Origin of the sequence: Bradyrhizobium hipponense, from assembly GCF_008123965.1 — a bacterium.
In the GTDB taxonomy this organism is placed as follows: Bacteria; Pseudomonadota; Alphaproteobacteria; order Rhizobiales; family Xanthobacteraceae; genus Bradyrhizobium; species Bradyrhizobium hipponense.
This window is the reverse complement of the sequence record NZ_VSTH01000013.1, coordinates 1-114,212: the sequence shown is the minus strand read 5'-3', so window position 1 is coordinate 114,212 and position 114,212 is coordinate 1. Positions and strand designations below refer to the sequence as shown.

Genomic DNA, 114,212 nt, shown 5'->3' with positions numbered 1-114,212 from the left:
CGTGAACTGGACCAGCGCCAGCAACGCAACGAGAATTGACTGGTATCGCGAAAAGCCGCGGGACAGCTCTTGCCGTTGGTCGATCGGGTCAGCCAGGGTCTGTTCGGTCATGTCATTTCATTCGGGAGGAAGAAGGGTGAGGTGCCGCCGGACGCGATCCCTATGTAGTCTGGCTCTGCGTTATTTCGATGGCTTGACAAAAGGTCTTGATGCCTGTCTTGACGCGGTGCGTCGATTCAGGTTGGAGGATATCCCACATTTACGAGTGCGCGCCCCTTACCGCCCAGCTCCCTCGTCCCCAATCCGCGCCAGATAATCCTTCTTGCTGAACTGCATGTGATCGACGCAGAGCTGGGCGAGCGCCCAGCTGTCGCGGCCCTTGAGAAGCTCGATCATCAATTCATGCTGGCGCCGCGACTGCGCGAGCCCATCGCGATCAGCGAGATTCTTCGCGCGCATCGGCAGCGTCAGGTTCATGTAGTCCTGCAGTGAGCGCACCAGATAGGGATTGCCGCAAGCCCCGAACAGCGCGAGGTGGAAAGCGTCGTTGGTCTCGTGAATGCCGCGCAGGTCCTGCGCGTCGGCCTTCGCGCAATACTGGCTTTGCAACGCGGTCAGTTCGTCGATGAGTGCCGGCGGTGCGGGCAGGGGGATCATCAACGCGGCCTGCCGGGTCAGCATCTCCCGGACCTCGTAGATCTGCTGGACTTCCTCGGACGAATAGAACCGCACGGTGGCGCCGACATTCTTCTCGCGGCGGACGATGCCGCGCCGCTCCGCGTCCACCAGCGCCTGGCGCACGAAGTGGCGCGAGGTGCCATAGGCCGACATCAGCGCGTCCTCGGTCAGGCGCGCGCCCGGCGCGAGGCGGCCGAAGATGATGTCCTCTTCGAGCCGCGCGACGACGTTGTCCGGATCGTCGCGCCGGACCGTCATTGTCTCAGCGGTGTGCGTGTCGGACATGCCCTCAGCCTCCCGGCGTCTGGCCGGTCCTTCTGTGGAGCAGGGAAGCCTCGGATTGTCAATAATCGTGGCATATTGCGGTGCCGTGATCCCGAAACGACGGAAAAGTCGCTTGGGTTATTGACAATCAAGGGGCAGGCTGTACCACAATGGCAAGACGGAATGGAGTGGCTTGATGAGCAGTGGCTTGCGCAAGGGTCTGACGAGCTATGGCGATGCCGGCTTCTCGCTGTTCCTGCGCAAGGCGTTCATCAAGGCCATGGGCTATTCCGACGACGCGCTGGAGCGCCCGATCGTCGGCATCACTAACACCTATAGTGATTACAATCCCTGCCACGGCAATGTCCCGCAGATCATCGAGGCCGCCAAGCGCGGCGTGATGCTGTCGGGCGCGATGCCGTTCGTGTTCCCGACCATCTCGATCGCCGAGAGCTTTGCGCATCCGACCTCGATGTACCTGCGCAATCTGATGGCGATGGACACCGAGGAGATGATCCGGGCCCAGCCGATGGATTCGGTGATCGTGATCGGCGGCTGCGACAAGACTCTTCCCGCGCAGGTCATGGCGGCGATCAGCGCCGATTTGCCGACCGTGGTCATTCCGGTGGGGCCGATGGTGGTCGGTCACCACAAGGGCGAGGTGCTGGGCGCCTGCACCGACTGCCGCCGTCTCTGGGGCAAGTATCGCGCCGGCGAAATGGACGATGCCGAGATCGAGGCGGTGAACGGTCGCCTCGCGCCATCGGTAGGCACCTGCATGGTGATGGGCACGGCCTCGACCATGGCCTGCATGATCGAGGCGATGGGCCTGTCGCTGCCGATGAGCGCGACCATTCCCGCGCCGCATGCCGAACGCTTCCGTCTTGCGGAAGCGAGCGGCAGGGTTGCCGCCGAGATGGCCAAGACCAAGGGGCCCAAGCCGAGCGAACTCTTGACGCCGGCTTCGTTCAGGAATGCGCAGGTGGTGTTGCAAGCCATCGGCGGCTCGACCAACGGCCTGATCCATCTGACGGCGATGGCGCATCGCTCGCCGCACCGGCTGGACCTCGCCGCCTTCGACCAACTCGGCCGCGAGGTGCCGGTGCTGGTCGATCTCAAGCCTTCGGGCGAGCACTATATGGAGCATTTCCATCACGCCGGCGGCGTGCCGAAATTGCTGGCGCAGCTCGGCGACCTCGTCGATCTCGATGCGAAGACGATCGCGGGCCAGACGCTGCGCGATGTCGTCGCCAATGCGGAAGACGTGCCCGGCCAGGACGCGATCCGCCCGCGCGACAATCCGATCAAGAAGGAAGGCGGCCTTGCCGTCCTGCACGGCAATCTCGCGCCGCGCGGCGCGGTGATCAAGCAGTCGGCCGCGAGCCCGAAACTGTTGCAGCACACCGGACGCGCAGTGGTGTTCGAATCCGTCGAGGACATGACCCTGCGGGTCGATGATCCCGATCTTGATGTGAATGCCGACGATGTGCTGGTGCTGCGCAATGCCGGCCCCAAGGGCGCGCCGGGCATGCCCGAGGCGGGCTATCTGCCGATCCCGAAGAAGCTCGCGCGCGGCGGCACCAAGGACATGGTGCGTATTTCGGATGCGCGCATGAGCGGCACGGCGTTCGGCACCATCGTGCTGCACATCACGCCGGAATCCGCCGTCGGCGGGCCGCTGGCGCTGGTGCAGAACGGCGATATGATCCAACTCGACGTCGGCAAGCGCAGCATCGAGCTTCTGGTCGATGCGGCCGAGCTGGAGCGCCGGCGTGCCGCACTGAAGCCGGCCGCTACGCCGGACGAGGCGCGGCGCGGCTACGCCTGGTTGTTCAACGAGACCATCATGCAGGCCGACGAGGGCTGCGACTTCGACTTCATGCAGAGGACTGGGAAGCAGACTGAGCAAAAGACCGAAAAAGGGTGATCGCCACCCGAACGCTCAGCCGCTCAAGCGACGGGCGATAAAACAGGGGGAAACGATGATTGCACGATCCATGCGTGGGTTGGTGGCCATGGCCGCCATGCTGTTCGTTACTGGAGCCGGGGCGCAGGAGGTGAAGCATTATCGCTTCGCCTATGACCAGCCGCGCAACACCGGCTATTCGATCGCGGGCGACCTCTTTGCCGACAAGCTCAAGGAATTGAGCAAGGGCACCATGATCATCGACCAGTACCCCGGCGCGCAGCTCGGGCAGGAGCCGCAGGTGCTGCAACTCGTGAAGGCGGGCGACGTCGAATTCGCGATCATCTCGTCCGCCAACACCGCGACGATCTCGCCGCAGGCCGGCGTGATGTCGCTGCACTTCCTGTTCCGCGACGAGAACCATGTGGTCAAGGGGCTGGCCGATCCAAAAGTGTTCGAAGCGCTCAAGACCATGATCGATGAAACCACGCAGGGCCTGCACGTGATCGCCACGGGCTCGCAGGGTGTGCGCCACATGTACTCCAAGAAAGAGATCCACAATGTCGGCGACATCAAGAACCTGAAGATCCGCGTCCAGGCGACCGCAACCGAGGACACCATGTTCCCGGCCTATGGCGCCCAGACCGTGCATATGCCGTTCGGCAGCGTCTACACCTCGCTGCAAACCGGCGTGGTCGACGTCGCCGAGAACAGCATCAACGTCTATCTCGTCAACAAGCACTACGAGGTGGCTCCGGTCCTCAACATCACCGAGCACGAGGCCAACAACGCGCTGGTCTTCGTCTCCGATAAGCTCTGGCAGAGCCTGTCAGCCGAGCAGAAGGGCTGGGTGCAGGCCGCCGCCAACGAGATCAGCACGAAGGAGCCGCAGAAGGCGTTCGACCTCGAGCGCACCGCGGGCGACAAGCTGAAGAAGATGGGCGTCAAGATCGTCGATAACGTCGACAAGAAGAGTTTTACGGCGGTCGCCGATCCCTACCTCGACAAGCTCGCCAAGGATCTCGGTCCGCATGCCGAGAAGATCAAGAACCTGATCCGGTCGGTGAATTAATGTGATGCCGGAAGACGGTGCGCTCCCTCTCCCGCTTGCGGGAGAGGGTCGGGGAGAGGGTGCCTCTGCGGAGAGATTCCCAATGACGAGGGAGCCCTCACCCGGCGCTTCGCGCCGACCTCTCCCGCAAGCGGGAGAGGTTAAACCCACCCGCAGTTGCCGATTCCACTTGATATCATTCCGCACTAGACCTGGAGATCGGGAATTAAATGCCCATCGCCGACAAGCTGCTCGTACAGCGCCAGCGTCACCTCAAATGGCGCTCGCTCGACTGGCTCGAGCTCGCACTGATGATCCTCTGCGGCGTGCTGTGCTTCGGATTCTCGCTGTCGGTGACCGCCGACATCGTCACCCGCACCATCGGTCATCCCTGGCTCTGGCTCCAAGAGGTCACCTCGACACTGTTCATCTACGCGATTTTCGTCGGCACCGCGGCGGCGACCCGGCGCAACGATCACCTCTATCTCACGGCGATCTCGGAGGCGATGCTCGGCACGCCGCGGCTGATCGTCGAGGTCATCATCCGCCTCGTCGTGCTCGGCGTCGCCTTCTGCCTGATCTGGTACGGCTATCAGAACTATCTCCGCGGCTTCGGCAGTTTTCGCCTGCCGTCGGGCACGCCGATCGCCTCGCTCTATGCGATCATCCCGTTGTCAGGTGTGCTGGTCGGCCTGTTCACGATCGAGCAGCTCGTCAACGGTTTGCGCAACGGCTTTGACCATCCCGAGCCGCCGGACGAGGATGCTGCGCCTGGCCTCACAGAGGCGCAGATGAGGGCACAGCCATGAGCGCGCCGATTGTTCTCACATTGATGACGGTCTGCTTCCTGTCGTTCGGCTATCTCGGCGTCCCCGTGCCGTTCTCGCTGATGGCGGGTGTGTTCATCGGCGCGATCCTGTCGGATGTGTCGCTCGCCGCGATCATCCAGAAGATCTTTGACGGCGTCGATTCCGAGGCGCTGCTGGCGATCCCGTTCTTTCTGTTGGTCGGCGAGCTCATGAGCTCGGCCAACGTGGTGGTGCGGATCGCGAACCTGTCGGTGTCGCTGGTCGGGCATATCAGGGGTGGGCTGTCGCAGGTCGTGGTCGTCTTCAGCATGTTCTTCTCGGAGATGTCCGGCTCGACCACCGCTGATGTCGCAGTCATGAGCCGCGCGCTCGGTGGCCCGATGAAGCGGGAGGGCTACGAGCCGGCGTTCATCGCCGCCATCATCGCATCCGCCTCGACCATTGCGGCGCTGGTGCCGCCGAGCATCACCGCCGTGGTCTATGGCGCGGTCGGCAACGTCTCGATCGCCGGCCTGTTCATGGCGGGCGTGGTGCCGGGCCTGATGATCGGCTTCGGCCTGATGATCTACTGCTATTTCTTCGGCCCCTCCGGCCTCCGAAAGCCGCGCGCGCCGGTGCGGCAGATCGTGTTCGCTGCCGGCGATGCCGCCTTGCCGCTGATGATTCCTGTGATCCTGCTTGGCGGCATCCTGACCGGCTGGTTCACGCCGACGGAAGCCGGCGTCGTCGCCGTGGTCTGGATCATCCTCGTCGTCATCCCCGCGCTCAACCGTGGGCACATCAGCAAGATCCCGTACGACTTCTGCCTCGCCGGCCTGATCTTCTCGCTGCCGCTGATCACGATCGGCGCCGCCAATGCCTTCGGCTGGATGCTCGCGTACCTGCGCGGGGCCAGCTACATCGCCGAAATGATCACCTCGATCGCCGGCAACGATCCGCATTTGATCATGCTGCTGATGGTGCTGCTGTTCACCGTCGTCGGTGACTTCATCGAACCGGTGCCGACCATCATCATCTTCATGCCGCTGGTCAACACACTGACTGAGGCCGGCGACATCAACGCCGTTCACATGGGCGTGGTGCTGATCGCCACGCTCGCCTTCGGCCTGATCACGCCGCCCTATGGGCTGGTGTTGCTGATGGCGTCGAAATTCGTCGGCGTCAGTTTTGCCAAGGCGCTGCGCGCGGCGCTGCCGATCTACCTGGTGTTCCTGGCGACCATCGCGTTTGCGATCTACTTCCCGAGCGTGGTGCTGTGGCTGCCGCAGCAGGTACTGCCGGAATCCGTCGGCTGCTTCAAGTCGCCGGCGGGGACAGGCTACATCTGTCCGAAATGAGGGGAGCGGCTACTTCCCCTTGCTGGTGAACTTCTTCACGGCGGCGCGAAACTCCTCCGTGTTCATCGCCATGATGATCTTGTGCTCCTCGGCATCGAGCTGCTGCTTCACCGACGTTGTGGCAGCCTGGTAGACCAGCGACTTGGTGCCGGCGATCGCGGCCGGCGGGTTCTGCGCCAGCCGTTCGGCGAGCTGCCGCGTCGCCATTTTCAGCTCCGTCGCGGGGATGATCTTGGCGACCAGGCCCCATTCATAGGCCTGCTGCGCAGTAAAACTGTCTTCCGACAGGAAGATCTGCAGCGCGCGGCGGACGCCGACCGTGCCGACGATGCCGACCGTAGAGCCGCCGTCCGGCGACACGCCGATCTTGGCATAGGCCGGCGTGAATTTGGCGTCGTCTGCGGCAATGCAGAGGTCAGTGACGAAGGCGAGCCCCATGCCGGCGCCGGCGGCCGAGCCGTGCACGCTGGACAGCGAAATCTTCGGCATGCGCCGGATGGTCTCGATGAAGGCATGATAATGCTTGAGCAGCTCGCCGACGACCGGCGTCACCGTATTGGCTTCGGCGGCAGCGCCGATCGTTTGCAGATCGCCGCCGGCCGAGAAGGCGCGGCCTTCGCCCTCGATCACCACGACCCTGATCTCCTCGGCGCCCTCGATATAGGCTGCGAGCTGCTCGAGCTTCTGCGCGATCGCAAGGTTGATCGAGTTGAACGCGGCGGGGCGGTTGAGCGTGATGGTCGCGATCGGGCCATCGATCCGCAAGAGGGCGGGATCATCGGGTCGGGAGACGGGAGCGGTCATTGGAAAATCTCCGGCAGGAGGTCATTGCTGCAACTAAATCGCAGAAGGCGGGGGGTGACAATCCCCGGCGCAGGGCGGCCTGCGATGGTCTTGCGTCAGGCGGGACGATAGGCTCAAATGGCGTTGCCATCGTTTAGGGACGGACACGAGCGCCGGCTCCTCAATCGACGCGGCTAGCAAGCCAAATCAACAAGAGAGGAGTCGACGTGGGGTACACCTGTGTCCAGAAATTCGGGCTGTTCCAATGACGGACGGACCCGTGATCATCGTCGGCGCCGGCCATGGCGGCTACCAGGCTGCGGCATCGCTGCGGCAGGCGGGATTTTCCGAGCGCATCTGCCTGATCAACGACGAGGTGCATCTGCCCTATCAGCGGCCGCCTCTGTCCAAGGCCTATATCAAGGGCTCGGCCGGGCCGGAGAGCCTGATGTTCCGGCCGGAGAAATTCTACCAGGACCGGAAGATCGAGCTGATCGCGGGCCGCGCCGCATCGATCGACCGCGCCGGGCGCAAGGTGCACCTCGCATCAGGCGAGACGCTTGCCTACGGCCACCTGATCCTGGCCACCGGCGCGCGCAACCGCCTGCTCGACCTGCCCAACGCCAATCTGCCCGACGTGAAATACTTGCGCATCCTCGACGAGAGCGAGGCGCTCCGAGCAATCATCCCGTCGAAGACCCGGGTGGTGGTGATCGGCGCCGGCTTCATCGGCCTCGAATTTGCGGCCACGGCGCGGATCAAGGGCCTCGAGGTCGACGTGCTCGAGCTCGCTCCGCGCGTGATGGCGCGGGCGGTGACGGCGGAGGTCTCGGAGTATTTCCAGGCGCGGCATCGCGAGGCGGGTATCCGCATTCACCTCGGCGTACAGGCTACTTCCATCGAGGCCGAGGGCGGAAAGGTCACCGGCGTCAGCCTCAGCGACGGCCGCCACTTGCCGGCTGATCTGGTCGTGGTCGGCGTCGGCGTGCTGCCGAACATCGAACTCGCGGCCGAGGCAGGGCTGCCGGTCGCCGCCGGCATCATCGTCGACGAATATCTTGCAACGGCCGATCCGAACATCTCGGCGGTCGGCGACTGTGCGCTGTTCGCAAGCCCGCGCTTCGGCGGATCGCTGCGGCTGGAGTCGGTGCAGAACGCGACCGACCATGCGCGTTGTCTGGCGGCACGGCTGACCGGCGACCGCAAGCCTTACGATAGCCATCCCTGGTTCTGGAGCGACCAGGGCGACGACAAGCTCCAGATCGCGGGGCTCACCACCGGCTACGACCGCGTCGTGCTGCGCGGCGATCCCGCAAGGAAGGCGTTCTCGGCGTTCTGCTACAAGGGCGACAGGCTGCTCGGCATCGAGTCGGTCAATCGCGCCGGCGATCACATGTTCGGCCGCAGATTGCAGGGCATGGACCGCTCGATCACGCCAGAACAGGCCGCGGATGAAAGCTTTGACCTGAAGAGCGCGCTGGCGTGACTCTCTTCTCCCTCTCCCCGTTCTTACGGGGCCGCGACGAGCTTCGCTCGCGCTGAGAGGGGCGGGTGAGGGGCTCTATCCGCGGGTACGGTGAGAGAGGCATTCGCGGAGAGTCCCCCCTCACCCGGAATTCAAGCTGCGCTTGAATTCCGACCTCTCCCCGCAAGCGGGGCGAGGTAAGAACGGCATCAGCCTGCCTTGACGACCGCCGCGACTTCCGCCGCCGTCGGCATCGACGGCCCCGCGCCCATGCGCTGCACGCTGATCGACGCGGCGGCGTTGGCGAAGGCGAGGGCGTCGCGCAAGGCTGCGCCGCGGGCGAACTGCGCCGCCAGCGCGCCGACGAAGCAGTCGCCGGCGCCGGTGGTGTCGACCGCCTTCACCACACGGCCGGGCACGAAAAATTCCTCATGGCCGGCGAGCGCGAGCACGCCGCGCTTGCCGAGGGTGACGCAAAGCGTCTGATCCTGATTGGCCTGAAGCTGACGTGCCGCATCGACGATCCGTACCGCATCGTCGTCCTCGGACAGTTCGACGCTGGCGAGCAAGCCGAGCTCGGTCTCGTTCAGCACGAGCACATCGACGAGCGCGAGCAGTTCGCGGGAGAATCTCTGCGCCGGTGCCGGGTTCAGCAGCGTCGTCGCCTCGGCCGCCCGTGCGCGCCGGAAGAAGGCGGCAATCGCGGGCAGCGGAATCTCGAATTGGCTGACGGCGACGTCGCCCTGCACCAGCGGCACGACGTTGACGTCGTCGGCGCCGACCAGCGCATTGGTGCCGGGAATGACAACGATGGTGTTGTCGGTCTCGGCGACCGTGATGATCGCAGTGCCGGTATGCGCTTCGGCGCTCTCCTGGAGGTAACCGAGATCGATGCCCTGATCGCGGAGGAAAGCCTTCAGCTCGGCGCCGAAGGAATCCTTGCCCAGCCGGCCGATCAGCGTGGTCCCGGCTCCGAGCCGCGCCGCTGCAACGGCCTGGTTGGCGCCCTTGCCGCCCGGAAAATACAGCACCTGCCTGCCGGCGACGGTCTCGCCGACTTTTGGGTGGCGATCGGCCGTCGCCACCACATCCATGTTGATGCTGCCGGCAACGAAGACGCGTCCCATGTGACACTCCAGGAAGAGCTAGACCCTGACTTCGAACTCGTGCCTGACTTTGGCGATATCGACGAGAGTGGGCAGGCCGGCCTCGTTGCCAAGGCGCTGGATCTTGTAAGTCGAAGCGGCGCGGGCGAAGTCGAAATGTTCGCGCCAGCTTTTGCCGGGGTGGGCCAGGTACGAATAGACATAGGCGCCGTGGAAGACGTCGCCGGCGCCATTGGTGTCGATCACGCGCTCGCGCGGGATCGGCATCGCCGGCATGGTCTCGACCGCGCCGGTCTCGTTGTACCAGAGCAGGCCCTTCTCACCCATGGTGATACCGCCGATCTTGCAGCCGCGGCCCTTCAGGTAGTCGAGCATTTTCTCCGGCGTCAGATCCATCTGCTCGCACAGCCGCTCGGCGACGATGGCGACGTCGATGTATTCGAGAAGCTCGTGGGTGTTGGTGCGCAGGCCGCCGCCGTCGAGCGAGGTGAGAATGCCGGCCTCGCGGCAGACCTTTGCGTAGTGGATCGCGGCATCCGGCTGATGGCCGTCGACATGCAGCGCGCGGCAGCCGCCGAGGTTGAGCATCGGGAACGGATGGATGTGCTCGTCGTCGCGGCAGCGGACGATGGCGCGCTTGCCGTCTTTGGGCATGATGAAGGACAGCGACGACTGGTTGACCTTGCGCCCGTGCAGCGAGATCGCGTATTTCGCGCACATGTCCTGGAACATGCGCCCGAGCCAGTCATTGGCGACCGTGGCGATCATGTCAGGCACGATGCCGAGCTTGGCGCAGCAGAATGCCGCCGTCACCGCGTTGCCGCCGAAGGAGACCGCGTAGTCCGAGGCCACGTGCTTTTCGTCGCCGGTCGGCATGTGGTCGGTGATGAAGACGACGTCGATATAGGTCTGTCCGATAAAAAGAGCCTGCATTGCTTGTCCGTGATGCGCTTTGTGGTCCCGGCCGACGGGCTTTACTCTAGCACCGGTTCCGCTGATGGACGCTGAAATTATTCGCAAATCCGCCGCCCGAAGCGCTTGAGGTCAGCTTGGGGCCGGAATACGACCATCATCGGGCAATGCCAAGCTCGGACAAATGCCGTTGTTTGGACCGATGTTCCCGGTCGGCAAATAAGGGGGGAAGATGATCACCGGCCTCGATCACGTCGTCGTTCTGGTGAGGGATATCGGTGCGGCCAAGGCGGCCTATCGGACGCTGCTGGGGCGGGCGCCGGCCTGGCAGAATTCCGGCGAGGGCGCCGACCGGGTGCTGTTCACGCTCGCGAACATGACGATCGAGCTGATGGCGCCGAACGGCTTCAGCGTGGCGGCGGACCGGATGCGCGCGCTGCTGGATGACCACGAGGGTGTGCTCGCCAGCCTGTGCTTTCGTGTCGCAGACATGGGCAGGATGCACCGGCGGCTGGACCGGGTGGCCTTGAGTCCGGATCCCGTCGCCGAGGTCGAAAGCAGCGACGCCGAAACCGACGCCGTCCTGCACTGGAAGCGCACGCGTGCCGCCACCGAGCTGACGCGGGGCGTGCGCATGTTCTTCCTCGAACTGGCCGAGGAGCGGCCGCGCTCGCCTGCGACCGACGTCGCGCCGATCGACGCGCTCGACCACGTCGTGATCACGACCGAGGATTCCGAGCGTGCCGCCGCACTTTACGGCGCGCGGCTCGGGCTCGACCTGGCGCTCGATCGCTCGAATCAGGATTGGGGCCAGCTGATGTTCTTCCGCTGCGGCGACCTCATCGTCGAGGTGGTGCGCCGCCCGATCGCAGGCGGCGATTCCCTGCATGATCGTCTGTGGGGGCTGAGCTGGCGGGTGACGGACATCGACGCCACACGCGCCCGCCTGATCGCCGCCGGCCTTGACGTCACCGAAGTCCGCAACGGCCGCAAGCCCGGCACGCGGGTGATGACGGTCCGGACCGGCACCTGTGGAATCCAGACCGTCCTCTTGGAGCGTTCGCCGAACCCGGTGGAATAGCCGCCGTTCTCTCCACTCGTCATTGCGAGCGAAGCGAAGCAATCCAGACTGTTTCCGCGGTGGGATTCTGGATTGCTTCGTCGCAAGGGCTCCTCGCAATGACGGCGCCCGCATGTTACATGCGTGTTAACAGCACCTCAGCGAGCAACCGGTTTGGCGAAGGCAAAGGCAAAGCGAAATCTGAGATGGCAGCGCGACCCCGAGGGCATGCGGCTGCGCATCCTCGAAGCCGCCAAGCAGGAGTTCTCGGCCCACGGCCTTGCCGGCGCGCGCGTCGACCGCATCGCGGCCCAGGCCGGCGCCAACAAGCGCATGCTCTACTATCACGTCGGCAACAAGGACGATCTCTATCTCGCGGTGCTCGAAGGCGCCTATGACAAGATCCGCAGCGAGGAGCGGGGGCTCGATCTCGAACACCTCGACCCGCCGGAGGCGATCCGGCGCTTGATCGAATTCACCTGGAACTATTTCCTGCGCAATCCCGAATTCCTGTCGCTGCTCCAAACCGAGAACCTCGCGCGCGCAAAACATTTGAAGCGCTCGGCCAAGGTCAAGTCGATGCACTCGCCCTTCGTCGAGATGATCCGCGCCGTGGTGCGCCGCGGCGTCGAGAGCGGCGACTTCCCGGTGGCGGTCGACCCCGTCCAGCTCTACATCTCGATCGCCGCGCTCTGCTTCTTCTATCTGTCGAACTCGGCCACGCTGAGCGTGATCTTCGGCCGCGACCTGCTCGCCAAGGACGCCAAGGCCGAGCGGCTGGCGCACATGGTCGGCCTCGTGCTGGCGGCACTGACGGGGCAGTCCGCCGCGCTGTTCGATGTGGTGAAGCCGCCGAAGAAGGGCGCGGCGGTGGCGCAGACGGTGTAAAGCTTGGACTGCGCGGCGCGCGCCTTGGCGCGTTCCGTCGGGTTGGATTGCTTCATCGCTTCGCTCCTCGCAATGACGATGTGTTGACGCGATATGCCTCTCCATCGTCGTCCCGGCGAAGGCCGGGACCCATACCGCGTGATCTATCGACTGTGCGCGGTGCTAATCCCGAACGACCGCCCTTCGACAAATATCACCCTGTGGTTATGGGTCCCGGGCCTTCGCCGGGACGACATCGAGTTTTGTGGAACCCCCGCGCAGAACGTCACAGGGAAAAGCTCTGGACAGTATTTATCCAACGGGTTAATTTCTCCCCGAACGAACAAGAATACCGGGAGCGAGACGTGGCTGAGTTGAAGCCGCAAAGTGCGGTGTCCAAGATGCTGAATGCGGCCTGGATCCGGCCGTTTCTGTTCCTGGTGTTCATCGTCGTGGCCTGGGATCTCGCGATCCGGCTGTTCAAAATCCCCGCCTACCAGATCCCGTCGCCGGGCGATGTCATCGCGGTGCTGCGCACGGACTGGCCGGAACTATTGCGACAGTCCTGGCCGACGACCTATGCCACGGTCTGCGGCTTCGCGCTTTCCGCGCTGTTTGGCATTCCCGTCGCGATGCTGATCGCGGGATCGAAAACGGTCGAAAGCTACGTCTATCCGCTGCTGGTGTTCTCGCAATCGGTGCCGAAGATCGCGATCGCGCCGCTGTTCGTGGTCTGGTTCGGCTTCGGCATCATTCCAAAAGTGATCTCGGCCTTCCTGCTTGGCTTTTTCCCGGTGGTTGTCTCGGCCGTGCAGGGTTTCAAATCGGTCGACCCTGACATGGTCGATCTCGCCCGCGCCATGCAGGGCAGCCGGTTCCAGGTGTTCTGCGCGGTAAATCTGCCGCATGCGCTGCCGGCGATCTTCTCCGGCCTCAAAGTGTCGGTGACGCTTGCCGTGGTCGGCGCTGTCGTCGGCGAGTTCGTCGGCTCCAATTCCGGCATCGGCTATGTGATGCAGCGCTCGATCGGCACCTTCGACCTGCCGACGATGTTCGCAGCGCTCGTGATCCTGGCGCTGCTCGGCGTCGTGCTGTTCTGGATCGTGGACCGGATCGAGAAACTGATCATTCCCTGGCATGTCAGCCAGCGCGAGGACGTGATTTTCGCTTCTTAAAACAGAGCAAACAACGGCCACCAACGGCCGGGCAACAACGACAAGGGAGAGTGACGATGAAGCGGTGGATAGGAGCTGCATCGGTGGCGCTGATGGTGTTCGCGGCCATGCCGGCACAGGCAGCCGACAAGGTCGTGCTGATGCTGAACTGGTACGTCTATGGCGAGCACGCGCCGTTCTATTACGGCAAGGCCAAGGGTATCTATGCGGCCGCGGGCATCGACCTCGAGATCCAGGAAGGCCGCGGCTCGGCTGCGACCACGCAGGCCGTCGCCGCCAAGACCGCCGACTTCGGCTATGTCGACGTGCCCACCATGATGCGCGCCGCGATCAAGGGCGCGCCGGTGATCGCGACCGGCGTGCTGCTCCAGACCAGCCCGATGTCTGCCATGGGTTTCGCCGACAAGAACATCAGGAAGCCCGAGGACATCAAGGGCAAGACGGTGGCGATCACGCCGGCGGATTCCATGACCCAGATCTGGCCGCTGTTCCTGAAGAAGACCGGCCTGAAGGAGAGCGACTTCCAGACCGTTGCCGGCGACGGCCAGACCAAGCTCAATGCGGTCATCAACGGCCAGGCCGATCTGTTGCTCGGCTACGTCATGGACCAGTCGATGAAGATCAAGGACGCCACCGGTAAGGACGTCTATCCGATCAAGTTCGCCGACTACGGCATCAACATGGTCTCGTCCGGCATCATCGCCAACGCCGACTATGTCAAGGCCAATGCCGACCTCGTCCGCCGCTTCATGGCGGCGACGACCAAGGCGGTCGAGGCCGCGGAGAAGGAGCCCAAGGCGGCGGCGCAGTCGATCCTCGATGCCAACCCCAAGGGCGGTAAGATCGAGACGCTGACGCAAGGATTTGAGCTGACCATTCCGCTCTACCGGACGCCCGAGACCAAGAGCAAGCGGCCGTTCCAGGTCACCGATCAGAACATGACCGACAGCGTCAACCTGATGGTCGAATATGGCGGCCTCGATGCCAAGGCCAAGGAGAACCCGAAGGCCTTCTACACCAACGACTATCTGCCGAAGGGCGATTCGTGAAACCAGCGACCCTAGCGATTGATACCGTGCAGCCGGCCGCGCATCTGAGACTGGTGAGCGACCGGGCCGCGAGCGGCGCGTCGGGCATCACACTGTCCGGCGTGTCCAAAACCTATCGGACGCGCGATGGCGACGTGCCGTCGCTGCGGCCGCTCGACTTCCACATCAATGACGGCGAGTTCTTCGTCGTGGTCGGCCCAAGCGGCTGCGGCAAGTCCACGCTGCTCAAGCTGATCTCGGGATTGCTGCCGCCGACATCAGGCGAGATCCTGGTCGAGGGCGAGAAGGTGACGAAGCCGCACGGCAATGTCGGGATCGTCTTCCAGAACGCGCTGCTGCTGCCGTGGCGCAACATTCTCTCCAACGTGATGCTGCCGATCGACATGAAGCGGCTGCCGCGGCAAACATATCTCGACCGCGCCAAGGCGCTGTTGAAGCTGGTCGGGCTGGAAGGCTTCGAGAAGAAACTGCCCTGGCAGCTTTCCGGCGGCATGCAGCAGCGCGCCTCGATCTGCCGCGCGCTGGTGCACGATCCCAGGATCATGCTGATGGACGAGCCGTTCGGCGCACTCGACGCGCTCACGCGCGAGCGCATGAACGTCGAACTGATGCGGATCCAGCGCGAGACCAGGAAGACGGTGCTGCTGATCACGCATTCGATTCCCGAAGCGGTGTTCCTCGCCGACCGCGTGCTGGTCATGACCGAGCGGCCCGGTGCGGTCGCCGCAATCTACGACGTGCCGCTGCCGCGCCCGCGTTCGCTCGACGTGATGGCCGACCCGGTCTTCACCGAGCTCGTGCAGCGCATCCGCAAGCATTTCTTCTCGCAGGGCTCGCTGGATTAGAGGGTGATGGGATCAGCCGTAATTTCCAGAGCGTCATGGCCGGGCTTGTCCCGGCCATCCACGCCTTGCCGAACGCGACAAAGAACGTGGATGCCCGGGACAAGCCTGGGCATGACGACCTTCTCAGGACCATGCCTGTGCGCCTGAAGCTGCGAGATATCGCCTTCTTCGAACGTCCCGTGCATTTCGCGCGGCCGTTCCGCTTCGGCGCGATCACGATCAATGCGACGCCGCAGCTGTTCGTGCGGATCAAGATCGAGGTCGAGGGCAGGGGAAGCGCGGTCGGCGCCAGCGCCGAGCTGCTGGTGCCGAAATGGTTCGACAAGCGGCCGGAACTGTCGCCGGCGCAGACGGTCGACGGGTTACGTCGTGCGCTCGGCATCGCGCGCGGCCTCTATCTGGCGGAGACCGGATTCCAGACGGCGTTCGAGCTGCATGCCTCGTGCATCGGCGCCCAGGTCGCGGCCTGCGCGAAAGAGAACATTCCGCCGCTTGCCGCCGCCTATGGCCCTGCGGAAATCGACAAAGCCATCCTCGATGCGCTGCTTCGCGCCGCCGAGACCAACTTTTTTGACGGCATGGCCGGCAACATTGCCGGCATTGATGCGCGGCTTTCGCCTGACCTGAAGGAAACGGACTTCACGATGTTTCTCTCCGGCCGAAAGCCGCTGCCGCGCGTTGCAATCAGGCATACCGTCGGGCTCGACGACACGGTGGAAGGTGAGGGCGGCGTCGCCGATGTCCCCGAGAACGCCGGTGCGCGCTATTTCAAGCTCAAGCTGTCTGGTGAGCCCGCGGCCGACGCGGCAAGGCTGGCGCGTATCGGCAAGGAACTCGACACGCTCGGGCATGACTACAAAGTCACTCTCGACGCAAACGAGCAATATGCCGATCTCGCCGCGTTGCGCGCGCTGATCGATCGACTCGATCGTGATGCCGCGCTGCGGTCGATCGCGTCACGCTTGCTTTATATCGAGCAGCCGATGCCGCGCGACATCACGCGTCAGTCGCCGCTCGGCTCGCTCGCCGGGCGCGGCTTCATCATCGATGAGGCCGATGATTCCTACGACGCGTTCCCATCCGCGCGCGCGCTCGGTTATCACGGCATCTCCTCGAAGTCCTGCAAGGGACTCTACAAGTCCATCGTCAACGCGACCCGCGCGGCGAAATGGAGCGCGGGCAGCGAAAAATTCTTTGTCACCGGCGAGGACCTGACCTGCCAGGTGGGCCTCGCCATGCAGCAGGATCTCGCGCTCGGCGCCTTCATCGGCATCGCGCACGCCGAACGCAACGGCCATCATTACGTCGACGGCTTCGGCGATGCGCCCGCCGCGGAAGCCCAGGCCTTCGCGGCCGCGCACACTGATCTCTATGCCGACACCGGGCAGGGCGTCCGCGTCAACATTCACAACGGCGATCTCCTGACGGGATCGCTTAACCTTAAGGGCTTTGCGACGTCGGTCCATCCGGATTGGTCGGCGCTGGCCCCGCTCGAACAGCCAAGATCACTCTGGGAGAAATCGGCATGACCACCCAACGCCTCGGCCTCATCATGAACGGCATCACCGGCCGCATGGGGCTCAACCAGCATCTGATCCGCTCGATCGTCGCGATCCGCGACCAGGGCGGCGTCCGGCTGAAAAACGGCGACCGCGTGATGCCCGATCCGATCCTGGTGGGCCGCAGTGCCGACAAGATCGAGCAGCTCGCCAAGCAGTTCAACATCACCCGCTGGACCACCGATCTCGATGCGGCGCTCGCCGACAAGAACGACACCATGTTCTTCGACGCTGCAACCACGCAGGCGCGGCCCGGCCTGCTGAGCCAGGCCATCAATGCCGGCAAGCATGTCTATTGCGAGAAGCCGATCGCGACGAATTTTGAAGAAGCGCTTGCGGTCGTCAAGCTCGCCAACGCCAAGGGCGTCAAGCACGGCACGGTGCAGGACAAGCTGTTCCTGCCCGGCCTGAAGAAGATCGCCTTCCTGCGCGACTCCGGCTTCTTCGGCCGCATCCTCTCGGTGCGCGGCGAGTTCGGCTATTGGGTGTTCGAGGGCGGCTGGCAAGAGGCGCAGCGGCCGTCCTGGAATTATCGCAGCGAAGACGGCGGCGGCATCATTTTGGATATGGTCTGCCATTGGCGCTACGTGCTCGACAATCTCTTCGGCGAGGTCGAGAGCGTGATGTGCATCGGCAACACTGACATCCCCGAGCGCTATGACGAGCAGGGCCAGAAGTACAAGGCGACCGCGGACGATTCCGCCTATGCGACCTTCCAGCTCAAGGGCGGCGTTATCGCCCATATCAACATGTCCTGGGTGACGCGGGTCTATCGCGACGACCTCGTCACCTTCCAGGTCGACGGCACGCTCGGCTCGGCGGTCGCGGGCCTCTCCGACTGCGTGATCCAGGCGCGGCAGGCGACCCCCCGGCCGGTGTGGAATCCCGACGAGAAGCGGCTGCACGATTTCTACGGCGACTGGCAGAAGCTGCCCGACAACGTCACCTACGACAACGGCTTCAAGGAGCAGTGGGAGATGTTCATCCGCCACGTCTACGAGGATGCGCCCTACAAGTTCACGCTGCTCGAAGGCGTCAAGGGCGTGCAGCTCGCTGAATCCGCGCTGAAGAGCTGGAAGGAGCGGCGCTGGATCGACGTCGCGCCGATCAAGATCTGAGATCTATTGGATAAGTCTCGATGTTTGTTGAGTCGTCATTGCGAGCGAAGCGAAGCAATCCAGAATACCTCCACGAAGAAAGTCTGGATTGCTTCGTCGCTTCACTCCTCGCAATGACGGGGAGAGGTCCGAAATGAACAAGCCCGTCCTGCCCAAGCCCGTTCCTTCAATGTCGTCCCTGTCGTTGAAACTGCCGAAGGCCGACCGCTCGATCGAGACTTACCGGCTCGCGGCGTCACGAACCTTTCCCGCCAAGCTCGATGGCACGCTGAACCGCATCGCGTTCTCGGCCGTGCATACCGTCGTCGATCCCTTCGCCGACAACGATCCCTGGCTGTCGGTCGCTGTCGACTGGGACAAGACCATCGCCTTCCGCGAGCACGTCTGGGACCTCGGTCTCGGCGTGGCCGAAGCCATGGACACCGCGCAGCGCGGCATGGGGCTGGACTGGCCGACCTCGCTGGAGCTGATCACGCGCTCGGTCGCGGCTGCCAAGCGGCGCAACGCGCTGGTGTTCTCGGGCGCCGGCACCGATCACCTTGCGGTGGAGGATGCGAAAAGCCTGGACGACGTGATCCGCGCCTATGAAGAGCAGATCTCGGCGGTCGAGAAAGTCGGCGGTCGCATCATCCTGATGGCGTCGCGGGCGCTGGCGAGGCTCGGCCGCAACGCCGGCGATTACGCGAAGGTCTATGACCGCGTGCTGTCGGGGGTAGCGCAGCCCGTGATCATCCACTGGCTCGGCGACATGTTCGATCCGGCGCTGACGGGATATTGGGGCACGGAAGATCTCGACAAGGCGATGGACACGGCCGTTGCCATCATCAACGGCAACGCCGCCAAGATCGACGGCGTAAAAGTCTCGCTGCTCGACAAGCAGCGCGAGATCGACATGCGCAGGCGCCTCGACAAGCGCATCAAGATGTACACCGGTGACGACTTCAACTATGCGGAGCTGATCGCCGGCGATAGCCAAGGATTCTCGCACGCGCTGCTCGGCATCTTCGATGCGATCGCGCCGGCGGCGTCCTACGCGCTGTCGCGGCTTGCTGCCGGCGACGAGGCCGGCTTCCACGACGTGCTTGGGCCGACCGTGCCGCTGTCGCGGCACATCTTCAAGGCGCCGACGCGGTTCTACAAGACCGGCGTGGTGTTCATGGCTTACCTCAACGGCCACCAGGATCATTTCACCATGGCCGGCGGCCAGGAGAGCACGCGCTCGATGCTGCATCTGGCCGAGCTGTTCCGTCTGGCCGACAAGGCCGGCCTGCTCGCCAATCCGGAGCTGGCGACGCGGCGGATGAAGATCGTGCTGGCTTCGCACGGGATCGAACCCTGATGCGCGATTTTTCGTCCGACCATCGTTGGCTGTCGCTGAACACGGCGACGGTCCGCAAGCAGGGTGACCTCGTCGAGATCATTGACGCCTGCGCGCGTCACGGCATCCGCGCCATCGATCCCTGGCGCGACCAGGTCGCGGCAGTGGGGCTAGAACGTGCCGCGCGTGCGGTGCGCGAGGCCGGCCTCGAGCTTTCGGGCTATTGCCGCGGCGGCATGTTCACGTCCGACGCCGCGCGCCGCGGCGAGGTGCGGGATGACAATCGTCGCTGCGTCGATGAAGCCAAGGCGCTGGGCGCGCCCTGCATCGTGCTGGTCGTCGGCGGCCTGCCGCAATATTCGCGGCCGGGCAGCGAGACATCGAAGGACATCGCCGGCGCGCGAACGCAGGTCGAGGAGGCGCTGGCCGAGATGCTCGAATATGCCAAACAGGCAAAGCTGCCACTCGCGATCGAGCCGCTGCATCCGGCTTACGCCGCGGACCGGGCCTGCGTGAACACGACAAAGCAGGCGCTCGACATCTGCGACCGGCTCGACCCGGACCGTACAGGCATGCTCGGCGTTGCGCTCGACGTCTATCACATCTGGTGGGATCCGGAGCTGATGGGCCAGATTGCACGCGCCGGCCAAGATCGCCTGCTAGCATTCCATGTCTGCGACTGGCTGGTCCCGACCAGGGACATCCTCAACGACCGCGGCATGATGGGCGACGGCGTCATCGACATCAAACGGTTGCGCGCCGCGGTCGAGGCGCAGGGCTTTGCCGGCTATTCGGAGATCGAGATCTTCTCCAGCGATTGGTGGGGCAAGCCGATGGACGAGGTGCTGCGGACCTGCATCGAGCGGCATCGGACGGTGGTGTAGAACGTGGTGAAATCAGATTCGGTCAGTTGTCTGGGGTCACCTCTTCCTGCGCAGAGCAATCGCGCATGGACGTTTGGGCAGCCCGAGCGCGGATCCTTCGAGACGCCCGCTTCGCGGTCTCCTCAGGATGAGGCTAAGCGGCAGCGCCGCCCGTCACAACAGTTGCCGCGCACTCCATCCTCATCCTGAGGAGCCCGCCAAAGCGGGCGTCTCGAAGGATCCGCCGCAGGGAAACCGCTCTCAAATGCGATCGCCCTGTCTTCCTCGAGGAGAGGTGATTTGAACTCGAGCACATTGATTCAACCAGATTTATCCAGCTGTCTGTTGCAGCGTGTTGAAGCGCCTTCTACGCGCTGCTCAGTGTGGCATGGAACTCGTCGAGGGCAGGTTCGATCATCTTGGCGACGCTCAGCGTGGCCCTGATGCTCTGAATTGACTTCCGCTTTCGCGGCAGAACGGACATTGGTCGGGCTTGCTGCTGGCTCGACCCGGTCGCAAATGACCCTTAACTTACGGTCAGTATTTGCTTGATTTAGGAACCTGCGCGGCGGGGCTTCTATCCGTATCCGTCCGAGACGGGCGGCCAAAATCTGAGCCGTCCGCCGTTTGGATGAGGTTCGCGCAGGAACCTTGCCCCAGCCTGGGATGTTGAAAACCGATACAATAACTCAGGAGGAAACTCTCATGAGAACGCTTTTACTGACTGGTGTGCTGGCGGTTGCTGGCTTCGCTATCGCCACGCCGATCTCCAGTGTACCCGCGTCGGCTCAAGTTTCCGTTGATACTCCGCTCGGCGGCGTAAGAGTGGGCCCGGAGCACCGTTACTACCGGGACTATGATCGACCTGCTTATCGCGCCTACGGATATGATCGCGGATATCGCGGATGCCGCACCGTTACGATCGAGCGTGACGACGGTTCGGTCCGCAGGGTCCGCCGCTGCGACTAGCAGCACCGGGCTAGAAGATCGAGCCTCACAAGAGCGTCGAGCCGGTTCTCGCAATCGAGGAACTGGAACCCACCACTTGGGCCGCGTCGGTTGGCGGCCTCTTTCATTTCGCTAGTATCGCTTGTTGACCGAAGGGCGGCATCAGCATCATCGCTCGCACAACGGCATGCCTCAAGCCGGACGCTCAAGCCCTTGAAGGATTGCGCGCAGCCTGCGAGTGCACTGGCACCGCTTTCAAGGCCTAGCGCGGGAATCGCTGGTATGCCAATGTAGGGTTGTGCCAAACCCGCGGGAGGTCAGCATGCGAACGAACATAGTGGGAGCACTTTGCGCCATCGCAATGGTCGCGAGCGCACACGCAGCGGTCAGGGAAGAGCCGGTCACCTACACGGATGGCGAGACCACGATGAAGGGCTTCGTTGTCTACGACGACGCGACCCAGGCCAAGCGGCCCGGCATCGTGATGGTGCACGAATGGTGGGGCATCACCAAGCATATCCACAACGAGGCGCGGAAGTTCGCGGAGCAGGGCTACACAGCCTTCATTGCGGATATGTATGGCGACGGCAAGACCGCCGACAATCCGAAGGACGCCGGTGCGCTCTCGGGATCGGTGATGAAGGACCCGAAGGTGATGGAGCAGCGCTTCAACGCCGCGCGGCAGCAGCTCGCCAAGCAGGCCTCGGTCAATCCCCAACTGATCGGCGCCGTAGGTTACTGCTTCGGCGGCGCGGTGGTGCTGAACATGGCGCGCGCCGGCGCTGATCTCGCCGCCGTTGCGGGCGTTCACGCAACGCTCGGTCTCAACACTCCCGCACCGGCGCCGGGAACCGTCAAAGCGAAAATCCTCATTCTGAACGGCGCGGACGACCCGTTCGTGAAGCGCGAGCAGTACGATGCGCTCAAGAAGGATTTTGACGCCGCCAAGGCGGATTACCGGATCATCGAGTACCCGGGCGCCGTGCACGCGTTCACGAACCCCGAAGCCACCGAACTCGGCAAGAAGTTCAACTTGCCGCTCAGATACGACGCCAAGGCGGATCAGGAAGCGAAGGCCGAAGCAGCCAAGCTGTTTGCCGCCAACCTTCAAAAATAAGCAGAGGGGCCGCTAGGCGGCCCCTTCTATCTGTAGCTCGCAAATTGTCGTACAGACCCGCCGGAAGGTGCTAACCTCGTCACCAATAGCGTCCTACGGGGGGCACATGCGACGGCGGGAATTCATCGGAAATCTCGGCGTCCTTGGCGCTGCAGCCGCCTCGACATTATTTGGTCGAGGCTCAAGCGCGCAGTCTGTGCCAAAACGTCCGCTCATCGCGTGGGCAGGAGCTGCGCCTCCGGGCGTGAAGACGCCGCAGTTCATAGTGGACTTGACGTTTGGCAATTTTGTTAAAGGGCTCTTTGAGTTCGGTTACGAGCAAGGCCGTAACCTTGATATCATTCGGCGAACGGAAGTCTTCCGGGACCGTGTACCATCCATTGAGGAGATGGTGGCTCTGCTCAAACCCGATATCATCGCTGCGCCTGCAACACTGGAAGCCGTCGCTGCCCGCAAGGCCACATCGACAATACCGATTGTCTGTGCCGCTCTTGCCGACGCGGTTCATCTTGGCTTGATTGCCAGCGAAGCCCGCCCGGGGGGAAACGTAACGGGCATTGAGCCCTACATCGTCGGGTTGCCGACCAAACAAATCGAACTCGCGCGAGAAATCGTGCCGACGGCACGGCGCGTCGGCCTGCTTACCAACATGAACGATCCCAAGGGCCCGCCTCAAGTCGGGGACTTGAAGGCAGCTTGCGGGGCTTTGAGCCTCAACGTGATCGAAGCCGATGCCAGTACGGCAAAGGACATTCCGAATGCGCTCGCTGCGTTGGCGAGCGGAGAGGTCGATGTCGCCGTTGTCCTTCAGACCAACCTGTTGCTTAACATGAGCGAGCGGATCGGCGCCATTGCTCTTGAAAAGCAGCTGCCAACTGTCTTCGGATATCGCGAGCACGTTATCCACGGCGGTCTCGTCAGCTACGGAGTAGATTTGCGCTGGTGCTATCGTCGCGCTGGCTACTTTGTAGATAAAATCCTTAGGGGTGTTCGACCGGGTGACCTGCCCATCGAATTTCCAGCCGAATTATGGTTGGCGGCCAATCTTAAGACGGCAAGGGCCCTCGGCGTGACCGTACCGGCAGGGCTTCTAGCGCGCGCCGACGAGGTGATCGAATAGATATCGCCGATATCCGAGGCTGGCCCATCTCTGACCTTTGCCTCTTCACCGCATTGGGCCGCTCTCGGCCGAGAAGCAGCCCACCGCAGCGTTGCTGTGCCCCGTTGGATGGGGCGACGCACCTAAGCCTTGCCTAGAGTTATCCTGGCAACAGGAGTTGGCAAGCAATGGCACCACTTCTATTCCTGGAAATACGGTGCAGCGCGATATCGACGCGGCGACCAAGATCCGCGAGCGTCTTTCGGCTCAGATCGTTGAGTTCGAGCAAGCGATCAGCCATCAAGCAGCTGGTGCGAAGCAAGCCGCTTTGACCGGCGATCACGCCGGCCTTGACCGAGTGGAGGCGGCAGTTGGCTCACGAGCGAACGAACCCGGTTCAGATTGCATGGCGGCGCCGGTTCGGTCTGCTGACGCGATGGTTGCCATTCTCTGCGGATAGCGGATAGGAGGCTACGTCGTATACGGCGCCGAAGCAGGCCAGATCGTGCGGTGCAGCGAGTTGGTCGGAGTACTACCAACAAGAGGTGGACAGCCATCAGCTTTCAGGCAGAATGTCATCACCCCGATGCCGCAGCCTCGCCACAGTGTGCGCCAGATCGGATGCGGTAATCAGTGGCACAACGATCAGCAGGCACGGCGGATGTACCCATGCCTGATGATCTTGAATGGCCCCGACGTGTAATCGTCGGGGCCATTGTTGTGACCGCCGTGACAAGGCTCGCGATCTTTGCCGAACGCGCCGGCGTGGTCCATCCCCGGACCCGTTTCGGTGCGTCGAAAAAAGAAAGACCGCCCTAAGGCGGTCTTGCAGTCCAATGCGCCGGACCAAAATAGTTTCGGGATCAAACTTTGTCCGGTCCGGGCTGATCGGAAGCTAACCACCATGCAGGGACGGGCTGCTCACAATTAAAATTTCAGTCCTGAAATGGAATGCACCTCGTCCAAAGCGAGCTTTGTTTGCTGTATTCGGTGAAAAGTCAGACGATTGCGCTGTCATGAATTCACCGTCAAACACCGGACTATCACTCCTCAATTCAATCTGCGAAGTTGTGACAACACAAATGCGCTTGCAAACAAACAAGCGCAAAGGGAGGTTCGCAGTGGAGGCAGTAGAGAAGGTGCGACGCTTGCGTGCGATGGGCTCGCTGTGCCGCCAACAGGCCGCGTACAACAGCATGAACAAATGGAAGCTGCTCGCAGAAGCAGAATACTGGGATCATCTAGCCCATCTCGAGCTGTCTTCTTATTTCCAGCAATGCAACGCCATTGGCTCGAATGAGATTGAGCGGCCTCAAGCGATCACAAGCACGAATGACGCTCAACCGGAGACGATTTCCGCCGCGTGAGGACGGAACGAACGAGGCTGTCGCTGGCATGCCGTACCGCCGCACTTCTCGCAGGGAGCAGCGGCCCGGATACGCATATTGTCGTCGAGCTTTGAGGCTGGGCGATAAGGTCATCCACGTCGTTTGCCCGCTGCGCGTTGCAACGAGAGTGTGCGACGCTGCCCTCACGGGCTTGCGGCCTGTTGCAGCGTGTTGAAGCGCGCCTTCTGCTCGCTGCTCAGCGTGGCATAGAGCTCGTCCAGGTGGGCTCGACCAGCTTGGCGGCCTGAAGCATGCCCCCTTTGAATTGACATCCGCGTTTGGCGGCAGAACGGGCATTGGTCGGAGTCACAGCTGGCACTGCCCGGTCGCGCGAATGAGCCGAGGCGGTCGTCACCCGGCTGGGCGGTGCGCTGCTCGGATATCAATGGGTCACCCGACGCTGGCGAAGGTCCCGGCGCCCGTCAGCGCGGTAAACGGTTGCCAGCACTAAAGGCTGCGAAGTACGGTGGAGGGACAGGCTCATCTAGAAATGGCTCGGGACGGGGAGAAAAACGCATCATGACTTTACGCAGTTCTCTTTGCGTCATGTGCCTGGCCGGCATCGTCGGCAGCGGCCTGGCGCAGGCCGGAACCAACGATATCCTGATCGGCCTCGACAGCAAGATCACCTATGGTCCCGAAGGGCAGATGAACGGCGCTCCGGGTAATGATGCTGTGCTGGTCCTGGATATCTCCGAGCCCGCCAAACCCAAGATCCGCGCCAGCCTGCCGCTGGCGAATTCCCTGCTGGGCCCGCCAACCAACCTGCAGATCACACCAGACGGCAAGCTGGGCCTGGTCGCCAATTCCGTGGTTCACGTGCAGGACGGGAACTCCTGGAAGCCGGTCCCGGATGACAAACTGTACGTTATTGACCTCACCGCCGACCCGCCGAAATTGATCGACACGATTACCGTGGGGCGGCAGCCGTCCGGTCTGTCGATCTCCAGGAAGGGCGACCTCGCGTTGATCGCCAATCGAGACGGCAAGAGTGTCTCCGTCGTGTCGATCCAGGGCTTGACGGTCAAGACCGTAGGCGAGGTACCGCTGGAGCAACAGGCTGCCGCCGTTGTCTTCGCACCCGACGGCAAGCGCGCCTTTGTCTGCCTGAATCTTGCGAACAAGATCGGAGTGTTGGCGATAGACGGACAAAACGTGACCTACGACAAGTCGATGGACATTCCATCGGCATTCAATCCTTACAACATCGACATCACACCAGACGGCAAATACGTCATCGCCTCGAACACGGGCGCACAGAAGAACAACGCAGACGCCGAGGTGATCATCGAAGCGACCGGCCCACATCCCCACGTGGTCGACGTGATGACCCCTGGTATCGGACCGGAAGGCTTCGCCATCGCGCCGGATGGGAAGACCGCAGCCACCCCGCTGCTGCTCGGCACCGCGGCCAAGGACAGCGACTGGTTCAAGACCAAAGCCGGCGAACTCGTTCTGATGTCGATCGGCACCGATGGCAAGCTGACGGTGACTGCGCGTGCGCCGCTGGGCGGCCTGCCGGAGGGTATCGCTTACAGTCCGAACAGCGACTACCTCTATGTGGCCAACTATTTCGAGAAGGACTTGCAGGTGTTTCAGATCGTCAGCGGCAAGCTGACCGAGGTGGGGCCCAGGCTGAAGCTGCCAGGCCAGCCGGCATCGATGCGCGCGCCAGCGCGGTAGGCATGAGCGCTCCTTCCGCGGACTCGGTCCGCGGAAGGGGATTGCCGCCAAGCGGACCCCACACCTTCCAATCCCAGGAGGGCCGTACTCACGGGCTTGCGATCTGTTGCAGCGTGCTGAAGCGCGCCTTCTGCTCGCTGCTCAGCGTGGCATAGAACTCGTCCAGCGTGGGCTCGACCAGCTTGGCGGCCTGACGAATGACCCATTTCAGACCTCCCTTGCGTGATGATGTTTAAGTCCATCAGGAACGCCTGATATCGAGAATGTCCAAGACCGGGCAATCTGGCGCCCTGTTTCCGGAACATTGTGCGATCGTCGTTGCGAGCAGTTTTTCGAGCTTCCTAAGATCGGCGATCTTGGTGCGGATGTCATCAAGATGGTGTGCCGCGATCTTGCGCACATCTGCGCATGACGCCTTGCCCGGTCCCCCCAATGCGAGCAGCGCGCGGATTTCTTCGAGACCAAAACCAAGTTCCCGACCGCGTCGGATGAAGGCGAGAACACGAGCATCGGTTAGACCATAGATGCGGCGGCCGCCTTCGGTGCGAGGGGGCGGTTGCAGCATCTTTATCTTCTCGTAATAGCGGATGGTCTCGATATTGACGCCGGTCAATCGCGACAATTCACCGATAGGTACTCCGCCACGTCGGCCCGCTCGCGAAGCTGTGATTTGAGGCATGATCGAAGTTCCTTGCTCCTGTAGTCGCTACAGGATGCATCGTTAGTTACATGACGATCAAGGAACAAATTGATGCTCTTGAAGCTCGCCTGTGGCGCGGCCAAGAGCTTATGGCCGCCGGCGGTATCCTTGGCGCGCTGGCTGCCTCGTCATGCTGCATCCTGCCACTGCTGTTCTTCTTGCTTGGTGTCAGTGGAGCATGGATCGGCAACTTCACTCAGCTTGCGCCGTATCAGCCCTATTTCGTCGCGGTGACACTGCTGTGCTTGGGGTGCGGTTATTTGTCGGTTTATCGATCCGGAACGCGCGCATGTGCAGACGGTGGGGTCTGCACGCGGCCTGTGCCAAATCTCATCGTCAGGGCAAGCCTCATCCTTTCAACGATCCTGGTCGCCGCCGCGCTTGGCCTCGATTCCATCGCTCCCCTTTTTCTCAACTCGTGATCGGAAAATGCCCGTGAACAAGGCTATCGCCTACGCCGTCTTCGTCGTCACCATTGTCGCTGCGCCAACAGCGATGGCCGCAGAGAGAACGATAACGTTGTCGGTGAAGAACATGTACTGCGCGGCATGCCCGTCCATCGTCAAAGAGAGCCTGGAAGCGGTTTCCGGTGTGGCCAAGGTTGCAGTATCCTACAAGGACAAGACGGCAACGGTCGTCTATGACGATGCCAAGGCCGATGTAAACCAACTGACCTCGGCCACCACCAAGGCCGGGTATCCGTCCGCTCCCAAGAGCTGATCTGATGCTTCTGCAATCGACCATCACCTGTCCGCACTGCGGCGCCGCCAAGACGGAGTCCATGCCGACCGATGCTTGTCAGTTCTTTTATCAATGCGGCGGTTGCGGCACTAGGTTGAAGCCCAAGGCCGGCGACTGTTGCGTGTTTTGCTCCTACGGCAGCGTGCCGTGTCCGCCCATTCAAGAAAATGGCAAGAGCGCGTGCTGCGGCTAGGACCACCTCCATAAAGCTGGGAGGGCGTCGCCTTTTGGCCCATCGCGTCGATTCGACGCGGTGCGGTATCTCATCGCCACGGTATCTCATCGCCACCAGGACAAAGCGGACATTGGGCAAGCCTGCACCAATCAGGCTCGATTCGTGAGTATGCGTCCTATAGATCGCCTACAACTTTCAGCGCACAGGTGGCGGATCCGGTGTTGCGATCTTCCGACGCAGCAGCCTCAAGAGAAATCCGGCTATTTCGAGATCGAGATCTTCTCCAACGACTGGAGGGAAGATCGATGAACGACGTGCTGCGCTCCTGCATCGCGCGGCACAGGACGGTGGCTGCCCTCACTCGCCCGCGACCTGTTGCAGCGTGTTGAAGCGCGCCTTCTGCTCGCTGCTCAGCGTGGCATAGAACTCGTCCAGGGCAGGTTCAACCAGCTTGGCGGCCGTCAGCATGGCCTCGAGCCGGTGCTGCATCGCCTCCAGCCGTCCGACCGGCGTCAGCGGCACATCGTTCGGACAAGCCTTCTGTAGGTCCTCAACGCCCTTCGCGGTCGCTTCGCTGAGGCGGTCGAGCGCCTCTTTCTGCTTGCCTGCGGGATGGAGCACAGCCTCGATCCGTTGGATCGGGAACTGGGTGAGACCGGACTTCGGCTCGCCGCAGGTCTCGGCACTGGCTTCCTGCTGCTGCGAGCGATCGCCGACATTGGGGCCGAGCGCGTTGAAGCGGGCCTGCTGCTCGTCGCTCAGCGAATTGTAGAAGTTCTCCAGTGCCGGTCGCACGATCTTGACAGCTTCCAGCGTCGCGCTGATGCGGTTCATCATCGTTTTCAACCGGCCGGGCGGCGTCAGCGCGTAAGTCTCCGCGCAGGAATCCTTGAATACATCGGCAGCCTTGGCCGCCGCGGTCTTCAACTCGTCGAGCAGCGCGCGTTGCTCCGGCGTCGGCCGCACCGCCTGCGCGATGTCGGCAAGCGGCCAGGCGGTGACCCCCTTGTCCGGCGTGCCGCACAATTGCCGCAGCGTTTGCGGGCTCACGCTGGCGCGCTGGCGCGCGCGGGAGCCCCGGCCGGCTTGCGGATAGTCATACGGATTGATGCTGGCATAGGCGGAATACGGGCTGTCACCGCCCCAGAACACTGTGTCGACGAAATCGTCATACGCGTACGCCCAATAGCCGGGCTCGTAGGCATAGGACCAGAACGTGTAGTTAAAAATGTCGGAATAGGCGTAGGGCCAGAACACCGGCCCGAGCCACGCCACGAACACCGCGGGATGGCGGTGTCGCCAGGCCTGCCGGGGGGCCCAGCCGCTCTGACGGGCGACGAGGGCCGCTTGGGTTTGCGCAGTGGCCTGCTCGCGGAAGCGCGCGGCAAACCGTCCGCGCTCGGCGGCCTGCGCGGCGGCCGCAGCAGCTGGGGCACGTCCGGCCGGGGCCTGTAATCCAAGCCGCTGCTGGCGCGCCAGGTCGCCTTGCTGCGCACGTTGCTCGCGCTGTAGCAGGCGGTTCTGCGATTGCAGCATGCGCTCTTGCGCACGTTGCGCCCGCGCGCCTTCCGGCTTTTGCGACTGCAATTGCTGCACCCGCTGCTGCAGGCGATCGATGCGATTCTGACGATCCGCCGTCTGGCGCGACAGCATCTCGCGCTGCCGCTGCTGCACCATCTGCTGGCGCTGCTGGATCTGCTGCTGCTGCTGCTGTTGCGCACGCTGTTGAATCTGCTGCTGAGGCTGTTGCGCACGCTGTTGGATCTGCTCACGTCGCGACAGCCGCTCGCTCACGGCCGGCGGTGGGCCTGGACGCGAGGGGGCGGCGATATGTGGCGTCGGCCGCGGTGCCATGGCCGGTCGTTGCGGCGCTGCCGGCGCCCGGTGGAATTCAGGCCGCGGCGACGCCACGTGCGGGGCAGGGCGCGGCGGCGCAGCGAAATGTGGGGTCGGGCGCGGCGGCGGTGAGGCGATGCGCGGCGCCGGATGCGGCGCCATGGCCGGGCGCTGCGGCATGGAAGGTGGATGGAATGCGGGGGCGGCGGGACGCGCCATGGCGGGCGGCGCGGCGGGCCGCGCCATGGCCGGTGGCGCTGCCGGACGGGCCATGGCAGGTGGTGCGGCTGGCCGAGCGGCCGGCGCTGCGGCCGGCCCCGGTGGTCCACCCCTTCCGTGTCCTTGGGCGGACGCGCTAACGCTCGCCGCCAGCATCGAGACACCTACCAAAAAACCCGTCAGGCAAACGCCACGCGGCAGCATGATCGCCGCTCCCAGCTCGAAATCGCCCATAATATTCAACGCACAGGTGGCGGAATCGTTCGTTAATGGCCGCAGCCGGCGTTGCGATCTTCCGACGCAGGCAGCCTCAAGAGAAATCCTGCGTCAGGGTCGTGGCGAATTGCTCCAACGCCCAGTCGACCTGGTCGTTGGTGATCACCAGCGGCGGGGCGATGCGGATCCTGTGCTCATGGGTATCCTTGGCGAGGATGCCCTTGCCCTGGAGCGCCTCGCAGTAGCGGCGAGCGCGGCCGGCCTCCGGATGCAGCTCGACCGCCAGCATCAAGCCGCGCCCGCGCACCTCGCGGATAGTGTTGGCACGGATGTCTTTCAAGCCTTCAAAAAAGCGCGCGCCCTGCCTGGCCGCGTTCTCAATCATGCCTTCCTCGACCAGCACCCGCATCGCCGCGCGCGCCACCGCGCAGGCAAGCGGGTTGCCGCCGAAGGTCGAACCGTGCTGCCCGGGTCTCAATGTACCGAGCACGTCGTTGTTCGAGAGCACGGCTGAGACCGGATAGAAGCCGCCGGACAAGGCCTTGCCGAGCAGCGTCACGTCAGCCTCGATTGCCTCGTGCTGTTCGGCGAGCAGCTTGCCGGTGCGGCCGAGCCCGGTCTGGATCTCATCGAGCACCAGCATGACGTTGTTGGCCGTGCAGAGCTCCCGCACCTTGGAGAAATAGCCGGCCGGAGGAATGATGACGCCGGCTTCGCCCTGGATCGGCTCGACCAGAAAGGCGACGGTGTTTTGCGTGATCGCTTCTTCCAGCGCCGCCGCGTCGCCGAACGGGATGATCTTGAAGCCCGGCGCGAACGGCCCAAAGTGTGTGCGGGTCTCAGAGTCCGTTGAAAAACCAACGATGCCCAGCGTGCGCCCGTGGAAATTGTTGGCGCAGACGATGATCTCGGCCTGGCCGTCCGGCACGCCTTTCACCTCATAGCCCCATTTGCGCACCGACTTGATCGCGCTTTCGACCGCCTCGGCGCCGCTGTTCATCGGCAGCACCTTGTGGGAGCCCGTCAGCGCCGCGATCTCTTCGTAGAACGGGGCGAGCTGGTCGTTGTGAAAGGCGCGCGAGGTGAGCGTCAGCCTGCGGGCCTGTTCCACCATCGCCGCCAGGATCTTGGGGTGGCAGTGGCCTTGGTTGACCGCCGAATAGGCCGAGAGGCAATCGAGGTAGCGCTTGCCTTCGGTGTCCCACACCCAGACACCTTCGCCGCGCGACAGGACGACACCAATCGGCTCGTAATTGCGGGCGCCAAAGCGCGCTTCGGTTGCGAGGAAATCAATGACCGAGGAGTTCATTTTCGTCACTCCATTGCTGCGCCGGCATCGGCCGTTGGCGAGGCGTGCGATCCCGCCGATTTGCCTCCCCTTGTCAAATGGTTATGCCGATCCACAAGACAATCTTCCGCCGACCATCCGCTACTGTGCATGGGGTTGTTTTCGACTTTTTGTTTCCGAGCCTCAGCCGATCGAGCAGGGCACGCTCAAAAAGCCGCGGAACCGCACCCGTCCGCCGCGCACCGGCTGGCCGCTCACGGCATAGTTCGGGAAGCGCGCCAGGAAACGCGAGATCGCAATCGCGCCTTCGAGCCGCGCCAGCGCCATGCCGGCGCATTGGTGCGCGCCGGTGGCGAAGGCGAGATGCCGGTTCGGCGTGCGCGCAACGTCGAAGCTTTCGGGGTCCGGAAACTGCGCGGGGTCGCGGTTGGCCGCGCCAATGCATAGCGTGATCGAGGTGCCGGCATCGAGCATGACGCCGCCGAGCTCGACCCGTTCGGTTGTCATGCGATTGCCGAGCTGGTTGGAGCTCTCGTACCGCAGCATCTCTTCCACGGCGGTCTTGATCAGCTCGGGGTTGTCGATCAGCCGCTGCTTCTGATCCGGATTTCGGTCCAGCGCGACGAGGCCGTTGCCGATCAGGTTGGTGGTGGTCTCGTGTCCGGCATTGAGCAGGAAGATGCAGTTGTGCAGCAGCTCCTTCTCGGTCAGCCGCTCGCCGTTGTCCTCTCCTTGGATCAGGCGCGTCAGCACGTCGCGCTCGGGGTTGCCGGGCTTTTGGCGGCGGCGCGCGACCAGCGTCGAGAGATAGGCGAGGAAGTCTTCCACTGCCTTGTTGCCGCGCGTGGCCGCTTCGCTCGATAAGACCGGCTCGAGCGCCCCCAGGATCGCCAGCGACCAGTCCCGCAGCGGCGCGCGCTCGTCATGGGGCACGTCGAGCAGATTGCCGATCACCTCGATGGGAATCGAAGCGGCGAAGTCCTCGATCAGCTCGCAGCGGCCCTTGGCGGCGATGGCGTCAAGCAGGCCATCGATCAGTTTGATGAGATCGCCCTCCATGCCGGCGATCGCACGCGGCGACAGCGCGCCCATGATCAGGCGCCGCACTCTTGTATGCGCCGGCGGATCGTTGAAGACGAGGCTCGTGGTGTGGTGCTCGTAGAGCGGGGTGTCACCGTATTTCGGCGCGAACTCGCGTTTCTTGTCCGAGCTGAACGACTTCGTGTTCTTGTAGGTGGTGACGAGATCGTCGTAGCGGGTCAGGAACACGGTGCCGTTCGGCAGGCGCTTGACCGGCTCATTCTCCCGCAGTGCACGATAAGTCGGGTAAGGGTTGTCGTAGAATTGCGGCGTCAGCTTCTCAAGGTCGAAGCTTGCCGCCAACTCCTTCGCATCTGCATTCATCCCGTTATACTCGCCGGTTAAAGCCGATATGCCGCTTTTATTGTTCGATAGAGGCGCGCGTCCGTCTACAGTCGTTCCGTGATTTGTAGCCGACGGACAGGAAAATGCACGCCCGCGCTGACGCAGCCGACACGGCCCCGAACTGGCCCGACGACATTTTCGCGACATTGCAACGCTACGACGTCCGGCAGGTGCCTTACGTGCCCGATGCCGGCCATTCGACGCTGATCCAGCGCGTGCTGGCATCGTCCACGATGCGGGGCATTCCGCTGACGACGGAGGAGGAGGGCGTGGCGCTCCTGGCCGGCGCCTGGACCGGCGGCCAGCGCGGCGTGCTGCTAATGCAGTCGAGCGGGGTCGGCAATTGCATCAACATGCTGTCGCTGATCCCGATCCTGCGCTTTCCGTTCCTCACCCTCGTGACCATGCGTGGCGAGTGGGGCGAGTTCAATCCGTGGCAGGTGCCGATGGGATCGACCACGCAGGGCGTGTTCGAGCTCTCCGGCATCAAGGTACTGCGAGCCTCCAATGCGGCCGAGGTGCCCGCGGTGTTAGAGGCGGCCGCAGCGCAGGCCTATAACGCGCTGACACCAACGGCCGTCCTGCTGTCACAGCGCCTGATCGGCGCCAAGGTTTTCACCAAATGAGCAAGGCCAATCTCCTCGACCGCCGTCAGGTGGTCTCGACGCTGCTGGCTGACCGCAAGGATGTCGTCGCGATCGGCGGCTTAGGTGCCTCCACCAACGACATCACCGCCGCCGGCGACCATCCGCGCAATTTCTATCTCTGGGGCGGCATGGGCGGTGCCGCGATGATCGGGCTCGGGCTCGCACTGGCGCAGCCAAAGCTGCCGGTGCTGGTCATCACCGGCGACGGCGAGATGCTGATGGGGATGGGCAGCCTCGCCACCATCGGCCTGCAGAAGCCGCCCAACCTGTCGATCGTCGTGCTCGACAACGAGTGCTACGGCGAGACCGGCGGCCAGATCAGCCACACCTCAGCGGCGGCCGATCTCGTCGGCGTCGCCAGGGCCTGCGGCATCGCGGACGCCTGCGCGATCTCGACCATGGCAGAGGTCGAGAGCTTCGCCGTATGCGTCCATGACGTCGTGGGTGGGCCGCGCTTTGCCAATGTGAAGATCGATAGCGCGGAACTGGCGCGGATACTGCCCTCGCGCGACGGCACCTACATCGTCAACCGGCTGCGCGGCGACCTCGGGTTCCTGCCGATCTAGCTTTCGGTTGGTCCTACTTCTTGTCCAGCTTGCGGACGTGAACGGCGACGATAAGGACGCCCGACACGATCAGGACACCACCGATCGTCTGCACCCAGGTCATCCGCTCGTCGAGGCCGACATAGCCGGAGATCACGGTTGCGGCAGGTCCCAGCGCGCTGATCATCGCAACCCGGCTCGCGCCGATACGACGCAGTGCCTCCGCCATCATGAACAGGGGCATCACGGTCGAGAACAGTGCCATCGCAAGAGCGAGCTCGTAGACACGAATGGGCAGCACGAGCGCGCTCAATGGACGCAGTAGCAGGAACTGCACGATGCAATAGACACTCGCTGCCGCGGTCGCGTAGGCCGTGAAGCGGATCGATCCGAGCCTTGCAACGACTTCGCCGCTGCCAACGAGGTAGATCGAGAAGGTGGCTGCGCTGAGCATCACCAGGAGAGCCCCCAGCCAGAAGTTCGCGTTGGGCTTGTCGAACTGGCCGGAGAGCACCAATGCGACGCCCGCATAAGTGATCAAGAGCGCAACGACTTCGCGCCGCGAAATCCGCTTGCCCAGAACCAGCGCGGAAATGATCACCACGATCGTCGGATACAGAAACAGCAGCAGGCGGCCGATCCCTGCGGCCACGAATTGCAGTCCGACCATGTCGAGAAAGCTCGACAGGTAGTAGCCGACGAAACCCAGCGCCGCGAGGGCGAGCGCGTCTCGTCGTGTGAGTGGGGCTGTAGCAGCTGAGGAGCGGAGATGAAGCCCAAGTGCCGCAATCAGGAACGGCAACGAGAAGATCATCCGCAGCGCCAGCAGCGTCACGGGATCGCTCATGTCCTCATAAGCAAGCTTGACGAAGATCGCGCGCAGCGAAAACGCCATTGCTGCTACGGCTGCCAGGCCGACACCAACGAGGTTGTGAGCGGCAGAGACCGGGCGGCCGGGGCTGACCGCATCTGACATGTCATGGCTGCCGGTGGCTGTCGTCATTCCTCACCGCCTTCCTCGGAATACCGAATTGGGATACCAAAGAACGGTTGAATGGGATACCAGAAAAGGATACCAAAGCTCACAATCGCGAGCGGAGACGGGAGGTATCGGCGTGTCGCAGATGCTGCTGATCCACGATCAACTCAGAGAAATGATTCTCTCGCTCGACCTTGGGCCCGGCGAGCGTCTGACGGAGCGCTGGCTGGAAGGTCGATTCCAGAGCTCGCGCACGCCCGTTCGCGCGGCGCTGGCCAGATTGGAAGGCGAGGGCCTCGTGCAGCGGGACGGACGGAATTGGACCGTTGCCCCGATCGACCTCGGCGAAATCGAAGCCTTGGCTGAATTTCGTGAACCCCTTGAGGTGACCGCGGTGCGGCTTGCCTGCGCTCGTGCGGCGCCGCCGGATCTGGATGCCATCGAGGAGATGCTCAATGCCTGTCGGCCGGAGGTGCCGCGCGAGGAGTGGCACAAGGTTGGCACCGACTTCCATGTCGAGATCGCCCGCCTCAGCGGTAACAAGTTTCTCGTCACCGCCATCGAGGCGGTGATGATCAGGCTCTCGCGAGCCCGTTGGCTGGAGGTCTGGACCGAGTCCTCGCGCGAGCAGGCCTGGAGCGAGCATCGCAGAATCCTGGGCTATATCCGTAGTGGACAGTCTGAAGAGGCCGCGCGCGAGGCTTCTGCCCATGTGCGCGATACGCGGGATCGCCTGCTGCGCTCGTTGAACGCGGATCGGCGCGGACTGCGCGCCCGCGGGTTTGCGATTGTCGGGGCGCGCTGAGCTTCTGCCGATTTCGGGGCATCACGCAGGTTGCATCGCACCATTTAGCTTGACTTTTGCGTGGGTGAGTGCTTACTCACTCATATGAGTTCACTGCGAATGACGGGCGACCTGAGGCGTCAATTGATCCTCGGCGCCGCAAAGCGCTGCTTTGCCCGACACGGTTATACCGGCACCACGACCAAGAGCGTGGCGGCCGCCGCTGCTATTTCCGAGGCTTTGCTGTTCAAGCACTTCCCGTCCAAGGCGGCGCTCTACGCTGAAATTCTCAGCGATGAGTGCGAGGCCGATCCGGCGCTGATGGAGCTGCTGGAACGGGAGCCCTCGACTGTCACCCTGGTCGAACTGATCCGCGGCATGGTCCAGCATTTCCTTCATATCGCCGACGGCCCCGATCAGGAAGAGGCCCAGCGCCTGCGATTGATGGCTACGAGCCATTTGGATGATGGCGAGTTCGCGCGTTTGCTATATGCGAAGATCGAAATGCTGATCGGCGCGGTCTTCGTCGCTTCGCTCGAGCGCGCGGTCGCCGCCGGCGACGCGCGACCGTGTACCGGCGACCCGCTCAATCTGTTCTGGTTCGCGCATCATTCGGTGATGACGGCTGCGTTGACCAGGCTGCCGGCCACGCCCTGCCTCGCCTACGGCAGGGCGAACGATCTGGAGCGCCAGCTCTGTGAGTTTCTCCTGAGGGGTATCGGACTTAACGACGCCGCAATTGCTTCGCATCTGGACCGCGCTTTGGCGCCGGGTGTGGGCAAGAAGGCGATTGCAGAAAGCGCATGACATGAACATCGTAACCGAACACAAGATTTCGGGCGAACCGATCGACAAGGCTCCCAAGCGTCCGGTTCGACCGGTGCTGTGGTTCATCATCGTGGGCACGCTGCTGAGCGTGCTCGTCGGTGGTCTCGTCTGGTTCAATTATTTCCGCGGCCAGATGATCAAGCAGTTCTTCGCCAACAACAAGCCGCCGCCGGTTGCCGTCAGCGCGGCCGAGGCGAAGTCCGAGGTCATACCGAACCTGCTCACCGCGGTCGGCGGTCTTGCCGCCGTGCACCAGGTCGACGTCAGCGCCGACGTCAACGGCCGCGTCACCGAGATCAAGTTCGAGCCGGGCACGCATGTCGAGGCCGGCACGCCGCTGGTGCAGTTGTTCGACACGCCGGAGCAGGGCGATCTCGCCAACTTCAAGGCGCAGGCAACCGTCGCGCAGCTGTCGCTCGACCGCGCCAAGCAGCTGGCCTCGCGCCAGTTCGGTCCGCAGGCGACCGTCGACCAGGCGCAGGCGGCCTATGACCAGGCGCAGGCCGGCATCGCCAAGACTGAGGCGCTGATCTCGCAGAAGCTGGTGCGCGCACCATTCTCCGGCGATCTCGGCGTCCGCAAGGTCGAGGTCGGACAGTATCTGACGGCCGGTACGGCCATCGTATCGCTGACCGACCTGTCGGAGCTGTGGGCCAACTTCACGGTAACGGAAAAGGACTCGGGCAACCTCAAGGTCGGCCAATCGGTTCGGCTGAGGGTCGACGCCTATCCGGGCCGCACCTTCGACGCCAAGATCACCACGATCGAGCCGCAGATTTCGGCCGACACCCGCAACATCCGCGTGCAGGCCACCGTCGCCAATCCGGAGAAGATCCTGAAGCCCGGCATGTTCGTGACCACCACGGTGGTGCTGCCGGATAAGCCGGCCGTGATCACCGTGCCAGAGACGGCGGTCGACTACACGCTGTACGGCGACTCCGTGTTCGTGATCACCGAGAAGAAGGAAGAAGACGGAAAGACCAGCCTGAGCGCGGTGCGCACCTTCGTGCAGACCGGCAGCCGGGTCGAGGGTCGCGTTGAAATCCTCAAAGGTGTGAAGCCGGGCGACAAGGTCGTTGCCGTCGGCCAGCTCAAGCTGCAATCGGGCGCGGCGGTGTCGATTTCCGCTGATGCGGCCCCGCAGATCCCGGCGCAGCCGCCGCGCTACTAACCATACATTCGCGTGATCCGGCCCGGCCGGATCACGCATCTTGAGACAAAGAAATCGAGATCGCCGCGATGGCCCTTACCGATATTTTCATCAAACGTCCGGTCCTGTCGGTCGTCGTCAGCCTGCTGATCCTGCTGATCGGCCTGCGCGCTGCGATGGTGCTGCCGATCCGGCAATATCCGAAGCTTTCGAACACGGTCATCAACATCACGACCGTCTATCCCGGCGCGTCGGCCGACCTGATCCAGGGCTTCATCACCACGCCAATCGAGCAGGCGGTCGCTTCCGCCGAGGGCGTCGACTACATCACCTCGTCCTCCGTGCTCGGCACCTCGACGATCCAGGTCTACATCAAGCTGAACTTCGATCCGAACCAGGCACTCACCGAGGTGCTGGCCAAGACGAACTCGGTCAAATATCTGATCCCGAAGGAATCGAACGACCCGATCGTCACCAAGACGACGGGCCAGACCACGGCCGTGATGTATCTCGGCTTCTCCTCGGAGGAGCTGTCGGGCTCGGCGATCTCCGACTATCTGACGCGCGTGGTGCAGCCGGTGCTGTCGACCGTTGACGGCGTCGCCTCGGCCGACATCCTCGGCGGCCAGACCTTTGCGATGCGGCTGTGGCTTGACCCGACGAAGATGGCTGGCCGCAACGTGTCCCCGGCTGACGTCCAGGCAGCGATCGCCGCCAACAACTTCCAGTCCGCCGCGGGCCAGACCAAGGGCTACCTCATCGTCTCGAACATCTCGACGAACACGGGTCTCACCGACGTCAACCAGTTCAAGAAGATGATCGTCAAGGCCAAGGACGGCGGCTTCGTGCGGATGGAGGACATTGCCACCGTCGAGCTTGCCGCCCAAAGCACGGACGCGAGCGTCGCCTTCAACGGCGAGCACGCGATCTTTATCGGCGTGCAGGCAACCCCGCAGGGCAACCCGCTGACGCTGGTCAAGGGCGTGCGCGCGCTGTTCCCCGAACTCGAGCGCAATTTGCCGCCGTCGATGAAGATGAAGGTCGCCTACGATTCGACCAAGTTCATCCAATCGTCGATCGACGAAGTGGAGAAGACGCTGGGCGAGGCGGTGATCATCGTGATCGTGGTGATCTTCCTGTTCCTGGCGTCGTTCCGTTCGGTGATCATTCCCGTCGTCACCATCCCGCTGTCGATGATCGGCGTCTGCACGCTGATGCTGGCGCTGGGCTTCAGCTTCAACCTGCTGACCCTGCTCGCCATGGTGCTCGCGATCGGTCTCGTCGTCGATGACGCCATCGTCGTGGTGGAGAACATCCATCGGCATCTGGAAGAGGGCAAGACGCCGGTGCAGGCATCGTTGCAGGGCGCGCGCGAAATCGTCGGTCCCGTCATCTCGATGACGATCACGCTCGCGGCCGTGTACGCGCCAATCGGCTTCCTCGGCGGCCTCACCGGCTCGCTGTTCCGCGAATTCGCCTTCACCCTCGCAGGCTCGGTGATCGTGTCCGGCGTGATCGCGCTGACGCTGTCGCCGATGATGTGCTCGGTGCTTTTGAAGAACACCGAAGAGGGCCGGTTCGCAAAGCTGGTCAACAAGGTGTTCGGCGCCATGACGCGGTGGTACGGCCGCAGGCTCGATCGCTCGCTCGACTACAAGGCCATCACCGGCCTGTTCGCGGTGACGATTCTCGGGCTGGTCGGCTTCCTCTACATGCACACCTCGAAGGAGCTCGCGCCGGAGGAAGACCAGGGCATCGTGTTCGCGGTCACCAAAGCGCCGAAATACGCCAACATCGACTATGTCGATTTCTATGGCGAAAAGCTCGACGAGAAATTCCAGAAGTTTCCCGAGACCGATCTGCGCTTCGTGCTGAACGGCATCAACGGCCCTCAGGGCGGCATCGCCGGCATGCTGCTGAAGCCGTGGGAGGAGCGCAAGCGTTCGTCGATCCAGTTGAAGCCGCTGGTGCAGGCCGAACTCTCCAAGATCGAGGGCGTGCAGGCCTTTGCGTTCAACCTGCCGCCGCTGCCGGGCGGACCGGGCGGCCTGCCCGTGCAGATGGTGATCAACTCCACCGCGGGATTCCAGACGGTGTATGAGCAGATGGAGAAGCTGAAGGACGCCGCGCGCAAGAGCGGCATGTTCATCGTCTCCGACAGCGATCTCGCCTACAATCAGCCGACAGTGACGGTGAAGGTCGACCGCACCAAGGCCCAGGATTTGGGTATCAACATGCAGAACGTCGGCAGCGCGCTCGCGGTGCTGCTCGGCGGAAACTACGTCAACCGCTTCAACCTCGAGGGGCGTTCCTACCAGGTCATTCCGCAGGTGCCGCGCGGCAAGCGGCTTTCGCCGGATTCGCTGGGTGGCTTTTATGTGACGACCAACACCGGTCAGCAGCTTCCGCTGTCGACGGTGGTGTCGATCGATACCAGGACCGACCCGAACTCGCTGACGCACTACAATCAGCTCAATTCGGCGACGTTCTCGGCGGTGCCGATGCCCGGCGTGACGGTCGGTGCGGCGGTCGACTTCCTCGAGGGCGAGGCCAAGAAGCTGCCGCAAGGCTTCAGCCACGCCTATCTCGCTGACAGCAGGCAGTACGTTCAGGAAGGCAATCAGCTCGCGGTCACCTTCGGCTTCGCACTGGTCATCATCTTCCTGGTGCTGGCGGCGCAGTTCGAGAGCTTGCGCGACCCGCTCGTGATCATGATCTCGGTGCCGATGGCGATCGTGGGTGCACTGATCCCGCTGTTCTTCGGCATGGCGACGATGAACATCTACACCCAAGTCGGTCTGCTGACCCTGGTGGGCCTGATCACCAAGCACGGCATCCTGATGGTGGAGTTCGCCAACGAGCTCCAGGTCAACGAGCGGCTCGACCGCCGCTCGGCCATCGAGATGTCCGCACGCATCCGCCTTCGGCCGATCCTGATGACCACGGCGGCGATGGTGACGGGCCTGATCCCGCTCCTTACCGCGACCGGTGCGGGCGCGGCCAGCCGTTTCTCGATCGGCCTCGTGGTCGTCGCCGGCATGTCGATCGGCACGCTGTTCACGCTGTTCGTGCTGCCCGCGGTCTACGTGGTGCTGGCGACCGACCATCGCGCGGTGGCCGATTCCGAGCGGAACAAGCAGGTCGCCGATCTCGACCTCGGCTCCAAGGCGCTGCGGCCAACCTGAAGCCTTGAGGCACCTGAATAAGAGGGCGGCAGCGGTCAATCCGTTGCCGCCCTCTTTGTTTTGGCCCCCGGGCACCGGACATGATCCCGCGCTCTTTCCCTTGCTTGCGAGAGACAAGGTCCGGCCTTCTTGCTAGGTTTGGCGGGATGAGCCTTTCCCTCCATCCCGACACCCCGCAAGCCAGGAAGCTGCCGAGCGCCGCGGCGGAGGGCGTCGTGTCCGGTGTGGCGGGGCCAGGGATCAGGACCCGGCTGTTCACCAAATATGTCGCCCTGTTCGTGGCCGTGGTCGCGGTCGCGCTGCTGGCCAATGGCCTATTCGAGGTGCTTTTTTACTATCGTGAGCACAAGGCGTCGCTGATCAGGGTCCAGCACGAGCAGGCCGAGGCGGCCGCGGCCAAGATCGGCCAGTTCGTCAAGGAGATCGAGAGCCAGCTCGGCTGGACCACGCAGCTACCCTGGTCAGCCGGCTCGATCGAGCAGCGCCGGTTCGATGCGCTGCGGTTGCTGCGCCAGGTACCTGCCATCACGGAGCTCGCCGAGGTGGACGCGGCCGGCAAGGAGCGCCTGCGCGTCTCGCGCCTGGCCATGGATGCGATCGAGAGCGGCATCGACTTGTCGGGCGATCCGAAGTTCACGGAGGCGGTCACACGCAAAGTCTATTACGGGCCGGTCTACTTCCGCCGGGAGTCGGAGCCCTACATGAGCCTGGCGCTGGCCGGCGCGCGCAAGGATGCCGGCGTCAGCATAGCGGAGGTGAACCTCAAGCTGATCTGGGACGTGGTCTCCCAGATCAAGGTCGGCGAGCACGGGCATGCCTATGTGGTGGGATCGCAGGGCCGCTTGATTGCGCATCCTGACATCAGTCTCGTGCTGCGCAACACCGACATGTCGGGACTCGAGCAGGTGCACGGGGCTCGGGCAGGTGGCGGCACTATGCCGGACGCATTGCAGGAGGCGACCAACATCCAGGGGCAGAAGGTTCTGACGGCCTCCGCGCCGATCGCGCCGCTTGGCTGGATCATGTTCGTGGAATTGCCAGTCGAGGAGGCCTACGCCTCGCTCTATGCCTCGCTGCAACGGCTCGCGATCGTGCTCCTCGCAGCGTCGATCTTCGCGGTGCTCGCCGGGGTATTCCTCGCGCGGCGCATGGTCGGTCCGATCCAGGCGCTGCGCACGGGCGCCGAGCGGATCGGCGGCGGCGATTTCTCGCAGCGCATCTCGATTCATACCGGCGACGAGCTCGAAGGGCTCGCCAATCAGTTCAACGATATGGGCGCGCGGCTGCAGGAATCCTACGCCGACCTTGAAAACAAGGTCGAGCGACGTACCGCGGAACTGAGTGAATCCCTTCAACAGCAGACCGCAACGGCAGAGGTGTTGAAAGTCATCAGTCGTTCGGCCTTCGACCTGCAAACCGTCCTGGACACTCTCGTCGAATCAGCGGCCCGATTGTGCGACGCGGACGAAGGGACGATTTTCCGTCCGATGGATGAGGGCTATCGGCTGGCGGCAAGCCATGGACTCGGAGACGTGCAGAAAAATCACCTCGCCACATTCACGAGCGTGCCTGAGAGAGGAAGCGTGGTCGGACGTACCCTGCTGGAGGCCAGGACGATCCACGTCCCCGACGTGCAGGCGGATCCCGATTATGCCCCCTCTGCGGCTCGAAGGACCTCCAACGTGCGAACCATGCTCGGCGTGCCGCTGCTGCGCGATGGCGTGCCGATCGGCGTGTTCGTCTTGACACGTCACATGGTGCGCCCGTTCAGCACCAAGCAGATCGAACTTGCGACGACATTCGCCGACCAGGCTCTGATCGCGATCGAGAACGTCCGGCTATTTGACGAAGTTCAGGAGCGCACCAAGGAATTGTCGCAATCTCTCGACGAATTGCGCACTACGCAGGATCGCCTGGTCCAGACCGAAAAGCTCGCTTCGCTCGGACAGCTCACGGCCGGCATTGCCCACGAGATCAAGAATCCGCTCAACTTCATCAACAATTTCTCATCGGTCTCGACTGAGCTGATCGATGAGCTCAATGAGGTTCTTGAATCGCTGGGCCTCGACGGCAAGACGAAGGAAGAGGTCGACGAGCTGACCCATATGCTTAGGGGTAACCTCGAAAAAGTTGTGCAGCACGGCAAGCGCGCCGACTCTATCGTCAAGAATATGCTCTTGCATTCACGCGAAGGCTCCGGCGAGCATCGGCCGGCGGACATCAATGCCATCGTTGAGGAGAGCCTCAATCTGGCCTATCACGGCGCGCGCGCCGAAAGGCCCGGCTTCAACGTCACGCTGAAGCGCGATTTCGATCCGGCCGCCGGCATGCTCGATATCTATCTGCAGGAGATCACGCGGGTCTTGCTCAACCTGATCTCGAACGGCTTCTACGCCACGTCGAAGCGCAAAGAGGCCAAGAGTGACGGCTTCGAGCCGGCGCTGAGCGCGTCGACGAAGAATCTCGGCAATAGGGTCGAGATCAGAATACGCGACAACGGAACCGGCATCCCGCCGGAGGTGAAGGAGAAGATGTTCAATCCCTTCTTCACCACCAAGCCGGCGGGCGAAGGAACCGGGCTCGGTCTTTCCATGAGCCACGACATCGTCGTGAAACAGCACGGCGGAACGATCGACGTGAAAACCGAGCCGGGTGTATTCACCGAGTTTATCATCACGCTGCCACGTATGCTGGCGGCGCGAGGCACTACTGGAGGCAAGACTTGAACGTTTATATTCTTGTCGTCGACGACGAGCCCGACGTCGAGGCGCTGTTTCGGCAGCAGTTCCGGCGCGATCTGCGATCGGGACGCTTCCAGATGGAGTTTGCGCTTTCGGCGCCGGTCGCGCTCGAGCGCGCCGCCAATGTTCGCGACCCATCGTTGATTCTGATTCTGTCGGACGTCAACATGCCCGGCATGAGCGGGCTCGACATGCTGCCGAAGGTGCGCGCCGAGCGGCCGGACGTTCCCGTCATCATGATCACGGCCTACGGCGACGCCGAAACGCGCCGGAAGGCGATCGAGCGCGGCGCCGTTGGGCTCTTGACCAAGCCGATCGACTTTGCGCAGTTGCGCCAGGAGATCGATACGAGGCTCGGGCAGGCGGCATGACCCCGACCATCCTCTTCGTCGACGACGAGCCGGACCTCGAGGCGTTGATCCTGCAAAAATTCCGCCGGCAGCTTCGCGATGGTTTGGTCACCTTCATGTTCGCGCGAGATGGGCTCGAGGCACTGGAGTCGATCGAGCGCCATCCGCATGTCGACATGGTGGTCGCCGACATCAATATGCCGCGGATGGATGGGCTGTCGCTGTTGCAGAAGCTCCAGGAGGCCGAGGACAAGAAGTCGACCATCATCGTCTCGGCCTATGGCGACATGAGCAATATTCGCACCGCCATGAACCGCGGCGCGTTCGACTTTCTGACCAAGCCGATCGACTTCGCCGATCTGGAGACCACGATTCAGAAGACCATCCGCCATGTCGAGGTGCTGCGCGAAGCGCGGCGCCGCCAGATGGAGGCCGAACGCGCGCACGCTTCGCTGTCGCGCTACTTCTCACCGGAGATCGCCAGACGCCTGGCCGCGGACGTCGGCGGCGACGGCATGGAGGTGCAGTGGCGCGATGTTGCCACTATCTTCACCGACATCACCGGCTTCACGTCGCTGGTGGAGAGCGCGGCGCCCGAGACGCTCGGCGAGCTCCTCAATGAATATGTCGGCGGCATGACCGAGATCGTGTTCGCACACGAGGGGACGGTAGCAAAAATCATCGGCGATGCGATCCAGGTGCTGTTCAATGCACCCGGCGACCAGCCGGACTATGCGACGCGCGCTGTGGCCTGTGCCCACGATCTCGACGCCTGGGCGGAGGATTTTTGCGCGCGCTGGAAAGCCAGGGGCGTGAACTTCGGGACCACCCGCATTGGCGCCCATGCCGGGCCGGCGCTGGTCGGCAATTTCGGCGGCAACCGCTTCTTCGACTACACCGCCTATGGCGACACCATCAACATCGCTGCGCGACTGGAGGCCGCCAACAAGCATCTGGGCACTCGTATCTGCGTCAGTGCCAGCGTCGCGGAAGCGGCCGAGAATTTCCAGGGACGCCCCGTGGGCGAGCTGATGTTGCGCGGACGCAGCGAACCTTTGCGCGCATTCGAGCCGCTGCCGCCGGCGGAATTCGAAGCGCGGGCGACAGCGCTGTATTCCGAAGCCTTCGCCAAGATGGCGGCCGGCGACACGGCCGCCATGCCCGCCTTTGCCGCGCTGGTCGGGATGCACGCCGGCGATGCGCTGGCCGGCTTTCACCTCAAGCGCCTGCTCAACGGCGCCAAGGGCATCCGCATGCAACTGGACTAGGAGTTCATCATGATTCGTGAGTTTTCCGCCGGCAATTATCGTTTCATTCCCTCCGTGTTCCAGTATTCGGCCGGCACGGCTGCGAATGACGGCTATGAGATCGAGCGCGTCCGGTTCGACCGTCTCGTGCCGCTCGCCGAGGGTTTTGCGCTCGCGGCGAAGTTCATCCAGGATGCGGGGAGGCCTTTGACTGCCTTCTGTGCCTGCGAGCTGCGCTCGCCGGCGGCCTTCAGCGAGGAAGGCTTTCGCGCGTTCAACCTGCATTATGTGAAGACGCTGTCCGAATGGGGCATCTTCGACGGCACGACCAATCCGGTGGCTCGCAGCAATGTCTGTCCCGAGATCGATCCGCCGTCAGAGCCGTCATTCTATGCATTCTCGTTCACTCGCCCCACCGAGGCGAAGGCGCCGAGCTTCGTGATTTCGGGCGGTGCGGAGGCGCGCGAAGGCAGCGGCACCTATGTCGAGCGCACAGTACGCTACCGCGATCTCAGCCCAGAAGGCATGCGCGAGAAGGTGCGCTTCACGACGACATCACAGATGGAAAATCGGATGACGGCGTTCGGCTTCGGCTGGAAAGACACGACCGGTGTGCAGGCCTATTCCGTCCACGACTTCCACCACGCGCTTGCCGACGAGTTGGCCCGCCGTGGCGCGCTGCGCTCCGGCCTCACCTGGCATTACGCACGGCCGCCGGTGGTCGACCTCGAATACGAGATGGACTGCCGGCGCGTCATGCGCGAAGTGATCATTTGAACTCCTCATCCTCCATCAGGCCGCGTCTCGAAGGATCGCCACGGGCTCTCATGGTTCTCCCGGCGATGCGAAGCGTCGTCCGGAGACGCGCGCAAGGGCGCGCTCCTCACCATGGGGGACGTCTAGCGCTGGCGGGGGTCCAGCGCGTCGCGCAGGCCATCGCCGAGCAGGTTCAGGGATAGAACGACCAGGAAGATCGCGAGCCCCGGCCAGATCGCCATCCATGGCGCCTGGGTCAGGAAGCGCTGCGCTGCGTTGAGCATGCTGCCCCAGGAGGGTGCGGGCGGCTGCTGGCCGAGGCCGAGGAAGGACAGCGCCGCTTCGGCGATGATGGCAGCTGCGATCGACAGGGTGGCCTGCACCAGCAGTGCGGGCAGGATATTCGGCAGGATATGCGAGAACGCGATCCGCCACGGCGGATTGCCGAGCGCTCGCGCCGCCTCGACGTAGTCTTCGGCCTTGACGCTCAGCACCTGCCCGCGGGTCAGGCGAATGAAGATCGGAGTTGCCGAGATGCCGATCGCGATCATGGCATTGGTCAGGCTCGGACCGAGGAACGCCGCCAGCGCGATCGCCAGGATCAGGAACGGGCAGGCCAGCATCGCATCCGTGATCCGGCTAATCAGCGCATCGACAAAGCCACCGCGATAGCCGGCGAGCAGGCCGAGCGGTACGCCGATGCTGAGCGCGATCGCGACCGAGATGAGGCCTGCGAGCAGAGACGCCCGCGCGCCGTGGACCACGCGGCTCAGGATATCGCGGCCGAGCTCGTCGGTGCCCAACCAATGCGCCGCGGTGGGCGGCTTGCGCACCAGGCTCCAGCTCGTCGCAATGGGATCGTATGGCACGATGAGCGGCGCGAGCAGCGCAAGGCCGATGAACATCGTGATCACGACGAGGCCGAATACGGCTGCCTTGCGCTTGAACAGCCGTCGTCGGGCGCGGCGCGCCGGACTGTCCAGTTCGTGAGCTTGCGCAACGGGTACGGCGGGCAGGGCGGCGTCGGTCATGAGGCTAGCCCCGCAACCGCGGATTGACGAGAATGTAGGCGACGTCGGCAACCAGGTTGAGCGTGATGTAGACCGTTGCCGTTACCAGCACGACGCCCTGCACGACGGCATAGTCGCGATTGAATACGGCGTCCACGATCAGCTTGCCGAAACCGGGAATCGAGAATATCTGCTCGGTCAGCACGGCGCCCGAGAGCAGCGTGCCGAGCTCGAGCGCGCCAAGTGTGATGACCGGCGTCAGCGCGTTGCGCAGGGCGTGCTTGAGGATCACGGAGCGCTCCGACAAGCCCTTGGCGCGCGCGGTGCGGACATAGTCGCTTTCCAGCACCTGAAGCATGGCGCTGCGCGTATGCCGCATCAGGACCGCGGAAATCGCATTGCCGAGCACGAAGGCCGGCATGATCGTGGCGGCAAGACTCGCGCGCCAGTTCTCGGTGAGGGGTACATAGCCCGAGGCGGGCAACCAGCCGAGCTCAATCGAGAACAGGAAGATCATGAGAATCCCGAGCCAGAAATTCGGCGTCGAGATTCCCCACAACGCGAACAAATTGGCGCCGTAGTCCCAGGCGGTCCCCTTCTTCACCGCCGAGACGATGCCTGCGGGAATGCCAATGAGGAACGCGATCAACATTGCCATCGAGCCGAGCTGGAGCGTCACCGGCAGCTTCTGTGCGATCAGCTCGCGCACCGGCATCTTGTTGCGCAGCGATTCTCCGAAATTGCCGGTGAGGACACCCTTGAGCCAATAGGCGTACTGCACGGCGATCGGCTGATCGAGCTGGTATTGCTGGCGGATCTGCTCGATCACGGCCGGATCGCGTTCCTCGCCGGCCATCACCAGCGCCGGATCGCCCGGCAGCAATTGCTGGAGCGAGAAGATCAGCACCGACACGAAGAACAGCGTCGGCACGATCTGCACGATGCGGCGGGCGAGGAAGTTCAGCATGGTTCGGCTCGCGTCAGAGGCGTCGCCCCGATCACTTGAACTTCAGCCCGACAACGCGCACCAGCCCGTCAGGCATCTGCCGGTACCCCTGGAGCTTGGTCGTGTGTGCGATCAGGAGCTTGCGGTGATAGATATAGATGATCGGCAAATCATTGAGCACGATCTTGGCCAGCTTTTCGTAGATCGCCTTGCGCTCATTGGCGTCTGAGGTCAGCCTGCCATCTTCCATCAGCTTGTCGGCTTCCGGGTTCGAATACCCGCCGTCGTTCTGCGGAGCCTTGCTGCGCATGAAGATATAAGAGTTGCCGTCGGGATCGATGCGGCCGCTCCAGTTGATCTGGAAGACCTGGAATTCGCCGGCCTGGGCCTGCTTGAAGGTCGTCGCGAATTCGACGGCGCGGATCTTGATGTCGAAGCCGGCTTCCGCGGCCATGGACTGGATAACCTGGGCCACGGCTTCGTTCTCCGCGCCCTTGGGAATCATGTAGTCGACGGTCACCGGCGAGGTGATGCCCGCTTCCTTCAGAAGCGCCTTCGCCTTCGCAATGTCGCGGCCACGGACCGGAAACGCCTTCTGGTAATAAGGGTGCGTGGGGCTGACCCATTGATTGCCCGGGGTGAACTCGCCATTGAACACGACTTGGTTGACGGCCTCGCGATCGATGGACAGGTCGAGCGCCTGACGCACTTTCGCCGACTGGCTGAGCGGTCCCTTGGTTTTGTCGTTGCCGATGTTGACGGTCAGGCCGTAATAGCCGAGCTCGGGCGCCGTCGACAGCACGAGCCGCGAATCCGCACGCACGTCCTTGATGTCGGTCGCGAGCACGCGCTCGATCAGGTCGAGTCCGCCGGACTTGAGGTTGGCGAGGCGCACCGTGGCATCGATGATCGGCAGGAATACGACACGATCGATATGGATGTTGTCCTTGTTCCAGTAGTCGGCGAATTTCTCGAACACCATCCGGTCCTGCTGGATGCGTTCGACGAATTTGTACGGTCCCGCGCAGACCGGATGCAGGCCAAACTTGTCACCGGCCTCCTTCGCCGCCTTCGGCGAGACCATCATGCCGGAGCGGTCGGTGAGCTGGGCGATCAGGGGCGAGTAGGGGGTTTTGAGCACCAGCTTGATGGTGAGGGGATCGACGACCTCGACGTGATCGACGCTGGCGAGCTCCGACTTCCGGAACGAAGTCGGCAGTGTCATGTGCCGCTCGATCGAAAATTTTGCGGCTTCGGCATCCAGCGGCTCGCCATCATGAAATTTGACGTTGGGCCGGAGCTTGATCGTCATCTCCTTGCCGTCGGCGGAAGTCTCGTGGGACAGCGCGAGCTGCGGCACGATGTTGAGTTTCTCGTCGATGTCGAACAGCTTGTCGCAGAAGGCGGAGAACACGATGCGTCCGACATAGGTGCGGCCGATGCTGGGATCGAGGATATCAGGGTCTTCGGCGATGCCGATGCGAAGCGTGGTCTGGGCGTGGGCTGCGCCCATCAGCGATGTCAGCAGTGCCGACGCCAGGATTGCCAAACGGATAGGACGCATCGCTCTTAACCTCTGTTTTACGGCTATGCCGGGTCCATTCCCAATGAACTAACCCCGCCGCCGCGGACTGCTTCCGTACCGCCGCTGAAGGCAGCGACCAATTTTTCAAGAACCGGCGAGAAGCCGCCGTCCGCTGGGACGGTCGCCTCGGACGACGGCAGTTCCGATATTCGGTGGCAAGCTGTTGCATGTCCGATGCCATCCGGCAGGAGCATTGGCATTTCGCTGCGGCAGCGTTCGACGACGTAGGGGCAGCGGGTGTGGAAGCGGCATCCGGGCGGCGGGTCGAGCGCACTGGGGATCTCCCCCTGGAGCACAATCCGACTGCTCTTTGCCCGCGGTTTGGGCACGGGGATCGCGGACAGCAGCGCCCGGCTATAGGGGTGGCGGGGCGCAGCGAACAGCGCATCCGCCTCCGCCGTCTCGACGATCTGGCCTAGATTCATCACCGCCACGTGGTCGGCGATGTGCTTGACCACCGCCAGATCATGCGAGACGAAAATGTAGGCAAGGCCGAGCCGGTCCTGCAGCTCGCGGAGGAGATTGAGGATCTGCGAGCGGATCGAGACGTCGAGCGCCGAGACCGGCTCGTCGCAGATGATCAGCTTCGGCTCGACCGCGAGCGCGCGCGCAATGGCGATGCGCTGGCGCTGACCGCCGGAAAACTCGTGCGGGTAACGCCGTGCCAGCCGTGGCTCGAGCCCCACCAGCCGCAGCAGCTCCTCGACGCGTTCGCGCCGCTGCGCCGGCGGCACCAGATCGTGCAGTGCCAGCGGCTCGGTCAGGATCTGGCCGACGGTCATGCGCGGGTTGAGCGAGGCGTAGGGATCCTGGAAGATGATCTGCGCCTCGCGGCGGAACGCGCGCAAGGCGCCCGCGTCGAGCGAGAGCAGATCACGGCCGTCGAAGCGAACGCTGCCCGCATCCGGTTCGATCAGCCGCAGCACCAGGCGGCTGACGGTGGATTTGCCGCAACCGGATTCGCCGACCAGCGCCAGCGTCTTGCCTGCGTCCAGCGCAAAGGAAACGCCGTCGACTGCCTTGACGTGCGCCAATGGACGGCCGAATAGCGAGCGCTCGGCGACGAAATGCTTGACCAGGCCTTCGACCTCGAGCAGTGCCATCACGATACCAAAAGTTCGAGCGGCGCCCGGATGCAGCGCGAGAGATGGCCGGGGCTGACTTCTACCAGCGGAGGCGGCGCCCGGGTGCAGACGTCACGTACGAACGGGCAGCGCGCGGCGAAGCGGCATCCGGCAGGCGGTTGCGCCATGTTCGGAACCATGCCTTCGATTGTCGCCAGCTGATCGGCGCGATGATCGAGCCGCGGGATCGAGCCGAGCAGGCCGACAGTGTAAGGATGTTGCGGCTTGGAGAACAGTTCGTCGACCGGGGCACGCTCGACGATCTCGCCGGCATACATCACCGCAACCTCGTCGCAGACTTCGGCGACCACGCCGAGATCGTGGGTGATCAAGATGATGGCGGCACCACTCGCCGCCTTCAACTCGCGCATCAGCTCCAGGATCTGCGCCTGCAGGGTGACGTCGAGCGCCGTGGTCGGTTCGTCGGCGATCAGGAGCCGCGGATCGCAGGCAAGCGCCATCGCGATCATCACGCGCTGGCGCATGCCGCCGGACAGCTTGTGCGGATATTCGTCGATCCGCCGCTCCGGCGAGGGGATGTGAACGCGGCGCAGCAGCTCGATCGCCCGCTCGCGCGCGCTGCGCCGCGCGCCGCCGCGATGGCGCAGGATCGTCTCGATGATCTGCTCGCCGATGGTCAGGCTCGGGTTGAGCGAGGTCATCGGCTCCTGGAAGATCATCGCGAGCCGGTTGCCGCGCAGGTCGCGCAGAGTTTGGTCCGACGTTTTCAGCAGGTCAAAGCCGTCGAAGCGGATCGCGCCTGATATCTCCGCGCTTTGCTTCGGCAGCAGGCCCATGATCGCGAGCGACGTCACGCTTTTGCCGCAGCCGGATTCTCCGACGAGGCCGAGCGTGGCGCCATGGGCGACGCTAAGATCGATGCTGTCGACCGCATGGGTCACGCGGCCGTCGTCGCCGTGGAAACGGATGCGGAGATCCTTGATGTCGATGAGAGGGGCCGCGCTCATGATTGCCTTGCGCGCGCTGCGGCAATGCTGGCGTCGATGACGCTGCGATCGGTGTTGCCCGCAGGGTTCCGCCGGGTCGGCAGCGAGTCGCGGAAGTGCACCCAGAGCTCGTGGCTGACTTGCTCGAGCCGTTCAAGTTCGCCGAGCGGATCAGGGTGATCGTCGGCGCGCAGATCGAGTGCCGGCCATTCCTCTTCGCCGTGGATCAGGAGCGCTGCCGATTGCTTGCCGCGCTTGTCACCGCCGGCGGCCTCGCCCGCCCGCATGGCAGCGAGCAGGCGGCGCGGAAAGGGCAGGTTATCATTGGCGATATAGGTTCTTGCCGTCTCGTCGAGCACGTCGCCGCCTGCGAGCATATTGCCGGCAATGGAAAAGCCGCTGCCGGCGATATGGCCGCACCAATCGATGCAGTCGCGGCCCGTGTGGGCAGCGATTTCGCCGCTGGCATCCATGATGTGGACCTGGCGGCTTTCGCGGCCGTCGTCGGTCGCGAGCAGAGCGGCGAGCACGTCGTGTGCGTTCAGGCCCTCGCGCAAGAGCTTGGCGCCGTCGATGCCGTAATAGGGATTGACGAGGGCTTGCGTTGCGATGGCGCCGAGGCCGGCGGCGATGAAGGGGACACGCGCGCCGACCGCAAAGAAGCGCGTCGCAACGGCAATGCCGAACTGGCCGGTGGCAGGATCGCGCGCGATGATCGACCAGGTCATATGTTGTCCATCAGCGCCCTGCGGCATAGCCCTGCATGCCGCGGGGATTGGCAGCGGCGCGGCGGCGCGGGCCGACGCGCGAGGCCGCGGTGAGGCGACCTTCCGACCAGTCGGGGCCGACCTCTACGATATGCCCGCGCTCGCGCAAATTCTCGATCGTCGCCTTCGGCACGCGGTTCTCGACCACGAGCACGCCGGGGCGCGAGGTCCGGGGCCAGAACGAGATCGGGAAATGTTCGGAATGCCAGGCCGGCGCGTCGATAGCCTCCTGGAGATTGAGGTTGCAATGGACGTGCCGCAGAAAGAACTGCGTGATCCACTGGTCCTGCTGGTCGCCGCCGGGCGAACCCCAGGCCAGATATGGCTCGCCGTCGCGCAGCGCCATCGTCGGCGACAGCGTGGTCCGGGGCCGCTTGCCCGGCGCGAGCGAGGCAGGGTGGCTCTCCTCCAGCCAGAACATCTGAGCGCGGCTGCCGAGGCAGAAGCCGAGCTCCGGGATCACCGGCGAAGATTGCAGCCAGCCGCCGGACGGCGTCGAGGAGACCATGTTGCCGGCCTTGTCGATGATGTCGAAATGCACGGTGTCGCCGCGCACCTCGCCGAAGCGTCCCACCGTCGGCTCGCCGGCGCCGAGCGCGCCGACCGCCTCGCGCTGTCCCTCGGTGCGGCGCAGCTTCACGACGCCGCCAAACCCCTCGACCGAGCCGGGCCGGAACTCGAGCGAGGCCTTGTCGGTGATCAGCTTGCGGCGCTCGTCGTTATAGGCATCCGACAACAGTGTCGCGATCGGGATCTCGTTGAACTTGGGATCGCCGTAGAATTTCTCGCGGTCCGCGAATGCGAGCTTGGCGCATTCGATCTGGAGATGGATGAACTCCGGCCCGGTCGGATCGAGCCCGTCGAGTGCAAATCCCTTCAGCAATGCGAGCTGCTGCAGCGTCACCGGACCCTGGCTCCAGACGCCGGCCTTGCAGACGGTGTAGCGGCCATAGTCGTAAGTGAGGGGAGCCTCGACCGTCGGTTGCCAGCGCGCCATATCGTCAGCCGAGAGCACGCCGCGATGGGGTGAGCCGCTGACGTCCATCACCTCTTGCGTACGGCAGAACTTGTCGATCGCCTCTGCGACAAAGCCCTGCGACCAGGCCTTTCGTGCGCGCTCGATCTCGGCATCGCGGCCGCCGCCACCGCTTTCGGCCTCGCTGAGAATGCGAGCGTAGCTTGCCGCGAGCGTCTTGTTGGTAAAGAGCGTGCCGGGCTTCGGCACTTCGCCGTTCGGCAGGTAGACCGCGGCCGAGGTCGGCCAGTGCTGGCGGAACAACTGCTCGACGGTCTGGATCGTGGCGCAAGCGCGCTCGACCAGCGGATAGCCGTCGCGCGCGTAGGAGATGGCGGGCTCCAGCACGTCGCGCAGCCGCAGCGTGCCGTAATCGCGCAGCAGCATCATCCAGGATTCGAACGTGCCGGGGACGCAGGCCGCAAGCAGGCCGGTGCCGGGCACCATGTCGAGGCCTTCGCTCTTGTAATGCGCGATAGTCGCGCGCGCCGGTGCCGGACCCTGGCCGCAGATTACCTCGGTGCGGCCGCGCTTGACGTCGTGCACGATGATCGGCACGTCGCCGCCGGGACCGTTCAGATGCGGCTCGACCACCTGGAGCGTGAAGGCGGTGGCGACACCGGCGTCGAAGGCATTGCCGCCCTTTTCCAGAATGGCCATGCCAACGGCGGTCGCAATCCAGTGCGTGCTGGTAACGACCCCGAAAGTGCCCTCGATCTCGGGCCTCGTCGTGAAGGGATCGGGATTGACGATGCTGGCCATTGGACTTCAGTACCTCATTTGCGGCGCGCGCAATTGATCACAGGCAATGCCGTGCCGCCAATGCGCAGGCCGCATGGCACGCGCGCGTCACGCCGGGACCGGCGCGGTGTTGACCGCATGGCAGGCGACGCCGTCGATCAGTTCCGGGGCTTGCTTGCGGCAGAGATCGAATGCGAGCGGGCAGCGTGGATTGAAGGCGCAGCCGGGGGGCGGGTTGATCGGGTTCGGGATCTCGCCCTTGACCGGAATGCGCTGGCGGCCGCTCATCGCAAGATCGGGCACGGCCCCGAGCAGCATCTTGGTGTACGGCATGCGCGGACGGGCGAACAGCTCTTTGCCTTCCGCGATCTCGACGATGCGGCCGAGATACATCACGCCGACGCGGCTCGCCATGTGACGGACCACTGCGAGGTTGTGGCTGATGAACATGTAGGTCAGGCCGAACTTGTCCTGGAGGTCCCGCATCAGATTCAGGATCTGCGCCTGAACGGAGACGTCGAGCGCCGAGGTCGGCTCGTCGCAGACGATGAACTCCGCCTCGGAGGCAAGCGCGCGCGCGATCGCGATACGCTGACGTTGGCCACCCGAAAATTCGTGCGGATATTTCAGCCGGTCGTCCGGATGCAGGCCGACGAGGCTGAGCAGTTCGCCGACGCGCGTCTGGATCTCACGCTCGCCTTGAACGAGGTCGAAGGCGCGGATCGGCTCGGAGATGATGGCGTCGACCCGGAAGCGCGGGTTCAGGCTCGCATATGGATCCTGAAAGATCATCTGGATGCGGCGGCGCAGCTTTCGGCGTGCCGGCGCCTGCCGCGGGTCGGTCATTGAGATCCCGTCGATCAAGACGCTGCCGGAGCTCGGCGGCAGCAGGCCGACGACCATCCGCGCCGCCGTGGTCTTGCCTGAGCCGGACTCGCCGACCAGCGCAAAGGTTTCGCCCTTCCGGATGTCGAAGGTGACGCCGTCGACGGCCTTGAGATATTCGAGGTGGCCGCCTTCGAGCACGCGGTTGAGCCAGGGTTTCGAGACGTCAAACACGCGGCGCAGATTTTTGGCTTCGACGAAGGGAGCGCTCATGCCGCGCTCTCCGCCGGTACGCTGTCGTAGAGATGGCAGGCGACCGATTGCGCGCCGCGCGGCAGCGGCTCCGGTCGCTCGACACGGCAGCGATCGAACGCGAAGGCGCAGCGCGGATTGAACGAACAGCCGCGCGGGATCGCGGACAGCCGCGGCATCGAGCCGGGAATTTGCACCAGGCGCTTGTCGTCGCCCGCGAGCGTCGGGATCGCGCCCATCAGACCCTTGGCATAAGGATGCAGCGGATTCCTGACGACATCCTGCACCGGACCGATCTCGGCGACGCGGCCGGCATACATCACCGCGACACGGTCGGAGGTCTCGGCGATCACGCCCATGTCGTGGGTCACCAGCATCACGGCGGTACCGTGGTCGCGCCCGAGCCGCTTGATCAGCGAGATGATCTGCGCCTGTACGGAGACGTCGAGGGCGGTGGTCGGCTCGTCCGCGATGATCAGTTCCGGCTCGGCACAGATCGCCAGCGCAATCACCACGCGCTGGCGCATACCGCCGGAGAATTCGTGCGGATAGCCGTCGATGCGTTTTTCCGGTGCGGGTATGCCGACCTCGGCCAGCAGGTCGATGGCGCGGCGGCGTGCGGCCGTCTCAGACAGGTTCAGATGGGTCCTGATTGTCTCGATGATCTGCTCACCGACCCGGTAGAGCGGATTGAGCGAGGTCAGGGGGTCCTGGAAGATCATTCCGATGCGTTTTCCCCGGACGCGGCGCATCTCCTCGGCCGGCAGATTGTCGATGCGCAGGCCCGACAGGCAGATCTCGCCGCCCGCGATACGGCCGGGCGGATCGATCAGCCCGATCACGGCCAGGCCGGTCACGGATTTGCCGGCGCCGGATTCGCCGACCACGCCCAGCACCTCGCCCTTGGCGATGTCGAAGGAGACGCCATCGATCGCGCGCAGCGTGCCGCGGCGGGAAGCGAACTCCACCTGGAGATTGCGGACGGAGAGAACGGGTTCGGTCATGAGCGAGGCTTGGTCATCGGAGCTTCGGATTGAGCGCGTCGCGCAACCAGTCACCGAGCAGGTTGATGGACAGGATCAGCGCGGCGAGCGCAAGCCCCGGGAAGGCGACAATCCACCATTCGCCCGCAAACAGATAATTGTTGCCGATGCGGATCAGCGTGCCGAGCGACGGCATGGTGTCGGGCAGGCCGACGCCGAGGAAGGACAGCGTCGCCTCGGTGATGATGGCGAGCGCGAGATTGATGGTCGCGATGACCAGGACCGGGCCCATCGCGTTCGGCAGCACGTGCCGCAACATGATCTTTGGTGCGGGCAGGCCGATCAGCTGCGCGGCGGCGACATAGTCCTTGTTCTTCTCGACCATGACGGACCCGCGCACCGTCCGGGCATAGCCCACCCAGAAGCTCAGGCCGATCGAGATCACGAGCACCACCAGCATGCTGGTGGCATCCAGCCGGTTGCCGAGGATCGATTTCGCAACGCCATTGACCAGCAGCGCGATCAGGATGGCGGGGAAGGTGAGTTGCACGTCGGCGATTCGCATGATCACGCCGTCGATCGCGCCGCCGAAATAGCCCGCGACCAGACCGAGCGCGATGCCGAGCGCACCGGCGAAGATCACGCCGGCCACGCCGACGGCGAGCGAGATACGCATGCCGTAAAGGATGGCGGAGAAGACGTCGCGGCCCTGCTCATCGGTGCCGAGCAGGAACGGACTCTGGCCATCGGCGGTCCACAGCGGAGAGATTCGCGAGTTCATCAACTGGAGTTGCGCCGGATCGAACGGGTTCTGTACAGCGAGCACGGAGGCAAAGATCGCGAGCAGGAAGAACGCCAGGGCAATGGCCGCCGCCACCATGGTCAGCTTGGAGCGCCGGAAAGAATAGAAGACGTCGCTATCGAGCGCGCGGCTCAGCCAGTTGCGAACAGCATGCGTCGGCGGCGCGCCCTGCTTGTCGGAATTGGAAACGACTGTGTCGGACATACAGGTGGCCTATACGGCGCGGCCGAAGGTCGAGCGCAGGCGCGGATCGACCACGGTGTAAAGGATGTCGACCACCAGATTGATGGTGACGAAAATCAGCGAGACCATCAGGAGATAGGCGGCCATGATCGGGATATCGACGTTTTGCACGGCCTGGACGAACAGAAGTCCCATGCCCGGCCATTGGAATACGGTTTCGGTAATGATCGAAAATGCAATAACCGAGCCAAACTGCAGTCCGGCCACCGTGATCACGGGAATGAGCGTGTTCTTCAGCGCGTGGCCGAAATGAATGGCACGGGTGGTCAATCCCCGGGCGCGGGCAAAGCGGATATAGTCGGTCCGCAGCACTTCCAGCATCTCAGCGCGCACCAGCCGCATGATCAGGGTCATCTGGAACAGGCCGAGCGTGATCGAGGGCATGATCAAGGCCTTCAGTCCTGAAAGCGTGAGCAGGCCCGTGGTCCACCAGCCGAGCTTGACCACCTCCCCACGGCCGAACGAGGGCAACCAGCCCAATATTACGGCGAAGAGATAGATCAGGAGGATACCGATCAGGAACGTCGGCAGCGAGATGCCGATCAGCGAAACGGCCTGGAATAATTTGGCGAGCACGGTGTCGCGCCTGAGCGCCGAATAAACACCCATCAGAATGCCAAACACCATTGCAAGCACGGTCGCGCAGATCGCGAGTTCCAGCGTCGCGGGCATGCGCTCCATCAATAGCGTCGAGACCGGCTGGCGGAACTGATAGGAGACGCCGAACTTGAATTGCGCGGCATCGGCGAAATAGCGCACGAACTGCACCGGCACGGGATCGTCGAGGCCGAGCGATTTGCGTACGGCTTCACGCTCGGCTGCCGACGTGTCGATCGAGACGATCTGGTTGACGGGGTCGCCGGCGAAGCGGAACATCGAGAACGCGATGATGCCGACCGCGAACATGACGCCGATAGCTTGAACGGCGCGGCGAAGAGTGAAAGCGAGCATTCCCTCCACTTTCCTTGAATGTGCGACTGGCCGACGTCTTTGTCAGCCGGAAAAGGGACGGCCCCGGAAGCCTGACGCTGCCGGGACCTCGTGTTCAACTGACGCTATTCCTGCTTGGTCGCCCAGTGGAACATGACCAGATTGTCGGCGCGCTGCGGCAGGTTGACCTTTTTCGACACGCCCCAGGCCAGCGCCTGCTGGTGTAGCGGGATGTAGGCCCAGTCCTTGATGCTGATTTCGTACGCCTGCTTGATCAGCTGGTTGCGCTTGGCAGTGTCGGTTTCGACCAGGACCTTGTCGGTGATAGCATCGAACTCCTTGTTGCAGTAGCCGCCCAGATTGGCTTCGCCGCGCGAAGATTTCGGGTCGTTGCGGCAGCCCATGATGTCATACATTACGTTGTGGGAATCCATCGTGCTCGGCGTCCAGCCCAGCATGTAGAACGAGGTCTGATAGCCGCCTTGCTTCAGCACCTTCGCGAAGTACTGCGCCTTGGGCTGCGCCAGCAGATTGATCTTGACGCCGATGCGGGCGAGCATGCCGACCACGGCCTGGCAGATCGCGGCGTCATTGACGTAACGATCGTTCGGACAATCCATGGTGACCTCGAAGCCGTCGGGATAGCCGGCTTCCGTCAGAAGTTTCTTGGCCCCGTCAGGATCCAGTTTGGGGCGCGTGAAGTCCTTGGAGAGTGCGAACAGTTCGGGGGCGATCATCAGCGCCGACGGCGTCGACAGTCCGCGCATCACGCGCGTCTTGATCAACTCGATATCGATCGCCTTGTAGAAGGCTTCGCGGACGCGGACGTCCTTGAACGGGTTCTTGCCCTTGATATTGGAATAGAGCAACTCGTCGCGGGTCTGGTCGAAGCCGATGAAGATGGTGCGCAGCTCCGGCGCCTTCAGCACTTGGGCATTCGAACTCGAATCGACGCGGGAGATATCCTGGATCGGCACCGGCTCGATGACGTCGACTTCGCCCGAGAGCAGCGCGGCTACGCGGGTAGCATCGGACGCGATCGGGGTGAAGATGATCTCCTTCAGGTTACCTTCCATCTTGCCCCAGTAATTGGGATTGGCCTTGAACACGGTCTTCACGCCGGGCTGATGGCTCTCGATAATGAAAGGACCGGTACCATTCTCGTGCAGCGAGGCGTAGCTCGGCGAGGTCGCGGACACCGGCGTCGGCTCGACGGCCTTGTTCTCCTCCGCCCACTTCTTGTCCATGATGTACCAGACGTCCCATGCCGAATGCAGGATGGGATTGGGCGAGGGCAGGATGAAATCGACGGTGTAGTCGTCGACCTTGACCACTTTGACGTTCGGCGCGAGGCGAGTCTGCATGTTGGAGTTCTTGTTGCGGACACGGTCGGCGGAGAATACGACGTCGTCGGCGGTGAAGGGATCGCCATTGTGGAACTTCACGCCCTTGCGCAAATGGAAGCGCCAGCGGGTCGGCTCCGGAGTCTCCCAGCTTTCTGCCAGCGCCGGAATGATCTTGAGATCCTTGTCGCGCGCGGTGAGGCCTTGATAGACGTGGCCGAGATGGGCATGGGTGGTGCTCTCGTTGAGCGAATAGGGATCGAGCGACTTCAGGTCGCCCTGGTTGGCGTAGCGCAGCGTCTGGCTCGAGGCTGGTGAGATTACCAACGCAAGCACCGAGGCGAGCGTCATCGCAAACAGACCCTGACGTACCGACATTCTTGACCCTCTCCGCTCTAGCCATGCCGCGATTTTTGTTTGTTCGGCCGGCTGATAAACCATGTTGCCCAGAGTTTTTACACCGTGCAAGCGCCATTCCAGCAAGGAACGCGCCAACTTGCGCCGCTCTGCAGCAATACTGACCGATACTGCCCAGCAGGAGGGTCGCGACATTCGACTTTTGATTGACCATACCGGCCGATTGCGGGGCCGGACGTGCCAGGCCGGCATCAGGTCGCTTGCGTCGCACCGCAACTCGCGGCGATACTCCGGCACGCCGCTCGAATCTCATCTGGAGGGGACATGAAAGTTAACATCGAAATCGACTGCACCCCCCTTGAAGCCCGGCAATTCTTTGGCTTGCCGGACGTGTCGCCGATGCAGACGGCGGTGATGGACAAGCTACAGCAGCAGGTCTTGAGCAACATCGACAAGGTCTCACCGGAATCGCTGATCCAGAGCTGGTTTACCTTCGATCCGAAGATTGCCGAGCGGTTTCAGGACATGTTCGTCACGATGGCCGGCCTTGGCGGCACGCGCAGCGGCGACAAGAAAAAATAATGTCGGGGGCCAAGGACGGGCCTCGGGCGCCGGGTCGGCTTCGTCCGCCGGGCCTCGGCCTCCTGCTTGCTGAAGCCCGCGGCCTGTTCGAATTCAACGCCAGCCTGTTGCTGTCGCCCATCCTGATGCGGGCGCCAAGGGGCGACGGACATCCGGTACTGGCGCTGCCCGGTTTTCTCGCCAGCGATCTCTCGATGGCGCCGATGCGGCGCTATCTGAGTGAGCTCGGCTATGACGCGCACGCCTGGCGGATGGGACGCAATCTGGGGGGCCTGGGGCGGATGCGGGAGGCGCTATGCACCCGCCTTTCCGAAATCCATGCTGCAAGCGGCCGGAAGGTCAGCCTGGTCGGATGGAGTCTCGGTGGCGTCTACGCCCGCGATCTGGCACTTCAGGCGCCCGAGATGGTTCGCTACGTCATCACGCTCGGCAGCCCCTTTGCCAGCGACGTGCGGGCGACCAATGCGACGCGGCTCTACGAGGCGCTGTCCGGCGAACGGGTCGAGGATTTTGCGGAACTGCGCGAAGCGATCGCCGGCGACCTGCCAGTGCCGACGAGCTCGATTTACTCGCGCGCCGATGGCGTCGTGAACTGGCGGACCTGCCTGCTGCGTCCGTCCGAGCGTGCCGAGAACATCGAGGTGCACCTGGCGAGCCATATCGGGCTCGGGGTAAACCCCGCGGCGTTGTGGGCCGTCGCCGATCGTCTGGCGCAGCCGGAAGGGGAGTTCTCGCCATTTGACCGGGCCGGGCCGTTTGCCATTGCATATGCCCCGCCGGAACGGGCAGTATCGGGCTGACGAGAAGCGCCGCCCAAGGCGCCCGTCGAGATTCTCGGGAGGGAACCATGGCTGACGGTAAGAAGCTATCGTCGCTGGATGCGTCGTTTCTCTATCTGGAAACGCCGGAAATGCCGATGCACGTCGGGAGCATGGCGATCTTCCGCCTGCCAGACGACTATAAGGGCGACTTTTTCGAAGACTTCAAGGCGATGATCGTTTCGCGCCTGCACATCGCGCCGATCCTGAAAGCTCGGCTGGAGAAGGCGCCGCTCGACATCGACCATCCCTCCTGGGTCGAGGACGACCAGTTTGACATCGACCGCCACATCTTCCGCGCCAGCCTGCCCGCGCCGCGCGATCGCGCCACGCTCGAGCGCATCGTCGGCTGGATGCATGCCAAGCTCCTGAACCGCGCCCGCCCGCTCTGGGAGTTCTATGTGTTCGAAGGCATGAAGGACAACGAGGTCGGGCTCTATTCCAAGATGCACCATGCCGCCATCGACGGCGGCGCCGGGGCGGCGCTGACCAACATGATCTATGACATCTCGCCGATACCGCGAAAGGTCGATCCCCCGACCAGTGGTGCCAAGTCCGGGCAGGAGCCGCGCGACATCGCGGCGAACCTGCTCGATTCCTATCAGCAGCTCTTCAGCCAGCCGCTCGATGCCTCTGCCGCCGCCAAGAACCTGCAACTGCCGCGCACCGGCAAGAGCGACATCGGCTCGATCCTGTTCGACAATGCGATGTACCAGATCGAGAGCGCGGTGCGTTTTGCCGGAAACATCCCGACCATGGTCAAGAGCGTCTCCGACGTGCTCGGCAAGATCTCCGATCCGAGGTCGCGCGAGAGTCTTGCCAGCATGGTGTCGCCGCCGACCATGCTGAACAAGTCGATCTCGTCCGAGCGCAGTTTCGCCGGTGTCTCGATCCCGTTGTCGCGGGCCAAGGCGCTCGCCAAGCAGGCCGGCGGCAAGCTCAATGACGTGGTGCTCGCGCTCGCCTCCGGCGTGGTCCGGCGCTACCTCAAGGAGTACAGCACCCTTCCCGCGAAATCGCTGACCGCGGCTGTACCGATTTCGCTGCGCGAGGAGGGCAATACCGAAGCCAACAACCAGGTGTTCGGCATGATCTGCTCCATCGCGACCAATATCGACGATCCCAAGGCGCGGCTGGAAGCGATCATCGCGCAGTCGACCAAGTCCAAGGAGATGTCGCATCCGCTGCGCGCGCTGATGCCGCAGGTCTCCAACATCTCGATGCTGGGCGCGCCGATGATGGTGCAGATCCTGGCCTTGCTCTACAGCCGGTCGAACTTGTCGGACGTGTTGCCGCCGGCCGCCAACATCACCGTCTCCAACGTGCCAGGGCCGCGACAGACGCTCTACGCCGCCGGCGCCGAGCTGCTGCACATCTTCCCGGTGTCGATCTCGACGCACGGGCAGGCGCTCAACATCACCGTGCAGAGCTATCGCGACCAGCTCGATTTCGGGTTCATCGCCGGTGCCAACATCATTCCGCACGTGCAGGTGATGTGCGACATGTTGCCGGAGGAGTTTGCCGCGCTGGAGGCGGCCTACGCGCCCCCCGCGGCCGACATCAAGAGTGCCGCTGAGTAGGGATGTTGTGATGATTGAAATGCCACCGCTCAAGTTCGTGCAGACGAACGGAATCCGCATGGGCTATTACGAGGCAGGCCCGATCTCCGACAAGCCGCCGATGATCCTGTGCCACGGCTGGCCGGAGCTCGCCTTCTCCTGGCGTTACCAGATCAAGGCGCTGAGCGAGGCCGGGCTCCGGGTGATCGCGCCGGACCAGCGCGGCTACGGGGCGACCGACCGGCCCGAGCCGGTCGAGGACTACGACATAGAACATCTGACCGGCGATCTCGTCGGGCTGCTCGACCATCTCAACATCGATAAGGCGGTCTTCGTCGGTCACGATTGGGGCGGCTTCGTCGTCTGGCAGATGCCGCTGCGGCACATCGACCGGGTTGCCGGGGTTGTCGGCATCAACACGCCTCATACCAACCGTGCCTGGGCCGATCCGATCGAGCTGCTGCGCGCCCGCTTCGGCGACAAGATGTACATCGTGCAGTTCCAGGATCCGGCGCGCGAACCCGACAGGATCTTTGGCAGCCGCGTCGAGCAGACATTCGATGCGTTCATGCGCAAGCCGGCGCCGCGTCCGCCCGACGCACCGGCCGAGGAGGTGGTTGCCGGCGTCGGCGCTTCGCCGCGGGTCAATCTGGCGTTTCCGCAGATGATTGCCGGGTATGACGCCAAGCATGATCCGCGCACACCAATCCTGTCGCCGGAAGAGAAGCAGGTGTTCGTCGACAACTTTACCAGGACCGGCTTTACCGGCGGCATCAACTGGTACCGCAATATGTCGCGCAATTGGATGCGCTCCGAAGGGCTCGACCATACGGTGCGCGTGCCGTCGCTGATGATCATGGCCGAGAATGACGCTGTGCTGCCGCCGTCTTCCGCCGACGGCATGGACAAGCTGATACCCGATCTCGAAAAATACCTGGTCCGTGACAGCGGTCATTGGACGCAGCAGGAGAAGCCGGAAGAGGTCAGCGCCAAGCTGATCGAGTGGCGTAGAAGGCGGTTCGAGTGATCGTCATTGCGAGCGCAGCGAAGCAATCCAGAATCTTTCCGCAGATGCAGTCTGGATTGCTTCGTCGCAAGAGCTCCTCGCAATGACGAGGTGACTTGACCGTGTAGGGGGAAGCGCAGTTAAATGTCATCCAATAACCGACTTGACCCGATTCCGCAGCCGCCGACCAAGCCGGTGGTCGGCAACATGCTGTCGCTGGATCCGGCGGCGCCGGTGCAGCACCTGACGCGGCTTGCCAAGGAGCTCGGGCCGATCTTCTGGCTCGACATGATGGGCTCGCCGATCGTCGTCGTCTCCGGTCACGATCTCGTCGACGAGCTCTCCGACGAGAAGCGTTTCGACAAGGCGGTGCGCGGCGCGCTGCGGCGCGTACGCGCGGTCGGCGGCGACGGCCTGTTCACTGCCGATACCAACGAGCCGAACTGGACCAAGGCGCACAACATCCTGCTCCAGCCGTTCGGCAATCGCGCCATGCAGTCCTATCACCCGAGCATGGTCGATATTGCCGAGCAGCTCGTCAAGAAATGGGAACGGCTCAACGCCGACGACGAGATCGACGTCGTCCACGACATGACCGCGCTGACGCTGGATACGATCGGCCTGTGCGGCTTCGACTACCGTTTCAACTCATTCTACCGGCGCGACTACCATCCCTTCGTCGAGTCGCTGGTGCGCTCGCTCGAAACTATCATGATGACCCGCGGTTTGCCGTTCGAACAGATCTGGATGCAGAAGCGCCGCAAGACCATGGCCGAAGACGTCGCCTTCATGAACGGGATGGTCGACGAGATCATTGCCGAACGGCGCAAGGGCGCAGAGGCGATCGACGACAAGAAGGACATGCTCGCGGCAATGATGACCGGCGTCGACCGCGCCACCGGCGAGCAGCTCGACGACATCAATATCCGCTACCAGATCAACACCTTCCTGATCGCGGGCCACGAGACCACCAGCGGCCTGTTGTCCTGCGCGCTCTATGCGCTGCTCAAGCATCCGGAGATTCTGAAGAAGGCCTATGACGAGGTCGATCGCGTCTTCGGTCCCGACGTCGACGCCAGGCCGACCTATCAGCAGGTGACGCAGCTCACCTACATCACCCAAATTCTCAGAGAAGCGCTGCGGCTGTGGCCACCAGCGCCTGCCTATGGCATCTCGCCGCTCAAGGATGAGACCATCGGCGGCGGCAAGTACAAGCTCAGGAAGGGCACCTTCACGACGATCCTGGTGACGGCACTGCATCGCGACCCCAGCGTCTGGGGCCCGAACCCGGATGCCTTCGACCCCGAGAATTTCAGCCGCGAGGCGGAGGCCAAGCGTCCGGTCAACGCGTGGAAGCCGTTCGGCAACGGCCAGCGCGCCTGCATCGGCCGTGGCTTTGCCATGCACGAGGCCGCGCTCGCGCTTGGCATGATCCTCCAGCGCTTCAGGGTGGTCGACCATCAGCGCTATCAGATGCATCTAAAGGAGACGCTGACGATGAAGCCGGAAGGCTTCAAGATCAAGGTTCGTCCGCGCACCGATCGCGAGCGCGGCGCCTATAGCGGGCCCGCGGTGGCTGCGACGAGTGCCGGGACGACTGCGCCGCGTGCGACGGCGCGGCCCGGACATAATACGCCGCTGCTGGTGCTGTACGGTTCCAATCTCGGCACGGCGGAAGAGCTGGCAACCCGCGTCGCCGATCTCGCCGAGGTCAACGGCTTTGCCAGCAAGCTTGGTCCGCTCGACGACTATGCCGGCAAGCTGCCGGAGGAGGGCGGCGTGCTGATCTTCTGCGCCTCATATAACGGCGCACCGCCGGACAACGCCTCGCAATTCGTGAAATGGCTGCACGGCGATGCATCGAAGGATGCACTGTCGAAGGTGCGTTACGCCGTGTTCGGCTGCGGCAACAGCGATTGGGCCGCAACCTATCAGTCAGTGCCCCGGTTGATCGACGAGCAGCTTGCGGCCCGAGGTGCGCGCAGTCTCTACGCGCGCGGCGAGGGCGATGCCAGGAGCGATCTCGACGGCCAGTTCGAAAAGTGGTTCGCCGCCGCCGCGCCTGCGGCCATGAAAGAATGGGGTCTCACCTCGGACTTCAGCCGGAGTGCCGACGACGAACCGCTGTACCGGGTCGAACCGGTCGCGCCCGGCGCGGTCAACGCGATCGCGGCCCTCGGCGGCGCCGTGGCGATGAAGGCGCTCGTTAACGACGAACTCCAGAACAAGAGCGGCCCCAATCCGTCCGAGCGCTCGACGCGGCACATCGAGGTGCAGTTGCCGCAGGGCGTGAGCTACCGCGTCGGCGACCATCTCAGCGTGGTGCCGCGCAACGATCCGGCGCTGGTCGACGCCGTTGCGCGTCGCTTCGGCTTCCTCCCGGCAGACCAGATCAGGCTGCGGGTCGCCGAGGGGCGTCGCGCGCAGCTGCCGGTCGGGGACAGCGTCTCGGTCGGCCAGCTGCTGACCGATTTCGTCGAGCTTCAGCAGGTCGCGACGCGAAAGCAGATCCAGATCATGGCGGAGCATACGCGCTGCCCGGTGACCAGGCCGAAGCTGCTCGGCGTCGTCGGCGACGAGGCCGAGGCTAGCGAGCGCTACCGCGCCGAGATCCTGGCCAAGCGCAAATCGGTGTTCGATCTTCTCAGCGAATATCCGGCCTGCGAGCTGCCGTTCCACGCCTATCTCGAAATGCTCTCGCTGCTTGCGCCGCGCTATTATTCGATCTCGTCCTCGCCATCGGTCGATCCCGCCCGTTGCAGCATCACTGTTGGTGTGGTCGGCGGTCCGGCCGCGTCTGGGCGCGGCCTCTACAGGGGCATCTGCTCCAACTATCTGAGCGACCGCCGCGCGGGAGACACCGTCTACGCGGCGGTGCGGGAAACCAAAGCCGGCTTCCGCCTGCCGGACGATTCATCGGTGCCGATCATCATGATTGGCCCGGGCACGGGATTGGCGCCGTTCCGCGGGTTCCTTCAGGAGCGCGCCGCGCGCAAGGCGAAGGGCGCCACCCTCGGCCAGGCGATGCTGTTTTTCGGCTGCCGTCATCCCGACCAGGACTATCTCTATGCGGATGAACTGAAGGGGCTGGCGGCCAGCGGCATCACCGAACTCTTCACGGCGTTCTCGCGCGCGGACGGCCCGAAGACTTATGTGCAGCACTTGCTTGCCGCGCAGAAGGACAAGGTCTGGCTCCTGATCGAGCAGGGCGCCATCATCTATGTCTGCGGCGATGGCGGCAAGATGGAGCCCGACGTCAAGGCGGCGCTGGCTGCGATCTTCCGCGAGAAGAACGGCGGGGATGCGGCAGCAGCCGCGCGCTGGATCGAGAAGCTGGGTGCGAAGAACCGGTATGTGCTGGATGTCTGGGCAGGAGGGTGACCGCCGGCCCGATCGTGCTAAACCTCACGCATGATTCCCTGGGAAAAAATCGATACCACCCGGATTCCCGGTTCGGACGGCGAGCTGCGCCTGATGCGCCGTGGCAAGGAGTTTTCCATCATGCTCGGCACCAACGAGCTGATGAACAGCCGCCTGTCAGGCTCGGAGGCCGCCCTCGCGACGCTCGCGGCGAAGAAGATCGAGAAGGTCGCAAAGCCGCATGTGCTCATCGGCGGTCTCGGCATGGGCTTTACCTTGCGTGCGGCACTTGCCGTGCTCGGGAGCCAGGCGAGTATCGTGGTGTCCGAGCTCGTTCCGGCGGTGGTCGCGTGGGCGCGAGGTCCAATGGCACAAGTCTTTGGCGATAGCCTCGAGGACCCGCGAGCAATCATCCGTGAAACCGATGTCGCCAAAATCATCCGGGAGCACCGTTCGGCGTTCGACGCCATTCTCCTTGATGTCGACAACGGACCGGAGGGGCTGACCCGGAAGGGCAATGATGCACTCTATAGTTCCACCGGGTTGAAAGCGGCGAGGATGGCGCTGCGGCTGGGGGGCGTGCTGGCGGTCTGGTCATCGGGGCCCAACCCGGCGTTCGCCAAGCGCCTCGACAGCGCAGGTTTCGACGTCAACGAAGTCAATATCCGCGCCACCGGCAGAGGCGGTGGATCGCGCCATGTGATCTGGATCGCCACGAAGAATTAGCCCGTTTTCCGAGCCTCACGTTCTATCCGTCAGAACATCGTATTGTTATTCGCGGGAGTTTCGGGAATGGGCTGGACGACGTCCCAGTGCTCGACGATCTTGCCGTTCTCCAGCTTGAAGATGTCGATGATGGCGTTGCCCCTTGTGCCGGGTTCGCGAACCGCGTGAACGTGAAGAATGACGTAGTCGCCGTCGACGAACGAGCGTTTGATCTCGCTGTGCGAGTTCGGAAATTTTTCACGCAGGAAGCCGATGAATTTGCGAAAGCCCTCGGGACCATCTGCGGCGTTCGGATTGTGCTGGACATAACGGTCCCCGACATAGGCGAGCGCGGCGTCAGCATCCTTCTGATTGAGACCCTTCTCGTAGAAGTTAAGCACGGCCTTGCGGTTGGCCTCCTGCGCGTCGCCGGCACTTGCGCTGACGTGAGCGGAGAGCACAAAAAGAACCGAGGCGGCGATCATTGCGGCTGACCGGAAGATGAGATGCATGGATAACTCCGAGAGGCCGTAGCCTTCTTCTCCTGTAATGCCGCGCGCTGGTATAGCGTTCGCGCCGGTCCGCCGTAAGATGGTATCCGGCAGCTCACATGGTCACCGCGAGGAGACCGGCTGCGTCAGGCTACGCTGCCTTCGCCGCCGCGCCATGCGCGTGGTCGTCGATGGCGTCGATGATTTGTGGCCAGAATCGTATCGGCAGCGCGTGGCCCATGCCCTCCATCATCAACAGTTTTGCGTCCGGAATTGATGCCGCCGTGTCCTTGCCGCCCTCGGGCCGCACCAGGGGATCGACGGTGCCATGGATAACCAGCGTCGGCGCCCTGACGTCTTGCAGGCGTTCCTTGCGGCTGCCGGAGGCAAGCACGGCGCGGAGCTGCCGGCCGACGCCGGCCGGATTGAGCCCGCGCGCGAACACACGCTCGGCACGGCCGGGATCGAGCGCCTCTTCCTCGGGAAAGGAGCCGGCCCGCAAGATCTTCCAGGTCTGGCCGTAGCGGATGATGAATTCCTCCTTGCTGCGCGGCGGCGGCGCCATCAGCATCGCGGCGGCCTCGCGCGTCGGCGGCGGCACGCGCGGATTGCCGGTGGTCGACATGATCGAGGTCAGCGAGCGCACGCGCTCTGGAAACGACAACGTCACCTCCTGCGCGATCATGCCGCCCATGGAGGCGCCGACCAGATGCGCGGACTTGATGCCGAGCGCGTCCATCAGGCCGATCGTGTCCTTGGCCATGTCGATCAGCTTGTAGGTTGCGGCAACCGGTATCCTGAGAAAGCGCAATTTCAGGAGTTCGAGCGGCGTGAGGCGCTTGCCGCCGGCCAGATGGCTCGACTTGCCGATGTCGCGATTGTCGAAGCGGATCACGCGAAAGCCGCGCGAAGCGAGCTGTTCGCAAAAGGCGTCGTCCCAGTGGATCATCTGGGCGCCTAACCCCATGATCAGCAGCAGCGGCTCGGCATTGTCGTTGCCGAAAATCTCGTAACAGATGTCGATGCCGTTGGCGCGAACGATCTTGGGCGGCTGATGGGCGGAGGCGTTCACGGGCGTTCCTCTTGCAACGAGAAGAGTGTGCTGTATCGCACGGTTTGCCGCGGCAAAGAAGCCGGGCGACGAGGCCGTCGCTTACCCGTTGACCGGCCCGTCACAACCGTGTGGTATGGCAGCAAAAGAAGGGCAAAAAGACCCTCGACATCCGGAGGACGCCGATGACCGACAAGATCACCGATCCGGTTGCCTTGTGGCAGAAGATGATTGGCGAGATGGAGAAAGGCTTCAACTCGTTTGCCACCAAGGCGATGGAGACACCCGAATTCTCCCAGGCCGTGAACCGTGCCGGCGGCGTTGCTGCGGGCGCTCAGAAACAGTTCAGCGACCTCATGGAGAAGTATCTGCTCTCGCTGAACCTGCCCAGCCGAGAGCAGATGACCGGCATCGCTGAACGGTTGCAAGCCATAGAAGGCCAGATTGGCGAGATCAAGTCGATGCTGCGCCAGATGTCGGCCACTCCGGGCGAAAAGCAGATTGGAGCCGCGCTGCGGCCGCCGCGCACAAGACGTCCGCCATCCGAAGGCGGAGAGCAAAAATGAACGCGCCGACGGGACTTGATTTCGCATCTGTTCCGGAGCGCATCCAGTCAGAGGTGCAGCGCGCAATCCAGCGCAGCATCAAGGGTGTCGAATATTTCTCGACCTCGGGCCCGACGCTCGGGTCGACACCGAAGGACGTGCTGCACTCGCGCGGTACGATGAGCCTCTATCACTACCGGCCGATGTCCGATGAGATCTACCGCGTGCCGGTGCTGATCGTGATGGCCACCACAAACCGCGGCTACATCCTCGATCTCGTGCCTGGCCAGAGCTTCATCGAGTTCCTGCTCAAGCGTGGCTACGACGTCTACATGCTCGACTGGAGCGCGCCGCGTCCGGAGGAGAAGAGCCTGCGGATGGAGGACTATGTGCTCGACTTCATCCCCGATTGCGTGCGCCGCGTGCAGCAGGATTCCGGCGAGCAGGACGTTTCGGTCATCGGCTATTGCTTCGGCGGCGTGCTCTCGCTGCTCTACGGGTCGATCTTCCCGGATGGGCCGATGAAGAACTTGATCTGCTTCACCACGCCCATCGATTTCCGCGAGATGAAGCTGTTTTCGAACTTTTCCGACCGCCGCTATTTCGACGTCGACCGTCTCGTCGACAGCGTCGGCAACGTGCCGCCGGAGATGATCCTGTCGTCGTTCGAGATGCTGCGGCCGGCATCGCGCACGGTGAGCCAGATTCAGCTCTGGGAAAACATCTGGAACGACGAGTTCGTCAAATCCTACCGGATGTTCGACCGCTGGGCGACCGACACGCTGCCGCTGGCCGGCGAGTACTTCCGCACGATCACCAAGGATCTGATGTGGGACAACAAGCTGTTCAACGACACCATGTCGGTCGGCGGCCGTGCGGCGAAACTCGAAAACATCAAGGTGCCGTTCCTGCACGCGGTCGCCGAGCACGACCACATCGTGCCCTATGACGCCGCAAAGCATCTGATCGCCAAGATCGGATCCGAGGACAAGCAAGAGGTGATGCTGAAAGGCGGTCACGTCTCGCTGGTGGCAGGTGCCAACGCGGTCAAGCGACTGTGGCCGAAACTGGACTCCTGGCTGGGAAAGAGATCGACATGAACGAGCAGCGTTCCTATCCGCGTCGCATCAAGACCGAGGCGGGCGATATCGAGATTCGCCTGATGTCGCAGGCGGACGAGGCCGCGGTGCTCACCTTCGGCAAGGGCCTGCCGACCCACGATCTCCTTTTCCTGCCGCGCAACATCAGCGAGCCGAAGGTGCTCTCGGCCTGGGTCAAGGAGATCGAGCGCGGCGCTATCACGAGCCTGCTCGCGGTGACGGACGGCAAGGTCGTCGGCTGCGGCACGCTGGTGCGCGATCCCCACTCCTGGTCGCCCCATGTCGGCGAGATCCGCATGGTGGTCTCGCCCGATGTCCGCGGCAAGGGGGTCGGGAAGGCGCTGTCGCAGGAGACCTTTGCGCTCGCGCTCGGCGCCGGTCTCGAAAAGCTCTCGGTCCAGATGACGGTGGATCAGCAGGCGGCGATCGCCCTGTTCGAAAGCCTCGGCTTCAAAGCCGAGGCCCTGCTGCGGGACCATGTCCGGGACGTGGACGGCAAGACTCACGACATCGTCGTACTCGGCCACAACATCGCGCAGGTCCAGGCCCAGATGGAGGCCTATGGGCTGCCAGGCGCCGTCCAGCACTGAGCCCCATCGCGCTCCAATTGGAACCGAGCGACCAGGAAGGCAGCAGAGTGCCAGTTCCTAAGGCTGATCACGTTTTCGTGATATCGCATCGCAATATTTATATTGCACTGCACAATCAACTATGCCATATAAGCCGTGCCCCGGGCCAAATCGGACGGGGTGAGCCCATAGCTCAAATCAATGAGGATGGAGAGACCCAATGACCACCGAGACCAACACCGCTTTCGAGGGCTTCAAGGACGCGTTCAAGAACATCCAGAACCTGGACGTTCCTGAGGCTGCCCGCGAGTTCGTCAAGAAGTCGGCCAACACCGCCAAGGATCGTGCTGCCGAGGTTTTCGCCGGCTCCGAGCGCGTGACCGCGGTCATCGAGAATGCCGTGACCGAATCCGTCACCGAGGCCGGCAAGATCAGCCGCAACATCCAGCAGGCGATCTATGAGGACGCCGAGGCGTTCTTCGCAGGCATCGACAAGCTCGCGTCGGCCAAGTCGATCAACGAAGCTGTCCAGATCCAGTCGGACATGCTCCGTGCGCGTGGCGAAGCGTTCGTCTCGCGCGCCAAGGCGACCACTGACTATCTCGGCAAGCTCGCCGCCAACGGCGCGAAGTCCGCTCAGGACAATTTCGCCAAGGCCTACACCAAGACCGCCTGATTGCGCGTCTGAGGTGAGAACTGAATTTTAAGGCCCGCTTCGGCGGGCCTTGTTTTTGCGCCGCCGTCATTGCGAGCGAAGCGAAGCAATCCAGAGTCTTTCCACGGAGACGGTCTGGATTGCTTCGCTTCGCTCGCAATGACGGCGTAGTGTGATGCAGTGATGACTCCACCCGCCACCTTCTCTTTCGATACCCCCGGCGACACCGAGCGCGCGGCCGAGCTGCGGCGCGTCAAGGCGTTGGCCACGTTGGTGCTGGCCTCGACGCTCGGGCTGTTCGTTGTCGCGAAATGGTTGTTGCCCGTGCATCCCGTATTCGGCTTCATCGCCGCCTTCGCGGAAGCGGCGACCATCGGAGGTATTGCGGACTGGTATGCGGTGGTCGCGCTGTTCAAGCGGCCGCTCGGCCTGCCGATCCCGCACACCGCGATCATCCAGAGCAACCAGTCCCGCATCGCCGACAAGCTGGGCGAATTCATCCAGGTGCATTTTCTCGAGGCCGGTCCGGTCGAGGCCAAGCTGAAGGAGATCGACTTCGGCTCCTTCGTTGCCGATTGGCTCCGCGACCGCAAGCGCAGCGACGATCTCGCGCGCTTCGCGCTCCGCCTGCTGCCGGAGGCGTTCTCGGCGACCGAAAGCTCCGGCCTGATGACCTTCATCGTCCGCCGCATGTCCTCGCAGCTCCAGGCGATCGATCTTGCGCCGCTCGCCGCCGGCACGCTGCGCGGCTTCGTCGCGGAAGGACGGCACCAGATCCTGTTCGACGATCTCCTGCGCGTGATGCACGACACGCTGCATCAGAAGGAGACGATGGCGATGATCCGCGACAAGGTCCGCGCGGAATTGCCGACCCTGCTCAGGCTCTACCGCGCCGACAAGTTTCTGGTGAACAAGATCGTGGCGTCGGCGACGGCCTTCTTCGACGAAGTGCGGGCCGATCCGAAGCACCCGTTCCGCGGCGAGTTCGACCGCATGGTGCTGACCTTCGTCGACCGGCTCGGCACCGATCGGGCCTATGTCGATCGCATCGACGGCCTGAAGCGCGATCTGCTGGCGCGCCCCGAGCTTGCCGACCTCGCCCGCACCGTCTGGGCCAACACGCGCTCCTTCATCGAGCGCAGCGCATCGGGCGAGACGCAGGTGTTGCAGCATCATCTCGCCGGCGTGTTCGTCTCCGCCGGTGAAGCCCTGGCTGGCGATGCCGAGCTGCGCGGCGAGATCAACAAGGGGCTGGTGACGGTGCTGCGCAGCGTCGTCGCCGACCAGAAAAGCGGCGTCTCGACCTTCATCTCCGACCAGGTCAAGTCGTGGAATATGACGCAGCTGATTTCGCTGATCGAAATCAACATAGGGCGCGACCTGCAATACATCCGATTCAACGGCTCGCTGATCGGTGGACTCGCCGGCCTTGCCCTTTACTCCGTAGAATTCCTGCTTCGATTGCTGTGACTTTTGCATCACGGCGGCTCGCATTAACGTGCAGGCCTATTGTCGCCCCACGCGCCACCGGCTTGAATGTGTGGAACCGGCCGCCTAGCTGATTCATGTTGCGTTGCGGAACGTTCGAGACGCCGGCGTATTGGAATTCATGTCCATTTTCCGGCATCGCGGCCGGAGCCTTTTCAGAGGAAAATTGATGACCGCTGCTGCCCAGACGCTGCATCCGCCGTCCCGCACCCTGATGTTTCTGGAGGGGCGCGCGATCCACGAACTCGGCGCATTCCTCGGCGCGTTGCCGCTGCTCAGCCTCGCCCCACGTGGCGACGGGCACCCGGTTCTGGTGCTGCCCGGTCTCGTGGCCTCCGACATGTCTACGCGCCCGCTGCGATCGTTCCTGACGAACAAGGGCTATGCGGTGACCGGCTGGCGTCAGGGCCGCAACTATGGCCTGCGCCCTGGCGTGCAAAATGCGATGGTCGATCTGCTCCATGAGCTCAACCACACCCATGGCCGCAAGATCAGCCTGGTCGGCTGGAGCCTCGGCGGACTCTATGCGCGCCAGCTTGCCAAGATGATGCCGGAGCGCGTGCGCCAGGTGATCACGCTCGGCAGCCCCTTTGCGGGCGATCCCAAATCGACCAATGCCTGGCGCGTCTACGAATGGGCCAGCGGACAACGCGCCGATCAGGTCGATCCGCGCTTTGGCGGCGAACTTGCCGTTCCGCCGCCGGTACCGACCACCGCGATCTTCAGCCGCACCGACGGCGTCTGCGCCTGGCAGGGCTGCATGGAGAAGACGGGCGCCGAGACCGAGAGCATCGAGGTCGAGAGCAGCCATTGTGGCATGGGCCACCATCCGGCTGCGGTTTATGCGGTCGCCGACCGCCTCGCGCAGCGGGAAGGCGCGTGGCGGCCGTTTGACCGTACCGGCTGGCGCAGCCTGGTTTATCCCGATCCGAACAGGTGATGCACTTTCTTCGCCGCTCCCCGTAAGAACGGGGAGAGGGAGACGTAACAGCGTCGCACCCATCCATTGTCGCGCCTGCACCAAACGCGCTATGGCTCGCGTATGGCGCATCCGCTCTCCCGCATCGTCGATCAGCTCAAGCGCGAGCCGTCTCGCACCGGCTCCATCGTCATCACCATGTTCGGCGATGCCATCGTGCCGCGTGGCGGCTCGGTATGGCTCGGCACGCTGCTTGAGTTCTTCGACGGCCTCGCGATCGACGGCGGCGTGGTGCGCACCGCGATGTCGCGCCTTGCGGCCGACGGCTGGCTGACGCGCGAAAAGGTCGGCCGCAACAGTTTTTATCGTCTCGCTGAAAAGGGCCGCCAGACGTTTGAAGCTGCCACGCGTCACATCTACGACCCGCCGCCGTCGGACTGGACCGGCCGATTCGAGCTCTTGCTGATCGGCGACGGCGAAGACCGTGATGCCTCGCGCGAAGCGCTGCGCAATGCCGGCTTCGGCAGCCCGTTGCCGGGCGTGTGGGTCGCCCCGTCAGGCGTCCCTGTGCCGGAAGAAGCTGCTGGCGCCATTCGTCTTGAAGTCTCGGCCGAAGACGACAGCGGGCGCCGGCTGCTCAGGGCGAGCTGGCCGCTGGACCGCACTGCGGACGCGTACCTGAAGTTCGTGACAATGTTCGAGCCGCTGCGCGCCGCGATCGGGCGCGGCACGGAGCTGTCCGATGTCGACGCGTTCACCGCGCGTATCCTCCTGATCCACTACTACCGCCGCGTCGTGCTGCGCGATCCGCTGCTGCCGGACAGTCTGCTGCCGGCGGACTGGCCGGGCAGGGCGGCGCGCGAGCTCTGCGGCGAGATCTATCGCGCACTGCTTGCCCCATCGGAGCAATGGCTTGACGGCCATGGAACCAACGAGAAAGGGCCATTGCCGCCGGCACGAAAGCTCCTGGAACGGAGGTTTGGTGCCTGACTTTTTATATTACAGAAATATCTTGCATGAACTAATTCTTGTTATATATTATCTCCCAATAATTCGGGAGGATGCGCGTGTATACCCAAGCGCTGAATATGGCTGAGGCCGACGACCGCCATATCGAGGATGTGGCGCGTGCTGCACAGTTCCAGGCCCGCATCGATGCCGAGGAACGCATCGAGCCGAATGACTGGATGCCGGCGGCCTATCGCAAGACGCTAACGCGCCAGATCTCCCAGCACGCCCATTCCGAAATCGTCGGCATGCTGCCCGAGGGCAACTGGATCACGCGCGCGCCGAGCTTGCGCCGCAAGGCCGCGCTGCTGGCCAAAGTGCAGGACGAGTGCGGCCACGGGCTCTATCTCTATGCCGCTGCCGAGACGCTCGGCACCTCGCGCGAGGAGCTGGTCGACGCGATGCTCGCCGGCAAGGCCAAGTATTCTTCGATCTTCAACTATCCGACGCTGACCTGGGCCGACATCGGCACCATCGGCTGGCTGGTCGACGGCGCCGCGATCATGAACCAGATCCCGCTGTGCCGCTGCTCCTATGGCCCCTATGCCCGCGCGATGATCCGCGTCTGCAAGGAGGAGTCCTTTCATCAGCGCCAGGGTTACGAGATCATGCTGACGCTCTGCCGCGGCTCGGCCGAACAGAAGGCGATGGCGCAGGACGCACTGAATAGGTGGTGGTGGCCGGTGCTGATGATGTTCGGTCCGCCCGATGCCACCAGCCAGCACAGCGACACCTCGACGAAGTGGAAGATCAAGCGCTTCTCCAACGACGAGCTGCGCCAGAAATTCGTCGATGCCACCGTGCCGCAGGCGCAATATCTCGGCCTCGCCATTCCCGATCCCGATATGACGCAGGATGCCGACGGGCATTGGCGCTACAGCGAGATCGACTGGACCGAGTTCAAGCAGGTGCTTGCCGGCAATGGCCCCTGCAACCGTGACCGCATGGCCGCACGCCGCAAGGCCCATGAGGACGGCGCCTGGGTGCGCGAGGCTGCTGCTGCGTATGCCGCGAAGCGTGCGCATCGTCAGACCGCGCAAGCGGCCGAGTAGGGAGATCGCGATGGCCACGCCGAACACGCCGCTGTGGGAAGTCTTCATTCGCAGCCGCAACGGGCTTGCGCACAAGCATGTGGGCTCCCTGCACGCGAGCGACGCCACGATGGCGCTCCAGGCCGCTCGTGATATCTACACCCGCCGCGGCGAGGGCCTCTCGATCTGGGTGGTGCCGTCGACTGCGATCACCGCGAGCGATCCTGCCGAAAAGGGGATGATGTTCGAACCGGCGGAGACGAAGATTTATCGGCACCCGACGTTCTATGAGGTGCCGGACGAAGTGGGCCACATGTGATGTCCGTCGCCAACATCCAGGTCTCTGAAACGCCGCAGGTGCTGTACGCGCTGCGCCGCGCCGACGACGCGCTGATCCTCGGCCACCGGCTGTCGGAATGGTGCGGGCATGCGCCGATGCTGGAAGAGGACATGGCGCTCTCCAACATCGCGCTCGATCTCATCGGGCAGGCGCGCGAGCTCTATACTTACGCGGCCAAGATCGAAGGCAAGGACAACGACGAGGACAAGCTCGCTTACTTGCGCGACGTGCGCCAGTATCGCAACCTGCTGCTGGTCGAGCAGCCGAACGGCGATTGTGCGCAGACGCTGGTGCGGCAGTTCTTCTATTCCGCCTTCGCCGACCTCTACTGGCGCGCGATGATGAACTCGCGCGATGCGACGCTGGCCGCCATTGCTGCGAAATCCGAGAAGGAGAGCGCCTATCATCTTCGCCATGCCTCGGAATGGATCATCCGGCTCGGCGACGGTACGGAAGAAAGCCACGCCCGCGCGCAGGCCGCGATCGATTATCTCTGGGCCTTCTCCGGCGAGATGTTTGCGGTCGATGCCGGCGAGCGCAGCCTGATCCATGCCGGTATCGCGATCGACCCCGAGGGCCTGCGCGATCGCTGGCTGAACACCGTCACGGGCGTGATCGGTGAAGCCACGCTCACGTTGCCGCAAAACGACTGGATGCAGCAGGGCGGCCGTGTCGGCCGGCACAGCGAGCATCTCGGCCATCTCCTCAGCGAGCTGCAATCGATGCAGCGCACATTCCCGGGGCTGACATGGTGACCGTGCTGAACAGGAATGCCGAGCTGCGCCAGCGCGCCTGGGACGCCGCGGCGAGCGTGGTTGATCCCGAAATTCCAGTGCTGACCATTGCCGATCTCGGAGTGCTGCGCGATGTTGTTCTCGATGGAGATCATGTCGAGGTCGCGATCACCCCAACCTACTCGGGTTGCCCGGCCATGAACATGATCGCGCTCGAAATCGAGCTGGCGCTGGAGCGCGCCGGCTTCGGCCGTCCAAGCGTGCGCACCGTGCTGTCGCCGGCCTGGACCACGGACTGGATGAGCGAAGAGGGACGCCGGAAGCTGCGCGCCTACGGCATTGCGCCGCCCCAAGCCTCGAACTCACGCCGCGCGCTGTTCGGCGAGCAGGCAGTCGAATGCCCGCAATGCGGGTCGGGCAACACCGAGCTTCTGTCCGAGTTCGGCTCGACCTCCTGCAAGGCGCTCTGGCGCTGCAAGGCCTGCCGCGAACCGTTCGACTATTTCAAGTGTCATTGAGAGACGCACGATGCCAACCCCAATCGTCATTGCGAGCGAAGCGAAGCAATCCAGACTGCCTCCGCGGCGACAGTCTGGATTGCTTCGTCGCATCAGCGCAAAATTGCTTCGCAATTTTGTCGCGAGCTCCTCGCAATGACGGTTGTGGCTTAAATTTAGAATGCCCGTGATGTCAGCAACCGCACCGCGCTTCCATCGTCTGGCCGTCAACGATCTCCGCCGCGAGGCGGCGGACGCCGTGTCGATGACCTTCGCCATTCCATCGGAGCTGAAGAGCGACTACGCCTTCGCTCCCGGCCAATACCTCACGCTCCGCACCACCTTCGACGGCGAGGAGGTGCGACGCTCGTATTCCATCTGCTCCGGTCCTGACGACGGCGAAATCCGCATCGCCGTGAAGAAGGTCGACGGCGGTGCGTTTTCGAGCTGGGCGGCCGACGAGTTGAAATGCGGCGACGAACTCGACGTGATGACGCCGACCGGTCGTTTCGGTGCAATCCCGCCGGCCGACAGCGCGCGCGTCCATGTCGGCTTTGCCGCAGGCTCAGGCATCACGCCGATCCTGTCGATCGTCAAGGGTGTGCTGGCGCGCGAGCCGGACAGCCGCTTCTTTCTATTCTATGGCAATCGCGCGACCGACAACATCATGTTCCTCGAAGCGCTCGAGGAATTGAAGGATCGTTTCATCGACCGCCTCTCGATCTTCCACGTCATCTCGGGCGAGGAACAGGATATCCCGATCCTGCATGGCCGGCTCGACGGAGAAAAGGTGAGGGTGCTGCTGCGCTCGCTGGTGCCGGCGAAAAGCGTCGATCATGTCTTCGTCTGCGGTCCGCCAGGGATGAGCGAGGAGATCGAGGCAACCTGCCGCGAGCTCGGTATTGCCGGTGACCGCATCCATGTCGAGCGGTTCGTCTCCGAATTCGGCGGCAAGCCGCGGCCGAAGAAGGCCGTTGCTCCCGATGCGCCTCCGAAGGCGATCGCCTCCCTCATCATCGACGGCAAGCGCCGCGAGGTTCCGGTCGCCGACGACGAGGCGATCCTCGATGCTGCGTTGCGCGCCGGCATCGATCTGCCGTTCGCCTGCAAGGGCGGCATGTGCTCGACCTGCCGCGCAAAGCTGGTCGAGGGCGAGGCGCCGATGGATATCAACTATTCCCTGGAGCCCTGGGAGCTGAAGGCCGGATTTGTGCTCACCTGTCAGGCCAAGCCTTCGTCGGCGCGGGTGGTGGTGGATTACGACCACGTTTGACAGCCCTCGGCAACCGGCAGAACATCATGGGAAAACATCCAGCCTGGAGGAGCGCGTGAACGTCAAAGCCGGTCTGTCGCCTGAAGATATTGCTCGCGCCTGCGCTGAGGTGATGTGGACGGAGGACGACGCCTCAAAGGGCCTCGGCATGGAGATCGTCGAGATCGGTCCTGGCATTGCGACGCTGGCAATGAATGTGCGGCCGGACATGGTCAACGGCCAGCGTATCGCGCATGGCGGCTTCATCTTTACGCTCGCCGATTCCGCCTTTGCGTTCGCCTGCAACTCGCACAATGAGCGCGTGGTCGCGGCGCAAGGGCAGATCACCTTCATCAAGCCGGGCAAGCTCGGCGATCGCCTCATTGCGAGAGCGCGCGAGGTTACCCGCGGTGGCCGCTCCGGGATCTATGACGTGCGGGTCACCGCCAGCGACACCGTCATCGCCGAATTCCGCGGGCACTCGCGTGTCATTCCCGGCACGTGGCTGCCGGCGCAAGACTGAGACAAAGATCAACAAAAAGATCAAACCAATGTTGCGGGGAAACGAGGATGGCTCTGATCAGGCTCAAGGAAGGTGGCAATACCTATCGTGCCGAGATGGACGCGCATGAGCGCGCGTCACGCGACGAGATCATGGCGTTACAAAAGCAGCGCCTCGCCTGGTCGCTGAAGCACGCATACGACAACGTCGCGCATTATCGCAAAGCCTTCGACAAGGCGGGCCTGCATCCGTCCGACTTTCGCGAGCTGTCCGATCTCGCAAAATTCCCGTTCACGGTAAAGAGTGATCTGCGCGACAACTATCCTTTCAATATGTTCGCCGTCCCCCGCGAAAAGCTGGTGCGCGTGCATGCCTCCTCCGGCACGACGGGCAAGCCGATCGTGGTCGGCTACACGCAAGCCGACATCGACACCTGGTCGGAGGTGATGGCGCGTTCGATTCGCGCCGCCGGTGGCCGCACCGGCATGATAATCCACAATGCCTACGGCTATGGCCTGTTCACCGGTGGGCTCGGCGTGCACTACGGTGCCGAGAAGCTCGGCTGCACGGTGGTGCCGATCTCCGGTGGCATGACCGAGCGCCAGGTGCAGCTCATCAATGATTTCCGCCCCGACATCATCACGGTGACGCCGAGTTACATGCTGGCGATCCTGGACGAGTTCAAGCGCCAGAAGCTCGATCCGCGCCAATGCTCGCTCAACGTCGGCATCTTCGGCGCCGAGCCCTGGACCAATGCCATGCGCGGCGAGATCGAGGAAGCCTTCGACATGGATGCGACCGACATCTATGGCCTCTCCGAAGTGATCGGCCCCGGCGTGGCGCAGGAGTGCATTGAGAGCAAGGACGGCCTGCACATCTGGGAGGATCATTTCTATCCCGAGGTGATTGATCCCGAGACCGGCGCGGTACTGCCGGATGGCGAGAAGGGCGAACTGGTCTTTACCTCGCTGACCAAGGAAGCCTTCCCGGTGATCCGCTATCGAACCCGGGACCTCACGCGGCTGCTGCCGGGCACGGCGCGGCCGGGCATGCGGCGGATGGAGAAGGTGACGGGCCGCTCGGATGACATGATCATCCTACGCGGCGTCAATCTGTTCCCGACCCAGATCGAGGAAGTCCTGCTCGCGACCGATTGGTGCGGCGGCCACTTCATCCTCGAGTTGACCCGCGAGGGCCGCATGGACGAGCTGACCATCATTGCGGAAGCGCGACCGGAGAGTTGGGACGGCCGGGGCCTGCCCGACCATGCCGACCGGATCTCGACCCATATCAAGAACACGATCGGGATCACGGCGAAAGTGCGGGTGGTCGCACCCGCAACGCTGGAGCGTTCGCTCGGAAAGGCGAAGCGGCTCCTTGACAAGCGGCCGAAGGATTGACTTGACCACCCGCAAAGGCGACAAGGCCCGCGACAAGTCGCGGGTCTTTCAATGTCAGGAACCGATACCAAAGCCGTTGAAGCACGTTGCGTGCGCCTTCTTGCCAAGGCCGAGAACGCGGCGGCGCTCGCGCCTCGCGTCGAGCATCGCACGCTCGCCCGCGGTGCCAACGACCTCCTGATTGAGCTCAAGGCAGCGGCGGTCAATCCGTCCGACGTCAAGGCTGCAACTGGGCTGATGTCCTACGCTGTATTCCCGCGCACGCCCGGGCGCGATTACGCCGGTGTGGTGATCGACGGACCCCCTGGCACGGTCGGCCGCGAAGTGTTCGGCTCCTCCGGCGATCTCGGCATCCGCCGCGACGGCACTCATGCCACGCATCTCGTCGTCGAAGCCGATGCAGTGGTGGAGAAGCCGAAGAACGTGTCCTGGGAAGAGGCTGCCGGCATCGGCGTTCCCTTTGTCACCGCCATGGAAGGCTTTCGCCGCGCCGGCTTGCCCAAGCAAAGCGAGACCGTGCTGGTGATGGGCGTCAACGGCAAGGTCGGCCAGGCCGCGGTGCAGATTGCGACCTGGCAGGGCGCGCGGGTCATCGGGGTGGTGCGCAAGGCGGAAGCTTATGAGGGCCACGCCAACGCGCCGATCGAGGTGATCGATGCGTCCGCCACGGACGTCGCAACGCGCGTGCGCGAAGCGACCGGCGGCAAGGGCGCAGATATCGTTTTCAACACGGTGGGCGATCCCTATTTCCAGGCCGCGCACAAATCCCTCGCACTTCGCGGCCGCCAGATCCTGATCGCCGCGATCGACCGCATCGTGCAGTTCAACATCCTCGAATTCTATCGCGGACAGCACACCTATGTCGGCATCGACACGCTCGGCCTGTCCTCGACGGCGACGGGCGCGGTGCTGCGCGAACTCAGCCCCGGCTTTGCAAGTGGTCACCTGAAACCGTTCTCGATCAAGGCGAATGCTGTCTATCCGCTCGAGCGCGCCAGGGAGGCCTATGTTGCGGTCGCCGGCTCGTCGCGCGATCGGGTGATCCTAAAGCCGTGAACTCGTCATTGCGAGCGCAGCGAAGCAATCCAGAAATGTATCCGTGGAGACGGACTGGATTGCTTCGCTGTGCTCGCAATGACGGAGAATGGCGAGGCGTCTGAGGACAATCGATGGAATCGACACAACTCGTCATCCTTGCTGGCCTCGCCATCGGTCTCGTCTACGGTGTCGTCGGCCTGCTCAGCGGCTTCTGCTTGATGAGTAGCATGCGCGGCTTTCTCGCCAAGGGTGACGCCCGGCTGGTGCGGACTTATGCGCTGGCGATGGCGGTCGCGATCACGGTGAGTCAGCTCCTCGCCGGCAGCGGCACGGTCGACCTCGGTAAGTCGATCTACCTGCAACAGACGTTTTCGGCGCCGGTGCTGTTCCTTGGCGGCCTGCTGTTCGGCTACGGCATGGTGCTATCGAACGGCTGCGGCTCGCGCGCGCTGGTTCTGCTCGGCCGCGGCAATCTCCGCTCGTTCGTGGTGGTGATCGTGCTCGCCATCGCCGCACAGATGACGCTCAAGGGTCTGATTGCGCCAGCTCGCATCGCGCTGGTTCAGGCGTCGCAAACCACGATCAATGCGAATTCGCTGCCCTCCCTGCTGGCGATGCTTGGCTTTGGCGAAGCCGCCTCGCGCGCGCTGGCTTCTGCCGCAATCGTCGTCGCCTTGGTCCTGTTTGCGTTCGCCCATCCGGCATACCGACGCTCGCCGGGGCAGATCGCGGCCGGCATCACAGTCGGCCTGCTCGTCGCGAGCGGCTGGTTCGTCACCGGCTACCTCGGTGCCGATGATTTCAACCCAGTCCCGGTGACCTCGCTCACCTTCATCGCGCCGATCGCGGATGCGCTGCAATACGCCATGCTCTCGACCGGCCTGACGCTGAACTTCGGCATCGCGACGGTTGCGGGCGTCTTCGCCGGCAGCCTGGTCACGGCGCTCGTCACCGGCAACTTTCATCTCGAAGGTTACTCTTCGCCGCGCCACATGATGCGCTCAGGCAGCGGCGCCGCGCTGATGGGCATCGGCGGCGTGATGGCGTTCGGCTGCTCGATCGGGCAGGGGCTGACCGGCCTGTCGACGCTTGCAGTCGCGTCGTTCGTCGCGGTCGCCGGCATCCTGCTCGGCACGACGGCAGGCCTGCGCGGAGCGCTGCGCGTTCAGCCGCTCGCGGCAGCCTGACTGCGCAGCGGTCGGTTGCCCAGCGTCGCAAGGCCGATGCCGGCGACGATGAGTGCAGCGGCGACGGCCAAGCTCAGATCGATGGGTTCACCGAGCAGGATCGCGGCGCTGGCGATGCCCACGATCGGCGTCCCGGTGGTGCCGAGCGACGTCGTCAGGGCCGAGATGCTCCTGTTGACCATCGACATGGCCCAATAGGCGAGCACCGTTCCGATCAGGCCCGAATACAGGAATAGCAGGACGAGCCTCCACGACCATTCTGCATGCGGCACGCCGTCGCTGATTGTCGCGGTGATCGACAGCACCACCGTCGCCACCAGCACCTGCCAGATCAGGAGCTGAAGCGGGGACGCGATCCAGCGATGTTCGCGGATATAAATGATGTTTGCGGCCCAGCAGATCGCGGCCAGAATGACCATGCCTGCGCCGAGCACGACGTTGAGGTTGGTCCAGTCGATCGAGAACGGGTTCAGGATCACAGCAAGGCCGATCAGCCCGAGAAGTGCGCCGGCAAGCTTAGGCGCGGTCAGCGTGTCCTTCCCGAGCAGCGGCGCAGCAAGCGCGACCCAGAGCGGCGTCGTGTAGCCCAGCACGATGCCCTTGCTCGCGGGCAGGAAGCGCAGGCCCGCCGCGACCAAGGTCGAGAACAGCGTCATGTGCAGCAGCGCGACGCTGAGGACCACTGGGATGTCGCGCCGCTCCGGGATCACCAGATTGTTGCTCAGTCCGAGGATCGCAGCGAGGCCGATCAGCGCGATCCAGCTCCGGATTGCCGCGGTCCACAGCGGCGGAACGAACTGCACCAGCTGTTTGGTCACCGACCGGTTCACGCCCCAGGCCAGCACGACGATCAGGAACAGGCCGACGGCCGCGCGCGAGGATAGAGGGGAGTTCATTGCGAGATCCTTGATGTAGTCTGATCCCGCAGATAGCATCACGGTTGGCACCTTAAAAAGTGCCAGATAGAGAAGGAATAAGGTGCCAGTTTCAGAAGCGATGATTTCTGGAATGTTCGATCTGAACCGCGCCGGCGAGGAAGGGCTCGCGGCTCAGTTGACGAGCCAGCTCAGGGGCCTGATCGCGAGCGGCCGCATCGGCAAGGGGCAGGCGCTCCCGTCGAGCCGCCGGCTTGCGAGCGATCTCGGCGTCTCGCGTAACACCGTAACGTATGCGTTCGAGCAACTTGCCGCCGAAGGATATCTGGAGACATCGCACGGCCGGCGCCCGGCGGTAACAGTCGACGGTGGCGAGCACATCGAAAGTGCAGGCGGTGCCGCGTCGCGCGTGCGCTCGGCGAAGCCTCGGCTCTCTCCCTGGGCCTCGAAGCTCAGCCAGATGGACTGGCCGATGTCCTATCTGGCGCCGCTGCGTCCCTTGCGTCCGGGACACGGCGATTTCAGGGAGTTTCCCAATGAGGTCTGGGCGCGCTGCCTGCGCCGCAGCGCCGTGCGTGCGGGAAGGCGCGAGCTCGGCCCGATCAACCGGCCGCGCCTGCGCGAGGCGCTGGCGCATTATCTTGCGACTAGCAGGGGCGTGCGCGCCACGGCAGACCAGATCATGATCCTGCCGAGCGCCCAGGCCGCGCTGACCCTGATCGCAGCCACGCTCATCACGCCCGGCGATGACGTGTGGGTCGAGGATCCCGGCTATCCCGGGGCTGCGGCCGCGTTCCGCGCTTCTGGTGCACGTGTGATCGGCGTCGGGCTTGACCAGCAGGGCATGCAGCGTATGTCTGGAACGGCGGCTCCAACGCTTATCTTCATGACGCCATCGCACCAGCACCCGACCGGGCGGCTGATGTCGCTGGCCCGCCGCACCGAGTTTCTCAACGCGAGCCGGCCCGGCAAGACCTGGATCGTGGAGGACGATTACGACGGTGAATTCCACTATGACAGCCGGCCGGTGCCGGCGTTGCAGGGGCTCGATGCCCATGGCCGGGTGTTCTATGTCGGCACCTTCTCCAAGGCGATGATGTCGGATATCCGGCTCGGCTATCTCGTCGTGCCGCCGGCCATGGTCGCCACGCTGGAAGTTGCACAACGGCACATCGGGCTGATGGCCGCCAGCCATATCCAGGAAGCGCTGGCTGAGTTCATCGCCGACGGACACTTTCTCGCGCATGTCCGGCGGATGCGGCGGATCTATCATGCCCGCCGCGACCACCTCGTCGATGGTCTGCAGCGCCATCTGGGCGAGTTGCTCTCGGTCGAGGTGCCCGCGGGCGGCATCCAGCTTGTTGCACGTTTCAAGCGCAGCAGGGCCGATCGGGCGGCGGTCAAGCGGCTGGTCGAGGCAGGTGTCGAGACTCGCGCCTTGTCCAGCCTGTCGCTTGGCCGGCCGCGCGATCAAGGCTTGTTGCTCGGCTTTGCCGCCTGGCGTGAGAGCGAGATCAGCGCAGCCGTGCGAACGATGGAGTCGTGCTTCTAGAGCAGTCGCGCTATTCCACGGCTTTTGTGACGATGCGGATCTCAGAAGTCAGCGTCCGGTGCACCGGACATTTGTCGGCGATCTCCATTAGCTTCTTGCGCTGCTCGGCATCGAGCGTACCCTCGATCGCGATATCGCGCTCGATCTGGTCGAGCATGCCCTCGCGCGTCTCGCACTCCTCGCAGTCCTTGGCGTAGATCTTGGAATGCTTCAGGGTGACGGTGACGCGGTCGAGCGGCAGCGCCTTGCGGTCGGCATAAAGGCGCATGGTCATGGATGTGCAGGCGCCGAGACCGGCGAGCAGGAAATCGTAAGGGCCGGGGCCGGCATCCTCGCCACCGGCGGCAACCGGCTCGTCCGCCACCAAGCGATGCGGGCCAACGCTAACGGTCTGGTTGAACTTGCTCTTGCGCGTTTCCCGGACCACGACCTGACGCGGCGCCTCGGGAAGATCCATCGCTTTCGCAGGTTTTGCGGCGTCGACGTATCGGCTGGCCCAGGCAGCGATCACGTCCGCCGCATAGAGCGCATCGGCCGGCCTGGTCAGGAGATGATCGGCGTGGTCGAGCGAGACAAAGCTCTTGGGGTGCTTGGCCGAGACGAAGATCTTGGTCGCGTTGTCGATCCCGACTGTGTCGTCGATCGGTGAATGCATCACCAGCAGCGCCCTGTGCAGCACGGCCACGTCCTTCATCAACTCATGCTCGACAATGTCGTCGAGGAATTCGCGCTTGATCCTGAACGGGCGCCCCGCCAGCGAGACCTCGACTTCGCCCTGCGTGCGGATGTTGTCGATGTGCTCGCTGAACAGGCCGGTGACATGGACGGGATCGGACGGCGCCGCGATGGTCACAACCGCCTTGGCCTCGGGAATTTCTCCGGCCGCGGCGAGAATCGCGGCGCCGCCGAGGCTGTGGCCGATCAGGATCGACGGCGCCTTGCGCGCCGCTCGCAGATGATCGGCGGCGTGAACGAGATCGGCGACGTTGGAGGAGAAGGTCGAATTGGCAAAGTCGCCTTCACTGGAGCCGAGCCCAGTGAAGTCGAAGCGCAGCACGGCGATGCTCTTGGCGGCAAGCGCGACCGAGATGCGCTTGGCCGCCAATGTGTCCTTGCCGCAGGTGAAGCAGTGCGCGAACAGCGCGTAAGCCACAGGCTCGCCATCCGGCAGTTCCAGCGCGGCCGCGAGTTGGTGGCCGCCTTCGCCCGTAAATTGAAAGCGTTCCGTCGGCATGGGCTCCCCCGTTTCAAAGTTCTAATCGTCGGAGTAGCGCTGTTCGGTCCAGGGATCGCCGCGATTATGGTAGCCGCGGACCTCCCAGAAGCCCGGCGCGTCCTCGGTGAGGAATTCGATGGCCTGGAGCCATTTGGCGCTCTTCCAGAAATACAGATGCGGCACGACGAGCCGCACCGGGCCGCCGTGCTCGTCCGACAGCGGCTGACCCGACCAGCTATGGGCAAGCAGCGCGTCTTCGGCGGCAAAGTCTTCCAGGGCAAGGTTGGTGGTGTAGCCGTCATGGGAATGCAGCACCACGAAGCGGGCGTCGTCGCGCGGCTGGCAGGCCGCGAGCAGCTCGCGCGTCGCAAGCCCCTCCCATTGGTTGTCGTAGCGCGACCAGGTGGTGACGCAGTGTATGTCGGAAGTGAGTTGCACCAGCTTTTGCGCGGTGAATTCGGCAAAGGTCCAGAACACGGGGTTCTCGATCGCGCCATAGACGTCGAGCCGCCAGCGCTCACGCGCGATCGGTGGCACGACGCCGAGATCGAGCACCGGCCAGTCCTTGGTGAGGTGCTGGCCGGGCGGCAACCGCTGGTCTTCCGGCCGCGCGATCCGTCCCGTGAGGAACTGGCCGTCGCGCGCCCATATTTGCTTGGTGCGCGTCAGTTTGCTGTCGGGTGGCAGCTCGTTGTCGTCGGCCATGGCCTACTCGTGGCGGTGCATCGCGGAGGCATGCTTGGTGTCGCGCATCGTAGCATAGATGATCAGCGATAGGCAGATCACGCCGGCGAGATAGAAATAGAACCATTCCTCGCGCCCGATGCTCTTGAAGTAGAGAGCGATCGCCGGTGCGGTGCCGCCGAAGATCGAGACCGTGATCGCATAAGGCAGGCCGACGCCGAGCGCGCGGACATTGGTCGGGAACAGCTCGGCCTTCACTACCGCGTTGATCGAGGTGTAGCCGGCCACGAACAGCCAGGCGCAACAGATCAAGATGAACGCCATGAACGGCGACTTGGTCTCCTTCAGCGTCATCAGCAGCGGCACGGTCGCCAGTGTTCCGGCGACGCCGAAGAAGATCAGCAGCGGCTTGCGCCCGATCTTGTCGGAGATCGCGCCGTAGATCGGTTGCAGGATGGTGGCGAAGATCAGCGTGCCGAAGATCACGAAGGTGGTCTGGTCCTCGGTCAGCCCGACCGAGAGCTTTACGAAGGTCTGCATGTAGGTGGTGAAGGTGTAGAACGCCGCGGTGCCGCCGGCGGTCAGGCCGGCAACCAGCAATAGCTCCCGCGGATGCTTCAGCAGATTCGTGATCGAGCCGGTCGGCTTCACCACCTTCCTGGCTTCCTCGAACGCCTCGGTCTCGTGCAGTCCGCGCCGCATCACCGCGGCAAAAATCGCGAGCATGGCGCCGATCGCGAATGGGATGCGCCAGCCCCAGGCTCTCAATTCTTCGGGCGTAAGGAAGACTTTTTGCAGGAGCAGCAGCACGAGGATCGCGGTGAGCTGGCCGCCGATCAGCGTGACGTATTGGAAGCTCGAATAGAAGCCGCGGTGCTTGGGATCGGCGACCTCGCTGAGGTAGGTCGCGCTGGCGCCATATTCACCGCCGAGGCTCAAGCCCTCGATGACGCGTGCCAGCGCCAGGATCACCGGCGCGGCTAAGCCGATCGTGGCATAGGTCGGCGTCAGCGCGATGATCAGCGAGCCGAAGCACATGAAGACGACCGATAACGTCAGGGAAATGCGCCGCCCGAAATGATCGGCGATATAGCCGAACAACCAGCCGCCCAAGGGGCGCATCAGGAACGTCGCCGCGAACACGACGGCGACGTTCAGTTGCTGCACGACGGGATCGTTGCCGGGAAAGAAGGCCGGAGCGAAATAGAGCGCGAACGCCGTATAAGCGTAGAAATCGTACCATTCGACGAGATTTCCGATCGAGCCGATGAAGATCGCCTTGATCCGCCGCTCGGCGTCGGCGACGTCAAAATGCTCGGAGGCCGGTTGGGTTGCTTGCTCAGTCACGTCCGGCCTCTCACTCCGCTGATTGTGGGAGGCCTACATCGCCTTTCCAAACAGAAATGGCAACTGGCGCGGGCCCCTGACGGTTCCCTGGGACCAGGTCACAGTGCCGGCCGGATCGAGGCGGAAATCCGGAATCCGCTTCAGCCATTCCTCCAGCGCAACCTGCATCTCCATCCGCGCCAGATTGGAGCCGACGCAGCGGTGGATGCCGAGACCGAACGCGGCGTGGCGGTTTTCCCGGCGGTCGATCACGACCTTGTCAGCGTCGGGAAACATCTTGGGGTCACGGTTGGCGGCCGGGAAGGACAGCAGCACCATATTGCCCGGCTTCACCGGACAGCCCGAGATCGTGGTCTCGCCGACCACCTCGCGGGCCATCGTCACCGGTGAGTAGGCACGCAGCAGCTCCTCCACCGCGGTCGGGATCAGGCCGGGCTCGGCGATCAGGCGCTCGCGGTCGGCGGGTGTCCGGGCGAGGTGCCACAGCGAGGAGCCGATCGCGCTCCAGGTGGTGTCGATGCCGGCGATCAGGAGCAGCCGTAGCGAGCCCAGCACGTGGGAGTCCTCAAGCGGCTGGCCCTCTTTGTCGCGGGCGTTCATCAGATAGGAGATGAGGTCGTCGGTCGGCTTTTCCTTGCGCGCCTCGATTTGGGCGCTGAAGTAGGCGCTCATCTCGTGCACGGCCTGGAGCAGCATGTTCTCGTCCTTGATGCCGAGCTCCAGAATCATGTGGATCCAGTTGATGAAGAGATCGCTGTCGCTCTCGGGAATGCCGAGCATGTGGGCGATCGCCTGAACCGGGATGTACTTGCTGTAGCGCGCCGCGGCATCAACCCGGCCGTCGGCGATGAAGCCGTCGATCAGCTCGTTGCAGATGGCGCGGACGCGCGGCTCGAGCTTCTTCATTGCGTCCGGCGTGAAGGGCGGCAGCAGCAATTGCTTGGCTGGCTTGTGCGCGGGAGGATCGGAGGTGATCGGCGGAGCGGCGTTCCTGGCAGGCTCAGGCCGCGCGTCACGCACGATGATGCGGCGCGAGGAGAAATGTTCGGTGTCGTTGGCAATTTCGCGCACGGCTTCGTAGGTGGTCGGCATATAGCAGCCGAGGAAGCGCTCGGTGTGCACGATCGGGCTTGCAGCCCGCAGTGCGTCCCAGATCGGAAACGGATCTTCTGTCCACCGCGGATCGGTGTGGTCGAAATCGTTGACCCAGTCGGTCACGGGCGGATGGGCGGCGGGCTGGCTGACGTCGGACATCTCGAAAATCCCTTGGGGCTCGTGATCTCTGCAGGTACGCAAGCGGGCGAAAGCCGCGCTACTCCTCGATCACATCGATTGCGATTTCCGGGCAATTGGACCTGGCAAGCCAAGCCTTGTCTTCGAGGCCCGGCGGAACCATGCCGTCGCCGGCCTCGTGGGCATTGCCGTATTCGTCGAGCTCGAACAGCTCCGGCGCGAGCGCCTTGCAGCGCGCGTGGCCCTGGCATTTGTCGGGATCGACTTGAACCCTCAGTCGCTCTGTCATCGCGCCTTCCTTGGTCGTGTGTGCGCCGCGCCCGAAGGCGCGCGCGTTCCTCATGTCAGTTTTTATCCACGGCCTTCGCCGCAGCTTCTTAAGTTATAGTATATTACATTGGCGATGGGCTTCCCCTGTCAAGCGCAAACTTATAGTGGACAGTCCAGCAATAGCTGCGAAAACGTCATCAAATACTGCGAAAGTTTCCAGCCTTGGCGGGCCTCGTAAAAACGCGGAAGTATCGGTTCGGACACAGCCCTCTCAAGGCTGAAACAGGGTTCGATTCCCCTAGGGAGCGCCAGCAAACTCAAGCACTTAGGTAGCCATTCAGCCGCGTTCGCTGAATAAGACGCTGGCGAACAGCGGCGAACGCTTGCGGAATCTGCTGCCGACATTAGCAGACTAGCCTCGGCGCGAAGTCTCACTGTGACTGGCGCATGCGCGAGAAGATTTCCTCGTCGCCCTTGGTGTCCGGAAATATTCAAACCGCCGCTGACGTGCGCTGTTGTACGCGAGCGCCCTCGGACGTTCGCATTGACGTTGCTCGTCGCACAATCAACTCTTGTCCTCTCGAGCTTTGTGCAAATAGGAGGGCCAGTGAGATACTCTCGACGAGAGAAAGCTGGCGGACAACAGTCACAAGTCAGTCTATCCGCTCCGAGTGCCGTAGAACCAAGCACGATGCCATTCGCCCAGCGGCTCACCTGCACGATTGACGACGCATGCGAAGTGACCGGCTTGGGACGCACGAAGCTTTATGAATTGATGGGAGCTGGGCATATCGTCACGACAACGATCGGACGTCGACGACTAGTAGTGGTGCGCTCGCTTCTGGCGCTCCTTGACACCAACATGTCGAACTCAGCAACAGCTGCGACGAATTTCTAGAGCCTGGAGCGAAGGTCCTCACCACCGTGAAGGCGATCATCTATTGATACCGTCGATTGCGTTCGTTCTGCTTTGTCGAGGTTGTTTCTGGTGCGAAACTGTTGCAGTTAGCGAACCTTGGGGCGGAGCCGTTTCACGCGACTAGTTCCGACCGTTCGGAGGACTGCATGTCGGGTGTGTAAGTCAGTCCCATGATGGATTGGAGCGAGAGTTCAAGTTTATCAATTGGTTAGATGGCCGCGTGTGCACGACGTGTGCACCGGGAGATCAAGAAAAATCTAATGAAGGCTAGTGTCGGCGGTCGTCCTTGAAGTGGATTGATGTCCGGAGAAGTGTGAACGGCCCTGCGAGTGACGCAGCGGAGCAAGGGCAGGGATCATCATCTAAATCCTGCGGTCGACTCGGCAGAGCTAGGCGTTGGGCCGATAGCCAAGAGACTCGAGAAAGAGAGTGAAGGCAAAAGGTGGTGTCGGGAGTTTGACTGCCTTCAGTGGCTCTTCCCCGGGCGGATATGCATCGTTGGTGTTCACACGACGGCTGCGTAGTCCCAAACATCAGGCGGCAGCTTATCCTTGAGCGTTGCATACATGGCGTCGCGGAACAGTTTCACCGCCGGATACATTCGCCGCCACGGAAACCACCATCATGAAACGCCATGCCGCCGCGGAATGCGCCACCACCGTTGCCACCATGGAAGCCGCCACCACCCTCGCCATGCCACCGCCGTGGAAACCGCCTCCGCCACCACCAAAGCCGCGGTCACCGCGGTCACCGCGGTCACCGCCGTCACCGCCGTCGCCGCCACCGCCACCGCGGGCCAACGCCATTGTTGGCGCCGCCAGACCGACCGACGCAACTGTCAACGCGATTACCGTCTTACGCAACATGACCATTCTCCATCAGAAATACCGCTCTCAACCTCGACGAGCATTGCACGAGGCGATCGCTCCGGAGCGCTGCTGGCTTCGACGTCACCGTTACTCAACTCTGCGCGAAAGATTAGATTGAAATGTTGCAAGCGAGTGGTTCGTCCCTCGATCGGATCGCGGCCGACTCTGCGCTGCAAATCCGTCACATCCGTGAACACGTCCGCCCGGCGGCGAAGTTTATCGGCAATCTGTTTTGACGCCGCCTCCGGCTTCCGAAGATTGGCGCAAGACCGCTACAATTGCAGCAATAGGCCCTAAGTCGGTGCCAAGCGGACCCATACATTTCCGTCGCACCCGGCTTCTCGCAAACGCAATTCCGTCAACAATCGACGTCGCGAACGCAAGAGTTCTTGCCGCAAAGAGCGGCGGCGCTGCTGGGGATATCCATGTCTCGCGATACAGGAGCAATCCGTGGCCAAACGCCCTACACTCACCACCGACAGCGGCATGCCAGTTTCCGACAACCAGAATAGCGTCACGGCGGGGCCTCGCGGCCCGGTGCTGATGCAAGACTTCGTTCTATTCGAGAAGCTTGCGCACCAGAATCGTGAGCGCATTCCCGAACGCGGTCAGCACGCCAAGGGCTCGGGTGCCTATGGCACGCTGACCATCACTCACGATATCTCGAAATACACCAAGGCCAAGGTGTTGCAGAAGGGCGCAAAAACTGAAGCTTTCCTGCGCTTCTCGACGGTGGCGGGCGAGCGCGGTGCCGCGGACGCAGAACGTGACGTGCGCGGCTTCGCGCTGCGCTTCTATACCGAGGAAGGCAATTGGGACATGGTCGGCAACAACACGCCGATATTCTTCGTGCGCGACGCGCTGAAGTTCCCGGACTTGATCCACACGCAGAAGCGGCACCCGAGGACCAATATGCGCTCGCCGACCGCGATGTGGGATTTCTGGTCCCTGTCCCCGGAGAGCCTGCACCAAGTGACCATCCTCATGTCGGATCGCGGCCTGCCGCAGAGTTATCGCCATATCGACGGCTTCGGCTCGCATACCTACTCGTTCATCAATGCCAAGAACGAACGTCACTGGGTCAAATTCCACTTCAAGACCATGCAGGGCATCAAGAACTGGACGAACGCCGAAGCCGCCGAGAAGGTCGCCTACGATCGCGAGACCCATCAGCGCGACCTGTTCGAATCGATCGAAAAGGGCAATTTCCCGAAGTGGAGATTCCTCATCCAGATCATGCCGGAGAGCGATGCCGACAAGCACTGGTACAACCCGTTTGACCTTACGAAAATCTGGCCGCACAAGGATTACCCGCTGATCGAAGTCGGCATCCTCGAGCTGAACCGCAATCCGCAGAACTATTTCGCCGAAGTCGAGCAGGCCGCGCTTTCACCCGCCAATATCGTGCCCGGCATCGGCCACTCGCCAGACAAGATGCTGCAGGCGCGCATTTTCTCCTATGCCGACGCGCATCGCTATCGGGTCGGTGTCAATGCGGATCAGCTTCCCGTCAACAGGCCGCGTTGCCCCGTCCACACCTATAACGTCGATGGCACCATGCGGCTCGCGGGCAATCCGAATCCTGAAGCCTATTACGAGCCAAATTCTTTCAACGGCCCGGTAGAGGACGAGCGTTTCAGCGAGCCGCCGCTGAAAATTTCCGGCGATGCCGACCGCTACAATCACCGCGACGACAACGACGACTATCGTCAGCCCAGGCAACCTGTTCCGGCTCATGACGGCCTCCCAGAAGGAGCAACTCTTCCAAAATTACAAGGCGGCCATGCAAGGCGTTCCGGTCGAGATCGTCAAGCGGCAGATCGCCCACTGCTACAAGGCCGATCGCGAATACGGCGCCGGCGTCGCGAGGGCGATGGGCACCGAGTTCAAACCGCAGACCCTCGCAACGGAGTAGGGTCGCTCGCTTTGCCTGCCGGCGGCGGCGCCCGCGCACCGTCGGCCATCCCCAAAACCAATGGATCGGTCCAGGCGCAAACCTGATCACGCCGGGCGGTCAACCTCACTCTGGAGTCAACGATGTCCAACCGTATTGCACCAAAACTCCTAGCGGAGTTCATCGGCACCTTCGCTTTGATATTCATCGGCGCCGGCGCCGGAGCCGTGATCGGCGATGGTGTCGGCCTGCCCGGTCTCGCCGCGATTGCCTTCGCTCACGGTTTGACCGTCATGGTCTTCGCCTTCGCCTACGGCTCCGTGTCGGGCGGCCATTTCAACCCCTCCGTTACTGTGGGCGTGCTCGCCGCCGGTGCCATGCGTGGCGGCGAGGCGGCTGGTTATATTGTCAGTCAGCTCATTGGCGGTATCATCGGCGCGCTGTTGTTGCGGGCGGTGTTGGGCGGTGCGGAGACCGGCCTCGGTACGCCGGCGCTCGCGCACAACGTCGCTTTGGGTGCCACCACCATCACGGTCACCGCTTGGGCCGGCTTCGTGATCGAGGCCGTCCTCGCCTTTTTCCTGGTCACTGTCGTGCTCAGCACCGCGGTGGCGGGCCGCGCCGGCATCCTCGCGCCGTTGGCAATCGGTATGACCCTGACCCTCAACATCATCATGGGTGGCGCGCTTACGGGCGCCGCCTTCAATCCAGCGCGAGCGCTTGGACCTATGGTCGCGACCGGCAATTTCAACGATGCCTGGCTATATCTGACAGCCCCGATCGTCGGCGCCATTGTCGCTGCCATTCTGCACACGGGCCTCGCCCGGCTCGTCCAGGATCGGATGCCGTCAGCCCGCGCCGCCCGAACACCCGCCGAATGAGTCTCGTTTCGAAACGCGTGTTTCGAAGATCAGTGGAAAATCGCTCCTGCTGCCGATCGGCAGCAGGAGGATCGCTACGTCCTTCGACGATGTTGTTCGCGAACTGCGTTGCGCCACAAAGGGCGGCCCAGTCGATGTGCCCTACCGCGCGGCGTCCGCAATCCCGACCCGTTAATCGAGACAGCGACGGTAATAGCTCGGAGTTTCGCCGGTCAGCCTGTGAAACGCGCTGGTAAATGTGCTAGCATCACTGAAGCCGACCTCAAGTGCAATCGCCGTGACCGAACGTTCGCGATTCGCCAATAGCTGCTTGGCCCGTTCGATTCGCCGGGTCGCGTGATATCGGTGTGGCGGCAGGCCGAAAGAACGTTTGAACGAGCGGGAGAAATGATATGGGCTGAGCCCCGCCAGTTCGGCCAGCGTCGCGAGCGGAATATCGTCGGCGACATGCTCCTCGACATAAGCAGCCACCCGCTTCTGTTGCCACGACGCAAGGCCGCCACGACTGACCGGCTCGTGGAATTCCGTGTCACCGCTGATGCGAAGGAGTTCATGCGTCAGCACGATGCCGAGCGCTTCGGCGTATTGCCGATGCACCGTATCCGCGTTCTCGATCACCGACTTGAGCTTGAGAGCGGTTTGCCAGAGATCGCGATCGTAGAAGAACAGGCGCGGCTTGAATTCGATATCCTCAAATCGCAGCGCGGGATCGGCGAGAGGCCCGCGCGGATCGATGTAGAAGTAGGTTGTGTGCGTCAATGCGCGCGGTCTCTGCCATCCGTGGAAGTCGTGCCCGGCGGGAACGAAAGTCAGTTTGTGCGTGAAATCGCGCAAGGTCGACCGCGGCAGGCCTTCAACAAAGGACTCCCCATCGTAGCGCTCGGCGACTTCTGCTGCAATGAGCAGGTGCCAAGGCGCCCGGAATCCATATTCAAACGGCGTGTGCCGCATGATCTGGACCGTCTCCCCGCGAAAGCCCGACCAAGTCGTGGAACGGCGCTTGGCGATCTCAGGCGGGGAAATATTGACGAGTGGACGAGATTCAAAATGCGGTTGCGGCCATGCCGGCGGGTGCTCGGCGGTCGGACGTCGGCGCGGTGGAAGGGCAGCGGGCGATTCGGCGGAACTGACCATTATTCGATCTCACTCGCTTTGATGCCCGTCCAATCCCAAACGTTATTTGTAGGGCGGTCGCGACGATGAACAAGATGTCGAGTCGCCCCAGCTCACGCCGAGTTGAGACTCGACCGTCACGATCGATTGAGTTTTCGCGTGTTTCGCGCGCAATTTTCGGACGAAGCCGCGGAAACGTCGCCGCGCGCGAACTACCAAAAGACCACGGCGTCAAGACCTTGGCTTGATGCGATGGAGAATTGACGCAGGACAAGGGCGCGATGCCGCACAGAATTGCGCAAGATTAGGGCAATCGCAGCAAGACGGCCAAAGTCGTCTTCAAAATCATCCATACTTCCCAAAGCGACTGGGACTATCTGCGCACCGATAGCGCCTGTTCCCAGCAAAGAGACCGATTGCGTCGACATTACGCACAGCGTGAGACCTTAAGGAGACTGCGGATGCCTTCCAACTCCAATCGCGGCGTGGTTTATCTCAAGCCCGGCCGCGTCGAAGTCCAGAATATCGACTTTCCGACCTTCCGCGATCCGAGAGGAAAGACGATTGATCACGGCGTCATTCTCAAGGTCGTAACGACGAATATCTGCGGCTCCGATCAGCACATGGTGCGCGGTCGCACGACAGCGCCGGCGGGCATGGTGCTCGGACACGAGATCACAGGCGAAGTGATCGAGAAGGGCCGTGACGTCGAATATCTCGAGATTGGCGACCTGGTGTCGGTTCCTTTCAACGTCGCATGCGGACGGTGCCGGACCTGTCGAGAGGGCGACACCGGAGTCTGCCTTCACGTCAACTCCGACCGTGCCGGGGGCGCCTACGGATATGTTGATATGGGCGGATGGATCGGCGGGCAGGCCGACTACGTCATGGTGCCCTATGCCGACTTCAATCTGCTGAAATTTCTGGACAAAGCCCAGGCGATGGACAAGATCCGCGATCTGACCTGCCTCTCCGATATTCTGCCCACTGGATTCCACGGCGCCGTTACCGCCAAGGTCGGCGTCGGATCGACGGTCTACGTCGCCGGGGCAGGGCCGGTTGGGCTTGCGGCGGCCGCGTCCGCGCGTATCCTTGGCGCGGCGGCCGTGCTGATCGGCGATATGAACAAGGAGCGGCTCGCTCATGCCAAGAAAGTCGGCTTCGAGCCGATCGACCTTACCAAGCACGATCGTCTCGGCGAACTCGTTGCTGACGTCCTCGGCGTTCCAGAAGTCGATTCCGCGATCGACTGCGTCGGCTTTGAAGCGAAGGCGCAAGGAACAGACGGCAAAGTCATCGAAGCGCCTGCCGTCGTGCTCAACAGTCTGATGGAAATCACCCGGGCAGCCGGCGCGATCGGCATTCCCGGCCTTTATGTGACCGACGATCCCGGCGCGAAGGAGCAGGCCGCCAAACATGGCAACCTCAGTCTTCGCCTCGGTCTCGGCTGGGCAAAATCTCACGCGCTCCACACCGGCCAGACGCCGGTGCTCAAATACAATCGGCAGCTCATGCAGGCGATACTCTGGGATAGACTGCCCATCGCCAAGATCGTAAATGTCAAGGTGATCGATCTTGAGCAGGCGCCGGAAGGTTACAAAAACTTCGACGCCGGCGTCGCGAACAAGTTCGTCATCGATCCGCACCGGCAACTGCCCAGGGCGGCTTGAGTCAGCTCGCCATGACCAAACTTGGAATTGGCGTTGCGGTGTTGGCAACAGTCTCCTGCCTTTCTGCCGGGGCACAGACCATCAATGTAACGACCCTCGATCAAGCCGGGGCCCAGATGGTTCTGCAAGCAGCGAAGGCGAGCGCACAGCACCGCCATGCGTCCTCTGCAATCGCGGTGGTTGATCCGGCTGGGGATCTGCTTGCTTTTGAGCGGATGGACAGTGTTCGGCCGGCAAGCGCGGACCTCGCGATCGGGAAGGCACGAGCGGCCGCGCGGCTGCAACGACCGACGGCGGAGATCGAGGACAATATCAACAAGGGTCGAACGGCGTTCGTCACCGCCAACATCACGGCGCTGCGCGGCGGCGCGCCGATACGCGTAGCGGGCAAAGTCGTGGGCGCGGTAGGCATAGCTGGCTTGAGCAAGGAGACCGACAGGGACATCGCCAACACCGCGGCGGCAGCGCTGGGTTCCTTGCCGGAGACAGCCGGGGATCATTAACGGCGCAAGAACCCAGGTCTCGCCGAGGCGTCGATGATCCGCGAACGAAAGGCTTCTTCAGAGCTTCGAGAGTCTGAGATGGAATGACGGCCCCCCGTTCAGCGCTCGGGATGAGCCGATCGAAATCGTCGTCGACTGCGATCGACAGATACGGCTGACGCCGATCGGCCGAGCCGTCCAAGACACGCGGAGAAGCCGGGAATTCCTATCCCTCTCGCCTGCCGAGAGCACCTGAGATGCAGCGGTAGAGCAAGTTTTTTCTAGATTCTCTCCTCCGCCAGTGCCAGTTGATTCTAATGATATTCTTGAACTGTTTTTGCCCCCGGATCGGCCCCGAAAGATGCGCTATTTGCTATGTTTCTTTATCTTCACGCTATGAGATGCAGCGCGCGGATCGATTGTTGCAGGTCGATCCGACGCGCGTCGTAAGATAGGATATCCGGGCGAGCAAAACGGACTCCCGAGGAGCGTATCAACCTGGAGCTGAAATCGTCGTTCGGACGAGGAGAGTAGCCTGCTGAATCACTGGAATTAATCCGTGACTGCCACGTCGAGCCTCGCCGAGAAGGTTCGCCCGTCGACCTCCGTGAGCCGGAGCGATCTCGCCCGAAGAGCGGCGGCAGAGGCAGGCGGGGGCAGTGTCACCGACGCGGCCGCTCCCATCGGTGCCCGGATCCCGATGGGACCAGGCGCGAACTTGTTGTAGGCGTAATCGTTGGCGAAAGCGGCGTTTGGCAAGGCCGAAAGGGCGGCGTCGTCGTAATGCGCGACTGGCTGATTGCTTGCGTCGAGCAGATCGGCTGCAACGACATGCACAGGCGCTTCCGGCGTGCCGGCATCGAGATAGACGTGAAAGCGAACGGAGCCATCAGGCAAAAATCTGGCATCGCTAACGGTGAGATGATGTTTCGTCGGGCTGACCGGCCCGCCATGGAATGGCGTCACCACCGAACCGCGATAGTAGCTGTAGGTACCGAAGTTGAACACCAGGACAAAACCAAGCACGGCGAGTGCGAGTTTGCGGAACGCGATGTCCTTGATCGGCAACGGCAGGCTTCCGGCCGTCCACCGAAACCAGCGTTTCCCTGCGAGCGCGGGATCGCGTCGGATCAGGACGTTGTCGATGGAGTAAGCGCCGCTGCCGCCTAGCAGCAGGGTTGCGCCCATCGCGAGATTGCAGGCGGCCATGGTCCATTCGTCGATGCAGGTCGCGCCCTGCCAACCGAACATCGCCATCAGCAGCACCGAAAACCCTATCGACACCAAAGCAGCCGCGCGGGTCATAAGTCCCGCCATCAGCATCGCGCCGACGATCAGTTCGGCGGAACTGAACAGGATCACGCCGATATAGAGCAGCCAGAAGTGATGCAGCATGAAGCTGATCAGATGATCGGTCCCGAACAGCGCCCCGGGCATTGCGGTCTGAAACTTATTTGCCATCCAGGTGGGCGCGTCCGGGTTGAGCTTCGAGGGCGCGTAGATGAAACGCCGGGATCCGCCGCCCCAGTAGATGAAGCCCTGGATGACGCGGATTGATATCATGGCGAGCGACGCCGTTCGCCATGAGCGCTGCGCGTCGGTCAGGCCCGCGTCCTTGTCGACCGGACGCGCGATGTTGGAGGCAGATGTGAGGGACAGAGTGGCCATGAGTGCATCTCCTTGTTCGATCAGCCCGCCGATGTCGTGCCAGTGAACGGCTTGAATCCATATCGCTCGAAGATCGAGATCGCCGCGGGCGAGCGGATGAACGAAAGCCAAAGCTGCGCCGCCTCCGGGTGCGGCCCGTTCCGCACTTCGGCGCCGGCATAGATCGCCGTTGTGTTTTGCGCCGGGGGGATGTCGACATGGGTGATCGGATTGCCGGCCTGCTCCTGGAAGGCCGCTTCCGATTGCCAGGTCACGCCCGCCTGCGCGCGCCCCTGCATCAGAAAGAGCGGGGTCTGCCGATGATGGATCTGGGTCAGAACTGTGCCGCCGTCGGCGACCTTGGTTTTGTATACGGTCGTCGCCAATGCGTCGCCGCCCGTCTTCTTCAATGAGGCTTCAATCTGGCGGCCGATACCTTCGAATTCAGGGTTTGGCATCACGACATGAAGGTCGGGCCGCGCCAGATCGGAGAGAGTCTTGACGCCGCCGGGATTGCCGGACGGACCATAATCGCAAGGGAATTGGTCACGTAGGGAACGGCCGGGCCTGTCAACAGGCCCCGATCGATGAGATTTTGGACCTTCTTGAGCCCCGCAAGATAGGCGTCCGGCTTCGCCGTCCAGGTCATGTTGCCGGAGGTAACGGTCCCGCCAGCCTCGATCTGCTTTTCGAGGACGCCGGGCGGAAGAGTTTCCCAATAGATCCTGCCTTTGAACGCGGGATGCTGTTGCTCGAACGCCGCGACCAGCGGCGCCATGGCGAAGAAGTAATTGCCACCGACATACAGCACGAGCTTCGGGTCGGATACGCCGCCATGGAAATCGGCGAGATCGTCCAAATGTGGAACCGTAAATGAAAGCCCGCGTTGCGCGGCGTCGTTGTTCTCCCCGTGTTGCCAAGGAGGAAAGATGGAGTTGCGCTGGACCCGCTCGGTGGCCTGAGCGGCGAGCGGCAGAAGCAGGGCGGCGGCAAGTGCGGTGGCGAGGGTTGCTTTGCGCATTTGATCTGCTCACGTGGCGTAGTGGAAGCCGGCCTGCTGCAGTTCCGGAATGGTCGCAACTATTCCGGGGGTCAGCACGACGCCATCGACGAGATGGTTGGTCAGCTCGGCGGTCACCGCCTCATGCGAGGCATGATCCGGATTCTTGCCGGATGCGATCAGCTTTGCCGTCACTTCCCAGATTGCGTTATGGCAAGCCAGGAAGACGACGCCGCGCTCCTGCAGCGCAGGGATGGTGTCGCCAACGGGCCCGAACACGCTATTGGGATCCTCGCTCCGCGCGAAAGCAGTCGGGGCGGGCTTCGGCATGGCCAGCGTGTTCGTCTTGAAGCGGTCGCCGGTCAGCGTCGCGAGTTCAAACTTCTCCCACATCACATGGTCGAACAACGCGAGGTGCGCCGTACCATGCGTGGCGGAGACGGCCAGAAAGTCCTTGTGTTCGAAGGAAAAGATCTGCGCATTAATCGAGTTGCGCATCAAGTTGAGCCAAGGACCCGCCAGATTGGTGTTGTCCCACACCTGCTTGTGCGCGCCGCGATAGGCGATGATCTCCTTGAGCGCTTCGTTGTCCCAGAAATCGGATTTTTGAAGAATCATCGGCACCGTCGTGAAATCGCGCCGGCGCGGCGCGCGGCGCAGCCGGTTCATCAAGCCGCCGAGCTCTTCCGCCGGGCGGGATGATCTGCGCGGTCGTGGCGGCATGCGCGGAACCGGCTGCAAGCGTAGCGGTCCCGACTGCCAACGCGCCTAAGCTGACAAGAGCGGTACGCCGTGAGTCATCGAACGTCATTCAGTATCTCCTCAAATGGCTTGCCGGTGAACCGATCGACGTTGCTCGAAAGGTCCCCCTTGCTGCTGATGAGGTAGGAGCGTCACGATGGCACACCAACGCAATCTTCAGATCGATCCAATCACGAAATCTGATGATTACGATGCGATTGAGCGGCTGACGACTAGCTTCCACTAGCTGGAAGAAGCTATGCGCGAGCTGGTCGCTGAGCATTGGCCTCGCCACTGGACCGTGGTGTCGCCCGACTGCTCGCTTCCAACCTTCGCGGAGTCCACCACTCACCTCAAGGATAGGCGTTGCCCTCGCTTATTCGGCAGGCGCCGGATGGACGTCGCGTGCTATCGCTTGATCGCGTCGCGTACCGAATAGCCGATTCTGCAGCCGATCGAGGTAGAGGTAGACGACGGGCGTGGTGTACAAGGTGAGGATCTGCGACAGAGCAAGACCACCAACGATCGCGTAACCCAAGGGTTGACGGATCTCCGATCCAACGCCGGTACCGACCATCATCGGCACGGCCCCAAGGAGCGCTGCCATTGTTGTCATCAGGATTGGTCGGAAGCGCTTGATACAGGCCTGGTAGATCGCTTCTTCCGGCGTCAGACCTTCGGCTTGTTCGGCCTGGATGGCGAAATCGACCAGCATGATGCCGTTCTTCTTGACGATGCCGATGAGCAGAATGATTCCGACCACCGCAATCACGCTCAGGTCGAAATGCACGGCCATCAGGAGCAGCAGTGCGCCAACGCCTGCGGAAGGAAGTGTCGAGATGATGGTGATCGGGTGAATGAGGCTTTCATAGAGCACCCCGAGGATGAGGTAGATCACGAACAGCGACGCGGCGATCAAAATCGGCGTGCTTTTCAGTGAGGCACCGAAAGCCTGCGCATTGCCCTGGAAGCTGCTCTGCAGCGACAGCGGCGGATGCAGTTCCTTTTCGATGGTCTGAATGCCGCTCACCGCCTCGCCGATTGCGGCTCCGGGCGCCAGATTGAACGAGATCGTCACGGAAGGGAACTGCCCCTGGTGGTTGACGACAAGCGGCGCGACCTTCACGACGGAATCGACCAGGGTCGATAACGGCACCTGCTGTCCGCTCGATGACTTGATGTAGATGCCATTGAGAGCTTCAGGCCCGTACTGGAACTTCGGATTCACCTCGAGAACGACGTGGTATTGCTGCAGCGTCGTGTACATGGTCGAGACGATGCGCTGACCAAAAGCGTCATCGAGCGTATTGTCGATCGTGTAGGGCAGGATGCCATAGGACGAGGCGACCTCGCGCTTGATCGTGATGTCGAGCAACGGTCCCGCATTGAGCTGGTCCGACGTCACATCCGCGACCGTGGGCAACGTCTTGATCTTGTCGAGGAACAGGCCCGCCCAGTGGTTGAGCTCGCCCGGGTCTGCGTCGTTCATGGTGTATTGGAACTGGGTCTTGTTCAGCCGGGCGCCGACCGTGATGTCCTGCGCGGGCTGCATGTAAAGGGTGATACCCTGGATCTTGGCGAGGTTGGTTCGCAATCGTCCAATCACCTTATCAATCGGGTCGCGCTGGTCGGCCGGCTTGAGCTGGATGAACACGCGGCCGTCATTGACGGTGGACGTACCTCCGCCGGCGCCGACGGCCGAGCCAATGGATGCCACTGCGGCGTCACGCATGACCGCATCGAGCATGGCCTGCTGGCGCTCGGCCATCGCCTGGAACGAAATGTCCTGGGCAGCTTCCGATTGACCCAGGATCAGGCCGGTATCCTGCTGGGGGAAAAAGCCCTTAGGAATGACGACGTACAGATACCCGGTCACCACGATGGTACCGATCATCACCATCAAGGTGATGAAGCGATGCCGCAGCACGACCTTCAAGCCTGCCTCATAGGCGTTAAGCAGCAGATCGAAGCCGCGCTCGGACCAGCGATAAAGGCGGCCGTGCTCATGGCTCTCGGGTTTGAGCAGGTAGGCGCACATCATCGGCGTGAGCGTCCTGGAGATCACCAGGGAAAGGACCAGCGCGACACTCACGGTGATTGCAAACTCACGGAACAGCAGGCCGACATAGCCGCTCATCAGGAAAAGCGGAATGAAGACGGCGATCAGAGAGAACGTGATTGCCATGACGGTGAAGCCGATCTCGCCGGATCCCTTCATCGCAGCGTCGTACGGGGACAAGCCTTCCTCGATGTGCCGCGTGATGTTCTCGATCTCGACGACGGCGTCGTCGACCACGAATCCGACCGCGATTGAAAGCGCCATCAGCGACAGATTGTCGAGGCTATAGCCCATTTCATAGAGGACCGCGAAGGTGCCGATCAGCGAGAGTGGCACGGTGACGGCTGGAATGATGGTTGCCCAGAAATTGCGAAGAAAGACGAAGATCACCATCACCACGAGAGCAATGGTCAGTAGCAACGTGAACTGCACGTCCGCAACCGAAGCCCGGATTGTCTGGGTGCGGTCCGAAACGACGTTGATCTTGATGTCGGCGGGAATTGACGCCTGGAGCGTCGGCATCATCGCCTTGATGCGCTGCACCGTCTCGATGACATTGGCTCCGGGTTGACGCTGTACGGCAAGAATGATGGCGCGGTGGTTGTTGTACCAGCCCGCGATCAGATCGTTCTCGCCCGCGCTGATCGCGCGTCCGATGTCGCGAATGCGGACTGGCGCGCCGTTGCGATAAGCAATGATGAGGTCTGCGTATTGCTCCGGGTGAAACAGCTGGTCATTGGTGTTGAGCGTGTAGGTCTGTCGCGGGCTGTTCAGCGTCCCCTTGGCCAGATCCACGTTTGCTTGGCCGAGGACGGTCCGTACATCCTCCAGATTGATTCCGCGCGCAGCCAGAGCCTGTGGATCGATCTGTACGCGAACTGCGGCCTTCTGCTGGCCGCCAATTCCGACAAGACCCACGCCCTGGATTTGCGAGATCTTCTGCAGCAGGATGTTCTCGGCATACGCGTCGACTGTGGTGAGCGGCAGGCTGTCCGAGGTGAGGCCAAGCACAAGGATCGGCGTGTCGGCCGGATTGACCTTCCGGATCGTCGGCGGATAGGGCATGCCAGTCGGCAGATACGGACTTGCCGCATTGATGGCCGAAAGCGTATCGCTGACGGCGCCGTCAATCTGGCGATTCAAGTCGAATTGCAGCGTGACCTGGGTGTAACCGAGCGCGCTCGCCGACGTCATCTGTGTCAGTCCGGGAATTTCCCCGAACTGGAGTTCAAGCGGCGAAGCGACCGATGAGGCCATCGTCTGCGGGTCCGCGCCAGGCATCTGGGCGGTGACCGTCAGCGTTGGATAGTTGACGTTCGGCAGTGCGGCCACCGGCAGCAGGGGATATGCGACGAGGCCGGCAGCCAACAATCCAATCATCAGCAGCGCGGTCGCGATCGGTCGCCGAATGAAGGGCGCGGAGATGTTCATGGGATCGGTGCCTGTAATGCGTCTTGAGCGGCGGCTTCCTCAGCGGCCTTGCCGTGCAAGGGGACGACATGCGTTCCCGGCCGCAACTTGTATTGCCCGTCGACCACGACCTGCTCATTGGCTTTCAGACCGGAATCAATCAGCGCCTGACCGTCACTGACCTGGGCAACCTTGATCTGGCGGAGAGAGACCGTGTCGTCCGAATTGACGACGTAGGCGTATGGTCCGTTCGGGCCTTGCTGGACGACAGAGGCGGGAACCGTCAGGCCGTTGCGGCGCGTATTCAGCAGCAAGCGTGCATTGACGAGCTCACCGGGCCAGAGGCTGTTCTCTTTGTTGGCGAAGTTCGCCTTGAGCTGGATCGAGCCGGTCGTCTGCAGGATCTCGTTGTTGACGAGCCCCAGCTGTCCTTCGCCCAGCCGGATCGTGTTGTCCTGGTTGTAGGCCAGAACAGAAAGCGGTGCCTTCGTCTTCCGCTGCTCTTGCTGGATCTGCGGAAGAACGGTCTCGGGCAGGGTAAAGATCAGCGAAATCGGATCCAGCTGTGTCACGACACAAAGGCCGTTGGTATTTGACGGGCTGATGATGTTGCCAACGTCGATCTGGCGAATACCCACCACGCCCTCTATTGGAGATGTAAGTCGCGTAAAACTCAGCTGGACGTTTGCAGCGTCGATCAGCGCCTGGTCCGCCTTGATCGCCGCCTGCAGCTGGCTGACCTGCGCATTCTGCGTTTCAATCAATTGAGGAGTGGCCCAGCCCTTGTCGCCGAGCTGGCTGTAGCGGGTTTGATTTGCCCGCGCATTTGCAAGCTGCGCCTGATCGCGTTCGAGATTGGCGGCATATTGATCGATCAGGGCCTGATAGGGCCGTGGGTCGATCTGTGCGAGCAGATCACCGGAATGGACCTGCTGCCCTTCGGTAAAGTTGATGCTGGTGATCTGTCCCTGGATCTGGGCCCGTACGATATCCGTGTTGTAAGCAATCACCGTACCGACGCCGGTCAGATAGATCGGAACGTCGCGCTGGGTTACCGCCCCGGCAACGATCGGAACAGGGGGCGCCGGAGCCGGTGCAGCCGCGGCCTTCTCCATAGGGTGGAAATGCGTAAGGTGCAGCAGGCCGGCACTCGCGGCGACTGCAGCCAACACGGCGACAGAAATGACGATCTTCTTTTTCATAGATGGTTGCTCCGGAGGGCAGAAGCTCAGCAGCCGCCTGGTAAGCCCGTGGATGTCGACGTGCCGAGGGATGAGCATCCAGGTGTGACGACCGAAGCGGACGCCGCAGGCGGCGTCACGATCGGCATTGCCGGTAGGATCGGCGCCACGCTGCCTGTCACCAGCGGGACTGCCGGCGTGGGAAGCAGGGCCGCAGAGCTGACACCGAGATTGCCGATCTCTGTTGAACCGAAGGGGAGGCCGGTCTTGGGACTGCCGCCGGGCGTTGTGGGAAGGGTCGAAGTCGGGCTGGAGGATGCAGCGATGCTGCTCGAGCCGGAGCCGCACATGCCCGACATGCCAGCGGTATCTAGCGCGCCCGAGATGGGGCTCTGCATCGTTGCTGACGTCATTGACAATGATGAGGTCGTCCCTATTCCCGACGACGTCGATGCCGCTGTGTTCCCGACTCCGCCCGTTGCTGGTGTTGACCCAGCCATCGCCATTCCGCCGCCGTCATATGTCGACGTCGAGCCATACATTCCGCTTGGCGAGGACCCAAGTGTCGAGCATGCAGTCCCGGTCGTAGGTGTGGCAATGCTACCGGTGACAACAGGGGCCGGGCTGAGGCCTGCTGAAGGCAGCTCGGTTGCGCCCAAACCAATTCCCATCGGTGAAATCGGCGAACCAGTCGTGCTGCCGAGCGGGGAGGTTGCACCGACTGTAGGCGTCGGAGCGGCCATTCCTGTCATCTGAGCGAATGCGGCACCGCTCGCGAACAGCGCAAAACCGGCGGCGATCAACCAACACCTCACGTGCATCCTCCATTCGAACCAATTGGGCGCAGGTAAGAAGTGTCTATGCGTCGGCGCGCTCCTTCCGAATTCGCACGAAGATGGTGAGCTGGACCGATTGCCGACCATGCTCGGATACGCATCGAAAGAAGACCCGCCGAAGCGGGTCTGTCTGCATGCCGGACTGGCGCGCCTAGGGCATCGCCGCGGGGCGGCGTGCCGATGGCTTGGCGGTGTCAATCGTTGACCTTCGGACCGCCGTGATAAACGTGCTCATCGAGTTCCGTTGCAGATTTCGGCGCCTGCCCGTCAAATGCGGCGTAGGCGTTGTCGGCGCGGGCGATTGCCGTCTCAGACATGCGCGGCGGATATGTTGAGATACCCGCAATAGCCGGCAGAACGAATGCAACGAGCATCGTGATGGATGCGATCATGGTCGAAAGCTTTCTCATGGTGTATCTCCTGTTGTGAACCCTGATAGATAAGTTGGCTGGCGCGGCCAGGTAGGACAAAGCGTTTCCCGAAGAGTTGAAAGTGCCGGTACGCGGCTATGCCTGATCAGGCAAACTAGCGAGCACCTTGTCGAGCGTGATCGGATAGTTCCTGATCCGTGCGCCGCACGCGTTATAGACAGCGTTGGCGATCGCAGCTCCGGCGCCGCAGATTCCGAGCTCACCGATTCCCTTGCTCTTCAGCGGATTGGATCGCTCGTCCAACTCGGGAAGGAACACCGCCTCCAGGCTGGCAGGAATATCCGCATGTACCGGCACATGATATTCAGCCAGGTCGTGGTTGACGAAATAACCAAAGCGGGGATCGAGCACGAGATCTTCGTGCAGGGCTGCGCCCACACCGAACACCATTCCGCCAATGGCTTGCGACCGCGCTGTCTTTGCGTTCAAGACGCGGCCGGCTGCGAACACCCCGAGCATCCGCCGCAAGCGCACTTCTCCGGTGTCCTGGTCAACGCCAACCTCTGCAAAATGGGCACCGTAGGACTGCTGGGAGAAGTCCTGGTTGTTGCGGCCCGGCTTGATCTCGCCATCGGCTTCAACTCCCGAGCCGACAAGTTCTGTAAGGCTCACAGAACGCTCACCCGTCGCAATGTGGCCGTCGCCGAAACGTGCTGTATTGGGGTCCATGCCGGCGAGCCCCGCAAGTTTCTCGCGCAGCGCGTGGCACGCTTCGAACAGTGCTGATCCAGAACTCGCCGCGCCGAACGAACCGCCTGAGCCGGCCGCCTCCGGAAAAATCGTATCGCCGAGATCGACGCGCACTCGTTCTATTGGCAATCCCAGCATTTCCGCCGCGATCTGTGCCAGGATCGTGTAAGTCCCGGTACCGATATCGGTCATCGCCATTCTCACCGTAGCTATGCCATCGGGATCAAGCCGCACAGTGGCTCTTGAGAAGCGGAGGGGATTGCCTCGGGTCCCGGCTGACATGCCCATTCCGACCAGCCATCTTCCATTCCGAACTTGGCCGGGCGTTGAATTGCGCTTGTCCCAGCCGAACCGGCGGGCGCCCTCTTGCATGCAGGCGACCAGATGACGGCTTGAGTAGGGGATGTGCCTTTCGGGATCCTCGGCAGGCTCATTCCGGATCCGAAGCTCGATCGGATCGAGCTTCAATTTTTCGGCGAGCTCGTCCATAGCGCACTCCAGCGCCAGCAATCCGACGGCTTCGCCGGGTGCGCGCATGGAGGATGCGACAGGAATATCGAGTGGAACCAGGCGATGTCGCGTCAGCCGATTCGGACCGGCGTAAAGTGAACGGGTCTGCAGCGCGGCGGCCTCGTAGACTTGTTCTGACGGCAAGTTGCCCGAGAAAACGTCGTGACCGATTGCGGCAATCCGGCCGTCGCGATCGGTGCCAACGCGGATACGCTGGATAGTGTCCGAGCGATGCGTCGTCACATGGAAGATCTGCTGCCTGGTGAGGGCAACCTTGACGGGCCGCTTGAGGTATCGCGAAGCGATTGCGGCGAGAATGGCATCGGCGTTGACCCATAGCTTGCCGCCGAAGCCGCCGCCGATGAAGGGACTGACCAGGCGCACGTTTCCGATGGGAATATTCAACGTACTGGCGACGACCCGCTGGCCCTGATTCAGCATCTGGTTCGCCGTATGCAGGATCAACTTGTCGCCGTCCCACATCGCGAGCGTTGCATGCGGCTCCATCATCGCGTGGCTTTGCAGCGGTGTGCTGTAGGACACGTCGATCTGCACTGGAGCGCTGGCGTATGCGTCCGAGAAGTTTCCGACTTCGCTGTCGGCCGGTGCACCGTCCGGCTGGTGCGGGACGCGGGCGAGAGCGAGATGATGAGGCAGGGCGTATTGTCCCCTCTCCCGATCGTACTTGACGTCGACCAGATAGGCGGCGGCCCTCGCCTGCTCGAACGTCTCGGCGACCACAAACGCGACCGGTTCGCCATAGCGGGACACGACAGGACCCGTGAGCACAGGATGCGCCTCACGATGGTTGCCTGTGCCCTGCTTAGGAGCGTTGCGGTAGGTCAGGACGAGCTTGACGCCCGGCGATCGTTCGGCTTTCATCGTTTCGATCGAGGCCATCCGCCCCCTTGCGATAGAAGCCTCAACGACAAATCCGTAGAGAGCGTTCTGTTGCATTTCATAGGCGTAGTGCGCGCCGCCGGTAACCTTTAATCGCCCGTCGATGCGATCAAGCGGTTTTCCGACAATCTTCTCGGCATCCAGCGCGTTCGCCCCGACAGGTCCATCCATTTCCATCTTGATGCTCTCTCAAGTGCGGGTGATTTCGCCGAGCACACCGTGCAGGGTGCGGCGGGTCAGCGGGATCTTGAAATCATTAGAGCCATATCCACGCGCGCTCTCCAGAACGGCGTCCGCGGCTGCATCGAATGTCGTGGTGCCGGCAGTCGCATTCGTAAGCTTCTGCTCGGCGGTGGTGACGCGCCACGGCTTTGGGGCGAGACCGCCGAAGGCGAGCCGCGCCGAGCGGATTCGACCGTGCACGCTGTCGACGATGGCAGCCACCGACACCAGCGCAAAAGCATAGGATGCGCGGTCGCGCACCTTCCGGTACACCTGAGCGCCCGGAGGCGGCGGGGGCAATGTGACAGCCGTGACGATCTCGCCGGAATTCAGCGTCGTTTCAATTTCCGGCGTGCGGCTCGGAAGCGTGTGGAAATCGGCGATCGGAATAGTGCGGGTATTTCCTTCGTGATCGATCGCCTCGACCTTTGCGTCGAGTGCGCGCATGGCAACCGCCATATCCGACGGATGCGTCGCGATGCACGCCTCGCTCCCACCCAGGACCGCATGGATGCGGTTGAAGCCGGCAAGCGCCGAACAGCCCGAACCGGGTACGCGCTTGTTGCAGGGTTTTGTGACGTCGTAAAAATAGTAGCAGCGCGTCCGCTGCAGCAGATTGCCCGCCGTGGTCGCCTTGTTGCGCAGTTGGGCGCTCGCGCCGGCGAGCAGGGCACGGCTTAGCACGCCGTAATGCCGTCGCACCCGTGGATCTGCCGCGAGGTCGCTGTTGCGGACCAACGCGCCGATGCGCAAGCCGCCTTCCGAAGTTTCTTCGATTGTGTCGAGCGGAAGCCGGTTGATGTCGACTAGGGTGGATGGCGTCTCCACCTGCAACTTCATGAGATCGAGCAGGTTGGTGCCGCCTGCAATGATCTTGACGCCGGGCTTGCTCGCCGCAATAGCTGCATCCGCGACCGATTTCGCACGCCCATAGGAGAAGGCTTTCATGTCTGTTCTCCCATTGCCTGCTTGATAGCCGCGACAATATTCGGGTAGGCCGCGCAGCGGCAGATATTACCGCTCATCCGCTCACGAATTTCATCATCGCTCACCTCTGCTGCCGGTTGAGTCAGATCCGCGGTCACATAGCTCGGCACCCCCGCGCGGGTTTCGGCCAGCATGCCCACTGCTGAGCAGATCTGGCCCGAGGTGCAGTAGCCGCACTGAAACCCGTCATGCTCGACGAACGCCGCTTGCATGGGATGCAAGTCTTGGCCGAAAGCGAGCCCCTCGATGGTGGTGATCGATTGGCCGTCGTGCATGGCTGCGAGCGTAAGGCATGAATTGATGCGGCGTCCTTGGACCAGAACTGTGCAGGCACCGCACTGGCCATGATCGCATCCCTTCTTCGAGCCGGTGAGCGCCAAGTGTTCACGCAGGGCGTCCAGCAGGGTTGTACGGGGATCGAGCGTAACATGGTGCAGACGGCCGTTCACCCGCAGTTCGATGGACATGAGGGACGGTTCCGCCTGATAGGTCCCGGCGGCAAGCGCGCCACGTGGAAGGCTACCCAACAGGAGCGCGGTGGTGCCGGTCTCGACGACCGTACGGCGGCTGACCTCGATTGTTGGAAAAATGGATGGTGTATTTTCCATGTCAGTTCCGTATTTGCAGGGCAGATCGAAGATGTTGGGGCAAAGTCACATCGCTCATGACCAGAACGTGTCCGGTAGATTGACAACGATGGGTACGGGCGTGCTGCGCACCACGACCCACCGGAAAGGAAGAAGCTGGGAGGGGTTGATCTCCATATGCGGAAGAAAAGCAGGAACGTGAATGAAGTCGCCTGCCTTGGCGCGTGCAGAGAACTCACCCCTGTCGCCCCATCGCACCTCGCAACGGCCTGACAGGACGAATGCGATCGTGTCCTGTTCGCCGTGATGGTGGATCCCGGTTCGTGCGCCTGGCTCCACTTCGAAAAGGCCACCCCAGATTGTCGAAGTGATGCCCAGCGACGGTCCGATCGCGGCGAAGCGATGGGAGCCCGATGTTTGTGCCGTCGTTGCGTCGAATCGATCGCGGCTCACGATTTGGATTGCTGATCGTGTGTCCATCATGCCGCCTCCCGATCCGGTGGCGCCATGAATTCGGGGCCGACGGGATCCTTGATTGTCTCCCGAAGAATTCGGTCGATCTCGGTCATGGCGGCATCATCGATGCGCCAGCCGAGGGCGTCGGTGATCGGCGAGAGTTGTTCCGCGCGCCGGGCACCCCACAACGCAATGTTCAACTCGCCGCGATCGAGTACCCAGCGTACCGCCAGGTGGATCACTCGTCTGTTGAAGCGATCCCGTGCGAACCGGTCGAGTCGCTCCACGGCATCGAGATATTGCTGAAAGCGCGGCGATCGAAATTTGGGGTCGCTCTTCCGCAGGTCGTCGCCGGTGAAATGACTCGATGTGGACATGCCGCCCGACAGCAGGCCGCGGCACAGCGAGCCGTAAGCGAGCATCGCGATCTTCTTCTCCTGGCAATAGGGGAGCACGTCCTGCTCGATTGCGCGTTCGAACAGATTGTAGGGCGGTTGAGCCGTATGAAGTGGCGCGACCTTGCGGAATTCATCCATTTGGGCCGGGCTGAAATTGCTGACGCCGACTGCCCGAATTTTGCCGTCGCGGTGCAGCGCGCCGACCGCCTCGGCAGTTTCGGCAATTGGCGTCAGGGGATCAGGCCAGTGCACCTGATAGAGATCGATGACATCTGTCCGAAGCCGGCGCAAAGAACTCTCTGCTTCCTCGATGATTCGGGCCTTGCGCGCGTTACGGAACGGCCGGTTGTTTCTCCAGTCGAGCCCGACCTTTGTGGCGATGATGGCGTTCCGGCGGCGACCGTCGGCAAGGGCTTTTCCGACGATTTCTTCCGAGCGGCCGAAGCCGTAGACGGGCGCCGTATCGATGAGATTGATTCCGCGCTCCAGCGCTTCCTGGATCGTCCTGATCGCATCGCTTTCGTCGGTTCCGCCCCACATCCAGCCACCGATCGCCCAAGTCCCGAGCGCAATGCGAGATGCGCGGATGGATGTGCTGGGAATGTCAATATATTCCATGTTCGTTTTCGGGGCGACCTTCATTGCTTACTCCTGTTTTGTCTGCGCCCACCTGATTGCATGAGACGACGCCGGCGAACGATCGCGCGAACCAATCTCGATGCTCAGATCGGACACCTGGCTGTCTCTGAAGATCGCGGCTGCAGGCAGCGTTGAGTGGGCTAACTTGACAGGCCGGAGGTATTGCCGCTGGCGATGCGTCGCCATTGAATTGGACTTCAGAGTCGTCACTTTGAATTGACGCGCCCGATCGGGGCTGCCGTCGGTCCGGATGACGCGAGCGGATCCGGACCGCGGGCAGGCTGCAGCTACACTAGCTGCAGCTTAGCGGTAACGGCTGATCGGGATGCAAGGCGTACCAATCGTAGCAGTCGGGCTCGCCATAATAGTACCCGTATCCCGGCCGGTATCTGCCGTAATGATTCATGGCGTGGTAATGGATACCCGTGTCATACGGATGGGGATGATCGGCAAGGCCGAGATGATCACCACCGATATGACCCATGTCGCCACGCATTGCCATGCCGCCGACATGAACGCCTCCGCCGAGGCCGCCCATGTGGGCGCCACCGCCGATACCGCCGATGTGCGCGCCTCCTCCGAATCCGCCCATGT

103 protein-coding genes and 2 pseudogenes (1 of these 105 running past the window's edge) are annotated in these 114,212 nt (G+C 63.0%); 61 read left to right on the top strand and 44 right to left on the bottom strand.

Translation table 11 applies throughout. The features are described from left to right. Both FXV83_RS02505 and FXV83_RS02500 read right to left on the bottom strand, forming a co-directional pair. Positions 1-111 carry the start of an MFS transporter gene (locus tag FXV83_RS02505; protein ID WP_148737435.1) on the bottom strand. Its footprint begins 1,161 nt before the window's first position, so 111 of the gene's 1,272 nt are visible here — the first part of the coding sequence; the start codon lies at positions 109-111; the stop codon falls past the left edge of the window. A 165-nt stretch (positions 112-276) separates the two neighbouring features. Continuing rightward, positions 277-963: a GntR family transcriptional regulator gene (locus FXV83_RS02500; RefSeq protein ID WP_148737433.1), complete on the bottom strand. Its 687-nt coding sequence runs from the start codon at positions 961-963 to the stop codon at positions 277-279. A 175-nt stretch (positions 964-1,138) separates the two neighbouring features. On the opposite strand from FXV83_RS02500, the gene FXV83_RS02495 reads away from it, so the two are divergent. The 4 genes from FXV83_RS02495 (at position 1,139) to FXV83_RS02480 (ending at position 6,045) form a co-directional block, all read left to right on the top strand. Further along, a complete protein-coding gene (locus FXV83_RS02495) occupies positions 1,139-2,869 on the top strand; it encodes an IlvD/Edd family dehydratase (RefSeq protein ID WP_187435606.1) in 1,731 nt (576 codons plus the stop codon). Positions 2,870-2,924: 55 nt separating this feature from the next. Next, positions 2,925-3,920 (top strand): TRAP transporter substrate-binding protein, encoded by a 996-nt coding sequence (locus FXV83_RS02490; RefSeq protein WP_148737429.1) that lies wholly within the window; start codon positions 2,925-2,927, stop codon positions 3,918-3,920. A 209-nt stretch (positions 3,921-4,129) separates the two neighbouring features. Further along, positions 4,130-4,708: a TRAP transporter small permease gene (locus FXV83_RS02485; RefSeq protein WP_148737427.1), complete on the top strand. Its 579-nt coding sequence runs from the start codon at positions 4,130-4,132 to the stop codon at positions 4,706-4,708. After that, on the top strand, positions 4,705-6,045 hold the full coding sequence (locus FXV83_RS02480) for a TRAP transporter large permease (protein WP_148737425.1): 1,341 nt from the start codon (positions 4,705-4,707) through the stop codon (positions 6,043-6,045). Before FXV83_RS02485 ends, FXV83_RS02480 begins: the two co-directional genes overlap by 4 nt. A gap of 9 nt (positions 6,046-6,054) precedes the next feature. On the opposite strand, the gene FXV83_RS02475 is transcribed toward FXV83_RS02480, so the two are convergent. Beyond that, on the bottom strand, positions 6,055-6,849 hold the full coding sequence (locus FXV83_RS02475; protein WP_148737423.1) for an enoyl-CoA hydratase/isomerase family protein: 795 nt from the start codon (positions 6,847-6,849) through the stop codon (positions 6,055-6,057). A 244-nt stretch (positions 6,850-7,093) separates the two neighbouring features. Here FXV83_RS02475 and FXV83_RS02470 point away from each other — a divergent pair, with 244 nt between their 5' ends. Beyond that, positions 7,094-8,314 carry an NAD(P)/FAD-dependent oxidoreductase gene (locus FXV83_RS02470; protein ID WP_148737421.1) on the top strand — a complete coding sequence of 407 codons (1,221 nt, stop codon included), beginning with the start codon at positions 7,094-7,096 and terminating at the stop codon, positions 8,312-8,314. 188 nt (positions 8,315-8,502) lie between these two features. Here the strand turns inward: FXV83_RS02470 and FXV83_RS02465 are convergent, their stop codons facing one another. Both FXV83_RS02465 and FXV83_RS02460 read right to left on the bottom strand, forming a co-directional pair. Further along, positions 8,503-9,420: a ribokinase gene (locus tag FXV83_RS02465; protein ID WP_148737419.1), complete on the bottom strand. Its 918-nt coding sequence runs from the start codon at positions 9,418-9,420 to the stop codon at positions 8,503-8,505. A gap of 18 nt (positions 9,421-9,438) precedes the next feature. Continuing rightward, the gene (locus FXV83_RS02460; RefSeq protein WP_148737417.1) at positions 9,439-10,332 is read right to left on the bottom strand and encodes a sugar kinase; all 894 of its coding nucleotides are present in this window, start codon (positions 10,330-10,332) and stop codon (positions 9,439-9,441) included. 211 nt (positions 10,333-10,543) lie between these two features. Between FXV83_RS02460 and FXV83_RS02455 the strand changes: the two genes are divergently transcribed. From FXV83_RS02455 to FXV83_RS02380, 14 genes are all read left to right on the top strand, one after another. Then, on the top strand, positions 10,544-11,392 hold the full coding sequence (locus FXV83_RS02455) for a VOC family protein (RefSeq protein ID WP_148737415.1): 849 nt from the start codon (positions 10,544-10,546) through the stop codon (positions 11,390-11,392). A gap of 207 nt (positions 11,393-11,599) precedes the next feature. Continuing rightward, a complete protein-coding gene (locus FXV83_RS02445) occupies positions 11,600-12,259 on the top strand; it encodes a TetR/AcrR family transcriptional regulator (RefSeq protein WP_148737545.1) in 660 nt (219 codons plus the stop codon). Between the two features lie 344 nt (positions 12,260-12,603). Beyond that, positions 12,604-13,413 carry an ABC transporter permease gene (locus tag FXV83_RS02440; protein WP_148737411.1) on the top strand — a complete coding sequence of 270 codons (810 nt, stop codon included), beginning with the start codon at positions 12,604-12,606 and terminating at the stop codon, positions 13,411-13,413. Positions 13,414-13,469: 56 nt separating this feature from the next. Further along, a complete protein-coding gene (locus FXV83_RS02435) occupies positions 13,470-14,462 on the top strand; it encodes an ABC transporter substrate-binding protein (RefSeq protein WP_187435605.1) in 993 nt (330 codons plus the stop codon). Then, a complete protein-coding gene (locus tag FXV83_RS02430) occupies positions 14,459-15,307 on the top strand; it encodes an ABC transporter ATP-binding protein (protein ID WP_148737408.1) in 849 nt (282 codons plus the stop codon). The genes FXV83_RS02435 and FXV83_RS02430 overlap by 4 nt, the downstream gene beginning before the upstream one ends. A 131-nt stretch (positions 15,308-15,438) precedes the next feature. Further along, positions 15,439-16,836, top strand: coding sequence for an enolase-like domain-containing protein (locus FXV83_RS02425; protein WP_148737543.1), 1,398 nt, complete (start codon positions 15,439-15,441; stop codon positions 16,834-16,836). Next, positions 16,833-17,984, top strand: coding sequence for a Gfo/Idh/MocA family protein (locus FXV83_RS02420; protein WP_148737406.1), 1,152 nt, complete (start codon positions 16,833-16,835; stop codon positions 17,982-17,984). The genes FXV83_RS02425 and FXV83_RS02420 overlap by 4 nt, the downstream gene beginning before the upstream one ends. Positions 17,985-18,117: 133 nt before the next feature. After that, on the top strand, positions 18,118-19,323 hold the full coding sequence (locus FXV83_RS02415; protein WP_148737404.1) for a dihydrodipicolinate synthase family protein: 1,206 nt from the start codon (positions 18,118-18,120) through the stop codon (positions 19,321-19,323). After that, the gene (locus FXV83_RS02410; protein ID WP_148737402.1) at positions 19,323-20,186 is read left to right on the top strand and encodes a sugar phosphate isomerase/epimerase family protein; all 864 of its coding nucleotides are present in this window, start codon (positions 19,323-19,325) and stop codon (positions 20,184-20,186) included. Before FXV83_RS02415 ends, FXV83_RS02410 begins: the two co-directional genes overlap by 1 nt. Positions 20,187-21,435: 1,249 nt before the next feature. Beyond that, a complete protein-coding gene (locus tag FXV83_RS02405; protein WP_235939289.1) occupies positions 21,436-22,230 on the top strand; it encodes a dienelactone hydrolase family protein in 795 nt (264 codons plus the stop codon). Between the two features lie 244 nt (positions 22,231-22,474). Continuing rightward, positions 22,475-23,350 (top strand): ABC transporter substrate-binding protein, encoded by an 876-nt coding sequence (locus FXV83_RS02400; protein ID WP_235939288.1) that lies wholly within the window; start codon positions 22,475-22,477, stop codon positions 23,348-23,350. Positions 23,351-23,546: 196 nt separating this feature from the next. Further along, positions 23,547-23,789 carry a hypothetical protein gene (locus FXV83_RS02395; protein WP_148737398.1) on the top strand — a complete coding sequence of 81 codons (243 nt, stop codon included), beginning with the start codon at positions 23,547-23,549 and terminating at the stop codon, positions 23,787-23,789. Between the two features lie 556 nt (positions 23,790-24,345). Continuing rightward, on the top strand, positions 24,346-24,696 hold the full coding sequence (locus tag FXV83_RS02385) for a hypothetical protein (protein ID WP_235939287.1): 351 nt from the start codon (positions 24,346-24,348) through the stop codon (positions 24,694-24,696). A 567-nt stretch (positions 24,697-25,263) separates the two neighbouring features. Continuing rightward, complete coding sequence (locus FXV83_RS02380; RefSeq protein ID WP_187435604.1) at positions 25,264-26,400, top strand: YncE family protein; 1,137 nt, start codon at positions 25,264-25,266, stop codon at positions 26,398-26,400. Between the two features lie 88 nt (positions 26,401-26,488). Here FXV83_RS02380 and FXV83_RS45355 read toward each other — a convergent pair whose 3' ends face one another. After that, on the bottom strand, positions 26,489-26,581 hold the full coding sequence (locus FXV83_RS45355; protein WP_430648924.1) for a hypothetical protein: 93 nt from the start codon (positions 26,579-26,581) through the stop codon (positions 26,489-26,491). Between the two features lie 60 nt (positions 26,582-26,641). Next, the gene (locus FXV83_RS02375; protein WP_148737394.1) at positions 26,642-27,079 is read right to left on the bottom strand and encodes a MerR family transcriptional regulator; all 438 of its coding nucleotides are present in this window, start codon (positions 27,077-27,079) and stop codon (positions 26,642-26,644) included. 50 nt (positions 27,080-27,129) lie between these two features. On the opposite strand from FXV83_RS02375, the gene FXV83_RS02370 reads away from it, so the two are divergent. Genes FXV83_RS02370 through FXV83_RS43825 form a run of 3 tightly spaced genes read left to right on the top strand, consistent with a single transcriptional unit; the run spans position 27,130 to position 28,034 of the window. Next, entirely contained in the window at positions 27,130-27,522 is a 393-nt protein-coding gene (locus tag FXV83_RS02370) for a mercuric transporter MerT family protein (RefSeq protein ID WP_148737392.1), read from the top strand. A 13-nt stretch (positions 27,523-27,535) separates the two neighbouring features. Beyond that, positions 27,536-27,820: a heavy-metal-associated domain-containing protein gene (locus FXV83_RS02365; protein ID WP_235939286.1), complete on the top strand. Its 285-nt coding sequence runs from the start codon at positions 27,536-27,538 to the stop codon at positions 27,818-27,820. Between the two features lie 4 nt (positions 27,821-27,824). Next, entirely contained in the window at positions 27,825-28,034 is a 210-nt protein-coding gene (locus tag FXV83_RS43825; RefSeq protein ID WP_148737388.1) for a GDCCVxC domain-containing (seleno)protein, read from the top strand. A 339-nt stretch (positions 28,035-28,373) separates the two neighbouring features. On the opposite strand, the gene FXV83_RS02355 is transcribed toward FXV83_RS43825, so the two are convergent. Continuing rightward, positions 28,374-29,552 carry a Spy/CpxP family protein refolding chaperone gene (locus tag FXV83_RS02355; RefSeq protein ID WP_235939285.1) on the bottom strand — a complete coding sequence of 393 codons (1,179 nt, stop codon included), beginning with the start codon at positions 29,550-29,552 and terminating at the stop codon, positions 28,374-28,376. On the opposite strand from FXV83_RS02355, the gene FXV83_RS43820 reads away from it, so the two are divergent. Beyond that, positions 29,544-29,984 (top strand): hypothetical protein, encoded by a 441-nt coding sequence (locus tag FXV83_RS43820; protein ID WP_235939284.1) that lies wholly within the window; start codon positions 29,544-29,546, stop codon positions 29,982-29,984. The two genes, FXV83_RS02355 and FXV83_RS43820, sit on opposite strands and share 9 nt — an antisense overlap. A gap of 397 nt (positions 29,985-30,381) precedes the next feature. Here the strand turns inward: FXV83_RS43820 and rocD are convergent, their stop codons facing one another. After that, the gene (gene rocD, locus FXV83_RS02350) at positions 30,382-31,596 is read right to left on the bottom strand and encodes an ornithine--oxo-acid transaminase (RefSeq protein ID WP_148737384.1); all 1,215 of its coding nucleotides are present in this window, start codon (positions 31,594-31,596) and stop codon (positions 30,382-30,384) included. Positions 31,597-31,758: 162 nt separating this feature from the next. Beyond that, complete coding sequence (locus tag FXV83_RS02345; protein WP_148737382.1) at positions 31,759-32,979, bottom strand: cytochrome P450; 1,221 nt, start codon at positions 32,977-32,979, stop codon at positions 31,759-31,761. A 104-nt stretch (positions 32,980-33,083) separates the two neighbouring features. Here FXV83_RS02345 and FXV83_RS02340 point away from each other — a divergent pair, with 104 nt between their 5' ends. Beyond that, positions 33,084-33,626 (top strand): phosphonopyruvate decarboxylase, encoded by a 543-nt coding sequence (locus FXV83_RS02340; RefSeq protein ID WP_148737380.1) that lies wholly within the window; start codon positions 33,084-33,086, stop codon positions 33,624-33,626. After that, positions 33,623-34,213, top strand: a complete 591-nt coding sequence (locus FXV83_RS02335) for a thiamine pyrophosphate-dependent enzyme (RefSeq protein WP_148737378.1) — start codon at positions 33,623-33,625, stop codon at positions 34,211-34,213. The genes FXV83_RS02340 and FXV83_RS02335 overlap by 4 nt, the downstream gene beginning before the upstream one ends. A 13-nt stretch (positions 34,214-34,226) precedes the next feature. On the opposite strand, the gene FXV83_RS02330 is transcribed toward FXV83_RS02335, so the two are convergent. Further along, on the bottom strand, positions 34,227-35,195 hold the full coding sequence (locus FXV83_RS02330) for a DMT family transporter (RefSeq protein ID WP_210250717.1): 969 nt from the start codon (positions 35,193-35,195) through the stop codon (positions 34,227-34,229). 112 nt (positions 35,196-35,307) lie between these two features. Between FXV83_RS02330 and FXV83_RS02325 the strand changes: the two genes are divergently transcribed. The 8 genes from FXV83_RS02325 (at position 35,308) to cnbZ (ending at position 46,233) form a co-directional block, all read left to right on the top strand. Continuing rightward, positions 35,308-35,976 carry a GntR family transcriptional regulator gene (locus FXV83_RS02325; RefSeq protein ID WP_148737376.1) on the top strand — a complete coding sequence of 223 codons (669 nt, stop codon included), beginning with the start codon at positions 35,308-35,310 and terminating at the stop codon, positions 35,974-35,976. A gap of 84 nt (positions 35,977-36,060) precedes the next feature. Further along, positions 36,061-36,762, top strand: coding sequence for a TetR/AcrR family transcriptional regulator (locus tag FXV83_RS02320; protein ID WP_148737374.1), 702 nt, complete (start codon positions 36,061-36,063; stop codon positions 36,760-36,762). A gap of 1 nt (position 36,763) precedes the next feature. Further along, a complete protein-coding gene (locus FXV83_RS02315; protein ID WP_148737372.1) occupies positions 36,764-37,954 on the top strand; it encodes an efflux RND transporter periplasmic adaptor subunit in 1,191 nt (396 codons plus the stop codon). A gap of 68 nt (positions 37,955-38,022) precedes the next feature. Further along, a complete protein-coding gene (locus FXV83_RS02310; protein ID WP_148737370.1) occupies positions 38,023-41,118 on the top strand; it encodes a multidrug efflux RND transporter permease subunit in 3,096 nt (1,031 codons plus the stop codon). 146 nt (positions 41,119-41,264) lie between these two features. Then, on the top strand, positions 41,265-43,844 hold the full coding sequence (locus tag FXV83_RS02305; RefSeq protein ID WP_148737368.1) for a sensor histidine kinase: 2,580 nt from the start codon (positions 41,265-41,267) through the stop codon (positions 43,842-43,844). Next, positions 43,841-44,230, top strand: a complete 390-nt coding sequence (locus FXV83_RS02300; RefSeq protein ID WP_148737366.1) for a response regulator — start codon at positions 43,841-43,843, stop codon at positions 44,228-44,230. The genes FXV83_RS02305 and FXV83_RS02300 overlap by 4 nt, the downstream gene beginning before the upstream one ends. After that, positions 44,227-45,477 (top strand): adenylate/guanylate cyclase domain-containing protein, encoded by a 1,251-nt coding sequence (locus FXV83_RS02295; RefSeq protein WP_148737364.1) that lies wholly within the window; start codon positions 44,227-44,229, stop codon positions 45,475-45,477. The genes FXV83_RS02300 and FXV83_RS02295 overlap by 4 nt, the downstream gene beginning before the upstream one ends. Positions 45,478-45,486: 9 nt before the next feature. Continuing rightward, a complete protein-coding gene (gene cnbZ, locus FXV83_RS02290) occupies positions 45,487-46,233 on the top strand; it encodes a 2-amino-5-chloromuconate deaminase CnbZ (RefSeq protein WP_148737362.1) in 747 nt (248 codons plus the stop codon). Positions 46,234-46,355: 122 nt separating this feature from the next. Here cnbZ and FXV83_RS02285 read toward each other — a convergent pair whose 3' ends face one another. From FXV83_RS02285 to FXV83_RS02230, 12 genes are all read right to left on the bottom strand, one after another. Beyond that, a complete protein-coding gene (locus FXV83_RS02285) occupies positions 46,356-47,243 on the bottom strand; it encodes an ABC transporter permease (RefSeq protein ID WP_148737360.1) in 888 nt (295 codons plus the stop codon). Between the two features lie 4 nt (positions 47,244-47,247). Then, positions 47,248-48,189, bottom strand: coding sequence for an ABC transporter permease (locus tag FXV83_RS02280; RefSeq protein ID WP_148737358.1), 942 nt, complete (start codon positions 48,187-48,189; stop codon positions 47,248-47,250). A 31-nt stretch (positions 48,190-48,220) separates the two neighbouring features. Beyond that, on the bottom strand, positions 48,221-49,732 hold the full coding sequence (locus FXV83_RS02275) for an ABC transporter substrate-binding protein (protein WP_148737356.1): 1,512 nt from the start codon (positions 49,730-49,732) through the stop codon (positions 48,221-48,223). Positions 49,733-49,755: 23 nt separating this feature from the next. Further along, the gene (locus tag FXV83_RS02270; RefSeq protein ID WP_187435602.1) at positions 49,756-50,856 is read right to left on the bottom strand and encodes an ABC transporter ATP-binding protein; all 1,101 of its coding nucleotides are present in this window, start codon (positions 50,854-50,856) and stop codon (positions 49,756-49,758) included. Continuing rightward, the gene (locus FXV83_RS02265) at positions 50,856-51,845 is read right to left on the bottom strand and encodes an ABC transporter ATP-binding protein (RefSeq protein WP_148737352.1); all 990 of its coding nucleotides are present in this window, start codon (positions 51,843-51,845) and stop codon (positions 50,856-50,858) included. The genes FXV83_RS02270 and FXV83_RS02265 overlap by 1 nt, the downstream gene beginning before the upstream one ends. Next, entirely contained in the window at positions 51,842-52,552 is a 711-nt protein-coding gene (locus FXV83_RS02260) for a DUF1028 domain-containing protein (protein ID WP_148737350.1), read from the bottom strand. Before FXV83_RS02260 ends, FXV83_RS02265 begins: the two co-directional genes overlap by 4 nt. A gap of 10 nt (positions 52,553-52,562) precedes the next feature. After that, the gene (locus tag FXV83_RS02255) at positions 52,563-54,368 is read right to left on the bottom strand and encodes a gamma-glutamyltransferase family protein (RefSeq protein ID WP_148737348.1); all 1,806 of its coding nucleotides are present in this window, start codon (positions 54,366-54,368) and stop codon (positions 52,563-52,565) included. Between the two features lie 87 nt (positions 54,369-54,455). Beyond that, positions 54,456-55,445, bottom strand: a complete 990-nt coding sequence (locus FXV83_RS02250; RefSeq protein WP_148737346.1) for an ABC transporter ATP-binding protein — start codon at positions 55,443-55,445, stop codon at positions 54,456-54,458. Further along, complete coding sequence (locus FXV83_RS02245) at positions 55,442-56,428, bottom strand: ABC transporter ATP-binding protein (protein WP_148737344.1); 987 nt, start codon at positions 56,426-56,428, stop codon at positions 55,442-55,444. The genes FXV83_RS02250 and FXV83_RS02245 overlap by 4 nt, the downstream gene beginning before the upstream one ends. A 13-nt stretch (positions 56,429-56,441) precedes the next feature. Further along, complete coding sequence (locus tag FXV83_RS02240; RefSeq protein ID WP_148737342.1) at positions 56,442-57,413, bottom strand: ABC transporter permease; 972 nt, start codon at positions 57,411-57,413, stop codon at positions 56,442-56,444. A 9-nt stretch (positions 57,414-57,422) separates the two neighbouring features. Further along, a complete protein-coding gene (locus tag FXV83_RS02235) occupies positions 57,423-58,403 on the bottom strand; it encodes an ABC transporter permease (RefSeq protein WP_148737340.1) in 981 nt (326 codons plus the stop codon). A 104-nt stretch (positions 58,404-58,507) separates the two neighbouring features. Then, positions 58,508-60,103 carry an ABC transporter substrate-binding protein gene (locus FXV83_RS02230; RefSeq protein ID WP_148737338.1) on the bottom strand — a complete coding sequence of 532 codons (1,596 nt, stop codon included), beginning with the start codon at positions 60,101-60,103 and terminating at the stop codon, positions 58,508-58,510. A gap of 303 nt (positions 60,104-60,406) precedes the next feature. Here FXV83_RS02230 and FXV83_RS02225 point away from each other — a divergent pair, with 303 nt between their 5' ends. From FXV83_RS02225 to FXV83_RS02200, 6 genes are all read left to right on the top strand, one after another. Then, positions 60,407-60,664, top strand: coding sequence for a DUF6489 family protein (locus FXV83_RS02225; RefSeq protein ID WP_148737336.1), 258 nt, complete (start codon positions 60,407-60,409; stop codon positions 60,662-60,664). Further along, positions 60,664-61,464: an esterase/lipase family protein gene (locus FXV83_RS02220; RefSeq protein WP_148737334.1), complete on the top strand. Its 801-nt coding sequence runs from the start codon at positions 60,664-60,666 to the stop codon at positions 61,462-61,464. The genes FXV83_RS02225 and FXV83_RS02220 overlap by 1 nt, the downstream gene beginning before the upstream one ends. 47 nt (positions 61,465-61,511) lie before the next feature. Beyond that, on the top strand, positions 61,512-63,062 hold the full coding sequence (locus FXV83_RS02215; RefSeq protein WP_148737332.1) for a WS/DGAT/MGAT family O-acyltransferase: 1,551 nt from the start codon (positions 61,512-61,514) through the stop codon (positions 63,060-63,062). A gap of 10 nt (positions 63,063-63,072) precedes the next feature. Then, positions 63,073-64,068 carry an alpha/beta fold hydrolase gene (locus FXV83_RS02210; protein WP_148737330.1) on the top strand — a complete coding sequence of 332 codons (996 nt, stop codon included), beginning with the start codon at positions 63,073-63,075 and terminating at the stop codon, positions 64,066-64,068. 123 nt (positions 64,069-64,191) lie between these two features. Beyond that, a complete protein-coding gene (locus tag FXV83_RS02205; RefSeq protein WP_148737328.1) occupies positions 64,192-67,428 on the top strand; it encodes a bifunctional cytochrome P450/NADPH--P450 reductase in 3,237 nt (1,078 codons plus the stop codon). 30 nt (positions 67,429-67,458) lie between these two features. After that, the gene (locus FXV83_RS02200) at positions 67,459-68,133 is read left to right on the top strand and encodes a spermidine synthase (RefSeq protein ID WP_148737326.1); all 675 of its coding nucleotides are present in this window, start codon (positions 67,459-67,461) and stop codon (positions 68,131-68,133) included. A 29-nt stretch (positions 68,134-68,162) separates the two neighbouring features. Here FXV83_RS02200 and FXV83_RS02195 read toward each other — a convergent pair whose 3' ends face one another. Both FXV83_RS02195 and FXV83_RS02190 read right to left on the bottom strand, forming a co-directional pair. Continuing rightward, on the bottom strand, positions 68,163-68,624 hold the full coding sequence (locus FXV83_RS02195) for a nuclear transport factor 2 family protein (protein ID WP_148737324.1): 462 nt from the start codon (positions 68,622-68,624) through the stop codon (positions 68,163-68,165). A gap of 130 nt (positions 68,625-68,754) precedes the next feature. Beyond that, positions 68,755-69,675 carry an alpha/beta fold hydrolase gene (locus FXV83_RS02190; RefSeq protein ID WP_148737322.1) on the bottom strand — a complete coding sequence of 307 codons (921 nt, stop codon included), beginning with the start codon at positions 69,673-69,675 and terminating at the stop codon, positions 68,755-68,757. Between the two features lie 164 nt (positions 69,676-69,839). Here FXV83_RS02190 and FXV83_RS02185 point away from each other — a divergent pair, with 164 nt between their 5' ends. From FXV83_RS02185 to FXV83_RS02110, 16 genes are all read left to right on the top strand, one after another. After that, complete coding sequence (locus FXV83_RS02185) at positions 69,840-70,220, top strand: hypothetical protein (protein ID WP_148737320.1); 381 nt, start codon at positions 69,840-69,842, stop codon at positions 70,218-70,220. Continuing rightward, positions 70,217-71,299, top strand: coding sequence for a PHA/PHB synthase family protein (locus tag FXV83_RS02180; protein ID WP_148737318.1), 1,083 nt, complete (start codon positions 70,217-70,219; stop codon positions 71,297-71,299). The genes FXV83_RS02185 and FXV83_RS02180 overlap by 4 nt, the downstream gene beginning before the upstream one ends. Further along, a complete protein-coding gene (locus tag FXV83_RS02175) occupies positions 71,296-71,889 on the top strand; it encodes a GNAT family N-acetyltransferase (RefSeq protein ID WP_187435601.1) in 594 nt (197 codons plus the stop codon). The genes FXV83_RS02180 and FXV83_RS02175 overlap by 4 nt, the downstream gene beginning before the upstream one ends. Before the next feature lie 199 nt (positions 71,890-72,088). After that, entirely contained in the window at positions 72,089-72,544 is a 456-nt protein-coding gene (locus FXV83_RS02170; protein WP_148737314.1) for a phasin, read from the top strand. Positions 72,545-72,706: 162 nt separating this feature from the next. Next, on the top strand, positions 72,707-73,993 hold the full coding sequence (locus FXV83_RS02165; RefSeq protein ID WP_148737312.1) for a DUF445 domain-containing protein: 1,287 nt from the start codon (positions 72,707-72,709) through the stop codon (positions 73,991-73,993). Positions 73,994-74,180: 187 nt separating this feature from the next. Further along, complete coding sequence (locus tag FXV83_RS02160) at positions 74,181-74,951, top strand: esterase/lipase family protein (protein ID WP_148737310.1); 771 nt, start codon at positions 74,181-74,183, stop codon at positions 74,949-74,951. A 102-nt stretch (positions 74,952-75,053) separates the two neighbouring features. Continuing rightward, on the top strand, positions 75,054-75,920 hold the full coding sequence (gene paaX / locus FXV83_RS02155) for a phenylacetic acid degradation operon negative regulatory protein PaaX (RefSeq protein ID WP_148737308.1): 867 nt from the start codon (positions 75,054-75,056) through the stop codon (positions 75,918-75,920). A gap of 77 nt (positions 75,921-75,997) precedes the next feature. Further along, a complete protein-coding gene (gene paaA, locus FXV83_RS02150) occupies positions 75,998-76,990 on the top strand; it encodes a 1,2-phenylacetyl-CoA epoxidase subunit PaaA (RefSeq protein ID WP_187435600.1) in 993 nt (330 codons plus the stop codon). A 10-nt stretch (positions 76,991-77,000) separates the two neighbouring features. Then, entirely contained in the window at positions 77,001-77,288 is a 288-nt protein-coding gene (gene paaB, locus FXV83_RS02145; protein WP_148737304.1) for a 1,2-phenylacetyl-CoA epoxidase subunit PaaB, read from the top strand. Further along, the gene (gene paaC / locus FXV83_RS02140) at positions 77,288-78,064 is read left to right on the top strand and encodes a 1,2-phenylacetyl-CoA epoxidase subunit PaaC (RefSeq protein ID WP_187435599.1); all 777 of its coding nucleotides are present in this window, start codon (positions 77,288-77,290) and stop codon (positions 78,062-78,064) included. The genes paaB and paaC overlap by 1 nt, the downstream gene beginning before the upstream one ends. Continuing rightward, positions 78,058-78,561 (top strand): 1,2-phenylacetyl-CoA epoxidase subunit PaaD, encoded by a 504-nt coding sequence (gene paaD, locus FXV83_RS02135; RefSeq protein WP_148737300.1) that lies wholly within the window; start codon positions 78,058-78,060, stop codon positions 78,559-78,561. Before paaC ends, paaD begins: the two co-directional genes overlap by 7 nt. 169 nt (positions 78,562-78,730) lie before the next feature. Next, positions 78,731-79,813: a 1,2-phenylacetyl-CoA epoxidase subunit PaaE gene (gene paaE / locus FXV83_RS02130; protein WP_148737298.1), complete on the top strand. Its 1,083-nt coding sequence runs from the start codon at positions 78,731-78,733 to the stop codon at positions 79,811-79,813. Positions 79,814-79,868: 55 nt separating this feature from the next. After that, entirely contained in the window at positions 79,869-80,315 is a 447-nt protein-coding gene (paaI, locus tag FXV83_RS02125; RefSeq protein WP_148737296.1) for a hydroxyphenylacetyl-CoA thioesterase PaaI, read from the top strand. Positions 80,316-80,362: 47 nt separating this feature from the next. Next, positions 80,363-81,694, top strand: coding sequence for a phenylacetate--CoA ligase PaaK (gene paaK / locus FXV83_RS02120; protein WP_148737294.1), 1,332 nt, complete (start codon positions 80,363-80,365; stop codon positions 81,692-81,694). 51 nt (positions 81,695-81,745) lie between these two features. After that, positions 81,746-82,750: a quinone oxidoreductase family protein gene (locus FXV83_RS02115; protein WP_148737292.1), complete on the top strand. Its 1,005-nt coding sequence runs from the start codon at positions 81,746-81,748 to the stop codon at positions 82,748-82,750. Between the two features lie 113 nt (positions 82,751-82,863). Beyond that, positions 82,864-83,919 carry a YeeE/YedE family protein gene (locus FXV83_RS02110; protein WP_148737290.1) on the top strand — a complete coding sequence of 352 codons (1,056 nt, stop codon included), beginning with the start codon at positions 82,864-82,866 and terminating at the stop codon, positions 83,917-83,919. Here FXV83_RS02110 and FXV83_RS02105 read toward each other — a convergent pair. Further along, positions 83,898-84,815, bottom strand: coding sequence for a DMT family transporter (locus FXV83_RS02105; protein ID WP_148737288.1), 918 nt, complete (start codon positions 84,813-84,815; stop codon positions 83,898-83,900). The genes FXV83_RS02110 and FXV83_RS02105 overlap by 22 nt on opposite strands. 100 nt (positions 84,816-84,915) lie before the next feature. Between FXV83_RS02105 and pdxR the strand changes: the two genes are divergently transcribed. Next, entirely contained in the window at positions 84,916-86,346 is a 1,431-nt protein-coding gene (gene pdxR / locus FXV83_RS02100; protein WP_187435610.1) for a MocR-like pyridoxine biosynthesis transcription factor PdxR, read from the top strand. A 10-nt stretch (positions 86,347-86,356) separates the two neighbouring features. Here the strand turns inward: pdxR and FXV83_RS02095 are convergent, their stop codons facing one another. The 6 genes from FXV83_RS02095 to FXV83_RS42375 form a co-directional block, all read right to left on the bottom strand. Continuing rightward, positions 86,357-87,580, bottom strand: coding sequence for a bifunctional alpha/beta hydrolase/OsmC family protein (locus FXV83_RS02095; RefSeq protein WP_148737284.1), 1,224 nt, complete (start codon positions 87,578-87,580; stop codon positions 86,357-86,359). Between the two features lie 21 nt (positions 87,581-87,601). Then, the gene (locus FXV83_RS02090; RefSeq protein ID WP_148737282.1) at positions 87,602-88,267 is read right to left on the bottom strand and encodes a sulfite oxidase-like oxidoreductase; all 666 of its coding nucleotides are present in this window, start codon (positions 88,265-88,267) and stop codon (positions 87,602-87,604) included. 3 nt (positions 88,268-88,270) lie between these two features. After that, on the bottom strand, positions 88,271-89,593 hold the full coding sequence (locus tag FXV83_RS02085) for an MFS transporter (protein ID WP_148737280.1): 1,323 nt from the start codon (positions 89,591-89,593) through the stop codon (positions 88,271-88,273). Between the two features lie 33 nt (positions 89,594-89,626). After that, positions 89,627-90,847 carry a cytochrome P450 gene (locus FXV83_RS02080; protein ID WP_148737278.1) on the bottom strand — a complete coding sequence of 407 codons (1,221 nt, stop codon included), beginning with the start codon at positions 90,845-90,847 and terminating at the stop codon, positions 89,627-89,629. A 58-nt stretch (positions 90,848-90,905) separates the two neighbouring features. Next, on the bottom strand, positions 90,906-91,115 hold the full coding sequence (locus FXV83_RS02075; protein ID WP_148737276.1) for a ferredoxin: 210 nt from the start codon (positions 91,113-91,115) through the stop codon (positions 90,906-90,908). A gap of 1,445 nt (positions 91,116-92,560) precedes the next feature. Next, positions 92,561-92,881, bottom strand: a complete 321-nt coding sequence (locus FXV83_RS42375) for a hypothetical protein (RefSeq protein WP_187435598.1) — start codon at positions 92,879-92,881, stop codon at positions 92,561-92,563. Between the two features lie 453 nt (positions 92,882-93,334). On the opposite strand from FXV83_RS42375, the pseudogene FXV83_RS02060 reads away from it, so the two are divergent. Next, a pseudogene (locus FXV83_RS02060) lies at positions 93,335-94,799 on the top strand (catalase). A gap of 122 nt (positions 94,800-94,921) precedes the next feature. After that, on the top strand, positions 94,922-95,659 hold the full coding sequence (locus FXV83_RS02055; RefSeq protein ID WP_148737274.1) for an MIP/aquaporin family protein: 738 nt from the start codon (positions 94,922-94,924) through the stop codon (positions 95,657-95,659). 171 nt (positions 95,660-95,830) lie between these two features. Here the strand turns inward: FXV83_RS02055 and FXV83_RS02050 are convergent, their stop codons facing one another. Then, positions 95,831-96,793, bottom strand: coding sequence for a helix-turn-helix domain-containing protein (locus FXV83_RS02050; RefSeq protein WP_148737272.1), 963 nt, complete (start codon positions 96,791-96,793; stop codon positions 95,831-95,833). A gap of 440 nt (positions 96,794-97,233) precedes the next feature. Here FXV83_RS02050 and fdhA point away from each other — a divergent pair, with 440 nt between their 5' ends. Beyond that, the gene (gene fdhA, locus FXV83_RS02045; protein WP_148737270.1) at positions 97,234-98,442 is read left to right on the top strand and encodes a formaldehyde dehydrogenase, glutathione-independent; all 1,209 of its coding nucleotides are present in this window, start codon (positions 97,234-97,236) and stop codon (positions 98,440-98,442) included. Between the two features lie 11 nt (positions 98,443-98,453). Then, entirely contained in the window at positions 98,454-98,945 is a 492-nt protein-coding gene (locus tag FXV83_RS02040) for a GlcG/HbpS family heme-binding protein (protein WP_148737268.1), read from the top strand. Between the two features lie 531 nt (positions 98,946-99,476). Here FXV83_RS02040 and FXV83_RS02035 read toward each other — a convergent pair. The 5 genes and pseudogenes from FXV83_RS02035 to FXV83_RS02015 form a co-directional block, all read right to left on the bottom strand. Next, positions 99,477-100,592 (bottom strand): TQO small subunit DoxD, encoded by a 1,116-nt coding sequence (locus FXV83_RS02035; protein WP_148737266.1) that lies wholly within the window; start codon positions 100,590-100,592, stop codon positions 99,477-99,479. A gap of 20 nt (positions 100,593-100,612) precedes the next feature. Next, positions 100,613-101,349 (bottom strand): annotated as a pseudogene (locus FXV83_RS02030) (substrate-binding domain-containing protein). A gap of 252 nt (positions 101,350-101,601) precedes the next feature. Beyond that, a complete protein-coding gene (gene tetH / locus FXV83_RS02025) occupies positions 101,602-102,294 on the bottom strand; it encodes a thiosulfate dehydrogenase (RefSeq protein WP_235939283.1) in 693 nt (230 codons plus the stop codon). A 394-nt stretch (positions 102,295-102,688) separates the two neighbouring features. Then, positions 102,689-105,802, bottom strand: coding sequence for an efflux RND transporter permease subunit (locus tag FXV83_RS02020; RefSeq protein WP_148737264.1), 3,114 nt, complete (start codon positions 105,800-105,802; stop codon positions 102,689-102,691). After that, positions 105,799-106,983: an efflux RND transporter periplasmic adaptor subunit gene (locus FXV83_RS02015; RefSeq protein WP_148737263.1), complete on the bottom strand. Its 1,185-nt coding sequence runs from the start codon at positions 106,981-106,983 to the stop codon at positions 105,799-105,801. Before FXV83_RS02015 ends, FXV83_RS02020 begins: the two co-directional genes overlap by 4 nt. 48 nt (positions 106,984-107,031) lie before the next feature. Here FXV83_RS02015 and FXV83_RS02010 point away from each other — a divergent pair, with 48 nt between their 5' ends. Continuing rightward, entirely contained in the window at positions 107,032-107,718 is a 687-nt protein-coding gene (locus FXV83_RS02010; protein ID WP_148737261.1) for a hypothetical protein, read from the top strand. A 274-nt stretch (positions 107,719-107,992) separates the two neighbouring features. Here FXV83_RS02010 and FXV83_RS02005 read toward each other — a convergent pair whose 3' ends face one another. The 6 genes from FXV83_RS02005 to FXV83_RS01980 all read right to left on the bottom strand — a co-directional run bounded on the left by FXV83_RS02005 (position 107,993) and on the right by FXV83_RS01980 (position 113,621). After that, positions 107,993-108,208 carry a hypothetical protein gene (locus FXV83_RS02005; RefSeq protein WP_148737259.1) on the bottom strand — a complete coding sequence of 72 codons (216 nt, stop codon included), beginning with the start codon at positions 108,206-108,208 and terminating at the stop codon, positions 107,993-107,995. Positions 108,209-108,304: 96 nt separating this feature from the next. After that, complete coding sequence (locus tag FXV83_RS02000) at positions 108,305-110,506, bottom strand: xanthine dehydrogenase family protein molybdopterin-binding subunit (protein WP_148737257.1); 2,202 nt, start codon at positions 110,504-110,506, stop codon at positions 108,305-108,307. A gap of 12 nt (positions 110,507-110,518) precedes the next feature. Beyond that, positions 110,519-111,499, bottom strand: coding sequence for an FAD binding domain-containing protein (locus tag FXV83_RS01995; RefSeq protein ID WP_148737255.1), 981 nt, complete (start codon positions 111,497-111,499; stop codon positions 110,519-110,521). After that, positions 111,496-112,146, bottom strand: coding sequence for a 2Fe-2S iron-sulfur cluster-binding protein (locus FXV83_RS01990; RefSeq protein ID WP_148737253.1), 651 nt, complete (start codon positions 112,144-112,146; stop codon positions 111,496-111,498). The genes FXV83_RS01995 and FXV83_RS01990 overlap by 4 nt, the downstream gene beginning before the upstream one ends. A gap of 54 nt (positions 112,147-112,200) precedes the next feature. Further along, positions 112,201-112,608 (bottom strand): cupin domain-containing protein, encoded by a 408-nt coding sequence (locus FXV83_RS01985; RefSeq protein ID WP_148737252.1) that lies wholly within the window; start codon positions 112,606-112,608, stop codon positions 112,201-112,203. Continuing rightward, positions 112,605-113,621 (bottom strand): aldo/keto reductase, encoded by a 1,017-nt coding sequence (locus FXV83_RS01980; RefSeq protein WP_283811693.1) that lies wholly within the window; start codon positions 113,619-113,621, stop codon positions 112,605-112,607. The genes FXV83_RS01985 and FXV83_RS01980 overlap by 4 nt, the downstream gene beginning before the upstream one ends. Between the last annotated feature and the right edge of the window lie 591 nt (positions 113,622-114,212).

What these genes read in the sequence shown, in the direction of transcription:
- FXV83_RS02425 (WP_148737543.1), top strand. Translation starts at nt 15,439, where the DNA reads ATGCCTGTGCGCCTGAAGCTGCGAGATATCGCCTTCTTCGAACGTCCC.
- FXV83_RS02460 (WP_148737417.1), bottom strand. Translation starts at nt 10,332, where the DNA reads ATGCAGGCTCTTTTTATCGGACAGACCTATATCGACGTCGTCTTCATC.
- FXV83_RS02225 (WP_148737336.1), top strand. Translation starts at nt 60,407, where the DNA reads ATGAAAGTTAACATCGAAATCGACTGCACCCCCCTTGAAGCCCGGCAA.
- paaD (WP_148737300.1), top strand. Translation starts at nt 78,058, where the DNA reads ATGGTGACCGTGCTGAACAGGAATGCCGAGCTGCGCCAGCGCGCCTGG.
- FXV83_RS02275 (WP_148737356.1), bottom strand. Translation starts at nt 49,732, where the DNA reads ATGCGTCCTATCCGTTTGGCAATCCTGGCGTCGGCACTGCTGACATCG.
- FXV83_RS02160 (WP_148737310.1), top strand. Translation starts at nt 74,181, where the DNA reads ATGACCGCTGCTGCCCAGACGCTGCATCCGCCGTCCCGCACCCTGATG.
- FXV83_RS02355 (WP_235939285.1), bottom strand. Translation starts at nt 29,552, where the DNA reads ATGCTGCAATCGCAGAACCGCCTGCTACAGCGCGAGCAACGTGCGCAG.
- FXV83_RS02470 (WP_148737421.1), top strand. Translation starts at nt 7,094, where the DNA reads ATGACGGACGGACCCGTGATCATCGTCGGCGCCGGCCATGGCGGCTAC.
- paaE (WP_148737298.1), top strand. Translation starts at nt 78,731, where the DNA reads ATGTCAGCAACCGCACCGCGCTTCCATCGTCTGGCCGTCAACGATCTC.
- rocD (WP_148737384.1), bottom strand. Translation starts at nt 31,596, where the DNA reads ATGAACTCCTCGGTCATTGATTTCCTCGCAACCGAAGCGCGCTTTGGC.
- FXV83_RS43825 (WP_148737388.1), top strand. Translation starts at nt 27,825, where the DNA reads ATGCTTCTGCAATCGACCATCACCTGTCCGCACTGCGGCGCCGCCAAG.
- FXV83_RS02320 (WP_148737374.1), top strand. Translation starts at nt 36,061, where the DNA reads ATGAGTTCACTGCGAATGACGGGCGACCTGAGGCGTCAATTGATCCTC.
- FXV83_RS02380 (WP_187435604.1), top strand. Translation starts at nt 25,264, where the DNA reads ATGTGCCTGGCCGGCATCGTCGGCAGCGGCCTGGCGCAGGCCGGAACC.
- FXV83_RS02475 (WP_148737423.1), bottom strand. Translation starts at nt 6,849, where the DNA reads ATGACCGCTCCCGTCTCCCGACCCGATGATCCCGCCCTCTTGCGGATC.
- paaC (WP_187435599.1), top strand. Translation starts at nt 77,288, where the DNA reads ATGTCCGTCGCCAACATCCAGGTCTCTGAAACGCCGCAGGTGCTGTAC.
- FXV83_RS02330 (WP_210250717.1), bottom strand. Translation starts at nt 35,195, where the DNA reads ATGACGACAGCCACCGGCAGCCATGACATGTCAGATGCGGTCAGCCCC.
- FXV83_RS02040 (WP_148737268.1), top strand. Translation starts at nt 98,454, where the DNA reads ATGACCAAACTTGGAATTGGCGTTGCGGTGTTGGCAACAGTCTCCTGC.
- paaK (WP_148737294.1), top strand. Translation starts at nt 80,363, where the DNA reads ATGGCTCTGATCAGGCTCAAGGAAGGTGGCAATACCTATCGTGCCGAG.
- FXV83_RS02185 (WP_148737320.1), top strand. Translation starts at nt 69,840, where the DNA reads ATGACCGACAAGATCACCGATCCGGTTGCCTTGTGGCAGAAGATGATT.
- FXV83_RS02420 (WP_148737406.1), top strand. Translation starts at nt 16,833, where the DNA reads ATGACCACCCAACGCCTCGGCCTCATCATGAACGGCATCACCGGCCGC.
- FXV83_RS02090 (WP_148737282.1), bottom strand. Translation starts at nt 88,267, where the DNA reads ATGGCCGACGACAACGAGCTGCCACCCGACAGCAAACTGACGCGCACC.
- FXV83_RS02115 (WP_148737292.1), top strand. Translation starts at nt 81,746, where the DNA reads ATGTCAGGAACCGATACCAAAGCCGTTGAAGCACGTTGCGTGCGCCTT.
- FXV83_RS02265 (WP_148737352.1), bottom strand. Translation starts at nt 51,845, where the DNA reads ATGAGCGCGGCCCCTCTCATCGACATCAAGGATCTCCGCATCCGTTTC.
- FXV83_RS01985 (WP_148737252.1), bottom strand. Translation starts at nt 112,608, where the DNA reads ATGATGGACACACGATCAGCAATCCAAATCGTGAGCCGCGATCGATTC.
- FXV83_RS02110 (WP_148737290.1), top strand. Translation starts at nt 82,864, where the DNA reads ATGGAATCGACACAACTCGTCATCCTTGCTGGCCTCGCCATCGGTCTC.
- FXV83_RS02005 (WP_148737259.1), bottom strand. Translation starts at nt 108,208, where the DNA reads ATGAGAAAGCTTTCGACCATGATCGCATCCATCACGATGCTCGTTGCA.
- FXV83_RS02200 (WP_148737326.1), top strand. Translation starts at nt 67,459, where the DNA reads ATGATTCCCTGGGAAAAAATCGATACCACCCGGATTCCCGGTTCGGAC.
- FXV83_RS42375 (WP_187435598.1), bottom strand. Translation starts at nt 92,881, where the DNA reads ATGTTGCGTAAGACGGTAATCGCGTTGACAGTTGCGTCGGTCGGTCTG.
- pdxR (WP_187435610.1), top strand. Translation starts at nt 84,916, where the DNA reads ATGATTTCTGGAATGTTCGATCTGAACCGCGCCGGCGAGGAAGGGCTC.
- FXV83_RS02235 (WP_148737340.1), bottom strand. Translation starts at nt 58,403, where the DNA reads ATGCTCGCTTTCACTCTTCGCCGCGCCGTTCAAGCTATCGGCGTCATG.
- FXV83_RS02015 (WP_148737263.1), bottom strand. Translation starts at nt 106,983, where the DNA reads ATGAAAAAGAAGATCGTCATTTCTGTCGCCGTGTTGGCTGCAGTCGCC.
- FXV83_RS02020 (WP_148737264.1), bottom strand. Translation starts at nt 105,802, where the DNA reads ATGAACATCTCCGCGCCCTTCATTCGGCGACCGATCGCGACCGCGCTG.
- FXV83_RS02230 (WP_148737338.1), bottom strand. Translation starts at nt 60,103, where the DNA reads ATGTCGGTACGTCAGGGTCTGTTTGCGATGACGCTCGCCTCGGTGCTT.
- FXV83_RS02370 (WP_148737392.1), top strand. Translation starts at nt 27,130, where the DNA reads ATGACGATCAAGGAACAAATTGATGCTCTTGAAGCTCGCCTGTGGCGC.
- FXV83_RS02315 (WP_148737372.1), top strand. Translation starts at nt 36,764, where the DNA reads ATGAACATCGTAACCGAACACAAGATTTCGGGCGAACCGATCGACAAG.
- FXV83_RS02255 (WP_148737348.1), bottom strand. Translation starts at nt 54,368, where the DNA reads ATGGCCAGCATCGTCAATCCCGATCCCTTCACGACGAGGCCCGAGATC.
- FXV83_RS02340 (WP_148737380.1), top strand. Translation starts at nt 33,084, where the DNA reads ATGCACGCCCGCGCTGACGCAGCCGACACGGCCCCGAACTGGCCCGAC.
- FXV83_RS02455 (WP_148737415.1), top strand. Translation starts at nt 10,544, where the DNA reads ATGATCACCGGCCTCGATCACGTCGTCGTTCTGGTGAGGGATATCGGT.
- FXV83_RS02270 (WP_187435602.1), bottom strand. Translation starts at nt 50,856, where the DNA reads ATGGCACTGCTCGAGGTCGAAGGCCTGGTCAAGCATTTCGTCGCCGAG.
- FXV83_RS02050 (WP_148737272.1), bottom strand. Translation starts at nt 96,793, where the DNA reads ATGGTCAGTTCCGCCGAATCGCCCGCTGCCCTTCCACCGCGCCGACGT.
- FXV83_RS02175 (WP_187435601.1), top strand. Translation starts at nt 71,296, where the DNA reads ATGAACGAGCAGCGTTCCTATCCGCGTCGCATCAAGACCGAGGCGGGC.
- FXV83_RS02245 (WP_148737344.1), bottom strand. Translation starts at nt 56,428, where the DNA reads ATGACCGAACCCGTTCTCTCCGTCCGCAATCTCCAGGTGGAGTTCGCT.
- FXV83_RS02055 (WP_148737274.1), top strand. Translation starts at nt 94,922, where the DNA reads ATGTCCAACCGTATTGCACCAAAACTCCTAGCGGAGTTCATCGGCACC.
- FXV83_RS02495 (WP_187435606.1), top strand. Translation starts at nt 1,139, where the DNA reads ATGAGCAGTGGCTTGCGCAAGGGTCTGACGAGCTATGGCGATGCCGGC.
- FXV83_RS02080 (WP_148737278.1), bottom strand. Translation starts at nt 90,847, where the DNA reads ATGTCCGACGTCAGCCAGCCCGCCGCCCATCCGCCCGTGACCGACTGG.
- FXV83_RS02285 (WP_148737360.1), bottom strand. Translation starts at nt 47,243, where the DNA reads ATGACCGACGCCGCCCTGCCCGCCGTACCCGTTGCGCAAGCTCACGAA.
- FXV83_RS02305 (WP_148737368.1), top strand. Translation starts at nt 41,265, where the DNA reads ATGAGCCTTTCCCTCCATCCCGACACCCCGCAAGCCAGGAAGCTGCCG.
- FXV83_RS02170 (WP_148737314.1), top strand. Translation starts at nt 72,089, where the DNA reads ATGACCACCGAGACCAACACCGCTTTCGAGGGCTTCAAGGACGCGTTC.
- FXV83_RS02180 (WP_148737318.1), top strand. Translation starts at nt 70,217, where the DNA reads ATGAACGCGCCGACGGGACTTGATTTCGCATCTGTTCCGGAGCGCATC.
- FXV83_RS02410 (WP_148737402.1), top strand. Translation starts at nt 19,323, where the DNA reads ATGCGCGATTTTTCGTCCGACCATCGTTGGCTGTCGCTGAACACGGCG.
- paaX (WP_148737308.1), top strand. Translation starts at nt 75,054, where the DNA reads ATGGCGCATCCGCTCTCCCGCATCGTCGATCAGCTCAAGCGCGAGCCG.
- fdhA (WP_148737270.1), top strand. Translation starts at nt 97,234, where the DNA reads ATGCCTTCCAACTCCAATCGCGGCGTGGTTTATCTCAAGCCCGGCCGC.
- FXV83_RS02345 (WP_148737382.1), bottom strand. Translation starts at nt 32,979, where the DNA reads ATGAATGCAGATGCGAAGGAGTTGGCGGCAAGCTTCGACCTTGAGAAG.
- FXV83_RS02205 (WP_148737328.1), top strand. Translation starts at nt 64,192, where the DNA reads ATGTCATCCAATAACCGACTTGACCCGATTCCGCAGCCGCCGACCAAG.
- tetH (WP_235939283.1), bottom strand. Translation starts at nt 102,294, where the DNA reads ATGCCGCCACGACCGCGCAGATCATCCCGCCCGGCGGAAGAGCTCGGC.
- FXV83_RS02310 (WP_148737370.1), top strand. Translation starts at nt 38,023, where the DNA reads ATGGCCCTTACCGATATTTTCATCAAACGTCCGGTCCTGTCGGTCGTC.
- FXV83_RS02075 (WP_148737276.1), bottom strand. Translation starts at nt 91,115, where the DNA reads ATGACAGAGCGACTGAGGGTTCAAGTCGATCCCGACAAATGCCAGGGC.
- FXV83_RS02250 (WP_148737346.1), bottom strand. Translation starts at nt 55,445, where the DNA reads ATGAGCGCTCCCTTCGTCGAAGCCAAAAATCTGCGCCGCGTGTTTGAC.
- FXV83_RS02240 (WP_148737342.1), bottom strand. Translation starts at nt 57,413, where the DNA reads ATGTCCGACACAGTCGTTTCCAATTCCGACAAGCAGGGCGCGCCGCCG.
- cnbZ (WP_148737362.1), top strand. Translation starts at nt 45,487, where the DNA reads ATGATTCGTGAGTTTTCCGCCGGCAATTATCGTTTCATTCCCTCCGTG.
- FXV83_RS02405 (WP_235939289.1), top strand. Translation starts at nt 21,436, where the DNA reads ATGCGAACGAACATAGTGGGAGCACTTTGCGCCATCGCAATGGTCGCG.
- FXV83_RS02095 (WP_148737284.1), bottom strand. Translation starts at nt 87,580, where the DNA reads ATGCCGACGGAACGCTTTCAATTTACGGGCGAAGGCGGCCACCAACTC.
- FXV83_RS02445 (WP_148737545.1), top strand. Translation starts at nt 11,600, where the DNA reads ATGCGGCTGCGCATCCTCGAAGCCGCCAAGCAGGAGTTCTCGGCCCAC.
- paaB (WP_148737304.1), top strand. Translation starts at nt 77,001, where the DNA reads ATGGCCACGCCGAACACGCCGCTGTGGGAAGTCTTCATTCGCAGCCGC.
- FXV83_RS02165 (WP_148737312.1), top strand. Translation starts at nt 72,707, where the DNA reads ATGACTCCACCCGCCACCTTCTCTTTCGATACCCCCGGCGACACCGAG.
- FXV83_RS02490 (WP_148737429.1), top strand. Translation starts at nt 2,925, where the DNA reads ATGATTGCACGATCCATGCGTGGGTTGGTGGCCATGGCCGCCATGCTG.
- FXV83_RS02280 (WP_148737358.1), bottom strand. Translation starts at nt 48,189, where the DNA reads ATGCTGAACTTCCTCGCCCGCCGCATCGTGCAGATCGTGCCGACGCTG.
- FXV83_RS02210 (WP_148737330.1), top strand. Translation starts at nt 63,073, where the DNA reads ATGATTGAAATGCCACCGCTCAAGTTCGTGCAGACGAACGGAATCCGC.
- FXV83_RS02465 (WP_148737419.1), bottom strand. Translation starts at nt 9,420, where the DNA reads ATGGGACGCGTCTTCGTTGCCGGCAGCATCAACATGGATGTGGTGGCG.
- FXV83_RS02195 (WP_148737324.1), bottom strand. Translation starts at nt 68,624, where the DNA reads ATGCATCTCATCTTCCGGTCAGCCGCAATGATCGCCGCCTCGGTTCTT.
- FXV83_RS02375 (WP_148737394.1), bottom strand. Translation starts at nt 27,079, where the DNA reads ATGCCTCAAATCACAGCTTCGCGAGCGGGCCGACGTGGCGGAGTACCT.
- FXV83_RS02105 (WP_148737288.1), bottom strand. Translation starts at nt 84,815, where the DNA reads ATGAACTCCCCTCTATCCTCGCGCGCGGCCGTCGGCCTGTTCCTGATC.
- FXV83_RS02385 (WP_235939287.1), top strand. Translation starts at nt 24,346, where the DNA reads ATGAATTCACCGTCAAACACCGGACTATCACTCCTCAATTCAATCTGC.
- FXV83_RS02035 (WP_148737266.1), bottom strand. Translation starts at nt 100,592, where the DNA reads ATGGCCACTCTGTCCCTCACATCTGCCTCCAACATCGCGCGTCCGGTC.
- FXV83_RS02295 (WP_148737364.1), top strand. Translation starts at nt 44,227, where the DNA reads ATGACCCCGACCATCCTCTTCGTCGACGACGAGCCGGACCTCGAGGCG.
- FXV83_RS02335 (WP_148737378.1), top strand. Translation starts at nt 33,623, where the DNA reads ATGAGCAAGGCCAATCTCCTCGACCGCCGTCAGGTGGTCTCGACGCTG.
- FXV83_RS02480 (WP_148737425.1), top strand. Translation starts at nt 4,705, where the DNA reads ATGAGCGCGCCGATTGTTCTCACATTGATGACGGTCTGCTTCCTGTCG.
- FXV83_RS02260 (WP_148737350.1), bottom strand. Translation starts at nt 52,552, where the DNA reads ATGACCTGGTCGATCATCGCGCGCGATCCTGCCACCGGCCAGTTCGGC.
- FXV83_RS02435 (WP_187435605.1), top strand. Translation starts at nt 13,470, where the DNA reads ATGAAGCGGTGGATAGGAGCTGCATCGGTGGCGCTGATGGTGTTCGCG.
- FXV83_RS02220 (WP_148737334.1), top strand. Translation starts at nt 60,664, where the DNA reads ATGTCGGGGGCCAAGGACGGGCCTCGGGCGCCGGGTCGGCTTCGTCCG.
- FXV83_RS01980 (WP_283811693.1), bottom strand. Translation starts at nt 113,621, where the DNA reads ATGAAGGTCGCCCCGAAAACGAACATGGAATATATTGACATTCCCAGC.
- FXV83_RS02000 (WP_148737257.1), bottom strand. Translation starts at nt 110,506, where the DNA reads ATGGAAATGGATGGACCTGTCGGGGCGAACGCGCTGGATGCCGAGAAG.
- FXV83_RS02415 (WP_148737404.1), top strand. Translation starts at nt 18,118, where the DNA reads ATGAACAAGCCCGTCCTGCCCAAGCCCGTTCCTTCAATGTCGTCCCTG.
- FXV83_RS02500 (WP_148737433.1), bottom strand. Translation starts at nt 963, where the DNA reads ATGTCCGACACGCACACCGCTGAGACAATGACGGTCCGGCGCGACGAT.
- FXV83_RS02215 (WP_148737332.1), top strand. Translation starts at nt 61,512, where the DNA reads ATGGCTGACGGTAAGAAGCTATCGTCGCTGGATGCGTCGTTTCTCTAT.
- FXV83_RS01990 (WP_148737253.1), bottom strand. Translation starts at nt 112,146, where the DNA reads ATGGAAAATACACCATCCATTTTTCCAACAATCGAGGTCAGCCGCCGT.
- FXV83_RS02485 (WP_148737427.1), top strand. Translation starts at nt 4,130, where the DNA reads ATGCCCATCGCCGACAAGCTGCTCGTACAGCGCCAGCGTCACCTCAAA.
- FXV83_RS01995 (WP_148737255.1), bottom strand. Translation starts at nt 111,499, where the DNA reads ATGAAAGCCTTCTCCTATGGGCGTGCGAAATCGGTCGCGGATGCAGCT.